This is a genomic window from Pseudomonas frederiksbergensis (assembly GCF_001874645.1).
Taxonomy (GTDB): Bacteria; Pseudomonadota; Gammaproteobacteria; order Pseudomonadales; family Pseudomonadaceae; genus Aquipseudomonas; species Aquipseudomonas frederiksbergensis_B.
This window is the reverse complement of the sequence record NZ_CP017886.1, coordinates 4181541-4296883: the sequence shown is the minus strand read 5'-3', so window position 1 is coordinate 4296883 and position 115343 is coordinate 4181541. Positions and strand designations below refer to the sequence as shown.

The 115343-nt window shown below is 59.7% G+C and carries 103 protein-coding genes, 1 tRNA gene and 2 pseudogenes (1 of these 106 only partly in view); 48 read left to right on the top strand and 58 right to left on the bottom strand.

The window, feature by feature from the left end:
• Positions 1-177 precede the first annotated feature (177 nt).
• From BLL42_RS20540 to BLL42_RS20525, 4 genes are all read left to right on the top strand, one after another.
• Entirely contained in the window at positions 178-1122 is a 945-nt protein-coding gene (locus BLL42_RS20540; protein ID WP_071553718.1) for an alpha/beta hydrolase, read from the top strand.
• Between the two features lie 42 nt (positions 1123-1164).
• Positions 1165-1635, top strand: a complete 471-nt coding sequence (locus BLL42_RS20535; RefSeq protein WP_071553717.1) for a MaoC family dehydratase — start codon at positions 1165-1167, stop codon at positions 1633-1635.
• A 181-nt stretch (positions 1636-1816) separates the two neighbouring features.
• Positions 1817-2053 carry a DUF3820 family protein gene (locus tag BLL42_RS20530; protein WP_071555809.1) on the top strand — a complete coding sequence of 79 codons (237 nt, stop codon included), beginning with the start codon at positions 1817-1819 and terminating at the stop codon, positions 2051-2053.
• Positions 2054-2076: 23 nt separating this feature from the next.
• Positions 2077-3258 carry an aminotransferase class V-fold PLP-dependent enzyme gene (locus BLL42_RS20525; RefSeq protein ID WP_071553716.1) on the top strand — a complete coding sequence of 394 codons (1182 nt, stop codon included), beginning with the start codon at positions 2077-2079 and terminating at the stop codon, positions 3256-3258.
• Between the two features lie 115 nt (positions 3259-3373).
• Here BLL42_RS20525 and BLL42_RS20520 read toward each other — a convergent pair whose 3' ends face one another.
• The 3 genes from BLL42_RS20520 to zwf are packed head-to-tail and all read right to left on the bottom strand — an operon-like array spanning position 3374 to position 6226.
• Positions 3374-4039, bottom strand: a complete 666-nt coding sequence (locus BLL42_RS20520) for a bifunctional 4-hydroxy-2-oxoglutarate aldolase/2-dehydro-3-deoxy-phosphogluconate aldolase (protein ID WP_071553715.1) — start codon at positions 4037-4039, stop codon at positions 3374-3376.
• Positions 4040-4056: 17 nt separating this feature from the next.
• Positions 4057-4770, bottom strand: a complete 714-nt coding sequence (gene pgl, locus BLL42_RS20515; RefSeq protein ID WP_071553714.1) for a 6-phosphogluconolactonase — start codon at positions 4768-4770, stop codon at positions 4057-4059.
• Positions 4757-6226, bottom strand: a complete 1470-nt coding sequence (gene zwf, locus BLL42_RS20510) for a glucose-6-phosphate dehydrogenase (RefSeq protein ID WP_071553713.1) — start codon at positions 6224-6226, stop codon at positions 4757-4759. The genes pgl and zwf overlap by 14 nt, the downstream gene beginning before the upstream one ends.
• A 206-nt stretch (positions 6227-6432) precedes the next feature.
• Here zwf and BLL42_RS20505 point away from each other — a divergent pair, with 206 nt between their 5' ends.
• Positions 6433-7293, top strand: coding sequence for a MurR/RpiR family transcriptional regulator (locus tag BLL42_RS20505; RefSeq protein WP_174553370.1), 861 nt, complete (start codon positions 6433-6435; stop codon positions 7291-7293).
• A 97-nt stretch (positions 7294-7390) separates the two neighbouring features.
• Here the strand turns inward: BLL42_RS20505 and BLL42_RS20500 are convergent, their stop codons facing one another.
• From BLL42_RS20500 to edd, 11 genes are all read right to left on the bottom strand, one after another.
• Entirely contained in the window at positions 7391-8245 is an 855-nt protein-coding gene (locus BLL42_RS20500) for a D-hexose-6-phosphate mutarotase (RefSeq protein WP_071553711.1), read from the bottom strand.
• A gap of 158 nt (positions 8246-8403) precedes the next feature.
• Entirely contained in the window at positions 8404-9750 is a 1347-nt protein-coding gene (locus BLL42_RS20495; RefSeq protein ID WP_071553710.1) for a carbohydrate porin, read from the bottom strand.
• Between the two features lie 126 nt (positions 9751-9876).
• Positions 9877-11037: an ABC transporter ATP-binding protein gene (locus BLL42_RS20490; protein WP_071553709.1), complete on the bottom strand. Its 1161-nt coding sequence runs from the start codon at positions 11035-11037 to the stop codon at positions 9877-9879.
• 3 nt (positions 11038-11040) lie between these two features.
• Complete coding sequence (locus BLL42_RS20485; protein ID WP_019693217.1) at positions 11041-11886, bottom strand: carbohydrate ABC transporter permease; 846 nt, start codon at positions 11884-11886, stop codon at positions 11041-11043.
• Positions 11879-12787: a carbohydrate ABC transporter permease gene (locus BLL42_RS20480; protein WP_071553708.1), complete on the bottom strand. Its 909-nt coding sequence runs from the start codon at positions 12785-12787 to the stop codon at positions 11879-11881. The genes BLL42_RS20485 and BLL42_RS20480 overlap by 8 nt, the downstream gene beginning before the upstream one ends.
• Before the next feature lie 122 nt (positions 12788-12909).
• Positions 12910-14202: an ABC transporter substrate-binding protein gene (locus BLL42_RS20475; RefSeq protein WP_071553707.1), complete on the bottom strand. Its 1293-nt coding sequence runs from the start codon at positions 14200-14202 to the stop codon at positions 12910-12912.
• A 116-nt stretch (positions 14203-14318) separates the two neighbouring features.
• Complete coding sequence (locus BLL42_RS20470) at positions 14319-15578, bottom strand: D-mannose isomerase (protein WP_071553706.1); 1260 nt, start codon at positions 15576-15578, stop codon at positions 14319-14321.
• A 185-nt stretch (positions 15579-15763) separates the two neighbouring features.
• Positions 15764-17191, bottom strand: a complete 1428-nt coding sequence (locus BLL42_RS20465; RefSeq protein WP_167368568.1) for an ATP-binding protein — start codon at positions 17189-17191, stop codon at positions 15764-15766.
• A 31-nt stretch (positions 17192-17222) separates the two neighbouring features.
• Positions 17223-17954 (bottom strand): response regulator, encoded by a 732-nt coding sequence (locus tag BLL42_RS20460; protein WP_019693222.1) that lies wholly within the window; start codon positions 17952-17954, stop codon positions 17223-17225.
• Between the two features lie 232 nt (positions 17955-18186).
• A complete protein-coding gene (locus BLL42_RS20455; protein WP_071553704.1) occupies positions 18187-19137 on the bottom strand; it encodes a glucokinase in 951 nt (316 codons plus the stop codon).
• On the bottom strand, positions 19134-20960 hold the full coding sequence (gene edd / locus BLL42_RS20450) for a phosphogluconate dehydratase (protein WP_071553703.1): 1827 nt from the start codon (positions 20958-20960) through the stop codon (positions 19134-19136). The genes BLL42_RS20455 and edd overlap by 4 nt, the downstream gene beginning before the upstream one ends.
• Before the next feature lie 223 nt (positions 20961-21183).
• On the opposite strand from edd, the gene gap reads away from it, so the two are divergent.
• The 9 genes and pseudogenes from gap (at position 21184) to BLL42_RS20410 (ending at position 31710) form a co-directional block, all read left to right on the top strand.
• A complete protein-coding gene (gap, locus tag BLL42_RS20445; protein ID WP_071553702.1) occupies positions 21184-22185 on the top strand; it encodes a type I glyceraldehyde-3-phosphate dehydrogenase in 1002 nt (333 codons plus the stop codon).
• Between the two features lie 112 nt (positions 22186-22297).
• Positions 22298-22816 (top strand): RNA polymerase sigma factor, encoded by a 519-nt coding sequence (locus tag BLL42_RS20440; protein WP_071553701.1) that lies wholly within the window; start codon positions 22298-22300, stop codon positions 22814-22816.
• 129 nt (positions 22817-22945) lie between these two features.
• Positions 22946-23917 carry a FecR family protein gene (locus BLL42_RS20435; RefSeq protein ID WP_071553700.1) on the top strand — a complete coding sequence of 324 codons (972 nt, stop codon included), beginning with the start codon at positions 22946-22948 and terminating at the stop codon, positions 23915-23917.
• 135 nt (positions 23918-24052) lie between these two features.
• Entirely contained in the window at positions 24053-26659 is a 2607-nt protein-coding gene (locus BLL42_RS20430) for a TonB-dependent receptor (protein WP_071553699.1), read from the top strand.
• A gap of 111 nt (positions 26660-26770) precedes the next feature.
• On the top strand, positions 26771-27379 hold the full coding sequence (locus BLL42_RS20425; RefSeq protein ID WP_071553698.1) for a biliverdin-producing heme oxygenase: 609 nt from the start codon (positions 26771-26773) through the stop codon (positions 27377-27379).
• A gap of 141 nt (positions 27380-27520) precedes the next feature.
• The gene (locus BLL42_RS20420; protein WP_071553697.1) at positions 27521-27922 is read left to right on the top strand and encodes a YbaN family protein; all 402 of its coding nucleotides are present in this window, start codon (positions 27521-27523) and stop codon (positions 27920-27922) included.
• A 119-nt stretch (positions 27923-28041) separates the two neighbouring features.
• Positions 28042-29388, top strand: a pseudogene (locus BLL42_RS31120) (methyl-accepting chemotaxis protein); the annotation flags it as partial.
• Positions 29389-29490: 102 nt separating this feature from the next.
• Entirely contained in the window at positions 29491-30246 is a 756-nt protein-coding gene (locus BLL42_RS31115) for a methyl-accepting chemotaxis protein (RefSeq protein WP_408004035.1), read from the top strand.
• Positions 30247-30360: 114 nt separating this feature from the next.
• On the top strand, positions 30361-31710 hold the full coding sequence (locus tag BLL42_RS20410) for a CoA transferase (RefSeq protein WP_071553695.1): 1350 nt from the start codon (positions 30361-30363) through the stop codon (positions 31708-31710).
• A gap of 88 nt (positions 31711-31798) precedes the next feature.
• Here BLL42_RS20410 and BLL42_RS20405 read toward each other — a convergent pair whose 3' ends face one another.
• A complete protein-coding gene (locus BLL42_RS20405) occupies positions 31799-32677 on the bottom strand; it encodes a DNA-3-methyladenine glycosylase family protein (RefSeq protein ID WP_071553694.1) in 879 nt (292 codons plus the stop codon).
• Positions 32678-33001: 324 nt separating this feature from the next.
• Between BLL42_RS20405 and arcD the strand changes: the two genes are divergently transcribed.
• The 12 genes from arcD to BLL42_RS20345 all read left to right on the top strand — a co-directional run bounded on the left by arcD (position 33002) and on the right by BLL42_RS20345 (position 47523).
• Complete coding sequence (arcD, locus tag BLL42_RS20400) at positions 33002-34429, top strand: arginine-ornithine antiporter (RefSeq protein ID WP_071553693.1); 1428 nt, start codon at positions 33002-33004, stop codon at positions 34427-34429.
• A 46-nt stretch (positions 34430-34475) separates the two neighbouring features.
• On the top strand, positions 34476-35732 hold the full coding sequence (arcA, locus tag BLL42_RS20395; protein WP_071553692.1) for an arginine deiminase: 1257 nt from the start codon (positions 34476-34478) through the stop codon (positions 35730-35732).
• Between the two features lie 70 nt (positions 35733-35802).
• Positions 35803-36813 carry an ornithine carbamoyltransferase gene (locus BLL42_RS20390; protein ID WP_071553691.1) on the top strand — a complete coding sequence of 337 codons (1011 nt, stop codon included), beginning with the start codon at positions 35803-35805 and terminating at the stop codon, positions 36811-36813.
• Between the two features lie 165 nt (positions 36814-36978).
• On the top strand, positions 36979-37908 hold the full coding sequence (arcC, locus tag BLL42_RS20385) for a carbamate kinase (RefSeq protein ID WP_071553690.1): 930 nt from the start codon (positions 36979-36981) through the stop codon (positions 37906-37908).
• Positions 37909-37967: 59 nt separating this feature from the next.
• Positions 37968-38327: a DUF5064 family protein gene (locus tag BLL42_RS20380; protein ID WP_071553689.1), complete on the top strand. Its 360-nt coding sequence runs from the start codon at positions 37968-37970 to the stop codon at positions 38325-38327.
• A gap of 143 nt (positions 38328-38470) precedes the next feature.
• Positions 38471-39979: a transcriptional regulator GcsR gene (gcsR, locus tag BLL42_RS20375; protein WP_071553688.1), complete on the top strand. Its 1509-nt coding sequence runs from the start codon at positions 38471-38473 to the stop codon at positions 39977-39979.
• 454 nt (positions 39980-40433) lie between these two features.
• The gene (gcvH, locus tag BLL42_RS20370; protein ID WP_071553687.1) at positions 40434-40817 is read left to right on the top strand and encodes a glycine cleavage system protein GcvH; all 384 of its coding nucleotides are present in this window, start codon (positions 40434-40436) and stop codon (positions 40815-40817) included.
• Between the two features lie 9 nt (positions 40818-40826).
• The gene (gcvP, locus tag BLL42_RS20365) at positions 40827-43676 is read left to right on the top strand and encodes an aminomethyl-transferring glycine dehydrogenase (protein ID WP_071553686.1); all 2850 of its coding nucleotides are present in this window, start codon (positions 40827-40829) and stop codon (positions 43674-43676) included.
• Between the two features lie 104 nt (positions 43677-43780).
• On the top strand, positions 43781-45157 hold the full coding sequence (locus tag BLL42_RS20360) for an L-serine ammonia-lyase (RefSeq protein ID WP_071553685.1): 1377 nt from the start codon (positions 43781-43783) through the stop codon (positions 45155-45157).
• A gap of 41 nt (positions 45158-45198) precedes the next feature.
• Positions 45199-46323 (top strand): glycine cleavage system aminomethyltransferase GcvT, encoded by a 1125-nt coding sequence (gene gcvT / locus BLL42_RS20355; protein ID WP_071553684.1) that lies wholly within the window; start codon positions 45199-45201, stop codon positions 46321-46323.
• A 401-nt stretch (positions 46324-46724) separates the two neighbouring features.
• Positions 46725-46937 (top strand): cold-shock protein, encoded by a 213-nt coding sequence (locus tag BLL42_RS20350; protein WP_007931076.1) that lies wholly within the window; start codon positions 46725-46727, stop codon positions 46935-46937.
• 97 nt (positions 46938-47034) lie between these two features.
• The gene (locus BLL42_RS20345; RefSeq protein ID WP_071553683.1) at positions 47035-47523 is read left to right on the top strand and encodes an RDD family protein; all 489 of its coding nucleotides are present in this window, start codon (positions 47035-47037) and stop codon (positions 47521-47523) included.
• A gap of 90 nt (positions 47524-47613) precedes the next feature.
• Here BLL42_RS20345 and nadA read toward each other — a convergent pair whose 3' ends face one another.
• From nadA to BLL42_RS31110, 25 genes and pseudogenes are all read right to left on the bottom strand, one after another.
• The gene (gene nadA / locus BLL42_RS20340; RefSeq protein WP_071553682.1) at positions 47614-48672 is read right to left on the bottom strand and encodes a quinolinate synthase NadA; all 1059 of its coding nucleotides are present in this window, start codon (positions 48670-48672) and stop codon (positions 47614-47616) included.
• Positions 48673-48973: 301 nt separating this feature from the next.
• Positions 48974-50098 carry an ABC transporter ATP-binding protein gene (locus BLL42_RS20335; RefSeq protein WP_071553681.1) on the bottom strand — a complete coding sequence of 375 codons (1125 nt, stop codon included), beginning with the start codon at positions 50096-50098 and terminating at the stop codon, positions 48974-48976.
• 9 nt (positions 50099-50107) lie between these two features.
• The gene (locus BLL42_RS20330) at positions 50108-51688 is read right to left on the bottom strand and encodes an ABC transporter permease (RefSeq protein ID WP_071553680.1); all 1581 of its coding nucleotides are present in this window, start codon (positions 51686-51688) and stop codon (positions 50108-50110) included.
• Entirely contained in the window at positions 51689-52714 is a 1026-nt protein-coding gene (locus BLL42_RS20325; protein ID WP_071553679.1) for an iron ABC transporter substrate-binding protein, read from the bottom strand. It lies immediately after the preceding gene.
• 75 nt (positions 52715-52789) lie between these two features.
• Positions 52790-54094 carry an iron uptake transporter deferrochelatase/peroxidase subunit gene (gene efeB / locus BLL42_RS20320; protein ID WP_071553678.1) on the bottom strand — a complete coding sequence of 435 codons (1305 nt, stop codon included), beginning with the start codon at positions 54092-54094 and terminating at the stop codon, positions 52790-52792.
• Complete coding sequence (locus BLL42_RS20315) at positions 54091-55230, bottom strand: NHL repeat-containing protein (RefSeq protein ID WP_201788735.1); 1140 nt, start codon at positions 55228-55230, stop codon at positions 54091-54093. The genes efeB and BLL42_RS20315 overlap by 4 nt, the downstream gene beginning before the upstream one ends.
• Positions 55231-55340: 110 nt before the next feature.
• On the bottom strand, positions 55341-56696 hold the full coding sequence (locus BLL42_RS20310; protein ID WP_201788734.1) for a carbohydrate porin: 1356 nt from the start codon (positions 56694-56696) through the stop codon (positions 55341-55343).
• Positions 56697-57517: 821 nt separating this feature from the next.
• Positions 57518-57593: transfer RNA gene (locus BLL42_RS20305), tRNA-Lys, on the bottom strand.
• Positions 57594-57656: 63 nt separating this feature from the next.
• Positions 57657-58349, bottom strand: coding sequence for a 7-cyano-7-deazaguanine synthase QueC (queC, locus tag BLL42_RS20300; RefSeq protein ID WP_071553676.1), 693 nt, complete (start codon positions 58347-58349; stop codon positions 57657-57659).
• A 1-nt stretch (position 58350) separates the two neighbouring features.
• On the bottom strand, positions 58351-58998 hold the full coding sequence (gene queE / locus BLL42_RS20295) for a 7-carboxy-7-deazaguanine synthase QueE (RefSeq protein ID WP_071553675.1): 648 nt from the start codon (positions 58996-58998) through the stop codon (positions 58351-58353).
• A 167-nt stretch (positions 58999-59165) separates the two neighbouring features.
• The gene (gene ybgF / locus BLL42_RS20290; RefSeq protein WP_071553674.1) at positions 59166-59996 is read right to left on the bottom strand and encodes a tol-pal system protein YbgF; all 831 of its coding nucleotides are present in this window, start codon (positions 59994-59996) and stop codon (positions 59166-59168) included.
• 6 nt (positions 59997-60002) lie between these two features.
• Positions 60003-60500, bottom strand: a complete 498-nt coding sequence (pal, locus tag BLL42_RS20285; RefSeq protein ID WP_071553673.1) for a peptidoglycan-associated lipoprotein Pal — start codon at positions 60498-60500, stop codon at positions 60003-60005.
• 52 nt (positions 60501-60552) lie between these two features.
• A complete protein-coding gene (tolB, locus tag BLL42_RS20280; protein ID WP_236721917.1) occupies positions 60553-61821 on the bottom strand; it encodes a Tol-Pal system beta propeller repeat protein TolB in 1269 nt (422 codons plus the stop codon).
• A gap of 29 nt (positions 61822-61850) precedes the next feature.
• A complete protein-coding gene (gene tolA / locus BLL42_RS20275) occupies positions 61851-62930 on the bottom strand; it encodes a cell envelope integrity protein TolA (protein ID WP_071553671.1) in 1080 nt (359 codons plus the stop codon).
• A complete protein-coding gene (tolR, locus tag BLL42_RS20270) occupies positions 62930-63382 on the bottom strand; it encodes a protein TolR (protein WP_167368567.1) in 453 nt (150 codons plus the stop codon). Before tolR ends, tolA begins: the two co-directional genes overlap by 1 nt.
• A gap of 23 nt (positions 63383-63405) precedes the next feature.
• Complete coding sequence (gene tolQ, locus BLL42_RS20265; protein ID WP_071553669.1) at positions 63406-64101, bottom strand: protein TolQ; 696 nt, start codon at positions 64099-64101, stop codon at positions 63406-63408.
• Positions 64091-64558 (bottom strand): tol-pal system-associated acyl-CoA thioesterase, encoded by a 468-nt coding sequence (ybgC, locus tag BLL42_RS20260; RefSeq protein WP_071553668.1) that lies wholly within the window; start codon positions 64556-64558, stop codon positions 64091-64093. The genes tolQ and ybgC overlap by 11 nt, the downstream gene beginning before the upstream one ends.
• 138 nt (positions 64559-64696) lie before the next feature.
• Entirely contained in the window at positions 64697-65758 is a 1062-nt protein-coding gene (gene ruvB / locus BLL42_RS20255) for a Holliday junction branch migration DNA helicase RuvB (RefSeq protein WP_071553667.1), read from the bottom strand.
• Complete coding sequence (ruvA, locus tag BLL42_RS20250; RefSeq protein WP_071553666.1) at positions 65759-66367, bottom strand: Holliday junction branch migration protein RuvA; 609 nt, start codon at positions 66365-66367, stop codon at positions 65759-65761.
• A gap of 118 nt (positions 66368-66485) precedes the next feature.
• On the bottom strand, positions 66486-67010 hold the full coding sequence (gene ruvC, locus BLL42_RS20245) for a crossover junction endodeoxyribonuclease RuvC (protein WP_019693260.1): 525 nt from the start codon (positions 67008-67010) through the stop codon (positions 66486-66488).
• Between the two features lie 167 nt (positions 67011-67177).
• The gene (locus BLL42_RS20240; RefSeq protein WP_071553665.1) at positions 67178-67924 is read right to left on the bottom strand and encodes a YebC/PmpR family DNA-binding transcriptional regulator; all 747 of its coding nucleotides are present in this window, start codon (positions 67922-67924) and stop codon (positions 67178-67180) included.
• Positions 67925-68055: 131 nt separating this feature from the next.
• Positions 68056-69831, bottom strand: coding sequence for an aspartate--tRNA ligase (aspS, locus tag BLL42_RS20235; RefSeq protein ID WP_071553664.1), 1776 nt, complete (start codon positions 69829-69831; stop codon positions 68056-68058).
• 108 nt (positions 69832-69939) lie between these two features.
• Entirely contained in the window at positions 69940-70161 is a 222-nt protein-coding gene (locus BLL42_RS20230) for an FmdB family zinc ribbon protein (protein WP_010457489.1), read from the bottom strand.
• 180 nt (positions 70162-70341) lie between these two features.
• The gene (locus BLL42_RS20225) at positions 70342-70689 is read right to left on the bottom strand and encodes a ribbon-helix-helix domain-containing protein (protein ID WP_071553663.1); all 348 of its coding nucleotides are present in this window, start codon (positions 70687-70689) and stop codon (positions 70342-70344) included.
• A 287-nt stretch (positions 70690-70976) separates the two neighbouring features.
• Positions 70977-71069 (bottom strand): annotated as a pseudogene (locus tag BLL42_RS31110) (DNA starvation/stationary phase protection protein); the annotation flags it as partial.
• Positions 71070-71336: 267 nt separating this feature from the next.
• Between BLL42_RS31110 and BLL42_RS30880 the strand changes: the two are divergent.
• The gene (locus BLL42_RS30880; protein ID WP_071553662.1) at positions 71337-71939 is read left to right on the top strand and encodes a cold-shock protein; all 603 of its coding nucleotides are present in this window, start codon (positions 71337-71339) and stop codon (positions 71937-71939) included.
• A 96-nt stretch (positions 71940-72035) separates the two neighbouring features.
• Here the strand turns inward: BLL42_RS30880 and BLL42_RS20215 are convergent, their stop codons facing one another.
• Positions 72036-72242, bottom strand: coding sequence for a SlyX family protein (locus BLL42_RS20215; protein ID WP_071553661.1), 207 nt, complete (start codon positions 72240-72242; stop codon positions 72036-72038).
• Positions 72243-72245: 3 nt separating this feature from the next.
• Positions 72246-72671 carry an HIT domain-containing protein gene (locus BLL42_RS20210; RefSeq protein ID WP_071555807.1) on the bottom strand — a complete coding sequence of 142 codons (426 nt, stop codon included), beginning with the start codon at positions 72669-72671 and terminating at the stop codon, positions 72246-72248.
• A 930-nt stretch (positions 72672-73601) separates the two neighbouring features.
• Between BLL42_RS20210 and BLL42_RS20205 the strand changes: the two genes are divergently transcribed.
• Positions 73602-74954 carry an OprD family porin gene (locus BLL42_RS20205; protein ID WP_071553660.1) on the top strand — a complete coding sequence of 451 codons (1353 nt, stop codon included), beginning with the start codon at positions 73602-73604 and terminating at the stop codon, positions 74952-74954.
• A gap of 239 nt (positions 74955-75193) precedes the next feature.
• Here BLL42_RS20205 and BLL42_RS20200 read toward each other — a convergent pair whose 3' ends face one another.
• Positions 75194-76030 carry a mechanosensitive ion channel family protein gene (locus BLL42_RS20200; RefSeq protein ID WP_071553659.1) on the bottom strand — a complete coding sequence of 279 codons (837 nt, stop codon included), beginning with the start codon at positions 76028-76030 and terminating at the stop codon, positions 75194-75196.
• Positions 76031-76165: 135 nt separating this feature from the next.
• The gene (locus tag BLL42_RS20195) at positions 76166-76651 is read right to left on the bottom strand and encodes a YajQ family cyclic di-GMP-binding protein (RefSeq protein ID WP_019693270.1); all 486 of its coding nucleotides are present in this window, start codon (positions 76649-76651) and stop codon (positions 76166-76168) included.
• Between the two features lie 142 nt (positions 76652-76793).
• On the opposite strand from BLL42_RS20195, the gene BLL42_RS20190 reads away from it, so the two are divergent.
• Genes BLL42_RS20190 through BLL42_RS20180 form a run of 3 tightly spaced genes read left to right on the top strand, consistent with a single transcriptional unit; the run spans position 76794 to position 80377 of the window.
• Positions 76794-77711, top strand: coding sequence for a putative 2-dehydropantoate 2-reductase (locus BLL42_RS20190; RefSeq protein ID WP_071553658.1), 918 nt, complete (start codon positions 76794-76796; stop codon positions 77709-77711).
• 45 nt (positions 77712-77756) lie between these two features.
• Positions 77757-79793 carry a sensor histidine kinase gene (locus BLL42_RS20185; RefSeq protein WP_071553657.1) on the top strand — a complete coding sequence of 679 codons (2037 nt, stop codon included), beginning with the start codon at positions 77757-77759 and terminating at the stop codon, positions 79791-79793.
• A gap of 2 nt (positions 79794-79795) precedes the next feature.
• On the top strand, positions 79796-80377 hold the full coding sequence (locus BLL42_RS20180) for a cob(I)yrinic acid a,c-diamide adenosyltransferase (RefSeq protein ID WP_071553656.1): 582 nt from the start codon (positions 79796-79798) through the stop codon (positions 80375-80377).
• Positions 80378-80488: 111 nt separating this feature from the next.
• Here BLL42_RS20180 and BLL42_RS20175 read toward each other — a convergent pair whose 3' ends face one another.
• The 4 genes from BLL42_RS20175 to secA all read right to left on the bottom strand — a co-directional run bounded on the left by BLL42_RS20175 (position 80489) and on the right by secA (position 86263).
• A complete protein-coding gene (locus BLL42_RS20175; protein WP_071553655.1) occupies positions 80489-81433 on the bottom strand; it encodes a Nudix family hydrolase in 945 nt (314 codons plus the stop codon).
• The gene (locus BLL42_RS20170; RefSeq protein ID WP_071553654.1) at positions 81430-82062 is read right to left on the bottom strand and encodes a glutathione S-transferase family protein; all 633 of its coding nucleotides are present in this window, start codon (positions 82060-82062) and stop codon (positions 81430-81432) included. Before BLL42_RS20170 ends, BLL42_RS20175 begins: the two co-directional genes overlap by 4 nt.
• A 109-nt stretch (positions 82063-82171) precedes the next feature.
• Positions 82172-83389 (bottom strand): bifunctional glutamate N-acetyltransferase/amino-acid acetyltransferase ArgJ, encoded by a 1218-nt coding sequence (gene argJ, locus BLL42_RS20165; protein ID WP_071553653.1) that lies wholly within the window; start codon positions 83387-83389, stop codon positions 82172-82174.
• Between the two features lie 138 nt (positions 83390-83527).
• Positions 83528-86263 carry a preprotein translocase subunit SecA gene (secA, locus tag BLL42_RS20160; RefSeq protein WP_071553652.1) on the bottom strand — a complete coding sequence of 912 codons (2736 nt, stop codon included), beginning with the start codon at positions 86261-86263 and terminating at the stop codon, positions 83528-83530.
• A gap of 306 nt (positions 86264-86569) precedes the next feature.
• Here secA and BLL42_RS20155 point away from each other — a divergent pair, with 306 nt between their 5' ends.
• Positions 86570-87025: a DUF721 domain-containing protein gene (locus BLL42_RS20155; protein WP_071553651.1), complete on the top strand. Its 456-nt coding sequence runs from the start codon at positions 86570-86572 to the stop codon at positions 87023-87025.
• A 258-nt stretch (positions 87026-87283) separates the two neighbouring features.
• Positions 87284-89173 (top strand): methyl-accepting chemotaxis protein, encoded by a 1890-nt coding sequence (locus BLL42_RS20150; RefSeq protein WP_071553650.1) that lies wholly within the window; start codon positions 87284-87286, stop codon positions 89171-89173.
• 6 nt (positions 89174-89179) lie between these two features.
• Here BLL42_RS20150 and BLL42_RS20145 read toward each other — a convergent pair whose 3' ends face one another.
• Both BLL42_RS20145 and purU read right to left on the bottom strand, forming a co-directional pair.
• The gene (locus tag BLL42_RS20145) at positions 89180-89377 is read right to left on the bottom strand and encodes a hypothetical protein (RefSeq protein WP_071555806.1); all 198 of its coding nucleotides are present in this window, start codon (positions 89375-89377) and stop codon (positions 89180-89182) included.
• Between the two features lie 176 nt (positions 89378-89553).
• Entirely contained in the window at positions 89554-90402 is an 849-nt protein-coding gene (gene purU, locus BLL42_RS20140; RefSeq protein ID WP_071553649.1) for a formyltetrahydrofolate deformylase, read from the bottom strand.
• Positions 90403-90949: 547 nt separating this feature from the next.
• On the opposite strand from purU, the gene mvaT reads away from it, so the two are divergent.
• Positions 90950-91324, top strand: a complete 375-nt coding sequence (mvaT, locus tag BLL42_RS20135; RefSeq protein WP_005790963.1) for a histone-like nucleoid-structuring protein MvaT — start codon at positions 90950-90952, stop codon at positions 91322-91324.
• A gap of 100 nt (positions 91325-91424) precedes the next feature.
• Here the strand turns inward: mvaT and sbcB are convergent, their stop codons facing one another.
• Positions 91425-92852, bottom strand: a complete 1428-nt coding sequence (gene sbcB / locus BLL42_RS20130) for an exodeoxyribonuclease I (protein ID WP_071553648.1) — start codon at positions 92850-92852, stop codon at positions 91425-91427.
• 184 nt (positions 92853-93036) lie between these two features.
• On the opposite strand from sbcB, the gene BLL42_RS20125 reads away from it, so the two are divergent.
• The 6 genes from BLL42_RS20125 to BLL42_RS20100 all read left to right on the top strand — a co-directional run bounded on the left by BLL42_RS20125 (position 93037) and on the right by BLL42_RS20100 (position 99950).
• Positions 93037-93762, top strand: a complete 726-nt coding sequence (locus tag BLL42_RS20125) for an RDD family protein (protein WP_071553647.1) — start codon at positions 93037-93039, stop codon at positions 93760-93762.
• Positions 93759-94739, top strand: coding sequence for a stage II sporulation protein M (locus BLL42_RS20120; RefSeq protein WP_071553646.1), 981 nt, complete (start codon positions 93759-93761; stop codon positions 94737-94739). Before BLL42_RS20125 ends, BLL42_RS20120 begins: the two co-directional genes overlap by 4 nt.
• Positions 94726-96264, top strand: coding sequence for a DUF4129 domain-containing protein (locus BLL42_RS20115; protein WP_071553645.1), 1539 nt, complete (start codon positions 94726-94728; stop codon positions 96262-96264). The genes BLL42_RS20120 and BLL42_RS20115 overlap by 14 nt, the downstream gene beginning before the upstream one ends.
• Positions 96261-97418, top strand: a complete 1158-nt coding sequence (locus BLL42_RS20110; RefSeq protein WP_071553644.1) for a DUF4350 domain-containing protein — start codon at positions 96261-96263, stop codon at positions 97416-97418. Before BLL42_RS20115 ends, BLL42_RS20110 begins: the two co-directional genes overlap by 4 nt.
• Positions 97415-98416 carry an AAA family ATPase gene (locus BLL42_RS20105; protein WP_071553643.1) on the top strand — a complete coding sequence of 334 codons (1002 nt, stop codon included), beginning with the start codon at positions 97415-97417 and terminating at the stop codon, positions 98414-98416. Before BLL42_RS20110 ends, BLL42_RS20105 begins: the two co-directional genes overlap by 4 nt.
• A 202-nt stretch (positions 98417-98618) precedes the next feature.
• Positions 98619-99950: a DUF58 domain-containing protein gene (locus BLL42_RS20100; RefSeq protein ID WP_071553642.1), complete on the top strand. Its 1332-nt coding sequence runs from the start codon at positions 98619-98621 to the stop codon at positions 99948-99950.
• Between the two features lie 45 nt (positions 99951-99995).
• Here BLL42_RS20100 and BLL42_RS20095 read toward each other — a convergent pair whose 3' ends face one another.
• Together BLL42_RS20095 and BLL42_RS20090 are read right to left on the bottom strand one after the other, a co-directional pair.
• Positions 99996-100355, bottom strand: coding sequence for a PilZ domain-containing protein (locus BLL42_RS20095; protein WP_071555805.1), 360 nt, complete (start codon positions 100353-100355; stop codon positions 99996-99998).
• A 196-nt stretch (positions 100356-100551) separates the two neighbouring features.
• Positions 100552-100926, bottom strand: a complete 375-nt coding sequence (locus BLL42_RS20090) for a tetratricopeptide repeat protein (protein WP_071553641.1) — start codon at positions 100924-100926, stop codon at positions 100552-100554.
• A gap of 190 nt (positions 100927-101116) precedes the next feature.
• On the opposite strand from BLL42_RS20090, the gene pyk reads away from it, so the two are divergent.
• Positions 101117-102568, top strand: a complete 1452-nt coding sequence (pyk, locus tag BLL42_RS20085; RefSeq protein ID WP_071553640.1) for a pyruvate kinase — start codon at positions 101117-101119, stop codon at positions 102566-102568.
• A gap of 302 nt (positions 102569-102870) precedes the next feature.
• Here the strand turns inward: pyk and BLL42_RS20080 are convergent, their stop codons facing one another.
• From BLL42_RS20080 to BLL42_RS20070, 3 genes are read right to left on the bottom strand one after another with little or no spacing between them, the layout of a single operon-like run.
• Positions 102871-103620, bottom strand: a complete 750-nt coding sequence (locus BLL42_RS20080; protein ID WP_071553639.1) for an enoyl-CoA hydratase-related protein — start codon at positions 103618-103620, stop codon at positions 102871-102873.
• A 28-nt stretch (positions 103621-103648) separates the two neighbouring features.
• Positions 103649-104584 (bottom strand): iron-sulfur-binding ferredoxin reductase, encoded by a 936-nt coding sequence (locus BLL42_RS20075; RefSeq protein WP_071553638.1) that lies wholly within the window; start codon positions 104582-104584, stop codon positions 103649-103651.
• Positions 104577-105683 carry a GGDEF domain-containing protein gene (locus tag BLL42_RS20070; RefSeq protein WP_071553637.1) on the bottom strand — a complete coding sequence of 369 codons (1107 nt, stop codon included), beginning with the start codon at positions 105681-105683 and terminating at the stop codon, positions 104577-104579. The genes BLL42_RS20075 and BLL42_RS20070 overlap by 8 nt, the downstream gene beginning before the upstream one ends.
• A gap of 441 nt (positions 105684-106124) precedes the next feature.
• Here BLL42_RS20070 and BLL42_RS20065 point away from each other — a divergent pair, with 441 nt between their 5' ends.
• The 6 genes from BLL42_RS20065 (at position 106125) to BLL42_RS20040 (ending at position 114025) form a co-directional block, all read left to right on the top strand.
• Complete coding sequence (locus BLL42_RS20065; protein ID WP_071553636.1) at positions 106125-107648, top strand: fumarate hydratase; 1524 nt, start codon at positions 106125-106127, stop codon at positions 107646-107648.
• 156 nt (positions 107649-107804) lie between these two features.
• Positions 107805-109571 (top strand): sensor histidine kinase, encoded by a 1767-nt coding sequence (locus BLL42_RS20060; RefSeq protein WP_071555804.1) that lies wholly within the window; start codon positions 107805-107807, stop codon positions 109569-109571.
• Positions 109565-110890, top strand: coding sequence for a two-component system response regulator MifR (gene mifR / locus BLL42_RS20055; protein ID WP_071553635.1), 1326 nt, complete (start codon positions 109565-109567; stop codon positions 110888-110890). Before BLL42_RS20060 ends, mifR begins: the two co-directional genes overlap by 7 nt.
• A gap of 260 nt (positions 110891-111150) precedes the next feature.
• Positions 111151-112470 (top strand): MFS transporter, encoded by a 1320-nt coding sequence (locus tag BLL42_RS20050; protein ID WP_071553634.1) that lies wholly within the window; start codon positions 111151-111153, stop codon positions 112468-112470.
• A gap of 450 nt (positions 112471-112920) precedes the next feature.
• Positions 112921-113247 (top strand): hypothetical protein, encoded by a 327-nt coding sequence (locus tag BLL42_RS20045; protein WP_071553633.1) that lies wholly within the window; start codon positions 112921-112923, stop codon positions 113245-113247.
• A 145-nt stretch (positions 113248-113392) separates the two neighbouring features.
• The gene (locus tag BLL42_RS20040; protein ID WP_071553632.1) at positions 113393-114025 is read left to right on the top strand and encodes a flavin reductase family protein; all 633 of its coding nucleotides are present in this window, start codon (positions 113393-113395) and stop codon (positions 114023-114025) included.
• Between the two features lie 9 nt (positions 114026-114034).
• Here the strand turns inward: BLL42_RS20040 and BLL42_RS20035 are convergent, their stop codons facing one another.
• Complete coding sequence (locus BLL42_RS20035) at positions 114035-114298, bottom strand: hypothetical protein (RefSeq protein ID WP_071553631.1); 264 nt, start codon at positions 114296-114298, stop codon at positions 114035-114037.
• 9 nt (positions 114299-114307) lie between these two features.
• Positions 114308-114673: a putative quinol monooxygenase gene (locus tag BLL42_RS20030; RefSeq protein WP_071553630.1), complete on the bottom strand. Its 366-nt coding sequence runs from the start codon at positions 114671-114673 to the stop codon at positions 114308-114310.
• A 338-nt stretch (positions 114674-115011) separates the two neighbouring features.
• On the opposite strand from BLL42_RS20030, the gene BLL42_RS20025 reads away from it, so the two are divergent.
• Positions 115012-115343, top strand: the 5' portion of a protein-coding gene (locus tag BLL42_RS20025; protein WP_071553629.1) for an AraC family transcriptional regulator. Its footprint extends 598 nt past the window's final position; only the first 332 of its 930 coding nucleotides appear in the window; the start codon lies at positions 115012-115014; the stop codon falls past the right edge of the window.

Genomic DNA, 115343 nt, shown 5'->3' with positions numbered 1-115343 from the left:
GAAAAGCGGAGCTTCTGGGACACTAGCAGCTATGGTGATTCAGGCAAATATACGCACCGGCGTCATTGATCGTGTGAATCTTGCTGCTGAGGGACACCCACATCGCACGCCCTGCGGTTGATGAGCTATACAATGCAACGACGCCGAGCCTAAACGAAACCGTGCAAAGGAATCGCCATGATCCACGACACATTCTGGTTGACCGCGAGCGACCACAGTCGACTTTTCGTCAACCAGTGGCTGCCTGAAGGCCCGTTAAAGGCGGTGATTCTGCTGTCCCACGGGATGGCTGAACACAGCGGCCGTTATGCGCGGCTGGCGCAGGCTTTATGTGCCGAGGGTTACGGCGTCTATGCGCTGGACCAGCGCGGCCATGGCAAAACCGCCGAAAACGGCGTGCTCGGGCATTTCGCAGACAAGGACGGTTGGCACAAAGTGGTCGGAGACCTGGCCAGCCTTAACCAACACATCGGCCAACACCATCCCGGCGTACCTATCGTGCTGCTTGGCCACAGCATGGGCAGCTACATCGCCCAGGCGTACCTCCTGCACCATAGCGCCAGCCTGTACGGCGCCGTACTCAGTGGCTCGAACTTCCAGCCAGTCGCGCTCTACCGCGTAGCGCGCCTGATTGCACGCTTCGAACGCTGGCGTCAGGGGGCTACCGGTCGCAGTGCCTTGATCGAGTGGTTGTCGTTCGGTTCATTCAACAAGGCCTTCAAGCCCCATCGCACCGCATTCGACTGGCTCAGCCGCGACCCGGACGAAGTCGACAAGTACGTCCACGATCCGCTCTGTGGCTACCGTTGCACCAACCAGCTGTGGATTGACCTGCTCGGCGGCTTGCAGCAAATCAGCAAAGCGTCCAATCTCGCGGAGATCGATCCGGGCCTGCCGTTGCTGGTGATCGGTGGTGAATGTGATCCGGTGAGCGAGGGCAAACGTCTCAAGGCTCTGGCCGACGCACTGCGCGGCGCCGGAAGCCAGTGCATGCAGCTGAATATCTACCCGCAAGCACGGCACGAACTGTTCAACGAGAGCAACCGCGATGAAGTGACCGCGGACCTGCTCAAATGGCTGGCTCAGGCACTGAGCCATCGCCGGCCACCCCGAACCGAATAATGTTTGGTTATTTCACTTAACTCGTCACAGGATTCAAGACACATGACCCAGGTTACCAATACCCCGTACGAAGCCCTCGAAGTCGGCCAGACCGCCAGCTACAGCAAGACCGTCGAAGAACGCGACATTCAGCTGTTCGCGGCGATGTCCGGCGACCACAACCCGGTGCACCTGGACGCCGAGTTTGCGGCAGCGAGCATGTTCAAGGAACGCATCGCCCACGGCATGTTCAGCGGTGCGCTGATCAGCGCCGCCGTCGCCTGCGAGCTGCCTGGGCCGGGGACTATTTATATCGGTCAGCAAATGAGCTTTCAGAAGCCAGTGAAAATCGGCGACACCCTGACCGTACGCCTGGAAATTCTCGAGAAACTGCCGAAATTCCGCGTGCGCATCGCCACTCGGGTATTCAACCAACGCGATGAGCTGGTCGTGGACGGTGAGGCCGAGATCCTCGCACCGCGCAAACAGCAAACCGTGACACTGCCAACGTTGCCAGCGATCAGTATTGGCTGACAACAAAGATCGCAGCCTGCGGCAGCTCCTACAGGGTTTTGTGTACATCTGCAGGAACTGCCGCAGGTTCGGGCCGCGCTCGGACGATCCTTTGATCCAAGCCCTTTCCTTTACCTGCACGCTCGCCGTCATCCCCGAGCACAAAAAAACGCCAGACTGTTTGAATCAAGACGACCGATCGATGAATCCCGAAAAGCTTGAACTGCTGATCACCCGCGAAATGCCCTTTGGCAAATACAAGGGGCGCATCATTGCCGACCTGCCCGGCCAATACCTGAACTGGTTCGCCCGCGAGGGTTTTCCCCACGGTGAATTGGGTGGCTTGTTGGCCCTGATGCAGGAAATCGATCACAACGGACTGTCCGACTTGCTCGACCCGCTGCGCGCCAAGCACGGCAAACCCAAACCTCGCCACTGACCACCCATGGAAGGAGTTGCCCCATGCCCGAAAACACTCGCCGCGCCCTGGATGAAACTTTTTGGCGGACATTCGCCGACCGCTACGAGGTCCAGCCAGGTCCGATCAACCTTGAGAACGGTTACTTCGGCCGCATGTCGCGTACCGTGGTCGAGGAGTATCAGCGCAACATCGAACTCATCAACCGCAGCAACTCGGTGCATGTGCGCCAGCGCTTCGAAAAACTCGAAAGCGTAGAAATACGCGGGCAGCTAGCCAAGCTCTTACGGGTGCCCGCCGAGGCGGTTGCCCTGACCCGCAGCGCTTCGGACGCGCTGCAATCGCTGATTCGCAACTACAACGGCTTGCAGCCGGGCGATCAGGTGCTGCTCTGCGATCTGGAATACGACACGGTCAAAAGTGCGATGCGCTGGCTGGCACGCCATCGCGGTGTCGAAGTGATCGAGATCGAACACTCCCACCCCGCCAGCTTCGAGACACTGGTGGCGAGCTACCGCGAGGCGTTCGTGCGTTATCCACGGCTCAAGCTGATGGCGCTGACCCACGTCACCCATCGCACCGGCCTGGTGATGCCGGTCAAGGCGATTGCCGCGGCGGCCAAAGAGCACGGGGTCGACGTGATCCTCGACGGAGCCCACGCCCTCGGCCAGATCGAATTCAACCTCGATGAACTGGGTATCTCTTTTGCCGGCTACAACCTGCACAAATGGATCGGTGCACCGCTGACCCTGGGTTTTATTTACATCGCACCACAACGTCTGGTCGACATTGACCCCGACATGGGCGAGTTTCATTTCCCGGTCACCGACATCCGCTCACGCACGCCTTACAGCACGTCCAACATTCCGGCACTACTGACCTTGCCGCTGGTGTTCGAAGAGCATCATTCCATCGGCGGAGCGGCCGCCAAGGGTGCGCGGCTCAATTACCTGCGCAATCTGTGGGTCGAGGCCGTTCGCGACGTGCCGGGCATTGAAGTCATGACCCCGGATGACCCGCGACTGTATTGCGGCATCACCTCGATGCGTTTCACCCGGCATGCCGACCAGCAAGCGATGGTCGACCGCCTGCTCAACGACTACAACCTGTTCACCGTGGCCCGCAGCGGTTCGGCGTGCGGCAGCTGTATTCGCATTACACCGGGCCTGACCAGCACCGCACAAGAAATGCGCCTGTTGGCACAAGCCCTGATTGAACTGAGTTGAGGCAATAGTTGCCAAGGTTTGCAGGCAAAAAAAAACGGCGCACTGACCAAGTGCGCCGTAAAGCCGTAGAACACAACTACAACGATCCTGCGTAAAAAACAGCCGACAAAACCAATCAGTCCAGCAGGGCCAACGCCTCGGCGGTGCACGCCTGGATTCGTGCCCAGTCGCCGTTCTTGATCCACTCCGGATCAAGCATCCAGCTACCGCCAACGCACATCACGTTTTTCAGCGCCATGTAGCTCTTGATGTTGGCTGGGCCAACGCCGCCAGTCGGGCAGAAGCGCACTTCGCCGAACGGGCCGCCAAGGGCTTTGATGGCTGCCACACCACCGCTGACTTCCGCCGGGAACAGCTTGAAGCGGCGATAGCCCAGGGCGTAGCCCTCCATGATCCCGGAGGCGTTGCTGATACCCGGCAACAGCGGAATCGGGCTGGCGACGCTGGCTTCCAGCAGGTCGCGGGTAATGCCTGGGGTCACGATGAACTGCGAACCGGCGGCTTCAGCGGCGGCCAGCATCGTGCGATCGAGTACGGTGCCGGCACCGGTGACCAGCTCCGGACGCTGCTCACGCAGAATCTGGATGGCCTTGAGTCCGAACTGCGAACGCAGGGTCACTTCCAGGGCCGTTAACCCACCCGCTGCAAGGGCATCGGCCAGTGGCAGAATGTCTTGCTCACGGGCAATGGTGATCACCGGCAAAATCCGCGCCTTGACGCAGAGGCTGTCGATCAGGGCAACTTTGTCCGCCATGGAAACGGTCGGTTGAGTGTTTGTCATAGCGGCTGATCCTTGGCTCATGGGCACCAGTAAATCTCTAACGTGGGTTGCAGAAACGCACGAATCGGCATTGCGGCGACATCGTCACCGGCCAGTGCGGCACTCAGGGTGGTCAACTTGGACTGACCGGAAATCGATAGCACGGTGAACTGTGCCGAGGCCAGCAGCGCACGACTCATGGTCAGGCGCTGATGCGGCACCGTCGGCGCCAGCATCGGCCAGCAACGACGCGTGCCGTCGGCCTGCAAGGCGTCGGCGAGGTTCGGGCTATTGGGGAACAGCGAAGCCGTGTGACCGTCGTCGCCCATCCCCAGCACCAGCACGTCGATTGCCGGCAACTCGGCGAGCAAGCGGTCGGCTTGTTCGGCAGCGTGTTCGAGGCTGGCAGTGGCGCTGTAGAGGCCAAGAAACTTTGCCTTGGCCGCCGGGCCTTGCAACAGATAGCGCTTGAGCAGACCGGCATTGCTGTCAGCGTGTTCCACCGGCACCCAACGCTCGTCGGCCAGGGTCACCACAACCCTTGACCAGTCCAGAGCCTGCTTGGCCAGATGCTGGAAAAACGCCACCGGGCTGCGTCCGCCGGACACTACCAGCGTCGCGGTGCCCCGGGCATCGATGGCGTCGCCGAGGTGCTTGGCCACTGTCAGTGCCAGGCCTTCAGCCAGCAACACCGGGCTGCGAAACTCATGAGCGCTGACGCCCTGAGGCAGTTTGAATTCAGATATCGCCATACCACGACCTCCCGTCCCGCGTGATCAGTGCAATGGAGCTCATCGGTCCCCAGGAGCCCGCCGCATACGGCTTGGGCGCATCACCGGACTTCTTCCACCCGGCGATCAGCTGGTCACACCACTTCCACGCGGCTTCGATTTCATCTTTACGGACAAACAGGTTCTGATTGCCGCGCATCACTTCCAGCAACAACCGCTCGTAGGCATCGGGGATCCGCGCGCTGCGATAGGTATCGGAAAAATTCAGCTGCAACGGACCGCTACGCAGCTGCATGCCCTTGTCCAGGCCTTGTTCTTTGGTCATCACGCGCAAGGAAATACCTTCGTCCGGTTGCAGGCGGATGATCAGTTTGTTGCTGATCTGCAAGCGCTGCTCGGGAGCGAAGATGTAGTGCGACGGTTCCTTGAAGTGGATGACGATCTGCGACAGTTTCTGCGGCATGCGTTTACCGGTACGCAGGTAAAACGGTACGCCGGCCCAACGCCAGTTACGGATGTCGGCACGCAGGGCGACGAAGGTTTCGGTGTCGCTCTGGGTGTTGGAGTTCTCTTCCTCCAGGTAACCCGGCACCGACTTGCCTTCGCTGTGACCGGCGATGTACTGGCCGCGTACCACCTGGGTGGTCAGGCCTTCCGGGCTGATCGGTGCCAGCGCCTTGAGCACTTTGACTTTCTCGTCACGAATGCTGTCGGCCGAAAGATCCGCCGGCGGGTCCATGGCGATCAGGCACAGCAGTTGCAACAGGTGGTTCTGAATCATGTCCCGCAGTTGGCCAGCCTTGTCGAAATAGCCCCAACGGCCCTCGATCCCGACCTTCTCGGCGACGGTGATTTCCACGTGGGAAATGTAGTTCTGGTTCCACTGGGTTTCGAACAGGCTGTTGGCGAAACGCAGGGCGATCAGATTCTGGACCGTCTCTTTGCCCAAGTAGTGGTCGATGCGGTAAGTGCGGTTTTCCGGGAAGTACCGCGCCACCGCGTCGTTGACCTTGCGCGACGACTCGAGGTCCGAACCGATCGGTTTTTCCAGCACCACACGGGTGTTTTCGGTCAGACCGACCTTCGCCAGGTTCTCGCAAATCGCACCGTACACCGCAGCCGGCGTGGCGAAGTAGGCAATCATCCGCTGCGCCGTGCCGGCCAGTTCGGCCAAGGCGACGTAGTCGTCAGACGTGAGGAAGTCGACATGCAGGTACGTCAGGCGTGCCAGGAAGCGTTCGATCACGACGCCGTCGAGTTCCTTGTCATCGACGTAATGACGCAACTCGCTGGCAATAAAGGCCAGATGCTCTTGCTCGCTGCCCGGTTCACGGGCCAGTGCGATAATGCGCGTGTCCTCGTGCAGCAGGCCAGCGCCATCCAGTTGGTACAAGGCAGGAAACAGCTTGCGCAGGGCCAGATCGCCCAAGGCGCCGAACAAGGCAAAGGTGCACGGTTCAACCGTAATCGATGGCATGATGTTTGTTCTTTTATCAAGTTAAGCTACAAATACCTTTTTTTAAGGCATCGCTCAAGGAAAAATGTAGTAATAACCACAACATTTTTCCAAAATACAGATTCCAAGTGGTGGTCGGTCGGGGCCATCAGTAGGATAGGCCACCATTATGGGCCGCTTCACAGGCCCAATCTGCATAGCCGACCTAAGGAACATGAATGGACCGCGTGCGAAATTTACTGGAACAAATCCAGAATCGCCTTGCAGACCTGAACAAGGCCGAACGCAAGGTCGCCGAAGTGATCCTGCACAACCCGCAGCAGGCCACTCGCTTCAGTATTGCCGCCCTCGCCCAAGCCGCTTCGGTCAGCGAGCCGACGGTCAACCGTTTCTGCCGTTCGTTCGGTGTCAGCGGCTACCCGGAACTCAAACTGCAACTGGCCCAGAGCCTGGCCAGCGGCGCGGCGTATGTCAGCCGCGCAGTGGAAGCCGACGACAACCCTGAAGCCTATACTCAGAAGATCTTTGGCAGCGCCATCGCGTCGCTGGACAGCGCCTGTCAGGCACTGGACCCGAACCTGATCAGCCGCGCCGTGGACTTGCTGATCCAGGCCCGGCAGATCCACTTCTTCGGTCTCGGTGCATCAGCTCCGGTGGCGTTGGATGCGCAGCACAAGTTCTTCCGCTTCAACCTGGCGGTCACCGCCCACGCCGACGTGCTGATGCAGCGGATGATTGCCTCGGTGGCGCACACGGGCGAACTGTTCGTGATCATTTCCTACACCGGCCGCACCCGCGAACTGGTTGAGGTGGCGCGCATTGCCCGCGAGAACGGCGCCTCGGTGCTGGGTCTGACGGCCGAGGGTTCGCCGCTGGCCAAGGCCAGCACCTTGAGCCTGAACATCCCGCTGCCGGAAGACACCGACATCTACATGCCGATGACGTCGCGAATCATCCAGCTGACAGTGCTCGACGTGCTCGCCACCGGCATGACCCTGCGCCGCGGCGTCGACTTCCAACCGCACCTGCGCAAGATCAAGGAAAGCCTCAACGCCAGCCGGTATCCGATTGGGGATGAGTTTAATTAGGACGCTTCGCGTAAAAGATCGCAGCCTGCGGCAGTTCCTACAAAGGATCGGCGTACGCCCGTAGGAGCTGCCGCAGGCTGCGATCGTTTGATCTTTCTTACACCCCGACCCTTGCCTGCAAACTCAAATGCGCCCGTTCTCCCGGTGCCAGGCTCAGGCTGTCGGTGCCTCCGCTGGCCGCCTCTACGCAGACAAACTCCGAGATCTCGTTCCAGCTCACGCCCAGCAGCGGCCGTGACCCGGGATGCCAGACCACCGTGTCGGCACTGTCGCCGGTGTCGATGCACAACTGGCGTTGCCAGGCGTGGTCCTTGAGCTGCAACTCGCCCTCGTGCTGAAACACCCGCTGACAGCCGCCCTCCACCCGCAACTCGCCTTTTTGCTCGCAAAACTCGCGTTTGAGCTGATCATAACCTTGTGCGCCATCGAGCCCAGACAGCGCTATCTCACCAACATCACCAATACGCCAATAGGCGTGCAATGCATGGCTCAACTGGCACGGCAGACTGTCCTGATGTTCGGTGCTCAGACGCAAATCCATACGTTCACCCAAGTGCGCGTGCAGGTCCACCTGCCAGTCACACAGCTGCAATTGCCAATGCAGGCGTACGCCATCGTCAGCGGCACTGCTGTCGATCAGTTTCCAGTCGATCAGCCGCGCCCAACCATGGGAGGGCCAGGCATTTTCGCTCGGATGACGGCCATACCAGGGCCAGCACACCGGCACGCCACCGCGAATCGCCCCGACCTGCGGCCACTTCGCCGCGCACCAGAGCCAGGGCTTTTGACCCGTGGGCTGGAAATGCAGCAACTGCGCGCCCTGACGACTGAACACCGCCTGACACAGCGGATGGTCGATCACCAGCACCTCGCGCTGCTGATAGCGCTCCCAGGCAAACACCGGGCGCTCGCGCAGGGATTTGAAGAAGCGTTGTAGCGGATGCTCATGCATGTGCCGCGGTCCTGAAAATCATTTGTCCTACCTGATCGTTCCCACACAGAGCGTGAGAACACGATCTGTATCAGGGGTCGCGCCGCCCCCAAAAAAAAGCGGACAGCCTTGGCCATCCGCAAATATGCGCACATAGAGAGGAGCTTATCGCAACAGCGTTAGAACACCGACTGAATTTTCAGACCGGCCACCAGCGCGTTGTCGACTTCATCGACACCGCCCGGGTGAGTGATGTATTGCAGGTTAGGACGCACAGTCAGCCAGTTGGTAACGTGGAAACCGTAGTTGATCTCGTAGTTGTACTCGGTGGCACGCAGTGGCGAGAACAGCGGATTGTCGTAGTCGGTGACACCATTGGCGGCGTTGACCAACTCGGCGTTTCTCTTCACGTCATCGTTGACATGGATACGGGCAAAACCGATCCCGACGTCATCTTTTGGACGTGCGTCGAATGGGCCCTTGTACACAAACATCAGCGACTGGTAGTTGTCGACGACGTTGGTGTCCTTGTCGTGGAAAGTGGCGTTGGCCGCGATGTTCAGACCGCGAGAAGCGTCACCGTTGTGGCTGGTGAGTTGCTGCTGCGCAACGAACCAGTAGCCGTGCTTGCTATTGTGAACGCGGTAGCCGTCACCGGTGGTCGCGGCGTCCTGGCCGTTGCTGTCCTCACGAACGTCATTGGCGTCGGCCGTACTCTTGTAGTAACCCACACGGTACTCGCCCGGCAGGTTGTTGACCTTCGGCGACCAGACCAGTTCGACCGGCAAGACGGTGCCCTTGGTACCACTGCCGCTGAGCTTGAAGCCGTTACCGTGCTCCAGTTGCGATGGGTTCTGGTTGTACGCGCCGATCTGCGCATAGAACTCAGGCGTGATGTTGTACTTCACGCGCAGGGCCGCCTGCATGACCGGCCAGTTGAACCAGATACCGGTCGCCCAGTTACCCGCTTGAGAACCGCAGAATGCCAGGTTCTGGAACTCGCAAGGGAAGGTATTGAAGTCTTCGCCTTCACCGAAGTAACCGGCTTTGACGTCCAGTTTACCGTCGAGGAACTGGTGCTGGACCCACAATTGGGTCAGACGGACCATATGGCCACGGCCGTAGACTTCCTGGGAGGAACTCAAGGTGCCGGCACGCGGGTCGCCGACACGGTCATTGGAGATGTTCTGACCGTTACGGTTGGTGAGCTGGATCTTGGCCTGGGTGTTATCCCAGCCCATCAGTTTTTGCAGGTCCAGCGCCACGCCCAGGCCAAACTGGTCGGCGTAACGCGCAGTCTTGTCGTCGTTGTAGCCGCCGTGGAGGTTGCCGCCCACTTCACCGACGTAGTCCGCCTTGATGTCGATACCTTGTTCGATCAGCTTGGTCCGCTCGCCACCCCAGTCACCCGTCATCCACTTGGAATCGGCGCTGAACGCGTCAGCCGCGTATACGTTACCGGCCAGGGTCATCACCGCAACAGCCGACAACTGGCAGATAAGCTGAGCGTTGTTCTTCTTCTTCATCCCTACATCCTCGTCTTTATTGTTATTAACTGTTTTTATCTAACGCGGTTTACAGCGGTTGCGACGGGTGACTGGCCACTCGCCGCAGATCCCCCTGTGGGAGCGGACTTGCTCCCACCTTGATCTTCATCTGCCTTTGAATTGAGCGACGTTGGCACCGCGAGCGTCGGCTTGCGCTTGACCTGCCGTCCCCAGACGTTCGCCAGTCTTGGCATCAAACAGCAGCACTTTCGATGGATCGAATTGCAGCGTCAGGGTCTCGCCGACCGCCGGTGCAACGTCCGGCGCCAGACGGCAGCAGACCTTGGTTTCATTGAGATTGACGAACACCAGGGTGTCGGGACCGGTTGGCTCGGTGACCTGGACTTCGGCGCGAATGGTCGGCAGGCCGTTGGCCTCGCCGCTCGCCAGAACGATCTGCTCCGGACGCATGCCGAGGATCACTTCGCGATCTTCAAGACCGGCGTCCTGCATGCCCAGCGGCAGCTCGCAACGCGCCTGGCCGCTGTCGAGCAACGCCAGCAGACGGCCGTCCTTGCGCTGCAAACGCAGGGGGATGAAGTTCATCGGTGGCGAACCGATGAAGCTTGCAACGAACAGGTTGGCCGGGTCGTTGTAGATCTGCTTCGGCGTGCCGAACTGCTGAATGATCCCGTCCTTCATCACCGCCACTTTATCGCCCAAGGTCATGGCCTCGATCTGGTCGTGAGTCACGTAGACCGTGGTGGTTTTCAGGCGCTGGTGCATCAGTTTCATTTCGGTGCGCATCTCGACGCGTAGCTTGGCGTCGAGGTTGGACAGCGGTTCGTCGAACAGATAAATCTTCGGCCGCCGCGCCAGCGCACGGCCCATGGCCACGCGCTGTTGCTGACCACCGGAAAGCTGGCCGGGTTTGCGGCCGAGCAGGTGTTCGATTTGCAGCAACTTGGCCACCCGCGCCACTTCTTCGTCGATTTCGGCGGCCGGCATTTTGCGAATCTTCAGGCCAAAGGCGATGTTGTCGCGCACGCTCATGGTCGGGTACAGCGCATAGGACTGGAACACCATGGCGATGTCGCGATCCTTGGGACTCATGCCGCTGATGTCAGCGTCGTCCACCAGAATCGCCCCGCCGCTGATGTTTTCAAGGCCCGCGATGCAGTTCATCAAGGTCGACTTGCCGCAACCGGACGGGCCGACGAGGATCAGGAACTCACCGTCATCGATCTTCAGTTCGATGTTTTTCAGGGTATCTGGCAAGCCGCTGCCGTAGGTCTTGTTGACGTTGCGTAATTCGAGAGTTGCCATGTTCTACCCCTTGACCGCGCCGGACGTCAGCCCACGCAGGAAATACTTGCCAGCGAATATGTAGACCAGCAGTGTCGGCAACCCGGCGATCATCGCCGCCGCCATATCAACGTTGTATTCCTTGACCCCGGTGCTGGTGTTCACCAGGTTGTTCAGGGCCACGGTGATTGGCTGGGCATCGCCGCTGGCGAAGACCACACCGAACAGGAAGTCATTCCAGATCTGGGTGAACTGCCAGATCAGGCAGACCATCACGATCGGAATCGACATCGGCAGCAGGATCTTCCCGAAGATGGTGAAGAAGCCCGCGCCATCCAGCCGCGCCGCTTTCACCAGCGCATCCGGAATGCTCACGTAGTAGTTACGGAAGAACAGCGTGGTGAACGCCAGCCCGTAGACGATGTGCACCAGCACCAGACCGGTGGTGGTATTGGCCAGGCCGAGTTTGCCGACGGTGAACGAGGCTGGCAGCAGCACGGTCTGGAACGGCAGGAAGCAGCCGAACAACAGCAAGCCGAAGAACAACTGCGAGCCACGGAAGCGCCACATCGACAGCACATAACCGTTCATTGCACCGATGAAGGTCGAGATCAGCACCGCCGGCACGGTGATTTTCACCGAGTTCCAGAAGTAGCCGCCCACGACGTCCCAGGCCTTGATCCAGCCAATGCCATCAATCACTTGTGGCCAGCTCAAGAGGTTGCCGGTGCGAATGTCTTCTGGCGATTTGAAGCTGGTCAGCAGCATCACCACCAGCGGAATCAGGTACACCGCGGCGGCCAACAGTAAGGTCGCGTAGATCGCTATGCGGCTAAAGCTGATGGCAGGCTTGCCAAGCTGATTACTCATGGCGTTTGCCTCGCAGTTCGGAGTACAGGTATGGCACCAGAATCGCCAGGATCGCGCCGAGCATCATCATCGCGCTCGCCGAACCAATCCCCATCTGGCCACGACTGAAGGTGAAGGAATACATGAACATCGCCGGCAAGTCGGAGGAATAACCGGGACCGCCCGCCGTCATCGCCGCCACCAGGTCGAAGCTCTTGATCGCGATGTGCGCCAGAATCATGAAGGCGCTGAAAAACACCGGACGCAGGCTCGGCAGGACGATCTTCAAATAGATGGTCGGCAGGCTCGCACCGTCGACCTGAGCGGCACGGATGATCGACTGATCAACACCTCGCAGGCCGGCCAGAAACATCGCCATGACAAAGCCCGAGGCTTGCCACACCGCAGCGATCACCAGGCAATAGACCACGCGATCCTGATCCACCAGCCAGTCCAGCCGAAAACCTTCCCAGCCCCAGTCACGCAGCATCTTGTCCAGGCCCAGACCTGGGTTGAGCAGCCATTTCCAGGCGGTACCGGTGACGATCATCGACAGCGCCATCGGGTACAGGTAGATCGTGCGGATGAAGCCTTCCTTGCGAATGCGCTGATCGAGCAGCACCGCCAGAAACACCCCGAGCACCAGACTGATGCCGATGAACATGCCGCCGAAGACCGCGAGGTTCTTGCTCGCGACCCACCAGCGGTCGTTCTCCATCAACCGGATGTATTGCTGCAGGCCGACCCACTTGTAGCTCGGCATGAAGTTGGAATTGGTGAAGGACAGAACGAATGTCCAGAGGATGTAACCGTAAAAGCCAACCAGGACGATCAGCATGCTCGGCGCCAAAACCAGTTTGGGGAGCCAGCGCTGCAATGCGTCGAACGGTGAGGCTTTGCTGAAAACCGCCACAGAGCTCATCGGGATAATCCAGTTGAAGAAGTGAAATCCAGACCGAACGCCCCCGCTACACGAACCAAAGCTCATGCAGGGAGACGAAGATCAGGGGTTTGCCGCAGGTCAGGCCCGCGGCGGTCCTGGTGTTACTGGGCGGCTTTGATGGCCGATGCCAGTTGGGCGCTGGCCTTGGCCGGGTCAGCGTTCTTGTCGTTCATGAAGTTGGTCACCACATCGAAGATCGCACCCTGTACCGCCAGGGACGTGGCCATGTTGTGCGCCATGCTCGGCTGCAGGCCGCCGGTTTTCTCGTCAGCCAGGAAGTCCTTGGCCGACGCCTGGGCGCAGGCGTCGAAGCCCAGCGTGCTCATGTCATTGAGCATGTCGGTGCGCACCGGGATCGAACCTTTGTTGATGCTGAAGACCTTCTGGAAGTCTTTACCCAGCGCGACCTTGGCCAGGTCCTGCTGAGCGGCGATATCGCCGGTGCGATCAGCCTTGAGCTTGAACACCGCGAGGGAGTCGATGTTGTAGGTGAAGGCCTTTTCAGTGCCCGGGAACGGCACGCACTGATAGTCCTTGCCGGCTACCTTATGGGCGGCGGTCCATTCGCTTTTGGCCCAGTCACCCATCATCTGCATGCCAGCTTTGCCGTTGATGACGTCGGCGGCAGCGATGTTCCAGTCACGACCCGCGCGGTTGGGGTCCATGTAACCAGTGAGTTTTTTCAGCTCGGTGAACGACTTGACCATTTCCGAACCGGAAAGGGTTTTCTGGTCCAGATCGACCAGGGCTTTCTTGTAGCCATCAGCGCCCATGACCGAGAGCACCACGTCTTCAAACACGGTGCTGTCCTGCCAAGGCTGACCACCGTGGGCCAGGGCAATAAAGCCTGCGGCTTTCAGTTTGTCGCCAGCGGCATAGAACTCTTCGAGGGTGGTCGGGGCTTTTTCGATACCGGCTTTCTTGAAGACTTCCGGGTTGATCCACAGCCAGTTGACGCGGTGAATGTTCACCGGCACAGCGACGTAATCGCCTTCGTATTTGACGGTGTCGGAGACTTTCTTCGAGAGCAGGCCATCCCAGTTTTCAGCTTTGGAAACGCCTTTCAGGGCGTCAGTGCTGAGCAGGCCAGTGCTGCCCCACTCCTGAATGTCCGGGCCTTTGATTTGCGCAACACCCGGCGGGTTACCTGCTACGGCGCGGCTTTTGAGTACGGTCATGGCCGTAGCGCCACCGCCGCCGGCGACTGCACCGTCCTTCCAGGTGAAGCCGTCTTTTTCGACTTGAGCCTTGAGGACATCGACCGCTGCTTTTTCACCGCCCGACGTCCACCAGTGCACGACTTCCACGGAACCTTTGGAATCGGCGGCAAGGGCGCTGAGAGGAAATAACGAGGCGAGAGAAATGACAGTGGCGAGGCGAGAAATCGCATTCATCTGAAGTACCTTTCTTGTTGTTATGCATGCAAGTCTGGTGCTTGCGCTGCAAACGAGTTTAAACAGCGTAGATCGCTTGGCAGGTAACGAAGCGACGGCAAAATGTCACCGCATGGTTACATAAGTACCGAGATAGAGCCCTGAGCCAATGCGCTGGCCATGCTCGGCGCCAGCGGCAGGCGTGGAATCAACACCGCTTGCCAGGCGTGATAGAGGTCTGGTTTGCCGCCCCAGATCTGCGCGCTCGGGCGATTTTGCGGGTCGAGTTCGTGGTGCCAACTGCCGTGAATTCGGTCGATCAGACAGCTGTCGCTGAACGCCCAGAAACGCCGATACCAGGTTTCGTACTGCGCCTCGCCGGTACGCTTGAGCAACGCACTGGCGGCAGCACTGGCTTCGCAGTGAACCCAATGCAAGCGCTGGCGCACGACTGGGCGATTGTCCCAGTCGAGGGTGTAGACAATGCCCGGTGCGCCATCGACCTCCCAACCATGAAGGCCGTTGTGGACGAAGAGTTGTTGCGCGTCGGTCGCCAGCCAGCCAGGGGTCAGCATTCCCGCTTGCACGCGCGCGGCTTCGAGGTGCAACAGCAGTCGCGACCATTCGAAACCGTGGCCCGGTGTGGTGCCGTAAGGGCGGAAACCATCGGCGGGGTTTTCGTGGTTGTACTCAGGCAGTGGCTGCCAGTCTTGATCGAAATGCTCAACGACCAGAAAGTCGTTGGCCGCCGCGTGACCGTGAATGACTCGCTCGACAATCCGTAAGGCGCGGTTCAGCCAATGACTGTCCTGCGTGACATCGGCCAGCGCGAGAAAAGCTTCGGTGGCGTGCATGTTGCTGTTGGCACCGCGATAAGGCTCCTCTTCGCTCCAGTCGCGATTAAAGGATTCACGCATCGCGCCCTCCTCTTCGCTCCAGAAGTGCTGCTCGATGATCGCGATGGCATCGCTGAGCAAGGCGTTCGCTCCAGGCCTTTGGGCGACCACCGCAGAACTCGCCGCGAGTGCCACGAAAGCATGCAGGTAAGCGGCCTTGCCGGTATCGCCATCACGGTGATCGGGCGCCGCAAACCAGCCACCGAATTCGGCGTCACGCAGCGGGCCATTGAGGGCGTTGATGCCGTGATCCACCAGCTCGGCAAACCCCGGCACGCCCTGAATGTGCGCCAGGGCGAAGCTGTGGGTCATGCGTGCGGTGTTCATGGTGTGTGCCTGGGCGTCGACCGGCAGTTCGCCGTGTGCGTCCAGGTTGCCGAAGCCTTCGGGCAGCTTTGATGCCTTGGCGAAAGCCAGCAGCCGCAGGCCTTCGTCGGCCAGCCATTGCTGATGGGCAGGTGCGTTCAGCCAACTGCTGAAGGCAGGTTGGAAGGTGTTCATGGGGGACCTGTTTTTGTTGTTATGACGGTGAGGGAGTCTAAACAACGGCGAAGGTGACGCAGGTAACGAAGGGCGCGCGTTATGTCACCGAGCGGTGACAAAGCAAGATCAAGAGATCGCAGCCTGCGGCGGCTCCTACAGTGATCGGCGCAGGAGCTGCCGCAGGCTGCGATCTTTTGACCTTATCAATCCACCGACCGCGGCAACTGCAACGTCACCCGCAGTCCGCCCTCGCGCAAATTCTGCAAACTCACTTCCCCACCATGGCTATGAGCGATGTTGCGCGCGATGCCCAATCCCAACCCATACCCCTGCTGCTGCCCGGCCAAACGAAAGTGCGGCTCGAACACTTGCTCCAGTCGTTGTTCAGGCACTCCCGGACCCTCATCGTCGACGTGCAGGATGAACGCTGCGTCATCGTCATCGATGTGCAGATGGGCGTTCTGCCCGTACTTGAGGGCGTTGTCGATCAGGTTACCTATGCAGCGCTTGAGCGCCAGCGGCTTACCGGGGTACGGCGCCAGCGCCCGGCCTTGCTGGGTTACGCGGCCATTTCCGTTGGGCGCCAGGTAAGGCTCAACCAGGCAATCGAGCACATGATTGAGGTCCACCGGCTCGATGTTTTCGTGGATGTCGGTGTCCTTGACGCATTGCAGCGCGCCTTTGACCAACAGCTCCAGCTCATCCAGATCACGCCCAAACTTGGCTTGCAGCCGCTCATCTTCCAGCAACTCGACCCGCAGGCGCAGACGCGTGATGGGGGTGCGCAAGTCATGGGAAATCGCACTGAACAACTGACTGCGCTCCGTCAGGTAGCGACTGATGCGCTCGCGCATGGCGTTGAAGGCGCGGCCGACTTCGACCACCTCACTGCCACCGCCCTCGGCCACCGGCTCTACTTCGGCGCCCAGCGACATGTCCCGCGCCGCCCGCGCCAGACGTTTGAGCGGCCGACTCTGCCAATGCACCAACAGACCGATGAACAGCAACAGAAAACCGCTGGTGAGCACGATGAACCAGACCTGCTGTGAAGGCAGGCCCTGCTCTTCAAGGCTGGTATAGGGCTCGGGCAACAGCGAGGCGATGTACAGCCATTCGCCCTGGGCCAACTTGATTTGAGTGACCAGTACCGGCGGATTGACCGGCTCCAGGGTCAGCGCGTAGTGCGCCCAGGAACGCGGCAACTCATCGAGTTTCAAACCGCCATTGAAGATCCGCAGGTCGTCCGGGCTGACGAATTGCACCGAGATGTCGGTGTCGGCACCCAACGATTGCCGCAGCACTTCATCCACTGCCACCAGCACTGCCTGCTTGCGCGGGGTCGCCGGCAACAGCTGCATTTCCAGCGGTTTGTCGTTAAGGGTCACCACGAAGCGGGTGCCGCCCATGCTGCGTAACTGGTCGAGAACCAATGGCCGGTACGCCACCGGCAAAGAGCGAAAGTAACTGACGCTGGCCGTCATCGAATGCGCCAGGCTACGGGCGGCGGTGACCAGTCCTTCCAGCTGTGTGGCACGCAATTGCGAGACCCAGATCACGCTCGAAAGCGTCTGGGCGAACAACACCGCCAGCAGGGTCAGCAGCAACATCCGCCCGAGCAGCGAACGTGGCACCGGCACCCGCCGTATCAGGCGAGTGAACAACTCAGTGGCCATTGCTGGCGACTACATTGGCGGCCAGTTGATAACCGCTGCCGCGCACGGTGCGGATCAATCGCGGCGGCTTTTCGGTATCGCGCAGACGCTGGCGCAAACGGCTGACGGCCATGTCGACGATGCGATCGAGCGGCATCAGGTCGCGGCCACGGGTGGCATTACCAATGGTGTCGCGGTCGAGGATTTCCTGCGGGTGATCGAGGAAAAGTTTCAGCAGGGCGAAATCGGCACCGGAGAGAATCACCTCTTCGCCGTCGGTGTGAAACAGCCGATGACTGACCATGTCCAGACGCCACTCATCGAAGGCCAGCACTTCACCACCGGAACGTTCCTGACCGAACTGGGCACGGCGCAGCAAGGCTTTGATTCGCGCCTGCAATTCACGGGGGCTGAAGGGTTTGCCCAGGTAATCGTCGGCGCCGAGTTCCAGGCCAATGACCCTGTCAGCCTCGTCGGAACTGGCGGTGAGCATGATGATCGGCACCTGCGCCTGACGCGGGTGCTGGCGAATCCAGCGGCACAGGCTGAAGCCGTCTTCGTCCGGCAGCATCACATCAAGAATCACCAGATCGCTGGGGGCCTCGTTCAGCGCCTGGCGAAACCCTGCACCGTCGGGCGTGGTTCGCACCTGAAACCCTGCACGGCTGAGGTAGGTGTCCAGCAACTCGCGTATCTCTTGATCGTCATCGACCAACAAAATCGACTTGTTGACTGAGCTCACGGGGCGGCGTCCTTGTTGTTATGGGTAGGGCGGATTATGCCTGATCGTTCATGGATCCATGTTGCCTGTCAGGACCTCATCGCGGCATAGGTATCTACACATGATCATCTGTAGGCGCTGCCGCAGGCTGCGATCTTTTGATCTTCAGCGTCCTTGCAGACGCCAAAAGATCGCAGCCTGCGGCAGCTCCTACGAGAGATTTGGCGGTCATCCGAGATGTGTAGATACCGATTCAGGCCTGGTCGAGTGCCACTCCCGCGCCGGTCAGGCCGGAATACGGTGCAGTCACCAGCCAGACGGGTATGCCATTGAAGTACTCACTCATGCAGCCCTTGTCGGCGAAGCAGCGGGCAAAACCGCTGTTGAGAAAGAAATCGGCAAACCGTGGAATCACCCCACCGACGATGTAGACGCCACCGCGTCCCCCCGTGGTCAGCACGTTGTTGCCGGCCACCCGACCGAGCCAGCAGCAGAACTGCTCAAGCACTTCCAGGGCAATCGGGTCGCCAGCAAGGCCGGCGGCGGTGATGGCTTCCGGGGTATCGAGCAGAGGTTCATGCCCGTCCACGGCACAGATCGCACGATAGACGCGCGGCAATCCGCTGCCGCTCAGCGCTGTTTCGGCGCTGACGTGACCGATCTCGTTGTAGATGTGCTGCCAGAGTTGGGTTTCTCGCGGACTGCTCAGCGGCAGGTCGACATGCCCACCCTCCCCCGGCAATGCGGCCCAACGACCTTCGCCAAGATCCAGCAAGGTGCCGACCCCGAGGCCGGTTCCGGGACCCATCACCACCGCCGGGCGTAACGGCTCCGGCGTGCCTTCACAGACCACCCGGAACTCGCCCGGTTGCAGGCGCGTCATGCCCAGCGCCATGGCCGAGAAGTCGTTGACCAATAACAGCTGATCGACTTGCAAGGTCTGACAAAAGGCCTTGCGGCTCAGCCGCCAATGGTTGTTGGTAAAACGAAACTCGTCGCCGCTGACCGGACCGGCCACCGACAGGCACACCGCGCCAATCGAACCGGGCGCCAGACCGAGGCCGCTCAGGTAGACGCCGATGGCGTCTTCCGGGCAGGCATAATCGGCTGTCGCCAGCACCTGGATCGACTCCAGTTGCTGGTCTTTCCACAACGCAAAACGCGCATTGGTTCCACCAATGTCACCGACCAGCGCTAGTTTCACTTAAGGGTCTCCAGGGCAGAAGTAAAGGCGCTGGCGCCCTGCTCTGCCGAGCTGAAGGCCATGCGCATAAAGCCAAACAACTCGCGACCGCAACCAATGCCGTTGTCCAGCAAGCCCTTGGCCGGAACGCGAGCGGCAAATTCATCGGCGTCCACCATCAGTTGCAAGGTGCCTTTGACGCCATCGACGCGAATGATATCGCCCTCTTGCACGCGCGCCAAAGCGCCACCGACATAAGCTTCCGGGCTGACGTGAATCGCCGCCGGGATTTTCCCCGAGGCGCCGGACATCCGCCCGTCCGTGACCAGCGCAACCTTGAAGCCACGGTCCTGCAGCACGCCGAGGAATGGCGTCATTTTGTGCAGCTCCGGCATGCCGTTGGAACGCGGGCCCTGGAAGCGCATCACCGCAACAAAGTCCTTCTCCAGCAGGCCTGCCTTGAACGCATCGGCCAGGTCCTGCTGATCCTGGAAGACCATTGCCGGTGCTTCGACCACTTGATGCTCCGGCGCCACGGCCGAGACTTTCATCACTCCGCGACCGAGGTTGCCTTCCATCACCCGCAGGCCGCCTTCTGGCGAGAACGCACGGGCGACGGGGCGCAGGATGTTTTCATCGAGGCTTTCGATCGGGCCTTCGCGCCATACCAGTTCACCGTTTTCGAGGAACGGCTCCTGGGTGTAGCGGCTCAGGCCAACACCTGCCACGGTGTTGACGTCTTCGTGGAGCAGACCGGCTTCCAGCAGCTCACGGATCAGGAACGACATGCCGCCCGCGGCCTGGAAGTGGTTGATGTCAGCCTTGCCGTTCGGGTAGACGTGGCTCAGGGTCGGCACCACCTCGGAGAGGTCTGCCATGTCCTGCCAGGTCAATTGAATACCGGCTGCCATGGCGATGGCCGGCATGTGCAGGGTGTGGTTGGTCGAACCGCCGGTGGCGTGCAGCGCAACAATCGAGTTGACCAGCGAACGTTCGTCGACGATTTCGCCGATCGGCATGAAGTTGCCGCTTTGCTTGGTCAGGCGAGTGATCTGATGCGCGGCTTCGCGGGTCAGGGCATCGCGCAACGGCGTGTTCGGGTTGACGAAAGAGGCGCCCGGCAAGTGCAGGCCCATGACTTCCATCAGCAGCTGGTTAGTGTTGGCGGTGCCATAAAAGGTGCAGGTGCCGGGGCTGTGGTAGGACTTCATTTCCGATTCCAGCAGCTCTTCGCGACTGGCCTTGCCTTCAGCGTAGCGCTGACGCACGTCGGCTTTTTCCTTGTTGGAAATCCCCGACACCATCGGCCCGCCCGGGACGAAAATCGTCGGCAGATGACCGAAGCGCAATGCGCCCATCATCAGCCCCGGCACGATCTTGTCGCAGATGCCGAGCATCATCGCCGCATCGAACATGTTGTGAGACAGCGCGACAGCGGTCGACATCGCGATCACTTCGCGGCTGGCAATGCCCAGTTCCATGCCTGGCTCGCCCTGAGTCACGCCGTCACACATGGCCGGCACACCACCGGCGAACTGGCCGACCGAACCGATCTCGCGCAGCGCGTGTTTGATGTGTTCCGGGTAGTGCTCGTACGGCTGATGCGCCGAGAGCATGTCGTTATAGGACGAAACAATCGCCACGTTGGCGGCGTTCATCATCCGCAGGCTTTGCTTGTCTTCGGTGCCACACCCGGCCACGCCGTGGGCAAAGTTGGCGCATTGCAGCTTGCCGCGCATCGGGCCATCGCTGGCGGCGCCGCGAATCAATGCAAGGTAGGCCTCACGGGTAGCGCGGCTACGGGTGACAAGCCGTTCAGTGACCTCAAGTACGCGGGGATGCATGTGTAGAACTCCAGGCTAACGGATGTGGCGACCTGTTCGTGTCTATGCTGATCAAGAGGTATCGACGCGTGACGCGCTGACGGTTTTCTTGACCACTCGGACCAGTTGATTCAGGTCACTCGTTGTAGATAAAACAAAATATTGCCACTAAAAAGGCTTGTTTTCTATTTTTTTGCGAATAATCTTGTAATTCCAACAACAAAATGACGAAGGCGCCTTTCATATGACTCTACGAATCGCAATCAATGGTTTTGGCCGCATTGGCCGTAATGTCCTTCGCGCACTGTATACCCAAGGCTACCGTCAGGATTTGCAGATCGTCGCCATCAACGATTTGGGCGACAGTTCGATGAACGCCCACCTGCTCAAGTACGACACCGTGCATGGCACCTTCGATGCCGATGTGCAGCACGATCAGGAAAGCCTGACCGTCAACGGCGACCGGATTGCGGTCAGCGCCATTCGCGACCCGGCCGATTTGCCGTGGGCTGCCGAGAAGGTCGACGTGGTGTTCGAATGCACCGGTCTGTTCACCGACCGTGCCAAAGCCGCCGCCCATCTTAGCGCCGGCGCGCGCAAAGTGATTATCTCGGCCCCGGCCAAGGGCGCCGATGCCACCGTGGTGTATGGGGTCAACCATGACATCCTGCGCCAATCGCACCAGATCATTTCCAACGCTTCGTGCACCACTAACTGCCTGGCACCGGTGGCTCAGGTGTTGCACCGCGAGCTGGGCATCGAGAGCGGTCTGATGACCACCATCCACGCCTACACCAACGACCAGCACCTGACCGATGTCTACCACGTCGACCCGTACCGTGCGCGTTCGGCCACCCAGAACATGATCCCGAGCAAGACCGGCGCCGCCGAAGCGGTGGGCCTGGTGCTGCCGGAACTGGCCGGCAAACTGACCGGCATGTCGGTGCGCGTGCCGGTGATCAACGTGTCGCTGGTGGACCTGACCGTGCAACTCAAGCGCGAAGCCAGCGCTGACGAGGTCAACGCACTGCTCAAAGAAGCCAGCCAGCACTCGAAGATCCTCGGCTACAACACCCTGCCGCTGGTCTCCAGCGACTTCAACCACAACCCGCTTTCGTCGATTTTCGATGCCAACCACACCAAGTCCAGCGGCAAGCTGCTCAAGGTGTTGGCCTGGTACGACAACGAATGGGGTTTCTCCAACCGCATGCTCGATAACTGCCTCGCCCTGTGCAACGCCGAATAAGGCCGATGACCCGGCGTACCTGCAAGGCCGCCAATAATTCTCACCGGTAGCGCTTGACCTTTCATACAGATGATAAGCATTATCATTCACTTGAAATGGATCAGGTCCTACTGTGAGTCAATCGCGCTTCAACCATGTCTTCCTCGCGCAGCGAGTCTCGCTGCTGCGTACCCTGGAGCGGATGGTCAACAACCACAGCACCGCCGAGGACCTCTTGCAGGAAACCTACCTGCGAGTGGCCCGTGCGTTGAGTGAACGGGCCATCGATCACCTCGAACCTTTCGTGTTTCAAACCGCCCGCAACCTGGCGCTGGACCATTTACGCGCACGGCGCATTCAGTCCCGAACGATGCTCGAAGACGTTCCGCTGGACGTCGTGCAAAGCATCGCGGCGCCGCTCAGCAGTGCCGAGGACGCCGCCCATGCAGAACAGATGCTCGAACGCTTGAACATCAGCCTCAACCAACTCACCCCGCGCCAACAACAGGTCTTCATCCTCAGCCGCCTGCACGGGCACAGCTATCTGGAGATCGCCGAACAGCTCAGCGTGTCCTTGAGCACCGTGCAAAAAGACCTGAAGCTGATCATGGCGATCTGCGTCGGTGTCGCAGATCGCCTCAACGACCACTGAGTCTGCCAGCCATTATTTCGCACCACTGCGTCAGCACTCAGGCTTTGCTACCCTTGGCCGACGTTTGCACTCTCACTATTAAAAGCCACTATCAAAAACCAGCCGCGCAGACGCAGCCGAGGAACACCCGTGACGGACAGCCCACACGCCCACCCGCCAGCCCCGGCGCGGGACTCAGCCAGCACCGGAGCCATGGACCAGGCGCTGGACTGGCTGATCGTGCTGGACAGTCCGAGCGAGCAACACACCCGCGAATTCCACGACTGGCTCGCCGCCGACCCAGGCAATGCCGAAGCATTTGCCAAGGCCCAGGCGATCTGGGACGGGCCGCAGGTCGCGCAAGCCGCGCTGGGTTTGAGCACCGCCAAACGCAAGGTCACGCGGCTTGGTCGCCTGCGCCCGCACTGGAAACCGCTGGCCACGGCGGCCGTGTTGATACTCGGGCTGTTCAGCTTCAGCAACCTGCCGATGCGGATTCAGGCCGATCATCTGACTGTGGTCGGCGAGCGTCAGCGCCTGCAATTGGAGGACGGTTCAAAGGTCCTGCTCAATACCAACTCAGCGTTTTCCAGCACCATCAACGACCAGCAACGCATCGCCCGTCTGTATCAGGGCGAGGCCTATTTCGAGGTCGCGGCCAATCGCAGCCTGCCACTGGAAATCGACGCCGGCCCGGTCACGGCCAGTGTCCGCGACACCACGTTCGCCGTGCGTTATCTGGACGGCATCGCCCAGGTTCGCGTGCAGCGTGGCGACGTCGACTTGCGCACCACCCACAGCGACGCCCGCGTGCGCCTGAGCGCGGGCGAAAGTATTCGTATCGGCCCCAATGGTTTCGATCAACCGGCCAGACTCGACCCCGCGACCGATCTGGCTTGGGTCCAGGGCCGACTGGTGTTCGAAAACTGTCCATTGAGCCAGGTGCTGGCCGAACTGCGCCGCTACTATCCGGGCTGGATCATCAACACCAACGAGCAGTTGGCCAACGTCGCGGTGACCGGTAATTACCGCCTCGACCAACCGCTGGACGTGGTCCGCTCGCTGGCTCACGTCACCTCGGCCAGGCTTCAGGAATTTCCGGCGCTGGTGATCCTGAATTAGACCGCCACCCTCCAAATGAGAATTATTTTTACTCGATAGCCTTTCCCCGTACGTCTCGTTATAGCCAATGCAATTGATTCGCATCTTCGATGTGGGTCTGCACCTATAAGATTCGTGCGACACGGAGCGCTATCGATGTCCTCTCGCCTTACCCGCCGGTCCTCTTCACCTTCCGCTCGCGTGCAGAACTGCACGCTGTCCTTGTTGACTGCCGCTATCCTGTTGGCCGGCGCCCAGGCCGCGCCAGTGATGGCCGCCACCGCGACCCAACAGCCCAGCCGCAACATCGGCGATTACACGTTCGCCATCGCCCAGCAACCGCTGGTGTCGGCACTCAACGCCTTTACCGCCGTCACCGGTTGGCAAGTCGGCCTGCCGGCAGAACTCGCTGAAGGTGTTGCCTCGCCGGGTGTACACGGCGCGCTGCCCCCGGAAAAAGCCCTGGATCGCCTGTTGGTGGGGACCCACCTGAGCTATCGCAAGCTGGGCAATAACAACATCGTGCTGGAAAAACGCAGTGTCGGCGGCACCCTCGCCCTGCAACAGATGACCATCAGCGCCACCCGTCAGGAGCAGAGCGTCGACAGCGTGCCAAGCACCGTCACCGTTCACACTCGCGAAGAGCTGGACCGCAACAACGTCAACACCATCAAGGAACTGGTGCGCTATGAACCGGGGGTTTCGGTCGGCGGCACCGGCACCCGTGGCGGCATCAGCGGCTACAACATTCGCGGTATCGACGGTGACCGGATCCTGACGCAAGTCGATGGCGTCGAGGTGCCCAACGGTTTCTTCAACGGTCCGTACGCCAAGACCCAGCGCAACTACGTCGACCCGGAAATCGTCAAGCGCGTGGAAATCCTCCGCGGCCCGGCTTCGGTGCTGTACGGCAGCAATGCCATCGGCGGTGCGGTCAGCTACTTCACCCTCGGCCCGGACGACATCCTCAAGCCCGGCAAAGACGTCGGCGCCCGCCTGAAAACCGGCTACAACTCCGTCGACGACAGCTGGCTGAAATCCGCCACCGTCGCCGGTCGTGCTGAACAGTTCGACGGTTTGCTGCACTTCAGCCAGCGCGACGGTCATGAAACCGAATCCTACGGCAGCAACAACGGCACGGGGCTCAATCGCACCGCCGCCAACCCGGAAGACGTGCGCACCACCAACCTGTTGGCCAAACTCGGCTGGAACTATGCTGATGATGCGCGTCTGGGCCTGACCTACGAGAAGTACAAGGACGACCGCGACACCGACCAGCAAAGCGCCGTTGGAGGTCCGTTCAACGCCGGCCAACCCATGGGCATGTACCGCTCGCGTACCGGTAACGACACCATCACCCGCGAACGCTTCGGCCTGGAAAATAACTTCGCCCTCGATTCCTTGCTGGTCGATCACGTCAAGTGGAGCCTGAACTACCAGGTCGCCAAGACCGACCAAAGCACCCTGGAAAACTACTACGTTCCACTCACCCCTCGCTCCCCGAGCCGCAATGTGATGCGCTCGCGCGATACGCTCTATGAAGAACAACAGTGGGTATTCGACGCACAGCTGGACAAGGCCTTCAGCCTCGGTGAAACCGACCACCTGCTGACGTACGGCACCACCATCAAGCAAGAGAAAGTCAGCGGTTCACGCAGCGGCAATGGCACCTGCCTGGCGGTTGGCCGTGTTTGCACAGCGATCGGCGCGATCAGCCCTGCTGACGTGCTGAAGAAATCCAGTGACTTCCCGGACCCGACCATCAACACCTACAGCCTGTTCGCCCAGGATCAGATCAGCTGGAACAAGTGGACCTTCCTGCCGGGCCTGCGCTACGACTACACCCAGCTCAAGCCGCACATCACTCAGGAATTCCTCAACACCGTGGCCGCCGACGGCAAAGGCACGGTCAGCGACGAGAACAAGACCTGGCACCGCGTGTCGCCCAAGTTCGGCCTGACCTACGCCCTGACCGACAACTACACCTGGTACGGCCAGTACGCCGAAGGCTTCCGCACCCCGACCGCCAAAGCGTTGTACGGCCGCTTCCAGAACACCAGCACCGGCTACAACGTGGCACCGAACCCAAACCTGGAACCGGAAAAGAGCCAGAGCTACGAGACCGGCCTGCGTGGCAACTTCGAGTCCGGCCACTTCGATGTGGCGGTGTTCTATAACAAGTACCGCGACTTCATCAACGAAGACGCCGTCACCCCGGGCTACAACGAGTTGACGTTCCAGAGCAACAACATCAAGCACGCGACCATCAAGGGCGTCGAACTCAAGGGTCGCCTGAACCTCGACACCTTCGGTGCACCGCAAGGCCTCTACACCCAAGGTTCGGTGGCTTACGCCCACGGTCGTAACAACGACACCGGCGAACCACTCAATGCAGTCAATCCGCTGACCGGCGTGTTCGGCCTGGGTTACGACCAGGACAACTACGGCGCCTTGCTCAGCTGGACCCTGGTGCAGAAGAAAAACCTCGTCGACAGCAGCAGCTTCAAGTCGCCGGACGGCGTCAGCAGCCAGTTCAAGACGCCGGGCTATGGCGTTGTCGACCTGAGCGGATTCTACAAAGTGACCGACGATGTCACCGTCAGCGCTGGCGTCTACAACCTGGCCGACAAGAAATACTGGCAGTGGGACAACGTGCGCGGTTACGACAGCGTCGGCGAAGCCGCCATGCTCAGCCCGGCCAACCTTGATCGCCTGACCGAACCCGGCCGCAACTTCGCGATCAACCTGATCTGGGACATCTGATCCATGCCGACCTCACTGCGCTTCTGTCTCGGCGCAGTGAGGTTTTTTTACGCTGCCGCGTCGTCTGGTTCGTCTAGTTACAACGCGCCTCTCATTTTCAAGGACCTCTTCATGACCGCTGCCGAAACGACTCAACGCCAGAGCCTGCGCTCCCAACGCCTGAACCAGATCACCCATGAACCCCACAGCAAGCTCGACGCGTTGGTGAAAGCTCACGCACCGTTCGAAACCCAAGCCAACTTCGCCCGCTTCGTGGTTGCCCAGTACCTGTTCCAGTCAGAGCTGGTGTCGCTGTACAACGATGCCGAGCTGATAGCCATCGTCCCGGACCTCCCGGAACGCTGCCGCGCCGAAGCCGCCAAGGCTGACCTGACCGACCTGCAAACCGCTGTTCCGGCCCCGGTGGCAGGTGCCGTGAACAACCCGGGCAAGGCGCAAGCACTGGGCTGGATCTTCGTCTCCGAAGGGTCGAAACTCGGTGCCGCGTTCCTGATCAAGCGCGCCGTGGGCCTGGGCCTGAGCGAAACCTTCGGTGCCCGTCACCTGGGAGAACCTGCCGGCGGTCGCGCCGAAGGCTGGAAAAGCTTCGTCAAAACCCTCGACGGCCTTGAGTTCAGTGCTGAAGAAGAAGCGGCTGTAGAGAAAGGTGCGATTGACGCGTTCAACCGCTTCACCGTGCTGCTGGAACAGGCTTACGCCACTGCGCCTGAATTGGCCTGATACTCCCTTCGCGGGCACGCTGGCAACCTGTCGGGGATACGCCCCCGTAGGAGCTGGCGAAGCCTGCGATCTTTTGATCTTGCTCTTAAGACTCAAGTGACCTCGAGAAAAAGATCGCAGCCTGCGACAGCTCCTACACCTATGATCCGCAAACTCACCGCATCGTCGAAACTCGCCCGCATCCTCTTTGGCCTGCTCGCCTACGCCAGTCTGGCGCTGGGCCTGATTGCCATCGTCGTGCCGGGTCTGCCGACCACCGAATTCATCCTGCTGGCTGCCTGGGCAGCCACCAAAAGTTCGCCACGCCTGAGTGCCTGGCTGGAAAACCACCGTCTGTTCGGCCCCATCCTCAGCAACTGGCGCAACGGCAAGATCATCGCTCGCCGGGCGAAAATCAGCGCCACCGTCAGCATGCTGCTGTGCACTGGTTTGATGCTGGTGATGCTCGATCACAGCTGGCCGATTTATCTGGCCATCGCCGGCATGAGTCTGGGAAACCTGTGGATCTGGTCGCGGCCAGAATCGTTGCCGCAGGTTTCCTGACACCCCCCTGTCACAGTTCTCATCCCATAAAAGCATCGCGCAAACGTTTCCGCCGACCGCTCGTCGGCTTTCCCTCATGCAAAACCATCCCCACGCCGATGCCCACTGAATGGCGCTAAATGGATTTGGCGAATGGGTCGACACCGGCCCACTGCCAAAAAGACATCCATTCGCGAGATCGCCCCATGTTCGACTCTCTTTCCATCCGCCTGAAAATTGTCCTGTTGTCCGGACTGTGCCTGCTTGGCGTGGTCGGGCTGATCGTCGGTATGAACATCTACCAGACCCATCAGAACGATGCGCTCGTCAGCAACTCCAGCACGAAGATGCTCACCGCCAGCGTCGAAAACCTGCTCCAGGCCAAGGCCGCCGAGCAAGCGGTGCGGGTACAGAAGACCTTTGGCGAAAGCCTGCTGGTGGTGACCGCCCTCGCCGACCAGATCAACGACCTGCGAAAAATGGCCGGCAAACGTTCGCTGGAAGCCGGCGCCTTGCGTGAGGAGCTGAACCAGAGCCTGAAAACTGCCTTCGAACGCAACACCAAGGTGCTCGGCATCTGGCTCGCCTACGAACCCAACACCCTCGATGGCAAGGACAGCGAGTTCGCCAACGACGCCGTCCGGGTGTCCAACGAAGTCGGGCGCTTCGCCAGTTACTGGAGCCGCGCCGCTGGCCCTGGAATCAACACGGTCATGGTCGAAGACGACATGACCAAAACCACCCTGAGCCTGAGCGGCACACCCTACAACAGCTGGTACACCTGCCCTCGCGACAGCAAGCGCACCTGCCTGCTGGACCCCTACGCTGACACCGTCGCCGGCAAGGAAATGCTGATGACCACCATCTCCGTGCCCCTGCTGGTGGACGGTAAAGCCATCGGTGTGGTCGGCGTCGACATCGCCCTCGACGCCCTGCAAGCCGCCGCCGTCGACTCGCAGCGCGAATTGTTCAACGGTGCCGGGCACATGCTGATTGTTTCCGGCAGCGGTGTGCTCGCCGGCTACAGCACCGATGCGAGCAAGGTCGGTAAAAGCATCGGCGACACCCTCGGTGCCGATGGCAAGGACGTGCTGCAACTGCTCAGCGCCAACACCCCAAAAATCCTCAAGCAAGGCGACCTGATTCGCGCTGTTTATCCGGTCAGCCCAATTGCCGACTCCAAAGCCTGGGGCGTGGTGATCGACCTGCCGCAGCAAGTGCTGCTGGCCGACTCGGTGAAACTGCGAGCCGTGCTCGATGACGCGCAAAACAGCGGCACGCTCAAAACCCTGTCGGTGGCGGTTGGCGCCGCTCTGCTGGGGTTGCTGCTGATCTGGCTCACCGCTTCCGGCGTGACCCGGCCGATCAACAGCGTCGCCGAAATGCTCAAGGCAATTGCCAGCGGCGACGGCGACCTGACCCAACGCCTGAACTACAGCAAGAAAGATGAGCTAGGCGAACTGGTCAACTGGTTCAACCGTTTCCTCGACAAGCTGCAACCGACCATCGCCCAGATCAAACAGAGCATCACCGACGCTCGTGGCACCACCGATCAGTCCTCGGAAATCGCCCGCCAGACCAGTGAAGGCATGCAGGTGCAGTTCCGCGAAATCGACCAGGTCGCCACCGCGTCCAACGAAATGAGCGCCACCGCCCACGACGTCGCCAACAGTGCTTCAAATGCCGCCAACGCGGCCAAAGGTGCCGACCAATCGGCCCGCGACGGGATGTCGATCATCGAGCGCAGCACTCGCGACATCAATCTGCTGGCCGAAGAAGTCAGCAAAGCGGTGACCGAAGTCGAAGCACTGGCCGTCAACAGCGAGCAGATCGGTTCGGTGCTGGAAGTGATCCGCAGCATCGCCGAGCAGACCAACCTGCTGGCCCTCAATGCCGCAATCGAAGCGGCGCGCGCTGGGGAAAGCGGTCGCGGGTTTGCAGTGGTCGCCGACGAAGTGCGCAACCTGGCCAAGCGCACCCAGGATTCGGTCGAAGAAATCCGCCTGGTAATCGAACGGATTCAAAGCGGCACTCGCGGTGTGGTGGCGACCATGCACTCAAGCCAGACCCAGGCCCACAACAATGCCGGACAGATTCAACAAGCCGTGCAGGCGCTGGGCAAAATCAGCGACGCGGTCACGGTGATCAGCGACATGAACCTGCAAATCGCCAGCGCCGCCGAACAGCAAAGCGCCGTGGCCGAAGAGGTCAACCGCAACGTCTCGGCGATCCGTACCGTCACCGAAACCCTGACCGAACAGGCCACCGAATCGGCGCAGATCAGCAGCCAGCTGAACTCGCTGGCGACGCACCAGATGAAATTGATGGATCAGTTCCGGGTGTAGCCCCAAAAAAGATCGCCGCCTGCGGCAGCGCCTACAGGAGCACGGTCGACGTAGGAACTGCCGCAGGCGGCAATCTTTGCTCTATGATCAGGGCTCTCTTCCGGAGGGCCTTCGATGACTGATTCACTCACGTCCATTCAAGCCGCGCTCGGTTTGCCTGCTACCGCGATTTCCTTCACCTCGACCGGCGCGTTGCCCTCGGCGTTTGCCGTGACGGATCTCGCCAGCGCCAGCATCGCGGCGGCCGGTCAGTCCACGGCTGAACTCCTGCAACAACAGACCGGCCGCTTGCCACACCTTGAAGTCGACCGCCGTCTCGCCTCCTTCTGGTTCGCCACCTCGATCCGCCCGATGGGCTGGAGCGTGCCACCGCTGTGGGACCCCATTGCGGGCGACTACGCAACCCACGATGGCTGGATTCGCCTGCACACCAACGCCCCTCATCACCGCAGCGCTGCCGAACAGGTGCTGGGACACTGCTTTGATCGAGCGGCGATGGCCGCGAAAGTCGCTCAATGGGCCAAAAGCGATCTGGAACACGCGGTGGTCGAGGCTGGCGGTTGCGCAGCCGAAATGCGCTCATGGCAACAATGGCAGTCCCACCCTCAGGGGGTGGCAGTCAACGCCGAGCCGCTGATTGATTTTTCCGCTGGCAACAGCGAGCGCTCAACCGTCTGGCAAGGTTCGGTCGCACAACCGCTGAAGGGCATCAAGGTGCTGGACCTGACTCGCGTCCTCGCCGGCCCCGTTGCCAGCCGCTTCCTCGCGGGGTTAGGTGCCGATGTGCTGCGCATTGATCCACCGCAGTGGAACGAGGCGGGCGTGATTCCGGAAGTCACCCTGGGCAAACGCTGTGCCCGCCTGGACCTGCACAACAACAGCGATCGCGGGGTATTTGAAAGTCTGCTCAAGGATGCCGACATTTTGCTCCACGGTTATCGCGCCAATGCTCTCGAACGCCTCGGCTACGGCAGCGTCGAACGGCAGAAACTCGCCCCCGGCCTGATCGACATTTGCCTGAATGCATACGGTTGGAGCGGCCCTTGGCAAAACCGCCGGGGCTTCGACAGTCTGGTGCAAATGAGCAGCGGCCTCGCTGAGGCGGGGATGGGTTGGAAGCAGGCGGACAAGCCGACACCGTTGCCGGTTCAAGCGCTGGACCACGCCACCGGATATTTGATGGCAGCCAGTGCGATCAAGTTGTTGGCTGAGCGATTGAGTACCGGGCGCGGTGGCTCGGCGCGATTGTCGCTGGCGCGCACGGCGAAGTTGCTGGTTGAACAGGGGCCGGGGACGGATGAGCCGTTACGTGCTGAAGAGGCCAGTGATCAGGGTCTGCTGATCGAGCAAACGGTTTGGGGGCCGGCGCATCGGTTGCGTGTACCGCTAAAGATCACCGGCACGCCGTTGCAATGGGCGCTACCCGCCGGGGAATTGGGTTCCCATCGCGCGCAGTGGTGGTGAGGTAACGGATCGCAGGCTGCGCCAGGTCCTCCGGGAATGGCACACATCTGTAGGAGCTGGCGCAGCCTGCGATCTTTTCAACTACACATCAATCCGCCCGAGCCAACGAGGTCCAAAGCAACTGCGCCGCATACGCCCGACACGGTCGCCAGGCTTGCGCACGGGCCAATAATTCACGCGGTGTGACCGGTCCGCCTTCCAGCGCCGCCAGTGCATTGATCAATCCCACATCCCCTGACGGAAACGCATCCGGCTCTCGCATCTGTCGCAAAGCGATGTATTGCGCCGTCCAGTCGCCAATCCCCCACAATGCCATCAATCGCGTAACGCCGCCGTCCCGACCCGCTTCAAACAACAAGGGATCGTCAAGCAATGCCTGCGCCACACCAGACAGCGTCTGCCCACGGCTTTTTGGCATTCCCAATGTTGCCAGATCAGCAGCCGCCAACACCGCCGCTTCAGGAAACACATGAGTCAATCCAGACAGCGGCGAAGACAACGGTTCGCCATACTGCGCAACCAGCTTGCCCGCCAGTTTGATCGCCGCACTCACAGTAATCTGCTGACCCAGCACCGCACGAATCGCCAGTTCCAGCCCATCCCACGTCCCCGGTACCCGCAGGCCAGGACGCTCGGCAATCAACCTTGCCATCAACGGATCAACCACCAGTTGCTGGTGGATGCGCGGCAGATCTGCGTCCAGATCGAACATCCGCCGCAACCGCGTAACGATCTCAGGCACGGCTGACGCATCAGGAAAATCCAGCCTCACGTCCAGCGCATCACCGGTCGCAGGCGTAATCGAAAACGTGCCGTGCACACCGTTCAGGCTGACGCTGCGCGAGTACACGCCATCGGCCACGCGCTCTAACCCGGCAATCGCCCGCGCCGACAAGAAGCCGAGCATCGCCGGCCAGTCATAAGGCGGCTGATAGTCGAGCCGAAGCTTTTGCGCCGGTTGCGACATTCTTGCCTCTCATATCGACTGTTTGTCATGTTTTGAAACCATAACAAGTGTTCACTCCATTAAATAGGCAGCGTGGCATGACGTTAATCAGATAACGGCAAAAAACAACGCTTATTTAGAACTCGCTCATCCAGGATCCATTTCCGTTTTATTTATACCGAGGCCTCTGGAAAAGGCTTCTCGTGGCCTATACAGGCTATTTCGGAAGTATTCACACGTTATTCATTAACACTGGAATGTGACCATGACCTGATCCAGATCAGCTGTTCTATCAGCGAGCGGATTTAGGCTGTGGTCTCTCTTCTCCGGCAATGGAGTCATGCAATGTCTGAAGCTCCCGGAAAACTACGACTCGGTGCCTTAGTCGCACTGGTAGTGGGTTCAATGATTGGTGGCGGGATATTCTCTTTGCCGCAAAACATGGCCGCCAGTGCCGATGTCGGTGCCGTGCTTATTGGTTGGGCCATTACGGCCGTGGGCATGTTGACCCTGGCGTTCGTCTTCCAGACCCTCGCCAACCGCAAGCCTGACCTCGATGGCGGTGTCTACGCCTACGCCAAGGCCGGTTTCGGCGACTACATGGGTTTCTCGTCCGCCTGGGGTTACTGGATCAGCGCCTGGTTGGGTAACGTGGGGTACTTCGTACTCCTGTTCAGTACCCTCGGCTACTTCTTCCCGATCTTCGGTGAAGGCAACACCGTGGCTGCGGTGATCGGCGCTTCGGTGCTGCTGTGGGCCGTGCACTTTCTGGTGCTACGCGGGATCAAGGAAGCGGCGTTCATCAACCTGGTGACCACCGTCGCCAAAGTCGTGCCGCTGCTGCTGTTCGTGTTAATCGCGGTGTTCGCCTTCAAACTGGAGATCTTTACCGCCGACATCTGGGGCACGAAAAACACCTCATTGGGCAGCGTGATGAACCAGGTGCGCAACATGATGCTGGTCACCGTCTGGGTGTTCATCGGCATCGAAGGCGCGAGCATCTTCTCGGCCCGAGCGGAAAAACGTTCGGACGTCGGTAAAGCCACCGTCATCGGCTTCATCACCGTGCTGTTGTTCCTGGTGCTGGTGAATGTGCTGTCGCTGGGCATCATGACTCAACCCGCGTTGGCCAAACTGCAGAACCCGTCGATGGCCGCCGTGCTTGAGCATGTGGTCGGTCACTGGGGCGCAGTGCTGATCAGTGTCGGCCTGATCATTTCCTTGCTCGGTGCGTTGCTGTCGTGGGTGCTGTTGTGTGCGGAGATCATGTTCGCTGCCGCCAAAGACCACACCATGCCGGAGTTTTTGCGCAAGGAGAACGCCAACCACGTGCCGGTCAACGCCCTGTGGCTGACCAACGCAATGGTGCAGGTTTTCCTGATCATCACCCTGTTCTCGGCCAGCACTTACCTGTCGCTGATCTACCTCGCCACCTCGATGATTCTGGTGCCTTACCTGTGGTCGGCGGCCTATGCGTTGCTGCTGGCGGTACGTGGCGAGAGCTACGAAAACGCCCTGGCCGAACGCAAGAAAGACCTGATCATCGGTGGCATCGCGCTGATCTACGCGATCTGGCTGCTGTACGCCGGCGGCATCAAATACCTGTTGCTGTCCGCCCTGCTTTACGCCCCCGGCGCGATCCTGTTCGCCAAGGCCAAGCGTGAGTTGGGCAAACCGGTTTTCACCCCTGTCGAGAGGCTGATTTTCGCTGCGGTAGTCATTGGCGCCCTGGTGGCGGCCTATGGACTCTACGACGGCTTCCTGACCCTGTAGCACCCGCGTGTAACACTCGACTGTTTTGTGACCTGGAGGATCTGTAATGACCACGGAAAAAGTTAAGTACGGCGTACATTCCGAAGCCGGAAAACTGCGCAAAGTCATGGTGTGCTCCCCCGGCCTGGCTCACCAGCGGCTGACCCCGAACAACTGCGACGAACTGCTTTTCGATGATGTGCTGTGGGTTGCCCAGGCCAAGCGTGACCATTTCGACTTCGTCACCAAAATGCGTGAACGTGATATCGATGTGCTGGAAATGCACAACCTGCTGACCGACATCGTCGCCAACCCCGAAGCCCTGGACTGGATCCTGGAGCGCAAGATCACCGCCAACTCGGTGGGTCTGGGTCTGGTCAACGAAGTCGGTTCCTGGCTGCGCAGCCTGGAACCGCGCAAGGTCGCAGAGTTCCTGATCGGCGGCGTGTCGGCCGATGACCTGCCTAGTAGCTTCGGTGGCAAGACTATCGAAATGTTCCGCGACTTCCTCGGCCACTCCAGCTTCATTCTGCCGCCGTTGCCGAACACCCAGTTCACCCGCGACACCACCTGCTGGATCTACGGTGGCGTCACGCTGAACCCGATGTACTGGCCGGCGCGCCGTCAGGAAACCCTGCTGGCCAGCGCCATCTACAAGTTCCACCCGGAATTCACCCACGCCGACTTCCAGGTCTGGTACGGCGACCCGGATCAAGAGCACGGCAACGCCACGCTTGAAGGCGGCGACGTGATGCCTATCGGTAACGGCGTGGTATTGATCGGCATGGGCGAACGCTCGTCCCGCCAAGCCATCGGCCAGCTGGCGCTGAACCTGTTCAAGCACAAAGCGGTCGAGCGGGTGATCGTTGCCGGCCTGCCGAAATCCCGCGCGGCGATGCACCTGGACACCGTGTTCAGCTTCTGCGACCGCGACCTGGTGACGATTTTCCCGGAAGTGGTGAACCAGATCGTGGCCTTCACCCTGCGCCCTGACGAAAGCAAACCGGGCGGTATCGATATCCGCCGCGAAGACACCAGCTTCCTCGACACCGTGGCCGCCGCGCTCAACCTCAAGGCCCTGCGCGTCGTCGAAACCGGCGGCAACAGCTTCGCCGCCGAACGCGAACAGTGGGATGACGGCAACAACGTGGTGGCCGTGGAACCCGGCGTGGTGATCGGTTACGACCGCAACACCTACACCAACACCCTGCTGCGCAAGGCCGGGATCGAAGTCATCACCATCAGCGCCGGCGAACTCGGCCGCGGTCGTGGCGGCGGCCACTGCATGACCTGCCCGATCATCCGCGACCCAATCGACTATTAATTTTCAAACCTTGGCCGAAGCTTACAGAGCTCAGGCCTTGGGGATAACCGAAACCCAAGGAGATCCAATCATGGCTTTTAACATGCGTAATCGCAGCCTGCTGAGTTTGATGCACCACACCAATCGCGAGCTGCACTACCTGCTGGACCTGTCCCGCGACCTGAAACGCGCCAAGTACACCGGCACCGAACAGCCGCACCTCAAAGGCAAGAACATTGCGCTGATCTTCGAAAAAACTTCGACCCGCACCCGTTGCGCCTTCGAAGTCGCGGCTCATGACCAGGGCGCTCACGTCACCTACATCGACCCGGTGTCGTCGCAAATCGGCCACAAGGAAAGCATGAAAGACACCGCCCGCGTGCTGGGCCGGATGTTCGATGCGATCGAGTACCGTGGCTTCGAACAGGAAATCGTCGAAGAGCTGGCCAAGTTCGCTGGCGTGCCGGTGTTCAACGGCCTGACCGCCGAATTCCACCCGACCCAAATGATCGCCGACACCCTGACCATGCGCGAGCACAGCGACAAGCCGCTGCATGACATCAGCTACGCCTACCTCGGTGACGCCCGCTACAACATGGGCAACTCGCTGCTGATGATCGGCGCCAAACTCGGCATGGACGTGCGCATCGGCGCACCGAAAGCGCTGTGGCCCCATCAGGACTTCATCGATCAGTGCAAAGCCTTCGCCGAAGAAAGTGGTGCCCGCATCACCATCACCGAAGACCCGAAAGAAGCAGTCAAGGGCGTGGACTTCATCCACACCGACATCTGGGTGTCGATGGGTGAACCGGTCGAAGCGTGGGACGAGCGTATCGAACAACTGCTGCCATACCAGGTCAACGCCAAAATGATGAAAGCCTCGGGCAACCCGCGGGTGAAATTCATGCATTGCCTGCCGGCGTTCCACAACAGCGAAACCAAGGTCGGCAAAGACATCGCGGCGCGTTATCCGAACCTGGCCAACGGCGTTGAAGTGACCGAGGAAGTCTTCGAATCGCCCGCCAACATCGCCTTCGAGCAAGCGGAAAACCGCATGCACACCATCAAGGCGATCCTGGTCTCGGCACTGGCGGATATCTAACGGCTGAGCACTTTTTCGTGAACCGCCACTGACCCCGTAGGAGCTGCCGCAGGCTGCGATCTTTTGATCTTGCTCTTGAGATTCAACTGTCCTCAGGAAAAAGATCGCAGCCTCGTTTCACTCGGCAGCTCCTACGGGATCACCGAACTCTGAAAGGACTGCATTATGCGTATCGTCGTTGCACTGGGCGGTAACGCCCTGCTCCGCCGTGGTGAACCCATGACCGCGGACAATCAACGCGCCAATATCCGGATCGCCACCGAACAGATCGCCAAAATCCATCCCGGCAATCAACTGGTGATCGCTCACGGCAATGGCCCGCAAGTCGGTCTGCTGTCGCTGCAAGCGGCGGCCTACACCCAGGTTTCCCCTTACCCGCTGGACGTGCTCGGTGCCGAAACCGAAGGCATGATCGGCTACATCATCGAACAGGAACTGGGCAACCTGCTGGACTTCGAGGTGCCGTTCGCGACGCTGCTGACCCAGGTTGAAGTCGACGCCAGGGACCCGGCGTTCCAGAACCCGACCAAACCCATCGGCCCGGTTTACTCCAAGGCCGAAGCCGAAGCGCTGGCCGCCGAAAAAGGTTGGGCCATCGCCCCCGACGGCGACAAGTTCCGCCGTGTGGTGGCCAGCCCGAAACCCAAGCGCATCTTCGAAATCCGCCCGATCAAGTGGCTGCTGGACAAAGGCAGCATCGTGATCTGCGCGGGCGGCGGCGGCATCCCGACGATGTACGACGAGCACCGCAAGCTCAAAGGCGTGGAAGCGGTGATCGACAAGGACCTGTGCTCGGCGCTGCTGGCCGAACAGCTTGAAAGTGACTTGCTGGTGATCGCCACCGACGTCAACGCCGCATTTATCGACTTCGGCAAGCCGACCCAGAAAGCCATCGCCCAGGCCCACCCAGACGACATCGAAAAGCTCGGCTTCGCGGCCGGCTCCATGGGCCCGAAAGTCCAGGCCGCCTGCGATTTCGCCCGCAACACTGGCAAAGTTGCAGTGATCGGTTCACTCTCGGACATCGAAGCGATCGTCCAGGGGAAGGCCGGCACCCGTATCAGCACGGCTAAACCTGGTATCACCTACCTGTAAAAAACAGCCGGGGCAGGCCCCATGCCTGCCCCGCTTCAATGCCTTTGAAGGAGACGCCCATGGCCATATTTGAGCCCGGTCACTTGCACATCGAGCGCCACGCGCTGAACAAGGACGACTTCAGCTACAACCTGTGCATTGACTATGAAGTCACCACAGACCCCAAGGAAGGCAAAGGCATGCTCTTCAAGCTGCATGGCTCGATCGAGGGCAAGGACCTGAAGGAAGAATTCTTCCTGCCCAAGGACCAGGCCTTCGACTTTGCCCGACACGCCACGCGCATTGCACAGAAATACGGCATGCCGAAAACCGCCAGCATCGGCTCGCTGCACAAGTACTACGACGAAATGTTCGAAGACGTACGCGCACAACTGCACGTCAAATCCGGTGACCCGGTGAAACCCGAACACCTGGAATAATCCCTTGAAAGATCAAAAGATCGTCCGAACGCGGCCCGAGCCTTCGGACGATCTTTTCGGGCATTCCCCATTACCGATTTCACCTCCAACCCCGCCCCAAGGCATACTGCCACCCTCCGCACTCCAGAACACTGAACCGCCCCATGCGTATCCACGTCAGCTTCATCGACCGCGTCGGTATCACCCAGGAAGTCCTGGCCTTGCTCGGCGGGCGCAATCTCAATCTGGATGCGGTGGAAATGGTCCCGCCGAACGTTTACATCGACGCGCCGACCCTCAGCCCGCAAGTGCTCGAAGAGCTGCGCGATGCACTGTTCAGTGTGCGCGGCGTGCAGGCGGTGACGGTGGTCGACATCCTTCCCGGCCAGCGTCGGCACCTGCAACTCGATGCGCTGCTGGCTGCGATGACCGACCCGGTGCTGGCGCTCGATAGCGCCGGCAACGTGTTGCTGGCCAACCCGGCACTGATCGCCTTGTACGGTCGTGAACCGGCCGGGGAAAGCGTCGCCGAGCTGTTCGCCGACCCGGCGCTGCTGGAAACACTGTTGGAAAACGGCTTCCGTCTGCCGCTGCGCGAGATCACCGTCAACGGCCAGACCTTGCTGCTGGACGCCACGCCCATCACCGACGCCGGCGCCCTGCTGACCCTGTATCAACCCAACCGCATCGGTGAACAACTGTCGGCGCTGCACCACGATCATGCCGAAGGCTTCGATGCGTTGCTCGGTGAATCCCCGGCGATTCGCACCCTCAAGGCGCGGGCGCAGCGGGTGGCGGCGCTCGATGCTCCGCTACTGATCCAGGGTGAAACCGGCACCGGTAAAGAGCTGGTGGCCCGCGCCTGCCATGCGATCAGCGCCCGACACAGCGCGCCGTTTCTGGCGTTGAACTGTGCAGCATTGCCGGAGAACCTCGCCGAAAGCGAGCTGTTCGGCTACGCACCCGGTGCGTTCACCGGCGCTCAACGTGGCGGCAAGCCAGGCCTGATGGAACTGGCCAACCAGGGCACGGTGTTCCTCGACGAGATCGGCGAAATGTCGCCGTACTTGCAGGCCAAACTGTTACGTTTCCTCAACGATGGCAGCTTCCGTCGGGTCGGTGGCGATCGCGAGGTCAAGGTCAACGTGCGGATCCTCAGCGCGACCCACCGCAACCTGGAAAAAATGGTCAGCGAAGGCGCGTTCCGTGAAGACCTGTTCTACCGCCTCAACGTGCTCAACGTCGAAGTCCCGCCGTTGCGTGAGCGCGGTCAGGACATCCTGTTGCTGGCACGCTACTTCATGCAACAGGCTTGCGCACAAATCCAGCGCCCGGTCTGTCGTTTGGCGCCCGGCACTTACCCGGCCCTGCTCGGCAACCGCTGGCCGGGCAATGTGCGGCAATTGCAGAACGTGATCTTCCGCGCCGCGGCCATTTGCGAAAGCAGCCTGGTGGACATCGGCGACCTGGACATTGCCGGCACCTCGGTGGCGCGCGAAAGCGACGTGGATGTCGACAGCCTTGAGCAGGCCGTGGAAGCGTTCGAGAAAACCCTGCTGGAAAAGCTCTACGTCAACTATCCCTCGACCCGCCAACTGGCCAGCCGCCTGCAAACCTCCCACACCGCCATCGCCCATCGATTGCGCAAGTACGGCATTCCCAATAAGCCCTGACCGCCCCAGCAATTCGCCGATGTACGCCCCCCCCCGCAGGCTGCGATCTTTTGACTTTGGTTTTGCGGTGCCTGGGACAAGATCGTCCGAACGCGGCCCGAACCTTCGGCAGCTCCTACAGGGTCGGGTTTTCCATTCAAAATCGTGGCGCCTGCTTTCTGAAAACGACCTCCATCTGTACTGAAAGCGCTACAGCGGAACGATTTCGCTACACCCTCGATTAAACAGCGCTACGCAAGGCTTTGATCCCCATAGGCTTTTTTACACGCCTCAAGCTGTAGCGATTTCGCTACAGCCGAATGATTCATCTCACCTACAACAAATCACAACCTATTGATTTATAACGAATAAAAAACGTTGGCCGCGTTCTTGCTAAGCATCTGACCATTCAGCTCTGCCTTGCACGAGCATTCAATCGCGTCCACCAGACGAGTCTGGCCCCTGAGGAGTTTCCATGAGCGAGTTGCGTTTTACTGAAGATCACGAATGGCTGCGCACCGAAGCTGACGGCAGCGTTACGGTCGGCATCACCGCCTTCGCACAGAATGCCCTGGGCGACGTGGTCTATGTGCAACTGCCAGAACTGCAGTCCTACGACAAAGGCGCCGAAGCCGCCACCGTCGAGTCGGTAAAGGCTGCCAGCGGCGTGTACATGCCATTGGACGGTGAGGTAGTTGAAACCAACCCGGCGCTGGAAAGCAGTCCGGAACTGGTCAACGAAGATCCGCTGGGTGAAGGCTGGTTCTTCCGCTTCCAGCCAACCGACGCCTCGGCTGTCGGCCAACTGCTGGATCAGGACGCTTACGACCGCCTGATCAAAGCCAACGCCGAAGCCTGAGGAGCCGCCATGACTATCAATCTAAGCACCGCCAACGAATTCATCGCGCGCCACATCGGCCCGCGTTCGGGTGATGAGCAAGCCATGCTCAACAGCCTGGGCTTTGATTCCCTGGAAGCCCTGAGCGCCAGCGTTATCCCCGACAGCATCAAAGGCACCAGCGTGCTCGGACTGGAAGACGGTTTGAGCGAAGCCGAGGCCCTGGCCTCGATCAAAGCCATCGCCGCGAAGAACCAGCTGTTCAAGACCTACATCGGCCAGGGCTACTACAACTGCCACACGCCGTCGCCGATCCTGCGCAACCTGCTGGAAAACCCGGCCTGGTACACCGCCTACACCCCGTACCAGCCAGAAATTTCCCAGGGCCGCCTGGAAGCGCTGCTGAACTTCCAGACCCTGATCAGCGACCTGACCGGCCTGCCGATCGCCAACGCGTCTCTGCTCGACGAAGCCACCGCCGCTGCCGAAGCCATGACCTTCTGCAAACGCCTGAGCAAAAACAAAGCCAGCCACGCCTTCTTCGCCTCCGTTCATTGCCACCCGCAAACCCTCGACGTGCTGCGCACCCGTGCCGAGCCGTTGGGGATTGACGTGGTGGTGGGCGACGAGCGCGAACTGACGGATGTCAGCGCGTTCTTCGGCGCTCTGCTGCAATACCCGGCGAGCAACGGCGACCTGTTCGACTACCGCGAACTGACCGAACGCTTCCACACTGCCAATGCGCTGGTCGCGGTGGCCGCCGACCTGCTGGCCCTGACCGTGTTGACCCCGCCGGGTGAGTTCGGCGCCGACGTGGCCATCGGCAGCGCCCAACGCTTCGGCGTGCCGCTGGGCTTCGGTGGCCCACACGCGGCCTACTTCTCCACCAAAGATGCGTTCAAACGCGACATGCCGGGCCGTCTGGTCGGTGTGTCCGTGGACCGTTTCGGCAAGCCGGCCCTGCGCCTGGCGATGCAGACTCGCGAGCAACATATCCGCCGCGAGAAAGCCACCAGCAACATCTGCACCGCCCAAGTACTGCTCGCCAACATCGCCAGCATGTACGCCGTGTATCACGGTCCTAAAGGCTTGAAGCAGATCGCCAACCGCATCCATCACCTGACCGCGATTCTCGCCAACGGCTTGAGCGCACTGGGTCTCGCGGTTGAGCAAGAACACTTCTTCGACACCCTGACGCTGGCCACTGGCGCCAACACCGCCGCCCTGCACGACAAGGCCCGCACCCAGCGCATCAACCTGCGTGTCGTCGATGGTGAGCGCTTGGGTCTGTCGCTGGACGAAACCACCCGCCAGGCCGATATCGAAACCCTGTGGAGCCTGCTGGCTGACGGCAAAGCCCTGCCCGATTTCGCAGCACTGGCCGCCTCGGTCGAAAGCCGCATCCCGGCCACGCTGGTACGCCAGTCGGCGATCCTCAGCCACCCGGTGTTCAACCGTTATCATTCGGAAACCGAGCTGATGCGCTACCTGCGCAAGCTCGCCGACAAGGACCTGGCACTGGATCGCACCATGATCCCGCTGGGTTCGTGCACCATGAAACTCAACGCCGCCAGCGAAATGATCCCGGTGACCTGGGCCGAATTCGGCGCCCTGCACCCGTTCGCTCCGCCTGCACAAAGCGCCGGTTACCAGCAACTGACTGACGAACTGGAAGCGATGCTCTGCGCCGCCACCGGTTACGACGCGATCTCGCTGCAACCGAACGCCGGTTCCCAAGGTGAATACGCCGGCTTGTTGGCGATCCGTGCCTACCACCAGAGCCGTGGCGAAGAGCGCCGTGACATCTGCCTGATCCCGTCGTCGGCCCACGGCACCAACCCGGCCACCGCCAACATGGCCGGCATGCGCGTGGTCGTGACCGCGTGCGATGCTCGCGGCAACGTCGACATCGAGGACCTGCGCGCCAAAGCCATCGAGCACCGCGAACACCTCGCCGCGCTGATGATCACTTACCCGTCGACCCACGGCGTGTTCGAAGAAGGCATCCGCGAAATCTGCGGGATCATTCATGACAACGGCGGTCAGGTGTACATCGACGGCGCCAACATGAACGCGATGGTCGGCCTCTGCGCACCGGGCAAGTTCGGCGGCGACGTGTCCCACCTGAACCTGCACAAAACCTTCTGCATCCCGCACGGTGGTGGCGGCCCGGGCGTCGGCCCGATTGGCGTGAAATCGCACCTGACGCCGTTCCTGCCGGGGCACGCGGCCATGGAGCGCAAGGAGGGCGCGGTCTGCGCAGCACCGTTTGGCAGCGCGAGCATTCTGCCGATCACCTGGATGTACATCCGCATGATGGGTGGCGCTGGCCTCAAGCGGGCTTCGCAATTGGCGATCCTCAATGCCAACTACATATCCCGTCGCCTCGAAGAACACTACCCAGTGCTCTACACCGGCAGCAACGGTCTGGTTGCCCACGAATGCATCCTCGACCTGCGCCCGCTGAAAGACAGCAGCGGCATCAGCGTCGATGACGTTGCCAAGCGCCTGATCGACTTCGGTTTCCATGCGCCAACCATGTCGTTCCCGGTGGCCGGCACGCTGATGATCGAGCCGACCGAAAGCGAATCCAAGGAAGAGCTGGACCGCTTCTGCGACGCCATGATCCGCATTCGCGAAGAAATCCGCGCAGTGGAAAACGGCACCCTGGACAAGGACGACAACCCACTGAAAAACGCGCCGCACACGGCAGCGGAAATCGTTGGCGAGTGGACGCACCCGTACAGCCGTGAGCAAGCGGTGTATCCGGTGGCGTCGTTGATCGAAGGCAAGTACTGGCCACCGGTCGGCCGGGTCGACAACGTATTCGGCGACCGCAACCTGATCTGCGCCTGCCCGTCGATCGAAAGCTACGCTTGATCTAGAGGGGGCGGGTTTACTCGCCCTTTTCGAGAACAGCGCATTCCTCCTACGGGGTGCATCTCCCAATAGTTAGGCCAATAACAAGAAACCGGAGAACAACCATGTCGTTAAGCGTGTTCGACCTGTTCAAGATTGGCATCGGTCCCTCCAGCTCCCACACCGTCGGCCCGATGCGCGCCGCTGCGCGCTTCGTCGAAGGCCTGCGTCGTGAAAACCTGCTGGCGGCAACCACCTGCGTCAAAGTCGAGCTCTACGGCTCGCTCGGCGCCACCGGCAAAGGCCACGGCAGCGACAAGGCTGTGCTGCTGGGCCTGGAAGGTGAACACCCGGACACCGTGAACACCGAAAACATCGCCGCCCGCCTGCTGGAGATTCGCAGCAGCGGTCGCTTGAACCTGCTCGGTGAGCACACCATCGATTTCAACGAAAAACTCCACCTGGCGATGATCCGCAAGCCATTGGCCTATCACCCCAACGGCATGATCTTCCGCGCCTTTGACGCCGCCGGTATCCAGATCCGCAGCCGCGAGTATTACTCGGTCGGTGGCGGCTTTGTGGTCGACGAAGACGCTGCCGGCGCCGACCGCATCGTCGAGGATGCAACGCCGCTGACCTTCCCGTTCAAAAGCGCCAAGGACCTGCTCGGTCATTGCGCCACTTACGGGCTGTCCATCAGCCAGGTGATGCTGACCAACGAAAGCGCCTGGCGCCCGGAAGCGGAAACCCGCGCCGGCCTGCTGAAAATCTGGCAAGTGATGCAAGACTGCGTCGCCGCGGGCTGCCGTAACGAAGGGATTCTGCCCGGCGGCTTGAAGGTCAAACGTCGTGCGGCGGCGCTGCATCGGCAACTGTGCAAGAACCCGGAATCATCGCTGCGCGATCCGTTGTCGGTGCTCGACTGGGTCAACCTGTATGCGCTGGCGGTCAACGAAGAAAACGCCAACGGCGGTCGTGTGGTCACTGCACCGACCAATGGCGCGGCCGGGATCGTCCCGGCGGTGTTGCATTACTACATGCGCTTCATTGCCGGCGCCAACGAAGACGGCGTGGTGCGATTCCTGCTCACCGCCGCCGCCATTGGCATTCTGTACAAGGAAAACGCTTCGATTTCCGGCGCCGAAGTCGGCTGTCAGGGCGAGGTTGGCGTGGCCTGTTCCATGGCCGCTGGCGCTTTGTGTGAAGTGCTCGGCGGCACCGTGCAGCAAGTCGAAAACGCCGCCGAGATCGGCATGGAACACAACCTCGGCCTGACCTGCGACCCGATTGGCGGGCTGGTGCAAGTACCGTGCATCGAGCGCAATGCAATGGGCTCGGTGAAAGCCATCAATGCGGTGCGCATGGCCCTGCGCGGCGATGGTCAGCATTTCGTCTCCCTCGACAAGGTCATCCGTACCATGCGCCAGACCGGCGCCGACATGAAAAGCAAATACAAGGAAACCGCCCGTGGCGGTTTGGCGGTCAACATTATCGAGTGCTGATGCGAACGCATCGGCATCAGTGCAATTTTCAGGAGCTGTATATGTCCACCGAACAACTGTTGAAAACCCCGCTGCACGCGCTGCACATCGAACTCGGTGCGCGCATGGTGCCATTCGCCGGCTACGACATGCCGGTGCAGTACCCACTCGGCGTGATGAAAGAGCACCAGCACACCCGTGATCAGGCCGGGCTGTTCGATGTCTCGCACATGGGCCAGATCCGTCTGACCGGCGCCAATGCCGCCAAGGCCCTGGAAACCCTGGTGCCGGTGGACATCATCGACTTGCCGGTGGGCATGCAGCGTTATGCGATGTTCACCAACGAAACCGGCGGCATCCTCGACGACCTGATGGTCGCCAACCTCGGTAACGACGAGTTGTTCCTGGTGGTCAACGCCGCCTGCAAGGACCAGGACCTGGCGCACCTGCGCCAACACATCGGCGATCAGTGCAGCATTGAACCCTTGTTCGAAGAACGCGCCCTGCTCGCCCTGCAAGGCCCGGCCGCGGTGACCGTACTCGCGCGTCTGGCCCCTGAAGTGGCGAAGATGACGTTCATGCAGTTCACCCGCGTGACCTTGATCGGCGTCGACTGCTTTGTCAGCCGTTCGGGCTACACCGGTGAAGACGGTTTCGAAATCTCCGTGCCGGCCGCCAATGCCGAGGCCCTCGCTCGCGCCTTGCTGGCCGAGCCGGAAGTCGCTGCCATCGGCCTCGGCGCCCGTGACTCGCTGCGCCTGGAAGCAGGCCTGTGCCTCTACGGCCACGACATGAACACCGAGACCACACCGATCGAAGCCAGCCTGCTGTGGGCCATCTCCAAGCCTCGCCGTGCCGACGGTGCGCGTACCGGTGGCTTCCCCGGTGCCGAGACCGTATTTGCCCAGCAACAAAACGGTGTCGGCCGTAAACGCGTCGGCCTGCTGCCTCAGGAACGCACCCCAGTGCGCGAAGGTGCAGAAATCGTCAACGAAGCGGGCGAAATCATCGGCAGCGTCTGCAGCGGTGGCTTCGGGCCTACCTTGGGTGGTCCTTTGGCGATGGGTTACCTCGACAGCGCTTACATCGTACTTGATACCCAAGTGTGGGCAATTGTTCGTGGGAAAAAGGTGCCTTTGCTTGTAAGCAAAATGCCATTTGTCCCACAACGCTACTATCGTGGTTGATTGACTGTTCCTATAAGTAACGCGGTTGCGTAACAGTGCACTAATCTGTAACGCAACCGCCATAAAACAGTGCATGCCTTGATCAGGCACTTCGATTGTGAACCTGGCTTATAACAAGCGAAAACAATTGAACAACTCTATCGAATAAGCCGCACTAGCAATCATGTGAAACAACCATCACGCCAAGCAATACAAGGCTTCCACGGGGCTTGTTTTTTCTCCCGTAGTTGGCGTAGAGTTTGTTCACTGTGTTTGCATGGGTCGCTTGGAATCGTGACCTGGGCAGTAGCCTACAAGTTAGCTACATCCCGTTCGACGTCTCTTACTCTCCTGCAACCAGCTCCAGTACTCTTTCATGAGAAAGAGGCTGTCATCAATTTTTGCGTCAAAGGAAATAAGAAATGTCCCAACGTCAGAGCGGTACCGTCAAGTGGTTTAACGACGAGAAAGGTTTTGGTTTTATCACTCCAGAAAGCGGTCCGGATCTGTTCGTGCATTTCCGCGCCATTCAAGGTAACGGCTTCAAGAGCCTGAAAGAAGGCCAGAAAGTCACCTTCATCGCGGTGCAGGGCCAGAAAGGCATGCAAGCTGACGAAGTACAAGCAGAAGGCTGATCTTCTGTAACGAAAAAGCCCCTGATGCTGACATCAGGGGCTTTTTTGTGCGCGTAATTCCGTAAAATGGCTTCTTTTTTCAGCCGAGAGCCACTCCATGTCGAAACACCTGCTAAGCCCCCAGGGTGAATTCCCCATCGCCGGCCTGGGCCGTCGCCTGGCAGCGATGTTCTACGACTTCCTGCTGTGCACCGCCCTGCTGATCGTCACGGGCGGCATCTACAAGATGGTGCAGATGGCAATCCTCGGCGAAGAGAAGATGCGCGCCCTGACTGAGGCCGGTGCGCTGGATGGCGATCCGCTGTTCTCAACCATATTGCTGTTCGTGCTGTTTGGCTTCTTCGCCAAGTTCTGGACCTGGTCCGGTCAGACCCTCGGCATGCAAGTCTGGTGCATCCGCGTACAGAACGCCGACGGCTCGGCGATCAGCCTGTGGCAGGCGCTATTGCGCTTTGTAGTGTCGATCGCGTCCTTGCTGTGCGCAGGCCTGGGGTTCTTCTGGGTGCTCTTCGACAAACAGCAGCGCAGTTGGCACGACATGTACTCCAACAGCCAACTGGTGCGGATCCCGAAGAAGAAAAAATAACGCACAAAAAAGATCGCAGCCTGCGGCAGCTCCTACACGGTTTACGTAGGAGCTGCCGCAGGCTGCGATCTTTTGATCTTTCCTTTGACCTTAAGCGTTACCCGCCAGCTTCATCCGCGCTGCTGCGGTGAAGTCGAGCATGCGCTTTAGCGGGCGAATCGCCTGAGGGATCAACGCCGGCTCGACGAAGATCTCGCCTGAACCCTCACGCAGACACTGTAGCGTGCGCTCAAGGGTGTTCATCGCCATCCACGGGCAATGCGCGCAACTGCGACATGCCGCGCCGTTGCCGGCGGTAGGCGCTTCGATGAAGACCTTATCCGGGCACAGCTGCTGCATCTTGTAGAAGATGCCGCGGTCGGTGGCGACGATCAGGGTCTTGTTTGGCAGCCTTTGCGCAGCCGCGATCAACTGACTGGTGGAACCCACCGCATCGGCCAACTCGATCACCGCAGTCGGCGACTCTGGGTGCACCAGGATAGCGGCGTCCGGGTACAGCGCTTTCATGTCTTCGAGCTGCTTGGCTTTGAACTCTTCATGAACGATGCAGGCACCGTCCCAAAGCAGCATGTCGGCGCCGGTCTGGCGCTGAATGTAGGTACCCAGGTGCTTGTCCGGCCCCCAGATGATCGTCTCGCCGTTATCCATCAGGCTTTCGACAATCTCCAATGCACAGCTGGATGTCACCACCCAGTCCGCTCGCGCCTTCACCGCTGCCGAGGTGTTGGCATACACCACCACCGTGCGCTCCGGGTGCTGATCGCAAAACGCCGAGAACTCGTCGACCGGGCAACCCAGGTCCAGCGAGCAGGTCGCTTCCAGGGTCGGCATCAATACACGCTTTTCCGGGTTGAGGATTTTGGCGGTTTCACCCATGAACTTCACACCGGCAACCACGACGGTCTTGGCCGGGTGAGCATTGCCGAAGCGGGCCATTTCCAGTGAGTCGGAAACGCAGCCACCGGTTTCTTCGGCCAGGGCCTGAATGATCGGGTCGCAATAGAAGTGAGCAACCAGCACCGCGTCCTGAGCCTTGAGCTCGGCGGCGATGGCGGCGCGGTAATGAGCCTCTTCCCCGGCTGTCAGCGGCTTGGGCTGCTTGGCGTCGAGATGGGCTTGTACCAGAAGGCGTTCGGAAATTTGCGTCATGTTCGCAAGACCTGCAGGCGCATTTGCGCGAAAGTCGAGTATACACCCGGCTCCGGACCCTATCGGGTACCGCCGGGAGAGTGAGTATTGATCAGGCACGGACAGCGCTGAAGCTGCGCAAGGCTACAGAATATCCTGTTGATGCAAAAGATGATTCTGACCTGCGTCACGCAGTGCAACCCAAGACTTGGGCGAGCTCAAATCGCAGGCAGGAAAAAACCTGCAAATCTTCACGTTCATGAAGCGCGTTCAGGCTGTGCAAACGGCCCCTCACAGTGCTGGAGGGGCGTTCAATCCGTCATCAAACAGGTTTAAGCGAGGGCAGAGCCCACTGCGCCGCAGGCGTGGGATCGGCTGTTGGATCCGTCACGCGATACACCAACACTTCCCCCTCAACGATGATGCTAACTTCATCACCCAGACGCGGACATAGATGGCCTGGTAAACGTGCAGTCAGTACTGTAGATGAGGCAGCATCGCCAGAGAGACTCAGCCGTACGCAGGCATCGTGGCCGTAAAAATCCACCTTCAGTACCCGCCCCCTCGCCTTGGCAGCACCGAGACTTGCGCCATCATGAAAGGGTATGAGTCTTATCTGCTCTGGTCGCAGTAACACGTGTACCGCCCCCTCGGGCATCCCGGCCATCAGCTGCAATTGTCCCAAGGCACAGGCCACCCTGCCGTTTTCGGCTATACCGGGCAACAGCACGGCATCGCCCACAAAGCGCGCGAGCTCAGGGCTCACCGGCTTACGGTACAACTGCTCAGGACTCGCCACTTGTACCAGTTGGCCATCCCATAACACGGCCACCTGGCTACCCATCGACAACGCCTCGGACTGATCATGAGTGACCAGCAAAGCGGTGGCACCCGCAGCAGACAAGGCCTGTGCTACTGCCTGCCGGGTTTCCACCCGCAGCGCGGCATCCAGCGAGGAAAACGGCTCATCGAGCAGAACCAATGCAGGTGCGGGCGCAAGTGCTCGTGCCAGCGCAACCCGCTGCTGCTGCCCGCCTGACAATGCATGCGGTGATCGACTGGCAAAGTTGGTGGGCAATCCGACCAATTCCAACAACTCGTCGACCCGGTGCCGCGCCTTGCGCAGTTGGCGCGGCAGGCCAAATACGATGTTGTCGGCGACCGACAGGTGCGGGAATAGCGCGCCTTCCTGCGGCACATAGCCGATGTGACGCTTCTCGGACGGAACAAATACGTTGGGACCGGTGACCCTCTGGCCATTAATCTGAATGGTCCCCGCATCACCGCGTTCGAAGCCACACAACAAACGCAACAAGGTGGTCTTGCCGCTGCCGGACGGACCGAGAATGGCGACCAGGCTGCCGGAGGACACCGACAGATCGACGCCACGCAACACCGGGGTGCTGCCGAACTTTTTGCTGAGGCCGTGGATGTGTAGGTCAGCCATGATTGTTGCCTATTGTTGGATGCTACCCAGCACTGCCGATTTGCCGAACAGCGACATCAGCAGCCAGGTGGAAAAGAGCGAAATACCGACCAGCATGGCTGCATACGGCGCTGCGGCGGCAAAAGCCAACGCAGAGGTATCGACCCAAACCTGAGTGGCGAGAGTCTGCGTGCCGATGGGCGATAGCAATAATGTGGCAGTCAGCTCTGTGACGATGGTGATGAATACCATTGATGCAGCGGCGCCGATGCCAGGCCCAGCCAGCGGCAAAATCACACGCCATGCCGTTTGCCACCCGCTTAGGCCCAACGAGCGGGCGGTATCCTCAAGGCGGGGTTCGATCTGAACCAGCGTGGCGTGCACACCGACCAGGGCCAGCGGCAGGAACAGGATCGAATAGGTGAGGACCAACAGCGCCGCACTCTGGTACAGCGGCTGGATGAAACGGATCGAGATTGAAATCACCGCCAGGGCAATCACGATACCCGGCACGCCCTGCCCCAGATAAGCAATACGCTCCAGCAGGGTGCTGATACGACCTGGAAAGCGCGCCAACAAAAAGCCCAGCGGCAAAGCGAACAATGTGGTGAGCACCGCCCCGGCCAGGCCAAACCCCAGCGAAGCACAGGTCGTGCTGATCAAGCGCTCCGCCGAGAACTCGACGGGCGTCACTGCGGCCTCACTGTGCTGCAGCAGCCAGTAGCCGATCATACCCAGTGGAACCCCCAGGGTAGTCATCGTCAAGCCGGCAAACCCGCCCCATACCAGCCATTTCACCCTGCCCAATTCATAGCGAATGGCCGCCCGACGTGTACCACGATCAAGCCGATCATAGCGTGTGAGCCCGCGCACCTTGAACTCCGCCACCAGGCACATCAGGCACAACAGCATCAGGACGCAGGCGATCAACGCCGCACCGGCACCGTCGAAGCTGGCGCGATATTCGGCGTAGATCTCGGTGGTAAAGGTGCGAAAGCGCAATAGCGCGAACGCGCCAAACTCGGACAGTACACTGAGGGCGACCAGCAGTACCCCGCCCAGCAGCGCGGGCTTGAGTTGCGGTAATACCACGCGAAAGAAGCAGCGCCACGGCCCTAGCCCGAGTGAACGGGCAGTTTCCTCCAGGGCCGGATCCATGCCCCTGAGTGCAGCGGATACAGGGAGGTAAACGAGCGGAAAGTAGGCAGTGGTGACGACCAGCAAAGCGCCGGCGAAGTCCTGCAACGACAAGCTGAGAGAGACCCACGCATAGCTGGTGATGAAGGGCGGTACGGCAAGCGGCACAGCCGCGAGCACCGCCCAGACACCTCGGCCTGGCAGGTGCGTACGCTCGACGAACCAGGCCACCGCCGTACCAATCAAGGCCGAGGCCAACGTGGCCGTACCTACAATGAGTAAGGTATTGAAGGCCAACTCCCCGACGAGAGGACGAAACAATAGCTCGATCGCGTCATCGTAGCCGAAGCTTGCCGCCTGCTTCAGCGTGAAGGCGAGCGGCAACAGCACCAGCAGCGCCACACAGACACAGACAAGCAAAAGTCCGAACGGCGTACGCCGTTCGGACTTGACCGCAATGGTCAGGCTGGCCATTTACAGCAAGCCGGCCTGACGCAGCAACTTGGCAGCATGGCTATCGTCACCCAGCGTTTTCATATCCAGCGGTGGCGGTGAAAGCTGGCTGAACGGCGTGAGCAAAGGGTCGGGAGCCACACCTGCGCGTAGCGGGTATTCGTAGGTCACCTTGCTTTGCGCCATCAGTTGTTGAGCACTCTCGCTGGTTAGGTAGGCGAGAAACTTATGCGAAGCGTCCTGATTGTGCGTGGTCTTAAGGACTGCGACGCCCGACACGTTGATCAGCGCACCGACATCAGCGTTACCAAAGTGATAAAGCGCGCTGTGCGTCCCCTTGTCGCCCAACTCGGTATGCAGGCGAGCCCAATAGTAGTTATTGATGATGCCGGTAGCGACCCCGCCACGGTTGACGGCAGCGGTCACGCCTTCGTTGTCGTTGAAAATCTGAGAGTTGGTGCGCAGGCCCTTAAGCCACTGCAAGGTGGCGGCTTCGCCCTTCATCGCCAGCACTGCACTGACCAGCGGCAGAAAATCACCATCGGACGGAGCGATGGCCAGCTTGCCTTTCCAGGCCGGCTCGGCCAAGTCGAGCAGCGAGGTCGGCAATTGCGCAGGTTTGATCAGCTTGGTGTTGTAGATCAGCACGTTCTCACGTGCCACCACGCCGACCCACTCGCCGCTCGGCGAATTGTAACGAGCCGGGATAGTGGACAAGGTGGAGGGCTCCACTTTCTCCAGCATGCCCTTTTCTTCCAGCAACATCAGTTCGGGGGAGTTCGAAGTGAAATACACATCGGCTGGCGAAGCACTGCCTTCGGCCAGTAGTTGCGCCGCCAGTTCCGGCCCCTCGCCGGTACGTACTTTCACCGAAATGCCGCTCTGTTTTTCGAAATCCTTGACCAGCAGATTGACGGTCTGCTCATGCTGCGCGCTGTACAACGTCAATGAGGCGGCTTGAGATACGCCCGAGGCCATCAGCGCTGCAGCCACACAAGCAAGGTGGAAAGTACGCGGCAACTTGCCGCTGAAAACCTTGAAAGACATTCGCAATGCTCCAAAAACAACGATGGTTACAGCCCATGGAGCGCATCTCGACGATGCGCTCCCGCCCAACAGTTCTTACCCGGCCAGCCCTTCGAACAACGTCGCACCGATGAACGAACCCTCGCTGACACCCGGTGGGCAGGCAAAGATCGCGCTCCCCACATGGGTGGTGAACTGGTTCATGATGTCTTCGGTGGCCAGCTTCTTGTTGATCTTGATGAAGCCAGTGCGCGGGTCGCGTTGATAGGCAACGAAAAACAACCCGGCATCCAGCATGATGCCCTGGCGCCATGGCGGCCAACGCTCGGCATAAAAGCCGACGCCGTCGTTGTAGGAGTAGGCACGACGCAGGATTTGCGCACCGTCGTTTTCAGCGGCGGATGACAAACGCGCATGCGCGTTGGCCGGAATCACCGGGTTGCCGTCCTTGTCCTCAGCGTTCAAGTCCAAAGGGTCGAATTCGTGGGTTTTGCCCAGCGGCGCGCCATTGGCTTTGTCGCGGCCGACGACCTCCTCCTGAAAGCCCAGTTCCGTCTTGTCCCAGTGCTCAAGAGCGATGCGAATGCGGCGCACCACAACATAGGAGCCCTCCTTCATCCAGCCGCCTTCATCGCCAGCCCAAACCACCTTGTTCATCGCATCGCTGCTATGAGTGGCCGGATTGTTGGTGCCGTCTTTGAATCCCATCAAATTCCGACCGGTGCCGCCTGCGGCCGGTGGACTGGCAAAACCGGACTGCATCCACTTGATCGAGGCTACGCCGTCCGCCAGGGCAAGCAGTTCGCGCAGCGCATGGAAGGCCACCTGCGGATCATCGGCACAGACCTGGATGCTCAGGTCGCCACCGCACTTCTCGGCCACCAGTTGGTCGCCGTTGAATTTCGGCAGATCGACCAACGCGTCCGGGCGCCGCGACGCCAGGCCATAGCGGTCCTTGCCGTCGCTGATGAACAAGCCCGGACCGAAGCCAAAGGTCACGGTCAGGCGAGCCGGCCTCAACCCCTCGGCCGAACCGCCATCCAGTGGTGCGGCATCCTTGGGCACCGCCAGCGGCTGTGCCGTCTCGCCACGGCTCAGGCGGTTGGCGGCAACAGTCCAGCGCTTGAGCAACGCGATCACGTCCGCCCGCGCGGTGGCTTCCAGATCGAGCGCGGCAAACAGCGAGTGCGTCTGCTGCGCTGTCACGATTCCGCCCTGGTGCACGCCATAGAACGGCTCGACCCCGGACATCGTCCGGGCAGCGGCATGAGGCTTAGCCAGGCTTTCGGCGGCGGCCGCGCCGCCTGTACCGATCACGCCCGCGGCCACGGCCAGGCTGCTGGCCGCGCCGAGGAACCGCCGCCGAGACAGACCTGGAGCACTGTCGTCGTAGGCACTCATTTGGCCAGGACCAGCATGTTCACGTCGTCTTCAACGTAGTAGAAACCGTCACCGGCAGGCGTCATGGCTATGCCGAACAAGTCACCATTGCCTGGCGGTGTTTGTGCTTTGTTAGCGTCGATCCACTGGGCATAGAGTTGCTTGCCTGTCTGCGGGTCGATCTCCACGACCTTGCCGTTCAAGCCGTTGGTGGTCAGCAGATGACCATTAGGTGCGATGGCCAGCGCCAGCGGACGCAGTAACATCCCATCCTTGGTCAGCGTGCGGCCGACACCGGCGCTGGTAGTACGGGTCGTGGCATCCCAGATTTCACTGATGCGGTTGGCGAGCGTATCGGAGACGTACAATTTGTCGTCCTTGCCCATCGCCAGGCCAGTAGGTCCGACGAGAAACACGCCTTTGTCAGCCTGTGCGCTGAAGCCGCTGCCGACCACGGTCTGATGGGTGATCACCGGTGGCTTGCCTTCCGCGATGGACAGGTCCAGGCGCAGTACCGTGGACTGAATCACCACCGGTGGCGTCCCTTTGGCGCTGCCCAGGCCAAAGCCCGCATTGCTGACAAACAAGGTCGCGGTGGAGCCGTTGTCGATCACTGCCATGTTGCCCCAGGGATCGTTGATGTTCGGACCGGACCAGACATCGACGACCTTGCCGTTCGGGTCGAGCACCACCAGGCAACCCGCGCCCTTGGTGTCGGTGGTCCCGTCATTGCTCGGTGTGCTGCCGACGATCACCCAGCCACTCTTGAGCATGGTCATCGCGGTACTGAGGCCTACGCCTCCCGGGCACTGCGGCAAGTCATGGGGCAATTGGGCAAACAACGACATCTGCTTGGTGGTCGGGTTGTAATCGACAATGGTCGTGCCGACACCCTGCAGGTTGGCCGCGTTGTTGAAGTTGTCGACCAGCACGTCATCCTTCTGGATTTTCCCGGCGGACACCGGTGCCACGGCAATGGCGTACGGGTTCTGGTCGCCATTGTCCGGGACCGTGGACGTCAGGCTGAGGTGCTTGTGGATGTTCGGCAAAAAGCCCTGGGGCTCATCGGCGTGTGCAGGCAGAACGACGTTGAACGTCAATAGCGTGGCCAGGGTTACAAGGCCCTTGCCCAGGCGCGGCAGGCTCGAATACGTCATGCAATACTCCTGATTTCTCGAAGTCGACAGGCCCTGTCAGGCAGGGCCGAAATCAAACAAGGTTGATCGGTGTGGTTGGGCGGGCGTAGAGCGCCCGACCAGCGTCCGGTCTAAAGGGTGATGTTGGTGCGCAGGCCCCAGACCAACGTGTCACCCAGTCGTAGTGTTGGGTCATTCGGGCTCTGGCCCGCCCCTGGATTAAGCGTGTACTGAATGTCCGGTTGCAGTTGCAGCCACGGGGTCAACTGATACTGATAGGTCGCTTCCACGTAGGTTTCGCCGTTGCGTACGCGGTTGCCGCTATCGAGATCGAGGCCGGCGGCAGCGCTGCCGACCTTGGCGTAACCCATGCCCAGGCTGGCGGTATCGGTATCGCGCCCTTCGAAAGGCGAAGTAAGGGTCACGCCGGCGTTAGCACTGAAGCTGATCAGGTTGCGATCACCCGGCGCGCCCATGACCCGGGCGAACACGCCCACCGAGCGCATGCTGTCCGGGGCCAGGCGCCAGATCATCTGGTCGGCCACGGCATACACGCTGTAGTTGCCCGAGTGCTCGGCCGGATTGCCATTGCTGGATGGATCGGCGAGCGACAGCCCATCGGTGCCGAAGCGCTGGTCGGCGAAGTTCTGCGTGTTGTACCAGGCGCCGAGTTTGTAGGTGCCCGGCAGACCCGCGTTGGCGGTCTCCGTCCGGCCCAGCGAGGCTTGGTTGACGCCGTACTGCAGCTCGGCGATGTACAGCGCGCCGGTGTGCAGGTCGAAGTTGGTGCCGTGGGCGTTCTGGCGTTGCGGATCACCGTCGTTGGTGCCGGCCGGATTACCGTCGTAGACGCCTGCGAGTACGCTGATCGCATCGGTCGGATGGGCCCGCACACGTATCCCCAATGCGGACAACGGGTAGGCGGGGCCACCGGCCGGCATGTCGTAGGACGGCACCGCCGGCCAGCCGAACATGGTGTTGACGAAGGTACTGGCGTACTGGCTGACCATGAACTCCTGGTCGATGCTTTGCTGCCCGGCCCGGACGTCCAGGGTCTCATCGAGGAATTTCTGCTGATACCAGGCCTCCCACAGACGGGTACCGGTGTCCGCCTCGATGCCGCTGGCGGTTTGGAGGGTGCCCAGCTTGTCCGCGCTCAGGTTGCGCCCGTGAATGTTCACCGCACTGATGTTGAGGGTGCCGCCGGCCAGGCCGAAGAGCTTGAGCGTGTCGAGCTTCAGCGTCATGGTCGTGAGACCGTCGTAGTCCCCACCGCGATTCAAGCCGCCCTTGGCATTGTTCAGGTACTCGCTGGTTTCCGTCAGCGCCAGGGTCACGCCATAACCCGCGAGGGCCGAGCGCAACCCGCCGATATCGCCGAGCATATTTTGGCGCGTCCAGAAACCGGTCCACTGATCGGCGGGTGCGGCCTGAATGGCCAGATCCGCCTCGGGCAGGTCAACGGGGTTGATCTCGTCGGCAGCCACTGAAGGATTAGCCGCACTCCCTGTTTGTGCTGCAAAAGTCGGACTGATCCAGACGCAAGCGAACGCGCATGTCATTGCTGTCGCAAGCGCAGTGATGGTTTTGCGCGGATGCACCGCGCTGTCTTGCGTTACCACAAGACCTGTTTTGCGGGCTGAAAATAAATCGGACCGGACGTTTTTTCGGCACAGTTTTGATCGGTTGTAAGACATTGCCCGCATCTATAACTCCGTATCCTTTGGCCTACCCCTACACCACAGCTCGCTCGGTTGTAGTTATGAACAGGTATGCACGAGAATAGTAATGAGAATAACTATCAGAATCGGACGCATACTAGTCATCGCATTTAACTAATACAAATTGTTTCAGATGAATTTTTTTTCATTTTCAATCCGCGTGATTCATGCGCGTCATGGAGGGGCAAGGCTGGAGCTGCGGGCACGGGTTCCGGCACAAGCAGAAGGAAGCGCAACCTCGTGTCAGGGATCAGTTGACCACCGCAATTTGATCCACAGGAGCGCGGCAACGTTTCTTGGAAGAAAGGCTAGAGGCTCACCTCATCGCATGGACATGAATGTTCTATGCGAGGCGCGGTGGCATTCTTCTGAGGGAGGGTGATGAAGATCGCATTCACGTCGGCGATGACGGCGGCGGGATGAACTCGGCATACCGCCCGACTCTTCAGTGGACGACGGTGATGTTCAACAGGGTCAGCATCAAGTCGTATAGACACCGTCCTCACCCACACTGTTTTTCAGGCAAAAAAAAACCCGGAAATCCTCACTTTCGTGGGCCTTCCGGATTTTCTAAACTGCTATAAAAATGGTGGGTCGTGTGGGATTCGAACCTACGACCAATTGGTTAAAAGCCAACTGCTCTACCAACTGAGCTAACGACCCGCTGTGTGGTGGCGCGTATAATACTGATTTTTAAGGACTATTCAACACCTAATTTGAAATAAATCAAAAATAAGCGGTTGGGTCGCTGATTCCGGCCGCCAGGAAGCCTTCTGCACGCAGACGGCAGCTGTCGCATTTGCCGCATGCACGGCCGTTATCGTCCGCCTGATAGCAGGAAACCGTCAGCGCATAGTCGACGCCAAGCTTCACGCCCGCCTGGACAATTTGCGCTTTGCTGAGGTTTTGCAGCGGTGCCTGAATACGAAAGCCTTTCCCCTCTACCCCGGCCTTGGTCCCCAGATTGGCCATGCGCTCGAAGGCTTCGATGAACTCGGGACGGCAATCCGGGTAACCGGAATAGTCCACTGCATTCACGCCGATGAAAATATCGCGCGCGCCGAGCACTTCGGCCCAGCCCAATGCCAGAGACAGGAACACGGTATTGCGGGCCGGCACGTAAGTGATCGGGATACCTTCGCTCGGCGCCTCGGGCACATCGATGGAGCTATCGGTCAGTGCCGAGCCACCTATGCCGTTCAGGTTCAGGCCAATCACTTTATGTTCGATGACGCCCAGATCACGCGCCACACGCTCAGCAGCGTGCAACTCGGCGCGGTGGCGCTGGCCATAGTCGAAACTCATGGTGTAGCAGCTGTAGCCGTCAGCACGGGCCATCGCCACGACCGTTGCCGAGTCCAGACCGCCAGACAGCAGGATGACTGCGCGTTTTTCTGCTTTATTCAGTTGTTCCGTCATTTCAGCGCCCCGGTTCGTCGTTCCAAAGATATTTATGCAACTGCAATTGCAGGCGTACCGGCAGGTTGTCCGCGACAATCCAGTCAGCCAGGTCGCGCGCACTCAAGTCATGGTGACTCGGCGAAAACAGGACTTCGCCGGCACGCTGGTCAAGACCGTACTGAATCAGTTTGGACACTGCCCAGTCGTAGTCTTCGCGAGAGCAGATCACGAACTTGACCTGATCATTAGCCGTCAGCAGCGCGATGTTCTCGTAGAGGTTGCGGTGCGCTTCTTTCGACCCGGGTGTTTTCAGGTCGAGCACTCGACTGACCCGTGGATCGACCGCCGAAATATCCAGGGCGCCGCTGGTTTCCAGCGACACCTCGTAACCGGCGTCACACAGCTGCTTGAGCAAAGGGATGGCGTTAGGTTGCGCCAGGGGCTCGCCACCGGTTACGCAGACGTAACGGGGCCTGAAGCCTGCAACCTGCTCGAGGATATCGTCGAGGGACCTGATCGTGCCGCCGCTGAACGCATAGGCGCTGTCGCAGTATTGGCAACGCAATGGGCAACCGGTCAGGCGCACAAATACAGTGGGCAGCCCGGCAGTCCGCGTTTCACCCTGCAACGAGTAAAAAACTTCGGTAATTCTCAATGTGTCTTGCATAGTCGCCACGGGCGTAACAGCTAAACAGGCTGTCCGCCTCCGTCAGGCACTTAAAGGAACCCCGCCAACGCGCAGATCCCCAAAAGCGGTGTTTCATAAAAAGGGCGTGAATTCTAACGAAAAAACCCGCGGCAAGCGCGGGTTTCTTGTAAACGGGTCAAACAGCCTTACATGCGCTGCAGATCGCGTTGGGCCAACTGAGCGGCGGAAGTACCCGGATATTGGGAAACCACCTGCTGCAGAATGCCTTTGACCTTGTCGGTATGACCCAGGCGGCGCTCTACATCAGCGAGCTTGTACAGCGAGTCAGGCACTTTGGCGTGCTTGGGGTACAGCTGCGAAACCTTGGCAAAAGCCTGACCCGCACCTTGCAGGTCGCCCTTGGCCAGGTTCACTTCGCCCAACCAGTATTGGGCATTGCCCGCGTACTGACTGTTCGGATATTTGCGCAGGAATGCCGCAAACGCCTGGCTGGCCTTGTCGAAATCCTTGGCCTTGATCAGGTCGAAGGCCGCATCGTAATAGAGCTTTTCCTTCGCCGGATCACCCGGTTCGCTGCTGGCCGCGGGTGCTTGAGTGGCAGCACTCGCAGCTGCAGCTGCACCGGCGGCATTCGTATCGCCACCGGCTGGAGAATTTTGAGGAGCCGCAGCGGGTGCGCCGCCGGTTCCAATACGCCGATCAAGATCCTGATATCGCTCCAGGCTTTCCTGCTTCATGCGCGCTACATCATTTTGCAGAACTTCGATCACACCCTGTTGGCGTGCAATTTGTTCCTGCATTTGTTGCAGTTGGTTGAACAGCTCGCCCTGTGCCGAGACAGGGGCCGAAACCCCTCCCCCGGCATAGGCGCCGTTCGTACCGTAACCCGCAGGCGGATAACTGCTCCCGCTATTGTTATAACCGGAGTTGTCATCGACCACAGGAACCGCAGCCCACACCGCAAGCGGTGCGAGGCTGAGAGCCAAAACAGTTACAGCACGACGGCACGTTCGCATGACGAATTACTTACGCAGTTCGACGCGACGGTTCTGAGCCCAGGACTGCTCGTCGTGGCCAGTAGCAACTGGACGCTCTTTACCGTAGGAAACCAGTTCCAGCTGAGCTGGGGAAACACCTTGCAGTACCAGGTAGCGTTGAACGGCTTTCGCACGACGCTCGCCCAGTGCCATGTTGTACTCACGAGTACCACGTTCGTCGGTGTTGCCTTCCAGAACAACGCGAGCGCCGTTTGCTTTCAGGTCTTTGGCGTGAACGTCCAGAGCGCGCATGGCTTCTGGCTTCAGGTCCGAGCTGTCGTATTCGAAGTAGAAGGTGGTGATTGCGCGCAGAGCAGCTTCTTCGCTCAGGGAGCCGTCAACTGCACCCGTGTTAGCGCCGTAACCAGCGTTTGGATCTACAGCGCCTGCACCGGCGTTGTCGCCGCCTTTGGACGAGCAACCTACAGCTACAGCCATGGCCAGAGCCAGCGCAGCAAATTTACCAAACTTCAGCATTTCCATCGTGAAACTCCTAATGAACCCCAGTGTGTTAAGTAAAACGTATAGCGCCGCGTCAGTTCAGGTAAGGGGACCAGGAAGGTTCTCTGACTTCGCCTTGAGCGGTAGGAAGCGGGAGCCTTACGCGTCCATTGATGGACACGAGCATCAAGACTCCCCGGCCCTGCTGGGCGGTGGCGTAGATTACCATGGTGCCGTTGGGCGCAACAGTGGCTGACTCATCAAGGTTGGTGTCTGTCAGGATTTTTATGCTGCCGCGCTGCAAATCCTGAGCCGCCACCCGGAAATTGGTGAAGCCATCCTGACGGTGAATCATGACAAGCGTTTTCTCGTCAGCCGACAGTTTCGGGTTGGCGTTGTAGTTACCGATAAAGGTCACACGCTCCGCACCGCCACCATTGACGTTGGTCTTGTAGATCTGCGGCTTGCCGCCACGGTCGGAGGTGAAGTAGATGGTCGAACCATCTTTACCCCAGAACGGTTCGGTGTTGATGCCCGGACCTGCAGTCACGCGAGTGATCTGACGCGAACCCAGGTTCATCACGTAGATGTCCGGGTTACCGTCCTTGGACAGTACGAAAGCCAGGCGAGAACCATCCGGCGACCAGGCTGGAGCACCGTTCAGGCCTTCGAAATTGGTGATCTGCTCACGGCGACCGGTGTCGATGTTCTGCATGAAAATGCGCGGACGCTTCTGCTCGAACGACACATAGGCGATGCGCTTGCCATCGGGGGCGAATCGCGGCGACAGGATCGGCTCGCGCGATTGCAGCAGGGTCACGGCACGAGCACCGTCGTAGTCCGAACGCTGCAGGGTGTAGCGCGTGTTGTTCACCGAAAAACGCTCGGCCGTTACATAAAGCAGGCGCGTGGAGAACGCCCCCTTGATGCCGGTTAGTTTTTCGAACGACTGGTCGGCGATGTAGTGCGCCATGTCGCGCAGTTGATCGACGCCGCCCGACACGCTACCGGTCAGCACTTGCTGCTCGGTGGCGACGTTGAACAGCGCGTATTGCACCTGCAGGCGACCGCCCGCCGGAACGATGCTGCCGACCATGATGTACTGGGCGCCCAAGGCCTTCCAGTCGCGATAAATGACTTCGCTGGCCTGAGTCGGCTGGCTGATCATGTTCTGCTTCGGAATCGGCGCGTAGTAACCCGAGTTACGCAGGTCATTGCCAATGATTTCCGCCATGTCGTCCGGCAGGACGCTACCGCCCTGCCAGCCGAACGGTACGACGGCAATCGGAGTTGCCTGGGAGCTACCACTGCTGACCAGGATATTTTTTTCATCCGCTGTAGCCAGTCCTGCAAAGCAGAACATGACTACAAGCAGTCCTCGAAGAAGGTTTCTCACAAGGCTAGATCCTCAGGTGTGAATGTCATCTTGAATGAACGATAGGGAGCGAAATCACTTGGTTTCAGACCCTGCATTTCGGTCAAACGACCAATATTTTTTACTGCCGCTACCGCGGAACTGTCGAACGGCACATCACCACTGGAATGAGCGACCGAAACTCCGGAGATCGTACCGTCAGGCAACATGTTGATCTGCAAGATCACTTTCATGCCCTTACGGGCCGACGGAGGCTGCGCCCAACCTTCAGATGCTCGCGAACGAATCAGATCATCGAAGTTACCTGCGGTTTCATCGCCCTGCTCGTCCGCCAAAGCCTGTTGACGCTGCGGCTTGTCCGAAAGCAAATCAGCCAGGGCCTGAGCCTTTTTCTCTTCGACAGATTTACGTGCGGCTTCCTGCGATTTTTTCTTCGCAGCATCGGCAGCAGCTTTCTTCTTCGCATCCTCGGCGACTTTCTTCTTCGCCTCGTCCGCTTCAGCTTTCTTCTTGGCGTCTTCCGCGGCTTTCTTCTTCGCGTCTTCGACTATCTTTTTCTTCGCTTCTTCAGCGGCCGCTTTCTTGGCCTCTGCTTCAGCAGCTTCCTTGGCTTCTTCTTCAGCTTTCTTCTTGGCTATATCAGCCAATTGTTTCTGTTCGGCCTTTTTGGCTTCGGCGGTCTTCTTCGCTTCATCGGCTTTCTTGGCTTCATCAGCCTTTTTTGCCTCGTCCGCTTTCTTCGACTCATCGGCCTTCTTGGATTCCTCGGCTTTTTGAGCCGCCTCTTCTTTCTTTTGTTCCGCAGCCTTCACCGCTTCCTGCTCGACCTTTTTCTGTTCCATCTGTTCGGCTTCGGTCTGACGCGCAGCGGATTTCTGCGCTTCACCCGCAATCTTCTGATTGGTCTGGGTGGTCGCCCGACTTTTCGATTTCAGTTGATACAGGGTCGCCTGGACGATCGGCTTGGCCGGCGGCAACTCCGGGGTCATGGCAAAACTGACGAACAGCATGCCAAACACCAGCACGTGCAGGCCAATCGCCCAGACACTAGGCCAGAAGTAGCTTTCCGAGGCTGTCGGCTCTCGCTGTTGCTGCATCAGGGTGCCTCGGTAATCAAGCCAACATTACCGACCCCGGCTTTCTGCAACCCACCCATGGCGCCCATGACGGAGCCGTAATCGACGGTCTTGTCGCCACGAATGAAGACCTGGGTACGCTTGCCGTTATCGTTGCCAGCACGAATGATCTTGGTCACCGCATCAGTCATCTGCGGCAGGGTCATGGCCCTGTCCTGCTGCTTCTCGGTGTCGACTTCGCTGCCAAGGTTCCAGTAATAGGTCTTGTCAGCCTTGATCGAAATGGTCAGGACCTGAGTGTTGTTGTCTTGCGGCAAGGCTTCGCTGGAAACCTTGGGCAGATCAACTTTCACGCCCTGATTGAGCATCGGTGCGGTCACCATGAAGATGACCAGCAGTACCAGCATCACGTCGATGTAAGGCACCACGTTCATCTCGGCAACCGGCTTGCGCTTTTTGCGAGCTCGAGCGATTAAAGCCATTGGGAATTACCTGCTTATTCTTCGCTGGTGTGCACTTTGCGGTGCAGGATCGCCTGGAACTCATCGGCGAAGGTGTAGTAACGGCCGAGCAAGGTTTCGCTGCGAGCGGCGAAACGGTTGTAAGCGATTACCGCCGGAATGGCTGCGAACAGACCGATAGCAGTCGCGACCAGTGCTTCGGCGATACCTGGCGCCACGGTGGCCAGAGTCGCTTGCTGGGCAGCCGCCAGACCACGGAAGGAGTTCATGATGCCCCAGACCGTACCGAACAGACCGATGTACGGGCTGACGGAACCGACGGTGGCAAGGAACGGCAGGCTCTGCTCAAGCTTTTCTTCTTCGCGGGAAATGGCCACGCGCATGGCGCGCGCCACACCTTCCATGACCGCTTCCGGATCGACGCCTGGCTGCTGACGCAGACGGGAGAATTCCTTGAAACCTGCACGGAAGATCTGCTCTACGCCGGAATCCGGGTCCGGATTGCTACCGGCCTGGCGGTAGAGTTTGGACAGGTCGATACCCGACCAGAAGCGCTCTTCAAAGCTCTCCAGGGCACGGCGACCGGCGCGCAGCAGGTTGCTGCGCTGAAAAATCATAATCCACGAGGTCACCGATGCGGCTACCAGGATCAGCATTACCAACTGCACCACAACGCTGGCATTGCTGACCAGGCTCCACATGGAGGTATGGTCGACGACGTTAGCTTCCACGCTTTATCTCCTGCTCTGAGTGTGTACCCGCGCCGCTCACGTCGGCAAAGGCCGCACGTAGAGCTTCGGGAATGGCCCGGGGTTTCAAACTATGGGTGCGCACACAGGCCACCAAAAACTGCCCTTCACAGAGCAGTGCATTATCCGCGGCTCGCCTGACCTGCTGTTTAAAGCGCAGGCTGACGCGGTTCAATTCGATAACTTCTGCACTTACCAGAAGCTCGTCGTCCAGTCGCGCCGGCGCGTGATAACGCGCTTCGCTGGAATGCACGACGAACAACAGGTCCTCCCCGGCAAGCGCAGATTGGGCAAAGCCCAGTTCTCGTAGCCGCTCGGTTCGAGCCCGCTCCATAAACTTAAGGTAATTAACGTAATACACGATGCCGCCGGCATCGGTGTCCTCGTAATAAACGCGACAACGATGTGCGAACGGCTCTAGCCCGTTTTGCGCGCGCATACTCTAGTGCTTACTCCTCGGGTTGCCAATCCAGCCAGGCAACTGTTTTTCACTCTTGAACGACTTTCGTGCGAAAGATCGGCAATCGCAGTCCCCTAGGACCACACAAAGCCGAAATAAATCAGCACACAGAGGTCGTCATTCGTCTACTGCGTCAAGAAACTCGTCTGGCACGGGCATTTCACCCAACCGTGACGGGATATTCAAACCGAAATGCAAGTACGCATGCCGGGTCACGACCCGTCCACGCGGGGTCCGCATGATATAGCCCTGCTGAATCAGATAGGGCTCCAACACGTCCTCGATGGTGTGCCGCTCTTCGCTGATCGCCGCCGCGAGACTGTCCACCCCGACTGGGCCGCCATCGAACTTCTCGATCATGGTCAACAGCAGACGCCGGTCCTGGTGATCGAAGCCACGCTCATCGACGTCCAGCAGGTTCAGCGCCAGATCGGCAATCGGCTTAGTGATATGCCCCTTGGCCCGGACTTCGGCAAAATCGCGTACCCGACGCAACAAGCGGTTGGCAATACGCGGCGTACCACGGGCCCGACGGGCGATTTCAAAGGCGCCCTCCGGGTCCAGCGGCAAGCCGAGGATGTTCGCCGAGCGACTGACGATGGTCGCCAGATCCGCCGTGTTATAGAACTCCAGACGCTGAACGATACCGAAACGGTCACGCAACGGATTGGTCAGCATCCCGGCGCGGGTGGTAGCACCGACCAGGGTGAAAGGTGGCAGGTCGAGCTTGATCGAACGCGCCGCCGGCCCCTCACCGATCATGATGTCGAGCTGGAAATCTTCCATGGCCGGGTACAGCACTTCTTCGACAATCGGTGACAACCGATGGATTTCATCGATGAACAGCACATCATGAGGTTCGAGGTTGGTCAGCAGCGCCGCCAGATCACCCGGACGCTCAAGGACCGGTCCCGAGGTGCTTTTGATCGACACACCCATTTCCTGGGCAATGATGTTGGCCAAGGTGGTTTTACCCAGGCCCGGCGGACCGAAGATCAGCGTGTGATCGAGGGACTCGTTGCGCCCACGGGCAGCCTGGATGAACAATTCCATCTGCTCACGGACGGTCGGCTGACCGATGTAATCAGCCAGGCTGACGGGACGAATCGCGCGATCCTGGACTTCTTCGCGGTCACGGGGGCCACCCGTGGCGGCGATCAGACGATCTGCTTCAATCACTTAAATCATTCCCTTCAGGGCGCGACGGATCAGGTCTTCACTGCTCAAACCTTTCTCCTTGATGGCAGAAATCGCCTTGCTGGCCTCTTGCGGCTTGTAGCCCAAGGAAATCAGCGCACTCACCGCGTCATTTTCGGCGGTGACCACCGGCATTGGCGCATCTGGCTGATTAGGCACCAGTGCGAACATGCTGGGTACGACCTCCCAGGCCTTGAATCGATCCTTGAGCTCTACCAGCAAACGCTCGGCAGTCTTCTTGCCGACGCCCGGCACCTTGGTCAGCGCCGACGTGTCCTGCGCTTGCACGCAACGCACCAGCTCATCGACTTCAAGGCTGGACATCAACGCCAGCGCCAGCTTGGGGCCCACGCCATTGAGGCGAATCAGCTCACGGAAAAAATCGCGATCACGCTTGCCAATGAAACCGTAGAGCAACTGGGCGTCTTCACGCACAACCAAATGGGTGTGCAAGGTAATCGGCTCTCCGACCGACGGCAGTCGATAAAGCGTGGTCATCGGCACTTCCAGCTCATAGCCCAGGCCATTTACATCCAGAATCAGGTGCGGCGGCTGTTTCTCAGCCAAAGTGCCGCGCAAACGTCCAATCACGTTTCAAATCCTTAAGCGTTGGCCAGAGCTGGCTGACGAGTACCAAAGTGAGCGTGGCTGCCGACAAAACAGGCGCAAAACGCTCAACGGACAAAATGAGTGGGCTGATGCTATCAGATCAGAGGCGAAGGCGACCGCCGCGACTGCGAGCCGTCCCCAAGCCATGAGGCAACAGGCTGGAACGGGTGTGAGCATGACAAATGGCGATTGCCAGGGCGTCCGAGGCATCGATTTGCGGTTTGCTCGTCAGTTTCAGCATGTGCATGACCATCATCTGCACCTGCTCTTTGTTCGCAGCGCCCGTCCCCGTCACTGCTTGCTTGACCTGGGTGGCGGTGTATTCGGCGATTTCCAGGTTTTCTTCGGCACCGGCGACGATGGCGGCGCCGCGAGCCTGGCCCAGCTTCAGGGCCGAGTCGGCGTTGCGAGCCATAAAGACCTTTTCGATTCCCATGGTGACCGGGCCATAGGTCTGGATGACTTCACGCACACCGCGGTAAACAATTTGCAGCCGCTCATGCAACTCGCCGCTGCCGGTACGAATACAGCCCGAGGCCACGTACACACAGCCACGGCCGGTATCGCGTACCACGCCGTAACCGGTAATGCGCGAACCGGGGTCGATACCAAGAATTAAAGTCATAACGCCTGCGGGTTTAGAGAGTGAGGCCTGCGCCTGACGGTAACGGTGTAGGAGCTGCCGGAGGCTGCGATCTTTTTCTCTGAAAATCAAAAGATCGCAGGCTTCGCCAGCGCCTACCTGTACAGCGTAAACCGTAGGAGCCGCCGACGACTGCGATCTTGAATAAATCAGCCGAGCTGTGCGGCCACCGATTCCGGGATGTCGGCGTTGGAGTAAACGTTCTGCACGTCATCCAGGTCTTCGAGCATGTCGATCAGCTTGAGCACCTTTTCAGCGCCTTCCAGGTCCAGTTCGGCACTGGTGGTCGGCAGCATGACGATTTCCGCGTCATGACCTTTGAAGCCGGCAGCCTCCAGGGCGTTACGAACCGAGTAGAAGCCAGCGAACGAAGTGAACACGTCAATCGAGCCGTCTTCGTGGGTGACCACGTCATCGGCGTCGGCTTCCATGGCGGCTTCCATCAGCGCGTCTTCGTCGACACCCGGCGCGAAGGAAATCTGCCCCTTGCGCTCGAACAGGTAAGCCACCGAACCGTCAGTCCCCAGGTTGCCGCCACATTTGCTGAACGCGTGACGGACAGCCGCCGCGGTGCGGTTGCGGTTGTCGGTCATGCACTCGACCATCACCGCTACGCCGCCCGGACCGTAACCTTCATAGCTCAGCTCGACCATGTCGTCGGTGTCAGCAGCGCCAGCACCACGGGCAACTGCACGATCGATGATGTCACGACTCATGTTCGCGCCAAGGGCTTTGTCCAGCGCCAGACGCAAACGCGGGTTGGAGCCCGGATCACCGCCACCCTGACGGGCCGCGACAGTCAGTTCACGAATCCACTTGGTGAAAATCTTGCCCTTCTTGGCATCCTGACGTTCTTTGCGGTGCTTGATGTTCGCCCACTTGGAATGACCCGCCATTACACTCGCTCCGAATTCTCTTTAAAACAATTCTCTTTAAAACAATGCCCGCACGCCCATGAAGGCGAGCGGGCAACACAATCTGGATTTGACACCCTGGCGCATCGATCGATGTGCCAGGGTGCTCAGTCTTACTCAGCCTTAGGCTGTTCGCGCAGACGAATGTGCAGCTCGCGCAGTGCCTTGGCGTCGACCAGACCAGGCGCCTGGGTCATGACGCAGGCAGCGCTCTGGGTTTTCGGGAAGGCGATCACTTCACGGATCGACTGGGCGCCGGTCATCAGCATCACCAGACGGTCGAGGCCGAAAGCCAGGCCACCGTGCGGCGGCGCGCCATATTTCAGGGCGTCGAGCAGGAAGCCGAATTTCTCTTCCTGTTCCGCTTCGCTGATACCCAGCAGACGGAAGACCGATTGCTGCATTTCCTTGCGGTGGATACGGATCGAACCGCCACCCAGCTCGGTGCCGTTCAGTACCATGTCATAAGCGCGGGACAGCGCGGTCGCCGGGTTGGCTTCGAGCTCTTCTGGTGTGCACTTCGGCGCGGTGAACGGGTGGTGCAAGGCGGTGAAGCTGCCGTCGTCGTTCTCTTCGAACATCGGGAAGTCGACCACCCACATCGGTGCCCACTCGCAGGTCAGCAGGTTCAGGTCGTGACCGACCTTGATCCGCAGTGCGCCCAGCGCTTCGCTGACAATCTTGGCCTTGTCGGCACCGAAGAACACGATGTCGCCATCAACTGCACCAACGCGATCGAGGATCACATTGAGGTTGGCTTCAGGGATGTTCTTGACGATAGGCGACTGCAAGCCTTCAACGCCTTTGGCGCGCTCGTTGACCTTGATGTACGCCAGGCCCTTGGCACCGTAGATGCCGACGAACTTGGTGTAGTCGTCGATCTTGCTGCGTGGCATGCTCGCCCCGCCAGGAACGCGCAGAGCGGCGATACGGCTTTTCGGGTCGTTGGCCGGGCCACTGAACACCTTGAAGTCGACTTCCTTGAGCTGGTCGGCAACGTCAACCAGTTCCAGCGGGTTACGCAGGTCCGGCTTGTCGGAACCGTAACGACGCATGGCCTCGTCCCAGGTCATGTGCGGGAATTCACCGAATTCCAGACCCAGCACTTCCTTGAACAGGTTGCGGATCATGCCTTCGGTCAGGCCCATGATCTCGGCTTCGTTGAGGAAGCTGGTTTCGATGTCGATCTGGGTGAATTCCGGCTGACGGTCGGCACGCAGGTCTTCGTCACGGAAGCACTTGGCGATCTGGTAGTAACGATCGAAGCCGGCGACCATCAGCAGCTGTTTGAACAGCTGTGGCGATTGCGGCAAAGCGAAGAACGAACCGGCGTGAGTACGGCTCGGCACCAGATAGTCACGCGCACCTTCCGGGGTCGCACGGGTCAGGATTGGCGTTTCGACGTCGAGGAAACCGTTCTCGTCCAGGTAGCGACGGATGCTGGTGGTCATGCGCGAACGCAGACGCAGCTTCTCGAGCATTTCCGGACGACGCAGATCGATGAAGCGATAACGCAGACGGGTTTCTTCGCCAACGTCGGAGAACTCGTTGAGCGGGAACGGCGGGGTTTCCGCTTCGTTCAATACTTCCAGCTCGTAGCCCAGCACTTCGATCATGCCCGACGTCATGTTGGCATTACCGGCGCCGGCTGGACGCAGACGCACCTTACCGGTGATCTTGACCACGTATTCGCTGCGCACACGGTCGGCGGCAGCGAAGGTTTCGGCGCGATCCGGATCGAACACCACCTGGGCCAGACCTTCACGATCACGGATATCGAGGAAAATCACCCCGCCGTGGTCACGACGACGGTGGACCCATCCGCAAAGGGTAACTTCCTGACCTTCCAGGCTTTCGTTCAGTTGGCCGCAATAATGGCTGCGCATCATGGTAGTGGTTTCACTTCTCGTAATTCGAAATTCGTTTGGAGGCCTTGCCGCACCACCGCACTTGAATAAGGCGCCTGATGATGCAAGAACTCGCGCGTGTCGTTCAACTTAGTCAGCTTTGTCGCCGCCGGCCAGATTCTTCTTCGAACCGGTTTTGAAATCAGTCTCGTACCAGCCGGTGCCGCTGAGGCGGAAACCTGGCATGGACAGCATCTTTTTCAGTTCGGGTGCCTGGCAGGCAGGGCAGTCGACCAACGGTGCTGCGCTGATCTTCTGAATGGCTTCCAACTGATGACCACAGGAAGCACATTGATAGTCGTACATCGGCATGGGGTTGTCTCGGCAATCAGATTATTACCGCGCAAACGTTGGGTTTCGCGGCAAAGGGCGGGATTATATCCATTAAATCGAGCCTGTGCAGCCGTAACACTGCACAGGCGCACGCTCATCCGGATCCGCCGACGACACGACGCCTGACCAACCGAGCCGTTCCCATCACGTAGCGGCACGTCATTCAACGCTACAGGCGTCCTCATTCAAACTGTGTACAACACACACCACCCGGACCAGCCCGCTGAAATTCTTTACCCCGCCATGACGCAGGTGCACCTCTCTATCAACGTAGGAAAGCAACGCACTCACCGAGCAACAATTGATTTTCGCCATCCTGGTCAGAATGTCCCAATAGACCTGTTCAAGACGCAAACAGGTGGCAAACCCATTCAAACGCACCGATCGGGACAATGGCTGCGCCAACCCCATATCAAACTCCCGAACAAAAGGATCTCTCCTTGCTTCTTGCTTGACACCTTGAAACCCGGCGACGTCGTTTATCCCTTGCCCTATTCCTCGATTCATACCGCTGACACTCCTTTGTCATACTTGATTTCAATTAGAGAAACCCTCTATTTCCTTATAGAAACGCAAGCGGACAGTGATTATCCAGATGACTTTATGACCATCAACGTAGGACAAGCCAACAACTGCAGGGAGACCGTTAACACGGTCCTACATCTGTCTATAAAGCAGAATTTCAGCGCAGGAAAATTCAAAACCGCAGAGCGAAAGAAGCCGAAAAAGGTTCGGACATCGCCCCATCAAAGGAGCCTTTCGCCTCAAAGACGGGAGAAGCAGTGACGGCGACGTCCGGGCACCATCAGGTACTCGGCAATTAGATCCACCGCTAACGCCAACTCATTATTTTGCTCTTCAAACATAAGGCGGCAGGCCAAAAAAACTGATCGGACTCTCTAGAACAAGCCTTCAGGTGACACCTGCGGAGAGCACAGCACAAACCGTCGATCCCTCGCCCCTCCGCGCCGTCTGCACTTGATTTGAGAAGGCCAGGGCTTTGCTGTTAAATAGAGGCGTGTCGCTGCCTCTTTTTCCCTGGGTGCAGCGCATAGGCTGATGCCGGGTACGTGTCCAGCGCCTCCCATTGTTCAGAAGCGAACCGTGCTCAATCAGCTCTTCCTTGTGATCCGTCTTAACGTGAGTCAATCAAAATGTTGAAAATCGTCCACCTGCTAACGGGCGCAGTGGCTCTGCTGCTGTCCTTCATCCCTAGCTTGCGAGCCGAAGCCGTACCTTACCTGCAACAACCTGACGCGCTGTACCTGGCGTTCTTCGGCTTGCTCAACCTGACCCTCGCTCCGGTTATCCCTTACTGGAACAAAGGCCCACGTCACCAACTGCAAAATCTGGTCAGTGCCTTGCTGGTGCTTGCCGTTGTCCTGCAAACCCTGACCCTCCTCGCACCGATACCGGTCATTGGTGGTCAGCCAGCCGTTCTGCTTAGCCTCATCGTCGCCCTGATCGCCGTACTTCTGCACCTGGCCATCAGCTTTTATAAATCCTCTCCTGCCGCCGCTACGCAAAATTACGATATGACCAATCGTGATACCGGCACCGTCAAGTGGTTCAACACCTCCAAAGGCTTCGGCTTCATTTCTCGTGATTCCGGAGACGATATTTTCGTGCACTTCCGTGCAATCCGTGGTGAAGGTCACCGCGTTCTGGTCGAAGGCCAGCGCGTGGAGTTCTCTGTCATGAACCGTGACAAGGGCCTGCAAGCTGAAGACGTGATCGCCGCTTTGCCGCGCCGCTGATTTCAGCACCACTCCCTGCGCAACAAAAAACCGCGATGCAGCCTGGCTGCATCGCGGTTTTTTTATTGCCTGCCGATCAGTTACCTCGGCCAGCACTTAATAATGCGGCGGCGGAGCCTCTTCTTCGAAAGACTCGAACTGACCAACCATCTCTTCCTGGCGCTTGAGCAACGCTGCCATTTGCAACTGCAAGCGCTCGACCACTCGCTGCTGCGTCACCAGCACATCATTCATCGCTTCAATAGCGTCATCCTGAAACGCCAGACGACTTTCCAGCTCGGTAACGCGTTCTTCCAGGCTCATGATTCAGCCCTCCAGAAACGTGAAGTCATTGGTTAAAACCGAACGCAGCCGTTCACGAATGAAGGTCACTTCGTCGACACTGTAAGGCTTGGCCGGGTGTTTGCCCCAAACCGGGGCTGGCCAGGCGGCATCATCGCGCTTACGCACAATGACATGCATGTGTAGCTGACTGACAACATTCCCCAGGGTCGCGACATTCAACTTGTCGGCGTCGAACGAATCCTTGAGCGTTTCGGCCAACTCTGTTGTTTCCCGCCACAACTGCAGCTGGTCGGCGACATCCAGTTGAAACAACTCGCTGACATCCTCACGACGCGGCACCAGGATGAACCAGGGGTAATTCGAATCATTGGACAGCAACAACCGACTTAGAGGGAAATCCCCAATCGGCAGGGTGTCTTGTTCAAGTCGTGGATCTAAGGCGAACACCGCGCGCACTCCCGCACTTTTCATGAGACTCAGTTTAGCGCCCAGCCCCGAAGGCTAATCGCCCGTATATAACAGCAGCATACCCGCGAACGCCACACGGATCACTGCGAAAAAACTGGCGCACAGCCTCCGAGCCAGGCGACCCGATACAAACGCTCAACGCACGAGCGCCCCAGCAATGAACACTTTCATTCTCGACGCACCAATTCAGCACCAGCCCCCCCCTGCACCTCGTCAAAAAATCAACGACCTACCAGCGGATGTAGACCTGAGTTCGAGGTTTTCACTGTACGAATTTCGTACAGCTTTGAAAAAGTTTTGCACCAAATCCGCACAGTGCGTCTACGCTGAAACCGTCGAGCATCCGCCGTCTACTCACCCGCGAGGGTGGACCAGTAACATTTGTGTGCTGTTACCCATGCTCTTTGATGGTGCAACACCAGAAGAACCACGGCGTCAAGCTCAAACAAATCGGCCTTGAAAGCCCCGGTTTTATGCGGTTTCGGTAATTCATACCGTGGTTTTTTAAAAAATCGGCTACAAAAAGCCGATTTGTGCACGCTTGTTGCATTCATACACACATCGTCTATAAGGCATCCGCTGGAAGTCGGAACCTTAAGGCTCATAACAATAGCGGCATGGCTGCCCAGGGAGATTCAAGTGTACGACAGGGATTTCTTTTTTCTGATGCTGAAGCCTTGGAACACAACGCTGATGTAGTCAGTCCGCAGGCAAAAAACTTATGGAAATACGACCTCTACAGCGCATTTTGCGACAGGGCCGTAAAGAAGCTGAAAGGTTAGATACGCAAGTATCGCCAACATTGTCGGCGTGATATAAGTTTGCGCCGACCCAAAAAGAAAGAGCCGCCCAGATAATAAATCAGGTGGGACGGCAGTACTCTTCTAAAAACCAAAGGAGCAAATCACGATGCGCGTGATGAAGTGGAGCATGATCGCCCTGGCTGTTACCGCAGCTACCGGCGCCCAAGTCGCTATGGCCGACCCGTTTGTAACCGACCAGGCTGACGCAAAAGGTTTCGTTGAAGGCGCCTCTGCTGGCGTGGTACTGAAGAACTACTACTTCAACCGCGACAAGATTGACGGAAAACACGACGACCAGATCGACTGGACCCAAGGCGTACTGGGCAAATTCAGCTCGGGCTATACCCAAGGTACTGTTGGTGTTCGTGTTGAAGGCTTCGGCGATGCCGGCTATAGACTGGACGGTTCAGACGGGCATTCGGGCACGGGCAACATGAGCGTCGGCCAGGACAACTCTGGCAATAAACAAGTCAACGACAGCATGGGTAAAGCGGGCGCGGCAGTAGCTGTTCGCATCTCCAAAACCGAGCTGAAATTTGGTGACCAGTCGCCTAGCACCGCTCCAGTATTCGCCGTTGGCGGCAGCCGTCTGTTCCAACAGACCGCTCGCGGTTTCCAACTGCAGAGCAGCGAAGTCAAAGACCTCGATCTCGAAGCCGGTCACTTCTACGCAGGCAGCAGCCAGGATAAAACCTCGCTCCAGGGCAACCTGTGGACTCAGTACGGCGGCACGCAGGTTGAAAGCGTCGATTACGTGGGTGGTAAATACGGCATCAATGAGAACCTGAGCGTTTCCCTCTACGGCGCCAAGTTCAAAGACACCTGGAACCAGTACTACACCAACGCGAACTACACCCTTCCGTTGGCGACTGACCAGTCCTTGAACTTCGACTTCAACCTGTATCAGACAAACGATACCGGTGCAGCGAAAGCAGGCAAAATCGATAACACCGCCTACTCGCTGGCAGCTGCCTACTCCTTCCTGAAGGCGCACACCGTTACTCTGGCCTTCCAGCAGGTCCACGGTGATGAACCATTCGACTACGTCGGTGTGGGCGACAACAACCGCGGCGGCGACTCGATCTTCCTGGCCAACTCCGTTCAGTACTCTGACTTCAACGGTCCTGGCGAGAAATCCTACCAGGCACGTTATGACTTGAAGATGGCTGAGTACGGCGTACCAGGCTTGAGCTTCATGGCCCGTTATGTACATGGTTCTGGCATCGACGGTACCCACCAGAACAGCATCTATGCTAATAGTCAGTCTAACAATTCGTTCGGCGCAAATGGCAAGCACTTCGAAACTAACCTGGAAGCCAAGTACGTTGTCCAGGCTGGTCCTCTGAAAGACCTGTCCTTCCGTGCACGCCAGGCTTGGCACCGCGGCAATGCAGACGATGGCGATATCAACGTCAACGAGTTCCGCCTGATCACCGAGTACCCAATCAGCATCCTGTAATCGCTACGGCTACAGTTGTTCGGTTGATATAAAAAAGGCCCATCACTGATGGGCCTTTTTTTGTGCGTGCTTTATAACGCCATGAAATAAACATAGATAAATAGCCAGCTAATAATAAGCCAGCACTCTATTCCGGTTTCAGCACAACACAACAGCAGACTGTAAAAACACTCAAGGGGCTTATCGCCCCTTGAGTTCGCCACCGAAACTTGACCACAAGGCCCAATGATCAGTACGTGTTATGCAGTTTCCTGAACCATGCGAATCACACGCTGTGGAAACGGAATATCAACACCTGCCGCCTTCAGACGATCGCGGGAGTGTTCATTGAACTTGAACAGCACGTCCCAGTAGTCCGCCGTTTTCACCCAGACGCGCAGGGAAACCGTAATCGAGCTATCACCCAGGGTAGACACTACCGCGACCGGCGCAGGATCGGCCAACACGCGCTCATCCTTGGCCAGCTCCAGCAACACCTCACGCGCCTTCTGCAAATCAGCGTCGTAATTCACAGCCACGTCAAATACCACTTTACGGGTCAACTGACGGTTGGTGTTGGTGATGATGCCGTTGGACAAAACGCCGTTAGGCACGATAACTGTCTTGTTGTCGCCGGTACGGATAATCGTATGGAAGATCTGAATGCTGTCGACGGTACCTGCGGTACCTTGAGCTTCAATGAAGTCACCGATACGGAACGGACGGAACAACAGAATCAGCACGCCGCCAGCGAAGTTCGCCAGGCTGCCTTGCAACGCCAGACCAATCGCCAGACCGGCAGCACCGATGGCCGCCACGAACGAGGTGGTTTCAACACCGATCATCGACGCAACGCTGACCATCAGCAGCACCTTGAGGATGATGTTCGCCAGGCTGCTCATAAACCCCTGCAACGCCAGATCGGCGTTGCGCAGCGCCAACAGTTTGCCAACCTTGTGGGTCAGCTTGTTGATCAGCCACCAGCCAATGGCCAGGGTAATGGCCGCCAGCAGCACACGGCTGCCGTATTCCATGATCATCGGGATCCAGGCCTGGGAAGCCTTGACCAGGTTGTCCACTTCAGCATTTATGTCCATCTGTCTCTCCTGATTCCCGGCTACCCGGCACGTAAAAACTGAGCGGCAGAAAGATCGAACCGGTAGGGCTCAATCGTTTCTGCCGTTACATGGGCCTCCGACGTCAATAACGCCCGGAGGTTCCCTGAAGACTGATCAGTCGCGGAAGTTGTTGAACTGCAGCGGCATGCCAAATTCCTTGGCGCGCAGTGCCGCAATGGCTTCTTGCAGGTCGTCACGCTTCTTGCCGGTGATCCGTACCTGCTCGCCCTGGATGGCCGCCTGGACCTTGAGCTTGGCGTCTTTGACGTGAGCAACGATCTTCTTCGCCAGCTCCTTGTCGATGCCTTCCTTGAGCACGGCGTCCTGCTTCATCAGCTTGCCGGAAGCATAGGCGTCTTTTACCTCAAGGCACTGCACATCGATCTTGCGCTTGACCAGTGCCAGCTTGAGGATCTCGATCATCGCTTCAAGCTGGAAGTCGGCCTCGGCGGTCAGATTGACAGTCAGGTCCTTTTCCTTGAACTCGAAGCTGCCCTTGCCTTTCAAATCATAACGACGGTCGAGTTCCTTGACGGCGTTCTCGACCGCGTTGGTGAGTTCGTGTTTGTCCAGTTCGGATACCACGTCGAACGACGGCATGTAATCTCTCCAATAAAAAGGGCGCGCTCAATAGCGATGGAACACGCCTGGCTTGCGGTTAAAATCCGCGCTGATTATAACGGGTCTTTACCTTCCTACGCTGCGAGCCTCACATGCGCCTGCCAATCCGAGCAAAAAACTGATGTCGACCACCTGGCACGTCCTTGGCGCTGGCAGTCTGGGCACCCTGTGGGCCACGCGTCTGGCACGGGCTGGCCTGCCGGTGAAACTGATTCTGCGCGACACAGCGCGATTGCAGGCCTATCAGGCCGCCGGTGGGCTGACCTTGGTCGAACAGGGCGAAGCGCAGCACTATGCGATTCCCGGCGAGACTGTCGACAGCGGCGGTCCGATAGACCGCTTGCTCGTGGCCTGCAAAGCCTACGACGCCGAAAGCGCGGTGGCGCAACTGGCACCGCGTCTTGCACCCAACGCCGAGCTGATTCTGTTGCAGAACGGCCTCGGCAGCCAGGACGCGGTAGCCGCACGTGTCCCGCAGGCGCGCTGCATCTTTGCCTCAAGCACCGAAGGCGCGTTTCGCGATGACGACTGGCGCGTGGTGTTTGCCGGCCATGGGTACACCTGGCTCGGCGATGCCAGCCACCCTACCCCACCGATCTGGCTGGATGACCTGAGCGCCGCCGGCATTCCTCACGAATGGAGCACAGACATCCTGACCCGTCTGTGGCGCAAACTGGCGCTCAATTGCGCGATCAACCCCCTGTCGGTACTGCATGACTGCCGCAACGGCGGCTTGCAACACCACCAGTGCGAGGTCGCCACCCTCTGTGCCGAGCTGAGCGAGTTGCTGGAGCGTTGCGGTCAGCCCGCCGCCGCACACAACCTGCAGCAGGAAGTCGAGCGGGTGATTCAAGCGACAGCCGCCAACTACTCGTCGATGTACCAGGACGTCGCCAATCAACGCCGAACCGAGATCAGCTACTTGCTCGGGCACGCCTGCGCCGTTGCATCGAGGCATCAACTGGTACTGCCGCACCTCAACCAATTGCAGCAGCGGCTGATCACGCACCTGCACACGCGCGGATTGCCCAGCAACTGAGCAGCGGCTACGCTGCCTTCCTGTTCCTCTTTAGCGACGACCCCGATGCCATTGCGCCAGCGCCTTGAAAACCTTCCGGTCGGCCAGAAACTGCTGGCCGCCCTGTTGGTGCTGTTGACCACCGTGTTGTTGGTGGCCAACCTGACCTTTATCAGCGCCGCCTATTGGATCTCCCAGGAAAGCATGGCCCCGCAGGCCTTGCAGACCATCGGCCGGCTGGTGGCCAACCCGTCAATCGCCGCCCAGGCGCTCAACTCCCCAGACGAAGCCCAAAGGCTACTCAACGAACTCAACAGCTATTCACCGCTGCGAGCCGCGGCGTTGTATGACGGCAAAGGCCTGCGCCTGGCGCAGGTGCAGCACGGCGATAAACTCAAGCTGCCCGAACACTATCGACATATCGAGGCCTGGCAGGCCACCGAGTTTCGCAGCAATCAGTTGATCACCCTGCTGCGCCCGGGCGAAGCGCCGGGCCATCTGCTGCTGGTGGCCAGCAGCGAATTGCCGATGGCTTTCTACACCGGCACCCTGACCGCCAGCCTCGGCATTCTGATTTTCAGCGTGCTGCTGTGGCTGGTGATTGCCCGGCAGATCAAACGCCTGATTACCCGGCCGATCCATGAACTCGAAGAATTATCCCGGCAGGTCACTCGCGAAGAAAACTACGCCTTGCGTGCGTCTCGCGGTAACCACGACGAAATCGGCAGCCTCGCCGAAGCCTTCAACACCATGCTCTCGCGCATCGAAGCCCGTGAGCAGCAACTCAAGCGCGCGCGGGACGACTCCCAGGCCGCCTACGACCAGGCCCAGGGTCTGGCCGAAGAAACCCGTCATACCAACCGCAAGCTGGAGCTCGAAGTCCAGGTGCGGAGCAAGATCGAGAAGAAACTCACCGGTTTTCAGAACTACCTCAACAGCATCATCGACTCGATGCCTTCGGCGCTGATCGCCCTGGATGAACAGCTCTACGTGACCCAATGGAACCAGGAAGCCAGCGCACTTTCCGGCACGCGCCTGGACGAAGCGCTGAACCAGCCGATCTTCCTCGCCTTTGAACCGCTGAAACCTTTCCTGCCGCAGCTCAAGGAAACCGTCGAGCAGCACAGCGTGGTCAAGATCGAGCGCGTCACCTGGGTCAAGGACGACGAACCCAAGCATTACGCACTGACTTTTTATCCGTTGATGGGCGGTGCCGGGCGCGGCGTGGTCATCCGGATCGACGACATCACCCAGCGCCTGTCCCTGGAAGAAATGATGGTGCAGTCAGAGAAGATGCTCTCGGTCGGCGGCCTTGCAGCCGGCATGGCCCACGAAATCAACAACCCTCTGGGAGCAATCCTGCATAACGTGCAGAACATTCGCCGGCGCTTGTCGACCGACCTGCCGAAGAACATCGAAGCCGCCGAACAGGTCGGTATCGAGCTGGACAGCGTCAATCGCTACCTGCAAAACCGCGAAGTGCCGCAACTGCTCGATGGCATTCAACAGGCCGGCGCCCGAGCGGCGAAGATCGTCACCCACATGCTCAGTTTCAGTCGTCGCAGCAACCGCCAAATGGCCCCGTGCGATCTGCCGGCGCTGATCGATCAAGCCGTGGAGATCGCCGGCAATGACTTCGACCTGGCCATCGGCTTCGACTTCAAGGGCCAGGCCATCACTCGTCAGTTCGACCCGCAGTTGGGGCCCGTGCCAGGCACCGCCAACGAACTGGAACAAGTGCTGCTGAACCTGCTGAAAAACGCCGCCCAGGCCATTCACCAGCGCGAAGACGACCGTGAGCCGGGACGGATCATTCTGCGCACCCGACTGAACCCGCCGTGGGCAGAAATCCAGGTGGAAGATAATGGCGTGGGCATGAGCGAGAACGTGCGTAAACGCACCTTCGAACCGTTCTTCACCACCAAGGAGATCGGCCAGGGCACCGGCCTCGGGCTATCGGTGTCGTACTTCATCATCACCAACAATCACAAGGGCCAGATGGAAGTGCAATCGACCCTCGGCCAAGGCACCTGCATCACCTTGCGCCTGCCATTGGCGGGCACCCCGCTCGCCTCTTACGAACTCAAACAACTGGAGCGCTAAGCATGGGCTTTCGCTTGTCGAAGATTTACACCCGCACCGGCGACACAGGTGAAACCGGGCTTGGCGACGGTCGCCGCGTACCCAAGGACCATCCACGCATCGAGGCCATCGGCGAAGTCGATACGCTGAACAGTCAGTTGGGATTGTTGTTGGCCGGGCTGGCCGAGCAACGCCACGCACATCCTGGCCTGTCCGAAGTCATCGAAGTGCTTGAGCCGTGTCAGCACCGGTTGTTCGATTTGGGTGGTGAACTGGCAATGCCGGTGTATCAGGCCTTGAATGCTTCAGAAGTCGAACGCCTGGAAACGGTGATCGATGCCTGGAACGAGGAGCTGGGGCCGCTGGAGAACTTCATTCTGCCCGGCGGTTCAGCCTTGATTGCCCACGCCCACATCTGCCGTTGCCTGGCACGCAGTGCCGAGCGACGCTGTCAGCAATTGAACGCGCTGGAGCCGTTGACCGGAGTTGGCCTGGCGTATATCAATCGCTTGTCGGACCTGTTGTTTGTCGCGGCTCGGCTGATTGCCAAGCGTCAGGGGATTGCCGAGATTTTGTGGCAGGCGGCAGCCAAACCCAAGGCTTAGTCAGGAAGGCTTTCATCGCCTGTGAAGCCCTACACATCTCTGATGACCGCCAACTCTCCCGTAGGAGCTGCCGCAGGCTGCTCCTACGGGAGATCTAGCTACACCGCAGAATCAGGCCTCAGGCCAAAACGCCCGAATCCCCGCCACGCCCTGCGCGCCTGCTTCCCAGGCTTTTTGCCGTTCGGCAGGCCCCACCCCACCGAGCAGAAACACCGGTTTGCTGAACCCTGCAATCAACTGCGAGGCCTGCTCCCAGCCAAGTGGTGGCGCGTGCGGATGAGTCTGGGTCGGCTGAACCGGTGACAGGGTGACGAAGTCCACGCCCATCTGCTCCGCCAGGCTCAGCTCTTCAGCGTTGTGGCAGGACGCCGCCAACCAGCGCGAGGCAGGCACCGGACGCCCGGCACTGGCGTATTTGCGCAGTTGCGCGGCGGTGATGTGCCAACCGGCGGCCGGGAAATCTCCCAACCACTCGAACGGACCCTTGAGCATCAGTTGCGCCTTGCCGGCACACAAACCCACGGCGTCCACCGCCAGATCGCGGTATTGCGGGTCATAGCCATTAGGCGCGCGCAACTGGATCAGCTTGATCCCGCCAGCGATGGCTTTCTGAATACCGCGTAGCAGGGCCGGCGTTTCCAGACCTTCCGGGGTGATCAGGTATTCGCCTGGCAGACGCGCAGCCGCCACAATCGGCTGGTTGGCGGCCGGGAACTCGTAGTCTTTCAGCTCGCGCGCTGTCACCCATGCCAGAGGCTGGCCTTCGGCACCATGGGGTTCGCCGGTAAACGCCGAGACTTCCCAGACATCCAGTAACACCTGTTTGTCTGGATAGTCATGCTGAACCTTGATCAATGGCCGAGCGGCACTGACCACAATACCCAGCTCTTCCTGCAGCTCGCGGGACAATGCGGTTTGCACCGCTTCGCCGTCCTCGACCTTGCCACCGGGAAATTCCCACAGGCCGCCCTGATGCTGGGTATCGGCGCGTCGAGCGATGAGGATCTTGCCGCTGGCATCACGGATGACAGCCGCCGCTACATGAACTCGTTTCACCGCACTATTTCCTCTAAACCGGCTTTCTGCCAGGCCATGAAGGCTGGCCATTGGTAAATCGCTTCGACATAGGCGGCATCAACCGCCGGCAGCGCCACTCGATAAGTACGCAAGCGCACGGCAATCGGCGCGAAGAAGGCGTCCGCCAGACTCACAGCACCGAACAGGAACGGACCGGTTTCGGTTGCAACGGCGCGGCATTCAGCCCACAACGCCAGCATCCGCTCGATTTCCACCTGCACTTCAGGCGGCATCGGCGACAGTGGCGCATCGTGGCTCAGATCAAACGGCATGTTGCCGCGCATGGCAAAAAAACCGCTGTGCATCTGCGCGCACGCCGAGCGTGCCTGGGCACGGGCGGCGATGTCCTTCGGCCAAAGGTCGGCATTCGGGAAACGCTCAACCAGGTACTCGGCGATGGCCAACGAGTCGGCAATGGTCCCGTGTTCGGTTTTCAGCAATGGGACTTTAGCAGTCGGCGAATGCTTGAGCAGGCGCTCACGGGTATCCGCCTGGTTCAGCTTGATCAGCTCTTCGGTGTAAGTCGCGCCGGCCAGTTCCAGCGCCAAAGCGCCGCGCAGCGACCAGGAGGAATACAGTTTGTCGCCGATAATCAGGTGGTAGCTCATGTTCGGGCGCCTTGTATGAGGGTAACAGCGGGAGTCTTTTGGCCTCCATCGCGGGCAAGGACTCGGCGTCCCCCCCGCGCCTACAGGAGCATGACTTGCCCGCTATGATTTACGTGCGGTATTCGGCGTTGATCTTCACGTATTCGTGGGACAGGTCGGTGGTCCAGATGGTTTCGCTGCAATCGCCGCGACCCAGCTCGATACGAATGGTAATTTCCTCGCGTTGCATCACCGCCGAGCCCTGGGCTTCGGTGTAAGTCTCGGCGCGGGCACCACGGCTGGCGATGCAGACTTCACCCAGGAACACGTCGATCTTGCTCACGTCCAGGTTCGGCACGCCGGCACGGCCAACGGCCGCCAGGATGCGACCCCAGTTTGGATCGGAGGCGAACAGCGCGGTCTTGATCAATGGCGAATGCGCCACGGTGTAACCGACGTCCAGGCACTCCTGGTGATTGCCGCCGCCGTTGACTTCAACGGTGACGAACTTGGTCGCGCCTTCGCCATCGCGAACAATCGCCTGGGCCACGTCCATGCACACGTCAAACACCGCCTGCTTCAACGCCGCGAACAGTGGGCCACTGGCAGAGGTGATTTCCGGCAGTGCGGCTTTACCGGTGGCGATCAGCATGCAGCAATCGTTGGTCGAGGTGTCGCCATCGATGGTGATGCGGTTGAACGACTTGTTGGCGCCGTCCAGCAACAGGTTCTGCAACACCTCGCGGGACACTTTGGCGTCGGTGGCGATGTAACCGAGCATGGTCGCCATGTTCGGCCGAATCATGCCGGCACCTTTGCTGATACCGGTGACGGTGATGGTCACGCCTTCATGCTGGAACTGCCGGCTCGCACCCTTTGGCAGAGTGTCGGTGGTCATGATCCCGGTGGCTGCGGCCTCCCAGTTATTCTCCGACAAGTCGTCAAGGGCAGCTTGCAGCGCACCTTCGATCTTCTCGACCGGCAACGGTTCACCGATCACGCCGGTGGAGTACGGCAGCACGAGGCTGGCGTCGACGCCGGTCAATTCAGCCAGTTTGGCGCAGGTGCGCTCGGCGGCAACCAAGCCAGGCTCACCGGTACCGGCATTGGCGTTGCCGGTGTTGGTCAGCAGGTAACGTACCGGGCCTTGAACACGTTGTTTGGCCAGAATCACCGGCGCCGCGCAAAACGCGTTCAACGTGAACACACCAGCGACCGTGGAACCTTCAGCGCAGCGCATGACCACGACATCTTTGCGCCCGGGGCGCTTGATGCCGGCCGAAGCGATACCGAGTTCAAAACCGGCAACCGGGTGCAACGTTGGCAAAGGACCAAGACCAACAGCCATGAAAGCGCTCCTCTTAATGTAATGTCTGCACCGTCGTCGCCCTGTTCTTTTTAACGTGGCATCGGTGTTTTAAATGGTAAAACGCCGCGACGGCTGATGCCGGTCGCGGCGCGGGTATTTCAATGTCAGGCAGAAATCTTAGCTGATCTGGCCGTGACAGTGTTTGAACTTCTTGCCCGAACCGCAGTAGCAGAGCTCGTTGCGGCCCAACTTCTGCTCGTTGCGCACCGGAGCGGTAGCGAGGGCTACGTCGACCTCCTCACCCAACAACTCCGGTTGTTCGAGGCCAGGAGCTTCGTCGTGCTGGAACTGCATGCGCGCAGCCAATGCCTCGGCTTCCTGACGCAGGCGTGCTTCTTCTTCGATCGGGTCTTCGCGGCGAACCTGAACATGCGACAGCACACGAATCGAGTCGCGCTTGATCGAATCCAGCAACTCGGAGAACAGCGTGAACGACTCGCGCTTGTATTCCTGCTTCGGGTTCTTCTGCGCATAACCGCGCAAATGAATACCGTGACGCAGGTGGTCCATGGTCGACAGGTGGTCTTTCCACAGGTCGTCCAGAACGCGCAACACGATTTGCTTCTCGAAGGTGCGCAGCGCTTCGGCGCTCGCCTGCTCTTCTTTCTCGTTGTACGCCGCCAGCAGCTCGTGCATCAGCTTCTCGCGCAGGGTTTCTTCGTACAGGTGATCGTCTTCGTCGAGCCATTGCTGGATCGGCAGCTTCACCCCGAAGTCACTTTCCAGGGCAGTTTCCAGACCGGCAACATCCCACTGCTCTGGCAGCGATTGCGGCGGAATGTGTGCGCTGACCGTCGCGTTGAGCACGTCCTGACGGAAGTCGGCAATGGTTTCGCCGATATTGTCAGCGGCCAGCAACGTGTTACGCATGTGATAGATCACTTTACGCTGTTCGTTGTTGACGTCGTCGAACTCAAGCAGTTGCTTACGAATGTCGAAGTTACGCCCTTCAACCTTGCGCTGGGCCTTTTCGATAGCGTTGGTCACCATGCGGTGCTCGATCGCTTCGCCAGGCTGCATGCCCAGGGCTTTCATGAAGTTCTTCACCCGGTCAGAGGCGAAGATGCGCATCAGGCTGTCTTCCAGCGACAGGTAGAAACGGCTGGAACCAGCGTCACCCTGACGACCGGCACGACCACGCAGCTGGTTGTCGATACGGCGCGATTCGTGGCGCTCGGAGGCGATCACCTGCAAACCGCCCGACTCAAGCACTTGCTGGTGACGCTTCTGCCAGTCGGCCTTGATCTGGGCGATCTGCTCGGCTGTTGGATCCTCAAGGGAGGCGACTTCCACTTCCCAGTTACCGCCCAGCAGGATGTCGGTACCACGACCGGCCATGTTGGTGGCGATGGTCAATGCACCCGGACGACCGGCCTGAGCGATGATTTCAGCTTCTTTTTCGTGGAACTTGGCGTTCAGAACCTTGTGTTCGATGCCTTCCTTCACGAGCAGGCTGGACATGTGCTCGGACGTTTCGATGGTGGCGGTACCCACCAGAACCGGGCGGCCCTGAGCCATGCTTTCCTTGATGTCAGCCACGATCGCCGCGTACTTCTCTTCGGCGGTGAGGAACACCAGGTCATTGTAGTCTTTACGTGCCAGCGGTTTGTTCGGTGGAATGACCATGACCGACAGACCATAGATCTGATGGAATTCGAACGCTTCGGTGTCCGCAGTACCGGTCATGCCGGACAGCTTGTTGTAGAGACGGAAGTAGTTCTGGAACGTGGTCGACGCCAGGGTCTGGCTTTCGGCCTGAATGTTCAGGTTTTCCTTGGCTTCGATGGCCTGGTGCAGGCCTTCGGACAGACGGCGACCCGGCATGGTACGACCGGTGTGTTCGTCGACCAGTACGACCTGACCGTCCTGGACGATGTATTCGACGTTGCGATGGAACAGTTTGTGCGCACGCAGACCGGCATAAACGTGGGTCAGCAGACCCAGGTTGTGCGACGAGTACAGGCTCTCGCCTTCAGCCAGCAGGCCAATGCGGGTCAGCACGTCTTCGATGTACTGGTGACCGGCCTCGTTGAGTTCGACCTGACGGGTCTTCTCGTCGATGGTGTAGTGACCGGCCTTGGTGACTTCGCCTTCCACTTCTTCGATATGCAGCTCCAGTTGCGGGATCAGTTTGTTGATCTCGATATAGAGCTTGGAGCTGTCTTCAGCCTGACCGGAAATGATCAGTGGGGTACGGGCTTCGTCGATGAGGATCGAGTCGACTTCGTCGATCACGGCAAAATTGAGTTCGCGCTGGAATTTTTCTTCCATGCTGAACGCCATGTTGTCGCGCAGGTAGTCGAAACCGAATTCGTTGTTGGTGCCGTAAGTAATGTCGGCGGCGTAAGCCAGACGCTTCTCTTCCGGCGGCTGGAACGGCGTCACCACGCCGACCGTCAAGCCGAGGAATTCATAGAGCGGACGCATCCAGTTGGCGTCACGACGAGCCAGGTAGTCGTTCACGGTGACAACGTGCACGCCCTTGCCGGACAGCGCGTTCAGGTAAACGCCCAGTGTTGCCACCAGGGTCTTGCCTTCACCGGTACGCATTTCGGCAATCATGCCTTCGTGCAAGGTCATGCCGCCAATCAACTGAACGTCGAAGTGGCGCATACCCATAACCCGCTTGCCGGCTTCGCGGGCAACCGCAAAGGCTTCAGGCAGCAGTTTGTCGAGGGTTTCACCTTTGGCGATGCGGGCCTTGAACTCATCAGTCTTGGCTCGCAGCTGATCGTCCGAAAGGGCCACCATTTGCTCTTCGAAGGCATTGACGATCTGTACCGTCTTGAGCATGCGTTTGACTTCACGCTCGTTCTTGCTTCCAAAAAGTTTCTTTAACAAAGGCGCAAACATATCGGCAGGATCTTCCACACAAAGGGATGGAGGGCGGCCCCGTGAGTCGCCCGTGCAGCCCTCATGGCCGCATGCGAACGAGCATTCTACCCGGAAACGATGGTGAGGAAAGTGGCGTTGTTCCACGATGCATGCACAGCGCTGTTACGGGGCTCACTTAAAATAAGGGCTTTTTGCTGAACTTCAAGCCATTCACGGCATAAGTTACTCATTGATTTAATGAGTAAAGCGCTCACAAAGCAATGGCTCAGGTGCATCAAGTGCTTTCTGCTACCATGGCGGCTCTGTTACTTCAGGTGTCTGATCATGGCATTTCGCCCTCTTACGGCCAGAGCACCCGCCGTTCTGCTTCGCGAAGCCAAACCGTTAAAAGCCATTTTCGGCCACGCACAACGCCTGGGGCATTTACAGCGCTTGCTGGAAAGCCAGCTGCAGCCGGCCGCCCGTGAACACTGTCATGTGGCGTCATGGCGCGAGGGTAGCCTGTTGCTGATCGTCACCGACGGTCATTGGGCAACCCGTCTGCGTTATCAGCAAAAGCGTCTGCAACGGCAATTACAGATGTTCGACGAGTTCGCCAGCCTGACGCGAATTTTGTTCAAGGTACAACCACCGACCGTGCAGCAAGGAGCCGTCGGCCACACCATGGATTTGTCGAGCGATGCGGCGGCGACCATTCAGGCCACCGCCGACGGCATCAGCGATCCGAAATTGCGCGCAGCGCTGGAGCGGTTAGCGGCGCACGCCAAGCCAAAGGTTTAGAAGCAAGATCAAAAGATCGTCCCCAGAAACTGGCGATCAATGCCAACGAGTCGCAATGAGTCAGGCATTTTGTCACTCCCGATTAAGCTTTAGTCCTGCGCAGCCGATAGATATAAGCGAGAGACCAGACCGAAAATCAGGTCCGATAATTCCCAAAGGAAAGACGGAAATATCAGCTTATGTACGACAGCGCCCGGTTTGCGCGCGCTTTTTTAACAACATGCCCTAACAATGAGACCTTAGCGGACACTCCAAGCCATGAACAAAAACCTGCGCTTCAGCCACAAAATCCTGCTTGCCGCCGCCCTCATCGTCATTGCCGCCTTCGCTTCGTTCACGCTGTACAACGACTATTTACAGCGCAACGCAATTCGCAAGGACCTGGACAACTACCTGCATGAGATGGGCGATGTCACTTCCTCCAACATCCAGTCCTGGCTCGCCGGGCGGATTCTTATGGTGGAAAACCTGGCCCAGAACATCGCCATCAACCCCGAACACACCAATGTTGCCAACCTGCTTGAGCAGAATGCCCTGGCCTCGACCTTCATGGCCAGGTACCTGGGCGATGCCAGCGGCACTTTCATCAACCGCCCGGACTCCAAGATGCCGGACGGCTACGACCCCAGAGTTCGCCCCTGGTACAAGGGCGCCGAAAACAGCAGCACCGCCACTCTGACCGAACCCTATATAGACGCGGCAACCGGCCAGACCATCATCTCCATCGCCACCGCCTCGAAAAAAGCCGGGCAAAGCGTTGGTGTGGTAGGCGGCGACCTGAGCCTGCAAACCCTGATCGACACCCTGACCGCACGCGACTTCGGCGGCATGGGTTATGCGTTCCTGGTCAGTGCCGACGGCAAGATCCTGGTCCATCCAGACAAAGCCATGGTGATGAAGTCCCTCAGCGAGGTTTACCCCAAGAACACCCCGCGCATCGGCGGCGGCATCAGTGAAGTCGAAGTCGACGGCAAAACCCGCATCGTCACCTTCACGCCGATCAAAGGCCTGCCATCGGTCAACTGGTATGTCGGTCTGTCGGTGGACAAAGACAAAGCCTTCGCGATGCTCAGCGATTTCCGCACCTCGGCGATCATTGCCACGATCATTGCCGTGGCGATCATCATTGCCTTGCTCGGCATGTTGATCCGCATTCTGATCCAGCCGCTGCACGTCATGACCCGCGCGATGCAGGACATTGCCGACGGTGAAGGCGATCTGACCCGCCGCCTGACCATTCAGAACCAGGACGAATTCGGCGTGCTCGGCAGCGCATTCAACCGCTTCGTCGAGCGCATTCACGGTTCGATCCGCGAAGTGTCGTCGGCGACCGAGCAGGTCAATGAAGTAGCACTGCGAGTCGTCAGCGCATCGAACTCGTCGATGCTCAACTCCGACGAACAATCGAGCCGGACCAACAGCGTGGCAGCCGCGATCAATCAGTTGGGCGCTGCTGCTCATGAGATTGCCCATAACGCAGCGCAGGCCTCTCAGCAGGCCAGTGATGCCCGCAGCCTGGCCGAAGATGGCCAGCAAGTAGTCGACCGCAGCATCGCGGCGATGAATCAGCTGTCGAGCATGCTCAGCGCCTCCAGCACCAACATCGAGTCGCTGAACAGCAAAACCGTGAACATCGGGCAGATTCTCGAAGTGATCACCAGCATCTCCCAGCAAACCAACCTGCTGGCGCTCAATGCGGCGATTGAAGCGGCACGGGCCGGTGAGGCCGGACGTGGTTTCGCGGTGGTTGCCGACGAAGTGCGCAACCTGGCCCATCGCACGCAGGAGTCGGCACAGCAAGTGCAGACCATGATCGAAGAGCTGCAAGTCGGCGCCCGCGAGTCGGTCAGCACCATGAGCGACAGCCAGCGTCACAGCCAGGACAGCGTAGAGATCGCCAACCTCGCCGGTGAGCGCCTGAACAGCGTGACCTTGCGCATCGGCGAGATCGACGGCATGAACCAGTCGGTGGCCACCGCCACCGAGGAACAGACCGCCGTGGTGGAGTCGATCAACGTTGACATCACCGAGATCAACACCCTGAATCAGGAAGGTGTGGAAAACCTGCAATCGACGCTGCGGGCCTGTTCCGACCTGGAGCAGCAAGCGGCGCGGTTGAAGCAGCTTGTAGGCAGCTTCCGGATTTAACGTCCTTTAGGGCTTCTTCACGGGTAAGTTCGCGTCTACAGCTGTAGGCGCGGACTCTTCCTGCAATTGCTCCCAGAGTTCGGCGGCGCCTGGAAACTCGGTGCCATCCTCGGCACTCAGGTCATCCGGGTCGTAACGACTCAAGCAGCCCTCACCCAAGGTCGCGGGGCCTTTGGATGTTGCTTTATCCAGTGGATCAACCATCTCCCCTACCTCACTCTGAAAAAAAAGGGCCTGAAGCGATTGAACGCTCAGGCCCTGATGCTTGCCAGTCAAGCGTTGGCGGCCCCAAAGGATCGCAGCCTGCGGCAGCTCCTACTGATTTGTGTACAGCTTCGACGGGGCAGCGTAGGAGCTGCCGCAGGCTGCGATCTTTGCGATCAGAACACGACGGTTTTGTTGCCATGCACCAGTACGCGGTCTTCCAGGTGATAGCGCAGGCCGCGGGCCAGCACCATCTTCTCGACGTCACGGCCGAAACGCACCATGTCTTCGATACTGTCGCTGTGGCTGACGCGTACCACGTCCTGCTCGATGATCGGCCCGGCGTCCAGCTCTTCGGTCACGTAGTGGCAGGTCGCGCCGATCAGCTTCACGCCACGCATCGACGCCTGGTGGTACGGCTTGGCACCGACGAACGATGGCAGGAAGCTGTGGTGAATGTTGATGACCTTGTGAGCGTACTCGGTGCACAACTCAGGTGGCAGGATCTGCATGTAACGCGCCAGCACCACCACTTCGGCGTCGTGCTGCTTGACCAGGCGCGAGACCTCGGCAAATGCCGGCTCTTTGTTCTGCGGGTCCACCGGCACATGGTAATAAGAAATGCCGTGCCACTCGACCATGCTGCGCAGGTCGTCATGGTTGGAAATCACGCAGGAGATTTCGCAGTCCAGCTCGTCGCTGTGCCAGCGGTGCAGCAAGTCGGCCAGGCAATGGGATTCGCGGCTGGCCATCAGCACAACGCGCTTTTTCTGCGCGGTGTCGGTGATACGCCAGTTCATCGAGAACTCTTCGGCAATCGGCGCAAACGCCTCACGAAACGCCTCAAGGCCGAACGGCAGCGAATCGGCACGAATCTCGTGACGCATGAAAAACCAGCCACTGAGATTGTCCGAGTGATGGCTCGCTTCAGTGATCCAGCCATTATGTGACGCCAGAAAGTTACTGACTTTAGCAACGATACCGACGCGGTCCGGGCAAGCAATCACTAGCCGAAAAGTGCGCATGGGGGGAAAACTCCAGAACTTCGCAAAGGTCGCCATTCTAGGGTCTGTACGAAAAGTCGTCGAGCGGCGATCAGGCAAGGCAAAAACAGGCAAGGGACGGCTGGGGTCGCACCCGACTTTAGGCCACTAAATGAGCATTATCCGCTGCGCGACCCCTTCGGGCCGTCCTTCGGACGTTCTCACTCCGTTCGTCCGAGCCTGTTTTTAACGCAGCCTGGTCGACGCGCAGACAGTTTTCGTACAGACCCTAGCGATTGCGCAGCAAAACTGCAGTATTCCTGACGCCCAGTCCGGCAGAGTACTGCCTCGCCCTGCCGACTGGAAGCACCTGAACGCGCAACAATATTCTTTTGAAAAATACGCAAGCAGGCTTATGTGAATATCTGTGACGACTCCCTGACAAGTTTTAACAGTGAGGGTAGCTTTCGCGCTGAACACTCTAATTAAATTAAGTAAATGCCGTCTTAAATGTTTACTTGATGAAACACCCTGACTATTATTGCGCCACTGTACCCTGTCATCCAGCGCCCAACATAAGGTAGTCCTCATGTCTCTGATCAACGAATACCGCGCCACCGAAGAAGCTATCAAAGAGCTGCAAGCCCGTTTGAAGAACCTGTCCCAAGACGACAAACTGCAAACCGAGCTGGAATTCGAAGGCAAACTGCGTACCCTGATGGGCGAATACTCCAAGTCCCTGCGCGACATCATCGCCCTGCTGGATCCAGAGTCCAAAGTTAAAGCGCCACGCGGCGCTGTAAAAACGACCGGCACCAAGCGTGCTCGCAAGGTTAAACAATACAAAAACCCGCACAACGGCGAAGTCATCGAAACCAAAGGTGGCAACCACAAGACGCTGAAAGAGTGGAAAGCCAAGTGGGGTGGTGACGTGGTTGAAGGCTGGGCTACCCTGCTGGGCTAAGCCGCAACCCGCTTCGCAGGTTCATTTGCGAACACCAAAAAACGCCAGCGTCCGTTGGCGTTTTTTTATGTCCCGCATTCAGGTATTTGCACAGATTGTTTCAAAGATCCAAACGTTTGCGTAATGAGTGCGCATACTCGCGCCACTCGTCCAGTACCTTCTGCTGAATCGCTGTAGCACTAAGCGACCACTCAGTCATCGCCTCATTAAAACCCTGCAAGGTATTGGGCGCCCCCCATCGCGCGTCTGACAAACGTTGCTGACAGAATAGTTTCCATCGCTCGTGCTCCTCGTCATTCAACGTGTCAGGAAAGTTACGTGCTCGATAACGAAATAATAATTCCGGCAGACGCTCATCATCGAACGGCCATTGCTCTTGCGCTAATTGCATCGGGTCCGCGGTTCTGACTTGTTCGCATAAACGCCGGTCCCGGTCGCCAATGAAGCCGTCGTATAACTGTTGTTCAGGGTCCTCACTCGGCGTGAAATCCTCGTGGGCATAAATGGCCAGAACTTTATCTCGCCATACTTCTTGTGCGTCACTTAGCCGCAGTGCTCGCGCCCCATACTGCGCCATGTCCAGTTGCAGTCGTTGCTGATCTTCGGCGCGCAACACCGACAACGGTGCCACCACCGGGCAACGGTTGATGTGAATCAGTTTGAGCGGCACCGGCATTTCGCCTTCGACCCAATCGTCACGACGGGTGTACAAACGCTGACGCAAGGTCTCGGCGTCCTGATCGAGTAGTCCCTGAGGGTCGAGATGCAGGTCGCAGACAATCAATGCATTGCGATTGCGCGGGTGCCAGGCCAATGGCAGAACCACACCGACATAGCTGCGGGCTGCCGAAAAACGCCCGGAGATATGCACCATCGGTTGCAACAGACGGATCTGATCCATGACTTTCTGCTTGCTGCGCAGTTTGAACAGCCAGTCGTAGAGTTTCGGCTGCTTGTCGCGGATCAACCGCGCCAGGGCGATCGTCGCGCGCACATCGGACAACGCATCGTGGGCCTGACCATGGTCGATGCCATTGGCGGCGGTCAGGCGTTCGAGCTTCAACGTAACGCGGCCGTCATCAATGGGCCAGACGATACCGTCCGGGCGCAACGCATACGCCGCACGCACCACATCGATCAGGTCCCAGCGACTGTTGCCGCCCTGCCACTCCCGCGCATACGGATCAAAGAAGTTCCGGTAGAGGCTGTAGCGGGTCATTTCATCGTCGAAGCGCAAGGTGTTGTAACCGGCGCCACAGGTTCCGGGGGTCGCGAGCTGTGCGTGAACCCGGGTCATGAAGTCGGCCTCACTCAGGCCTTGCTCAGCCAGACGGCCGGGGGTAATGCCGGTAATCACGCACGCCGCCGGGTGAGGCAGGATATCGTCGCTTGGCTGGCAGTAGAGATTGACCGGGTCGTCGATCTCGTTGAGGTCAACGTCGGTGCGAATGCCGGCCACTTGCAGCGGACGGTCGCAGCGCGGTGTGATGCCAGTGGTTTCGTAGTCGTACCAGAAGATGGAGGTCACGGGTTGTTCCTGAACTTGAGACGGGCGAAGTCTAGGCGCTCAAGCGCGGCGCCGACCAGCAATCTTGCTATTCAAGCATTTCTCGTTGATACCTTGTCATACATAGTGATGTCGTTAGCGCGGCGAAGGCTGATAGCATCGAAACCGTATTGAATCCCGACCAGGCCACATCACCAGGTTGATCATGCGCAAGACTTCAGCACTGCCAAGGAATGCAACGCTCCCCCCGCCACTGGACACGCGGTATCAGGTTGAAACGCCGGAAGGCATCGACCTGCCACTGCGCCCCGCCGGGTTGATGCCCCGTGTACTGGCGTTTGCCATCGACCTTGGGGTGCGCGGGCTAGTGCTGGGCCTGCTGTTTATTGCCCTGGCCTTGCTGGGGAACGTCGGCGTCGGCTTGGGCTCGGTGCTGCTGTTTCTGGTCAGTTGGTGGTACATGGTGCTGTTCGAAGTCCTCAACCAGGGCTGCTCGCCCGGTAAACAGCTGATGGGGCTGCGCGTCGTGCATGACGATGGAACGCCCGTTGGCTGGCCGGCATCGCTGATCCGCAACCTGTTGCGGTTTGTCGACATGCTGCCGTTCGGCTACAGCCTCGGGGCCATCAGCTGCCTGCAACATCCGACCTTCAAACGGCTGGGCGATATTGCGGCCGGCACACTGGTGATCTACCGCGAACAAGCGGTCACCCGACCACAGATTCCGCAGGCCCTGGCGCTGCACCCGCCCTTTGCGCTGACCCTCACTGAACAACGCGCGGTGCTGGGTTTCGCCGAGCGTCAGGTCGAACTCTCCAGCGAACGGGTCAATGAGCTCGCCGGCATCCTCGCCGAGCCGCTCCACGTCTCATCGCCCCACGCGGTCGCCGAACTCAATGGCATCGCTCGCGGTTTACTGGGGCCGGCATGAAGCAAAGCCTTTTCGAAAGTCGCCATCAGCCCGACTGGGATCAATTTGCCCAACGACTCGATTTGCTTGAGCGCGGCAAAGTCGACGCCAATGACTGCACCTCGTTCCCCATGGATTACCGACGGCTGTGCCAGCACCTCGCGCTGGCACAGGAGCGCGGCTACAGCAGTTATCTGATCGACCCCTTACAACAGCTGGTACTGCGCGGGCACCAACAACTTTACCGGCATCACAGCCGGATCGGCGCCAGGTTGTTGGCCTTTGTCCTCGCCGATTTCCCTCGACTGGTCCGTGAGCAATGGCCTTTTGTGCTGGTCTCAAGCCTGCTGTTTTTCGGCTCGCTGGTTGGCATCGGTTTGCTGGTGTACCTGTTCCCCGAACTGATCTACAGCCTGATTCCCGTCGAACAGGTTTCCGCGATGCAAAGCATGTACGACCCGGTGGCCGGTCACCTTGGGCGGGCGGCAGAACGTGCAGCCAGCGATGATTGGGTGATGTTCGGTTACTACATCATGCACAACATCGGCATCGCCTTTCAGACCTATGCCAGCGGATTACTGCTTGGCCTGGGCAGCGTGTTTTTCCTGTTCTTCAACGGTTTGATGATCGGTGCCGTCGCCGGTCACCTGACGCACATCGGCTACGGGGAAAACTTCTGGTCATTCGTCATCGCCCACGGCGCCTTCGAACTCAGCGCCATCGCCCTGGCCGGTGCGGCTGGCTTGCAGCTGGGCTGGGCGCTGATCGCCCCCGGGCGCTTGCCACGCGGTGAAGCGCTGCGCCTGGCGGCCCATAAAAGCGTATTGATGATCTGCGGCGTCATGCTGTTTCTACTGATTGCTGCGTTTATCGAGGCCTATTGGTCATCCCGTACCGGGCCTGCACCGCTGATCAAATACCTGGTGGGCGCGGCCCTTTGGGGAGTGGTGGCTATTTATCTGATTTTTGCCGGACGCACACGCCATGCACCTGAGTGACGCCAGCGTGGTCATCCGCCCTCGTACTACCTGGGAAGCCATGGACCTCGGCGTTCTGCTGAGCCAGCAACATCGTCGCCTGCTGATGACCAGTTGGGCGATCGTCACGCTGCCGGTTTTCACCCTCCTGAGCCTGTTGCTGTGGGACTCGCCCTCGATGGCCGTGCTGCTGTTCTGGTGGTTGAAACCGGCCTTCGAACGGCTGCCGCTGTACATCCTCTCCAGCGCCCTGTTCGGCGAAACCCCAACCTTGAGGCACGCCCTGCGCCAATGGCCACGCCTGCTCAAACCCCAATTGCTGGCCAGCCTGACATGGCGTCGCTTTGGCCTGAGTCGCAGTTTCATCCTGCCGGTCGTGCAGCTTGAAGAACTCAGCGGTCTGGCACGCCAGCAGCGCCTGGCCGTGCTGCAACAACGCGATGCCAGCGCCGCACGCTGGCTGACGCTGATCGGCGCGCATCTGGAGGCCGCCTTGTGGATCGGTCTGATGGTGCTGTTTTATCTCTTGCTGCCGGCGCAAATCGAACTGGACTGGGACTGGCAAACACTGATCGCCACCCCGGAGCAAGACTGGCGCTGGCTGGAACACCTGATCAATGCGCTCTACGCGCTGATCCTGATCGTCTGGGGACCGATCTATGTCGCCTGCGGTTTCAGCCTGTACCTGAACCGTCGCACCCGGCTCGAAGCCTGGGATATCGAGCTGGTGTTCCGCCGCCTGCGCCAACGCCTGAGCAGCGTCGCTGCCAGCCTGTTAATGGTCGGACTGCTGTGGTTGCCCGCAGCACCGCCACTCTGGGCCGCCGAACCCGCCGACGCCCCGGACGGCCCACGCCTGCTCCAGCAACCACTGACCAGCCAGGCTGCCAGCAACAGCATCAAGGCCATACTCGACACTCCACCGTTCAAGAATCCGCAGACCGTCACCCACTATCGTTTTGGTGAAGAACAACCCGATCAACCGGCCAATGCTGAAACACCGGGTTGGCTCAAAGCATTTTTCGCCCTGTTCGACAGCCAGCGATTCGCCAGCCTCGCGCGGGTCATCGAGGTGCTGCTATGGGCGTGCGTCATCGGCGCCATCGCGTTGCTGATCTGGCGCCACCGTGATTGGCTGCGGACCTTTGTCAGTCGCCAACCAAAACCGCGCACCACGCCTGCCCCCCCGCTGCCACAGCAACTGTTTGGCCTGGATGTCAGCCGCGAAACCCTGCCAGACGATATCGCCGCCCGTGTCGAAAGCCTCTGGTCGACCCAGCCCCGCGAAGCCCTCGGGCTGCTCTACCGGGCCTTGCTCAGCCGTTTGCTGCACGACTTCAACCTCCCGCTGAAAACCGCCGACACCGAGGGCCAGGTGCTGGAACGGGTCCAGCAGTTGCAAGCGCCAGCGCTGCAAACCTTCAGCAACACATTGACCGTGCACTGGCAGAACATGGCCTATGGGCATCGCCTGCCACCGGCGCATCTGCAACAGGAACTGTGTGACGGCTGGCGAGCGTTGTTCGGCCCGGGAGCCACGCGTTGAATCGGTGGCTGATCCCTGGCCTGCTGATCGCCGGGCTGCTCGCTGCACTGGGCGTTTATCTGTACCAGCAAGCTACGCCCTATCAGGAAGTCATCGACCACGGCCCGTCACCCGAAGCCCGAGCCAACCCGTATCTGGCGGCCGAACACTTTTTGCGTCAACAAGGGCTGAGCGTGACTCACGCCAACAGCCTGGACACCCTGCCGTTTCTGGAACCGCATCAACACAGCCTGTTACTGCTCGGCGATCGCGCCAACATGACCCCGCGCCAGGTTAATCAGGTGCTGAACTGGACGCGTGCCGGTGGACGCTTGCTGTTTGTGGCCGAAGCCTTGTGGGATGAAAAAACCGGCAAGAGTGGCGACCTGCTGCTCGACCGTGTGCAACTGCATCAATCCATGAGTAAGGACCTCAGCAACCCACCCCCCGATGCCGAGGCTGATCCTTACCCGAACCTGACCAAACTCTATCTTGAAGACGAAGACGCTCCGGCCTACGTCAGCTTCGACCCGCAGTTCCATCTTGAAGACCCGAAAAACCTTGCCCAGTCCTGGGCCAACAGCGCCTTGGCCACCCATATGATGCAACTGAGCTACGGCCTGGGTTCCATCACAGTGGTGACCGATGCCGAACTGTGGAAAACCCCGAACATCGGTCAGTACGACAATGCCTGGCTGCTCTGGTATCTGTATTCGGACACCGGCGTGACCCTGCTTTTCAATATCGATCACGACAACCTGCTGACCTTGCTGCTGCGGTATTTCCCTCAGGCGTTGGTGGCGCTCGCCGCGTTGATGGGGTTGTGGATCTGGCACGTCGGGTTACGTCAGGGGCCCTTGCAGGCACCGGCACCCAAAGCCCGTCGGCAACTTCAGGAACACTTGCGCACCAGTGCCGACTTCATGTTGCGATACAGCGGCCAGGAAAGTCTGCTGCGGGGCCTGCAACACGACGTGCTGCGCCGCGCCCGACACCGTCACCCAGGCTTCGAACACCTCGGCGTTGCCGAACAATGGCAGGTGCTCGCCCGCCTGACCGGTCAATCGACCCGCGCCATCCGCCAGGCACTCGGCCCACGGCCCAAACAGCGCTTGTCCAGCGCTGAATTCAGCCGTCAGGTCGCCCACCTGCAAACCCTCAGGAATGCCTTATGAACGAACCCATCGAGCCCGCCAGCCAGATCCACGCCACCCAACAACGCCAGCGCGCCAGCCAACTCGCGCAGGCCGTGCGCCTTGAGTTGCAGAAGGCCGTGATCGGTCAGGACGTGGTGATCGACGATGTGCTCAGCGCGCTGATTGCCGGTGGCCATGTGCTGCTCGAAGGTGTTCCGGGGTTGGGCAAGACCTTGCTGGTGCGTGCCCTCGCCCGCTGCTTCGGTGGCGAGTTTGCACGAATTCAGTTCACCCCGGACCTGATGCCCAGCGACGTCACCGGGCATGCGGTGTACGACCTGCAAACCGAGCAGTTCAAACTGCGCAAAGGCCCGCTGTTCACCCACCTGTTGCTGGCCGACGAAATCAACCGCGCACCGGCGAAAACCCAAGCCGCGCTACTCGAAGCCATGCAAGAGCGCCAGGTCACCCTTGAAGGCCGCGCCCTGCCGATTGCGCAACCGTTCATGGTGCTGGCGACGCAAAACCCCATCGAACAGGAAGGCACTTACCCCTTGCCCGAAGCGGAGCTCGACCGTTTCATGCTCAAGGTGCGCATGGATTACCCCGACGCTGCTCAGGAGCTGAACATGGTCCGGCAGGTCAGCCGCTCGACCCGCGCCGACATGCTCGATGTGCAACCGCTGCGCACCGTCCTGCAAGCCAAGGATGTACAGGCCTTGCAACGAATCGCCAGCGACCTGCCGCTGGACGAACAGGTGCTGGACTACGCCGTACGCCTGGCCCGCACCACCCGCAGCTGGCCGGGTCTGACGCTCGGCGCCGGCCCGCGAGCCAGCATCGCGCTGGTGCGGGTAGCGCGAGCACGGGCGCTGCTGCGCGGTGGCGAGTTCGTGATTCCGGATGACATCAAAGGCTGCGCGCTGGCGGTACTGCGTCATCGCGTGCGGATCGCCCCGGAGCTGGACATCGAAGGGCTGGAAGTCGATCAAGTGCTCAAGCAACTGCTTGATCAGGTTCCGGCACCCAGAATATGAATTTCTCCACCCCAATGAGATCCGTAGCAGCTGGCGTAGCCTGCGTTCGAGTGCGTAGCGCTCGCAAACGGGTAGTACGCGATCTATATGAAAGAACGAAACCTACAAACCTGCGAGCGCTACGCACTCGAACGCAGCCTTCGGCAGCTGCTACAGGGATAGGGCGTCCGCAAAGTTGTACCTTCAGGAGATCCCTGAATCGATGAAACCCACCCGTCTGCTGTTGATCTGGCTCGCCGCCCTGCTGGGCCTGAGTATCGCGCTCGGCGCTTGCAGAGCCTTGGGTTTCAGCGTTGCGCCGAGCCTGTTGTCGATCAACTGGGGTTTGCTGCTGGCGTTGTTACTGTTGGCGCTACTCGATGCCGCCCGGCTGATGCGCCTGCCGTCGCCCGTCGTACAACGTCAGATGCCTGGCAGCCTCGCGCTCGGACGCTGGGGTGAGGTCAGTGTCAGCATTCAACACGACTATCCGCAACCACTGAACGTGCAGCTGTTCGACCATGTCCCCGACGGTCTGAGCTTCGAACACCTGCCGCAATCGGTCGAACTGCAACCCGGCCAACTCAGCCAGCTCAGCTACCGTTTGCGCCCTCTGCGGCGCGGCCATTTCAGCTTTGCTCGCTGCGAAATCAACCTGCCCAGCCCCTTCGGTTTATGGTCCGCCCGACGCTACCTGAACGTCACCGACAGCACCCGCGTCTACCCGGATTTCGCCCGCCTGTACGGCGCGCAGTTGCTGGCCGTCGACAACTGGCTCAGCCAGCTTGGCGTCCGCCAGCGGCAACGTCGCGGGTTGGGTCTGGAGTTTCATCAACTGCGGGAATTCCGCGAAGGCGACAGCCTGCGCCAGATCGACTGGAAAGCCACCGCCCGCCAACGCACACCGATTGCCCGGGAGTACCAGGACGAGCGCGACCAGCAGATCATCTTCCTGCTCGATTGCGGCCGACGCATGCGCAGCCAGGACGGTGAACTGGCGCATTTCGACCATGCGCTCAACGCCTGCCTGCTGCTCAGCTACGTGGCGTTACGTCAGGGCGATGCCGTGGGCCTCTGCACGTTCGCGGGCGAGCAACAGCGCTACCTCGCGCCGGTCAAAGGCACTGGCCAGCTCAATGTTTTACTCAACGCCGTCTACGACCTGGAGAGCAGCCAACGCCCGGCCGATTACCAGGCCGCCGCCAGCCAATTGCTGGCCCGGCAAAAACGTCGGGCGCTGGTGGTGCTGTTGACCAACCTGCGGGATGAAGACGACGAAGAATTGTTGAGTGCGGTCAAACGCATCGGTAAACAGCATCGCGTACTGGTCGCCAGTTTGCGCGAAGAGGTGCTCGACACGGTGCGACAAACGCCCGTGCAAACCCCGGACGAAGCCCTCGTCTATTGCGGCACGGTGGACTACTTGAACGCCCGGTCCGAACTCCACGAGCGGTTGAGTGCTCATGCAGTACCGGTGCTGGATACGCGGCCCAGCGAACTGGGTGCGGAGCTGGTGACACGGTATCTGAGCTGGAAAAAAGCCGGGGCGCTTTAACTGGGCACCAACCAACAGGGTTCAACGATCTTTTGCGGGAAAGGCTTACGCCGAAGTCGGCACCGGATAAAAGCTGAAGTACTGGTGCAAGGCACTCACCAGTTGCCCGTATTCAGGCGGTGCGCGTTGCACCTCGAAACCGGCGTCGTAGTGGTGGGGGGTGGCGTCTTCATGGCACCACAGGCAACAGGCGCGCAGGTCGATGACTTGCAAAACACCCTCGCTGGCAGGGATTTTCAGGCGCAGATCAAACGCTGCGCCGACCATCATCGGCAACGGGCATATGAGCATCAGGCCATCGTCCGAGGCATTACCGATAAAGCCGACAGGCTTGTCGGTGATGCTGTTGAACACTCTCAGAAAATACGGCAGTTGATGCCGCTCGATTCGGCGGTCAGTGAACAGGCTGTTTATCACAATGGAAAGCCCCTTGAGCAGGGTCGTACTCATACTTCGGAACGTGCTAATCGAAGATTAGCTCAAGGCTGGCACACGCACCCCAAAAGATCGCAGCCTGCGGCAGCTCCTACGCCGAGTAGTCGAAGCCGTACGCAAATCCGCAGGAGCTGCCGCAGGCTGCGATCTTTTGGGGTTTTGGCATTTACAAAGGGGCGGGAATGGCTTTGGCGCTGCTACGCGGTGGGTACCAACCCAGTGACTGCAAGGTTTCCAGGCGCGCGCGGGCACGGTACGCGTACTCGTTGTTCGGGTACTGGGCGATGATGAATTGGTAAGTCTGGGCTGCGTCGACGTAGAGCTTCTGCCGTTCCAGGCACTGGCCGCGCAGCATCGACACTTCCGGTTGTATGTAGGGGCGTGCCCGACTGTCGCGGTCGACCTGGGACAATTCGAGCATCGCGTCCTCGCACCTGCCGCGGTCATAGGCGCGGTAGGCGTTGTTCAAATGATGGTCCATCGACCAACGGGTGCAGCCCGTGGCGCTGAGGGCAAGGGCGGCAATGAGCACGAATCGCATGGGGGTTCTCCTGTCTTGAGCTCTGTATCGACCCGTTGGTGAAAATCTTCAGGAGGCTTCGAATCAAAGTTGTACCGTTCAATAAAGAAGCTAATAACAAAAAAACGAATAATAGGTAGTGCAAACGAACAATGACTACAGCCGCAGAGCATAGTAGCCTCACTCAGCGCTTGAACTCAGGAGTCTCTGCATGTCCGTTCGTCGTACCAAAATCGTCGCTACCCTTGGCCCGGCCAGTAACTCGCCGGAAGTTCTCGAACAGTTGATTCTGGCTGGCCTGGACGTCGCCCGCTTGAACTTCTCCCACGGCACCCCCGACGAGCACAAGGCTCGCGCCAAGCTGGTGCGCGAGCTCGCCGCCAAGCACGGCCGCTTCGTCGCCCTGCTGGGTGACCTGCAAGGCCCGAAAATTCGTATCGCCAAGTTTGCCAACAAGCGCATCGAGCTGAAGATCGGTGATCAATTCACCTTCTCCACCAGCCATCCGCTGACCGAAGGCAACCAGCAAGTGGTCGGTATCGACTACCCGGACCTGGTCAAGGATTGCGGCGTGGGCGACGAGCTGCTGCTCGACGACGGCCGCGTGGTGATGCGCGTGGATACCGCCACCGCGACCGAACTGCATTGCACCGTGACCATCGGCGGCCCGCTGTCGGACCACAAAGGCATCAACCGTCGCGGTGGTGGCCTGACTGCCCCGGCCCTGACAGAAAAAGACAAGGCCGACATCAAGCTCGCCGCCGAAATGGAAGTCGACTACCTCGCGGTGTCCTTCCCGCGTGACGCCGCCGACATGGAATACGCCCGCCAACTGCGCGACGAGGCCGGCGGTACTGCCTGGCTGGTGGCGAAAATCGAGCGAGCTGAAGCCGTCGCCGACGACGAAACCCTCGACGGCCTGATCAAAGCTTCAGACGCCGTGATGGTCGCTCGTGGTGACCTGGGCGTGGAAATCGGCGACGCCGAGCTGGTGGGTATTCAGAAGAAGATCATCCTGCACGCGCGCCGCCACAACAAAGCGGTGATCGTCGCGACCCAGATGATGGAGTCGATGATCCAGAACCCGATGCCGACCCGCGCTGAAGTGTCCGACGTGGCCAACGCCGTGCTCGACTACACCGACGCCGTGATGCTCTCGGCTGAAAGCGCCGCCGGCCAATACCCGCTCGAAGCGGTCGAGGCCATGGCGCGGATTTGCATCGGCGCTGAAAAGCACCCGACCAGCAAAACCTCCAGCCACCGCATCGGTAAAGTGTTCGAAAGCTGCGACCAGAGCATCGCCCTGGCCGCCATGTACACGGCCAACCACTTCCCGGGCGTGAAGGCGATCATTGCCTTGACCGAAAGTGGCTACACGCCGTTGATCATGTCGCGCATTCGTTCTTCGGTGCCGATCTACGCGTTCTCCCCGCACCGCGAAACCCAGGCCCGCGCGGCCATGTTCCGTGGCGTCTACACCGTACCGTTCGACCCGGCATCGTTGCCGCCTGAGCAAGTCAGCCAGGCCGCAATCGACGAGTTGCTCAAACGCGGCGTAGTCGAGAAAGGCGACTGGGTCATCCTCACCAAGGGCGACAGCTACCACACCATCGGCGGCACCAACGGCATGAAGATCCTGCACGTTGGCGACAAGATGGTCTGAGTCACGGACGGCTGAATCGCAAAAGCCCCGGCATGTGAATGCCGGGGCTTTTTCGTTTGCGGCGCAATGATCGTTCCACCGCTTGGGAACGATCTAAAGCCCAAGTATCTACATAACGTTGAAATACAGTGCAGCCCCCCGTAGCAGCTGTCGAGCCTGCGAGGCGGCGTTCGGCTGCGAAGCAGCCGTAAAATCAGGCAACGCGTTCTTTCAGTAAAACCGCGCATGCAGGATTTACGAGGACTTCGTCCTCGAACGCCGCCTCGCAGGCTCGGCAGCTGCTACGGGCGGGCCTGCAACCTTCAGGTTCTGTTGATAAACCCCGACAACGCCGCAATCGCTTCCGGCGAACGCAGCCGTTGAACAAACAGGTTGCCCTCCTCCTCGATCACTGTGCGCAGTTGCTCCCGATCCGGGGCTTTCATCAGCTGTTTGCTGATACGCACCGCTTCGGGCGCCAGTGTTTCGAAGCGCAGCGCCATCTCCCGCGCTTTGGCCAATGCGGCTTCGCCATTGGACAACGCCGCAGTGGCGATGCCCCATTCGGCGGCCTGTTCACCACTGAACCCCTCGCCGAGCAGCAACAATTCTGCCGCTTTGGCCTGCCCGAGCAAGCGCGGCAGGATCAGGCTCGAACCAAACTCCGGGCACAGCCCGAGGTTGACGAAGGGCATGCGCAACTTCGCGTCGGCGCTGATGTACACCAGATCGCAATGCAACAGCAGGGTCGTGCCAATGCCCACGGCAGCACCGGCCACGGCGGCGATCACCGGCTTGCGGCATTCCAGCAGGCTGCGCATGAACTGGAACACCGGGCTGGCGAGGTCGCTCGGCGGCTCTTCGAGGAAGTCGGCGATGTCGTTGCCAGCGGTGAAGCATTGGCTACTGCCGGTGATCAATATGGCGTTGATCTCGGGGTTGGCGTCGGCCTGTTGCAGGGCGTCCGCCAACTGACTGTACATGGCGCGGGTGAGGGCGTTTTTCTTGTCCGGGCGGTTCAGGCGCAAGGTCAGCAGCCCGCACTCACGTTCCAGCAGGATGGCGTTCGTCATGGTGAGTCTCGTGAAAGTGATTTCGCGTTCAACCACGCGGCACGAAGACATCGGCCAATAGTTGATTGCGCGGCAGCCCCGCCAGGTACAGGCGCCGGGCGAAGGCATCGACACTGTCAGGGTGCCCGCAGAGTAAAGCCAGGGTTTGCCGGGAAACAAGGCGCAATTGCGCCAAAGCCGCTGTCAGCTCAGCCGCCGTCAGCAATTCGATACTCAGGTTGGGACGGTGTGCCGCCAGCGCCGCCAAGGGTTTGGCCAGGTAATGCTCGCTGGCATCATGGGCCAGGTGAATCACCCGGATAGGGCCTTGATGATCCTGGCGCAACGCTTCGCGCAATACGCCGAACAACGGCGCCAATCCGGTGCCGGCCGCCAGCAGCCACAGCGGTTGGGTTTGCCAGTCGGGGTCGTAATGCAGTGCACCGCCGCGCAACTCGCCCAGACGGATCGGGTCGCCGATCTTCAGCAACCGTGCCGCATCGCTGAATTCGCCCGGCAAGCGACAGTCGAGGTGAAACTCCAGAAAACGATCTTCCTGCGGCAGACTGGCCAGCGAATACGGCCGCGCCACGCTCCCGGCCCACAGCACCAGATGCTGACCGGCCTGATAGCGCAAGGGTCGCTCAGGCTGCAATCGCAGGCGCAACACACTGGCACTTAACCAGTCGGCGGCTTCGACAGTGGCCGGCAAGCCGTCGCGCAGCGGATCGAACACCGCCACGTGCAGGTCATCGACGACCTCGCACTGACAGGCCAGCCGCCAACCTTGCTGACGCTGCTCGGCGCTCAGCGCATCGGGGCGCCGGTCGCTCACCTCACCTTTGATGCACTGCACCAGGCACGCATGACAACTGCCGGCGCGGCAACTGTAAGGCACGTGCATACCGTTCTGGTTCAAGGCATCGAGCAGATTGCTGCCCGCCGCCACCGACCACTGGCGCTCGCCAACACGTAACTCAGGCATCGACGTTTTCCCAGGCCGCAGCGCAGCGATTGCGACCGCCACGCTTGGCGCGGTAAAGCGCCTGATCGGCACGCTGCAAGGCGTCATCCAGAGGGTCGCCCGGTTCAAGCAAGGTCATGCCGGCGGACAGGCTCAGGTCCTGCACGTGCAGACCGATCAGTTCGACCTCGGTAAAGGCGATGCGCAGCCGCTCGCAGCAGGAGGTCAGGCGCTCGGGATCACAATCGGGTAGCAACAACACAAATTCCTCGCCGCCATAACGCGCCAGTACATCATCTTCGCGCAGGCAGGCCGTGGCGACGGCGGCGAACGCCTGCAACACTTGATCGCCAGCCGCATGGCCATGCCTGTCGTTGATGCGTTTGAAATGGTCGAGGTCAATCAGTGCCAGACCATGCACCGCGCCCTCTTCCATGCTGTGCAGTTCGCGCGAGGCCAGGCGTATAAAATGCCGACGGTTGAACAGCCCGGTGAGTTCGTCGGTGGCCGCCAGGTCTTCGAGTTGGCGCATCATCCCGCGCAAGGTGTCTTGATGCGCCTGCAAGGCAAACCGCCGCTTGCGCATGCGATTGCGTGAGGTCTGAACGTAGCTGGCGTACAGCGTCAGCCAGACCAGCACGATGAACAACACGCAGACTTGCAGCGCCGCCAGGGTCGGGTCGGCCAGTTCGAGGTGATAGCCTTCCCAGAGGTTAAGGCCCGCAAAGCTGATAAAAACCAATACCGCGCATCGGACGAATGCCCGACGCGGCAAATGGAACAGGCCGAATAACAGAATCAATAGGTAAAACACCAGAAAGGCGCCACGGGCCGAGTCCAGATGAGCCATCAGCCAGGTCTGCCAGCCAAGCCCCAGGAGCACCTGAACCTCAGTCAGGCTGGGGTCGGAGAAGCGCTGATTGCGCCCGCTGAAAAACACCGCGAACAACACCGACTGGCTGAGCATCACCAGCACCGTGCCGATCACCGCACTGCGCACCGGCCCTTGATAGTGACCACTGAGAATCGCCAGCCACAGCAGCAATAACGCCAGCGCATACGTACCCGTCGCCAGAATAAAGCGCTTGAGCAACAGACTCTGGAGAGCGTTATGGGTCAATCGTTGACTCACCGTGCGAAGGGGGCTGATAAGAGCGTCCTACCCTAAAGGCCAGATGTCACTTTAGTGTTGCGTCCCAAAAATGACCATTCAATTTTTGAGGCCTCTGGCAGCCGTCGACTACCACCCCGTAGGAGCTGCCGAAGGCTGCGATCTTTTGATCTTTGATTCGCGCGCGGCGAACGAAAAGATCGCAGCCTGCGGCAGCTCCTACGCGAGTGTGGCAGGAGGAACATAGAAGCAAGTATGGCAAGAGAGACAGGCGACCTTCGTTTGATCGCCAACGGATGTGCCGAAACCCGAGGCGCGGTATACTGCCGCGCCTTTTTAGCGTCGCGCCAGCAACCCCGGCGTGCCTTGTAAAGGTGTTTGCAGCCGACCGATGCACCCCAACTGCAAGCACCTTATTGAATGTTCCCGTCTTTTAGAGGAGCGCGACTCATGACCGTGATCAAGCAAGACGACCTGATTCAGAGCGTTGCTGACGCCCTGCAGTTCATTTCCTACTACCACCCCGTGGATTTCATCCAGGCGATGCACGAGGCCTACCTGCGTGAAGAATCGCCGGCAGCCCGCGATTCGATCGCGCAGATCCTGATCAACTCGCGCATGTGTGCCACCGGCCACCGCCCAATCTGCCAGGACACCGGCATCGTCACCGTGTTTGTCCGTGTGGGTATGGACGTGCGCTGGGATGGCGCGACCATGGGACTGGACGACATGATCAACGAAGGCGTGCGTCGCGCCTACAACCTGCCGGAAAACGTCCTGCGTGCTTCGATCCTCGCCGACCCGGCAGGCGCTCGCAAAAACACCAAGGACAACACCCCGGCGGTGATCCACTACTCGATCGTTCCGGGTAACACCGTGGAAGTCGACGTGGCCGCCAAGGGCGGCGGCTCCGAGAACAAATCGAAAATGGCCATGCTCAACCCGTCCGACTCGATCGTTGACTGGGTGCTCAAGACCGTTCCGACCATGGGCGCTGGCTGGTGCCCTCCGGGCATGCTCGGCATCGGCATCGGCGGCACCGCCGAGAAAGCCGCAGTCATGGCCAAGGAAGTGTTGATGGAATCCATCGACATTCACGAGCTGAAAAAGCGCGGCCCGTCCAACCGTATCGAAGAGATGCGCCTGGAGCTGTTCGAGAAGGTCAACCAGCTGGGCATCGGCGCTCAGGGCCTGGGTGGCCTGACCACCGTGCTCGACGTGAAGATCATGGATTACCCGACCCACGCCGCTTCGTTGCCGGTGTGCATGATCCCCAACTGCGCCGCCACCCGTCACGCGCACTTCGTGCTCGACGGCACCGGCCCGGCCTCGCTGGAAGCGCCACCGCTGGACGCCTACCCGGAAATCGTCTGGGAAGCCGGCCCGTCGGCCCGTCGCGTCAACCTCGACACCCTCACGCCGGAAGAAGTGCAGAGCTGGAAGCCGGGCGAAACCGTCCTGCTCAACGGCAAAATGCTCACCGGTCGCGACGCTGCGCACAAGCGCATGGTCGAGATGCTGAACAAAGGTGAAACCCTGCCGGTAGACCTCAAGGGCCGCTTCATCTACTACGTCGGCCCGGTTGATCCGGTGCGTGAAGAAGTGGTTGGCCCGGCTGGCCCGACCACGGCCACGCGGATGGACAAGTTCACCCGTCAGATCCTCGAGCAAACCGGCCTGTTGGGCATGATCGGTAAATCCGAACGCGGCCCGACCGCGATCGAAGCGATCAAGGACCACAAAGCCGTTTACTTGATGGCAGTGGGCGGCGCGGCTTACCTGGTGGCGCAAGCGATCAAGAAGTCCCGCGTGGTGGCTTTCGCCGAACTGGGCATGGAAGCAATCTACGAGTTCGATGTCAAAGACATGCCCGTGACTGTTGCGGTCGACAGCAAGGGCGAGTCGGTGCACATCACGGGACCTGCCATCTGGCAGAAGAAAATCAGTGAAAGCCTGGCGGTAGAAGTGCAGTAAGCATTTAGCCGTTGGAAAAGAAAGCCGCACTGTTTGCAAAAACAGTGCGGCTTTTTTTGTTTTCCATTCGCGCTGGCCGACGGTGTCTTTGGTGAAGTACTCCTGCATCACTGCATGCTATGGTGCGCGCCCGTATTGCTGACTGTTTCTTACGCCATGCTTGCGATTCCCCGGCCATTACGCCTGACGCTGTACATCCTGCTGATCCTCGCCGGCGCTGCGTTGGCGGCCGGCCTTGCCATGCGCCACGCCGAACGCCAGGCCCAGGTCGACGATGCCGCCCGCGCCAATCAGCAACTGGTGCTGTATGCCAACTCCCTGCACACCCTGATCGAACGCTACCGCACCCTGCCCGCCGTGCTGGCGCTGGATCCGGAGTTGCGCGCCGCACTCGATGGCCCGGTGAGTGCTGATCAACAGGATGCCCTTAACCGTAAATTGGAGAGGATCAACGGCGCCGCCCAGTCGTCTACCCTGGAACTGCTGGATCACACCGGCCTGGCCGTCGCCGCCAGCAATTGGCGCTTGCCCAGCAGTTATGTGGGCCACAACTATGGCTTTCGCCCCTATTTCAGCCAGACCCGCAGCCAGGGTGCCGGGCGTTTTTACGCGGTGGGCGTGACCAGCGGGATTCCGGGTTATTTTCTGTCGAGTGCGGTGACGGCTGACAATGGCGAGTTTCTCGGCGCCATGGTGGTGAAACTCGAGTTTCCGGAGCTGGAACGCGAATGGCGTCAGGGCAGCGACACCCTGCTGGTCAGCGATTCGCGGGGCATTGTGTTTATCGCCAATCAACCGGGGTGGCGCTATCGGCTGCTGGGTGCGCTGTCGGAGACTGATCGCGCCGAGCTCAAAGCCACTCGCCAATACGACAAGCAACCGCTGACCCCGCTCGACCATCAACCGATTCGGCATTTTGACGGGAACAGTTATCTGGCCCACGTCGACGGCCCCGACGGTGCGGCCGATTATCTCTGGGAATCGCTGCCCTTGAGCGCCGAAGGCTGGACCTTGCACCTGTTGCGGCGCCCGCAGGTGGCCTTCGAAGATTTGCGTAACGCCGGGCTAGCGGCCGCCGGGGTGTGGCTGACGCTGGTGTTTTTGCTCCTGTTTCTGAGTCAGCGTTGGCGTCTGGCCAAATTGCGTCAGCGCAGCCGCGAAGAGCTTGAACGTTTGGTCGAAGAGCGTACCCGCGACCTGCGCACCGCTCAGGACGGTCTGGTGCAGTCGGCCAAACTCGCAGCGCTGGGGCAAATGTCGGCGGCCCTGGCCCATGAAATCAACCAGCCACTCACTGCCCAGCGCATGCAGCTCGCAACCTTGCGCCTGTTGCTTGATCACGGCCGGGTCGACGACGCGTATAAAGCACTGAGACCGGTGGATGAGATGCTGACGCGCATGGCCGCCCTCACCGGTCATCTCAAGACGTTCGCGCGCAAAAGCCCCAGCGGTTTGCGCGAGCGTCTGGACCTGGCGGCGGTGGTCGATCAATCCCTGCAATTGCTCGACGCTCGGCTGCGCGATGAACAGATCGACTGTGTGTTGCACCTGAGTCGCCCGGCCTGGGTTCGCGGCGATGCGATTCGCCTGGAACAGGTGCTGATCAACCTGCTGCGCAACGCCCTCGATGCGATGCGTGACAAACCGCTCAAACGCCTGGCGATCCGCCTTGAAGCCGATGAGCAGTTGTGGCGCCTGACGGTCGCCGACAGCGGCGGCGGTATTGCGCCACAGGACCTGCCAAATGTCTTCGATCCGTTCTTCACCACCAAACCGGTGGGTGATGGTCTGGGCCTTGGGCTGGCCGTATCGTTCGCCATCGTGCATGAGCTCGGCGGTCGTCTTAACGCCGATAACCAGGGCGACGGCGCCGTCTTCACCCTCACCTTGCCCATCGATCTGGAGGCACACATTCAATGTTGAACTCAGTGATCGTGGTCGACGATGAAAGCAGTATTCGCGATGCCGTCGAACAGTGGCTGAGCCTCTCGGGGTTCGCCGTGCAACTGTTCAGCCGCGCCGATGAATGCCTGGCACAGCTGCCGGCGAACTTTCCCGGGGTGATCCTCAGCGATGTGCGCATACCTGGCATGACCGGCCTGGAACTCCTGGCCCGGTTGCAACAGCTGGATGCCGATTTGCCGGTGATCCTGCTGACCGGTCACGGCGATGTGCCGATGGCGGTTGAAGCCATGCGCGATGGCGCCTACGACTTCCTCGAAAAGCCCTTCAGCCCCGAAACCTTGCTCAGCAGCCTGCGCCGGGCGCTGGACAAGCGTCGGCTGGTGCTGGAAAACCGCGCTTTGCACGAGCAGGCCGATAACCGCAGCAAACTCGACGCCAGCTTGCTCGGCGTCTCCCGTGGTTTGCAAACCCTGCGCCGCCAAGTGCTGGACCTCGCGGCGCTGCCGGTGAACGTGCTGATTCGCGGCGAAACCGGCAGCGGCAAAGAGTTAGTCGCCCGTTGCCTGCATGATTTTGGCCCCCGCGCCGACAAGCCGTTCGTGGCGCTGAACTGTGCGGCGATCCCCGAGCAGTTGTTCGAAGCCGAGTTGTTCGGCCATGAAAGCGGCGCCTTCACCGGCGCTCAGGGCAAACGTATCGGCAAGCTTGAATACGCCGATGGCGGCACCTTGTTCCTCGATGAAATCGAAAGCATGCCACTGGCTCAGCAGGTCAAATTGCTGCGGGTGTTGCAGGAGCAAAAGCTCGAACGACTGGGCTCCAACCAGAGTATTCACGTGGACCTGCGGATCATTGCCGCGACCAAACCCGACCTGCTGGATGAAGCCCGCGCCGGGCGTTTTCGCGAAGACCTGGCGTATCGGCTGAACGTCGCGGAGTTGCGCCTGCCGCCGTTGCGCGAACGGCGTGAGGACATTCCGTTGCTGTTCGAGCACTTCGCTCAAGCCGCCGCGCAAAGGCTGGGACGCAGCTTCCCCCCCCTGAGTGGCCCGCAGTTGAGTCGGTTGCTGAGCCACGACTGGCCAGGCAACGTGCGCGAACTGGCGAACGTCGCCGAGCGCCAGGTGCTGGGCCTGGGTGAGCCGGAACCGGTCGGTATCGAACCCGGCCAGTCCCTCGCCGCCCAGCAGGAAGCCTTCGAAGCACAGTGCCTGCGAGCCGCACTGACCCGGCATAAGGGCGATATCAAAGCCGTGCTGGAAGAACTGCAACTGCCGCGCCGGACCTTCAATGAAAAGATGCAGCGGCATGGGTTGAGTCGAGAGATGTTCCTGTAATCGATCGTCAAGATCAAAAGATCGCAGCCTGCGGCAGCTCCTACGGGGTGTACGCGGATCCACTGTAGGAGCTGCCGAAGGCTGCGATCTTTTCGGCGGTTTTCCGCTTACCCACCCCTGACCGATAAGCGGATTTCCGCTCACTCATTCCCGCAACCCCCTCTAAACCGGCCCTATCCCAACTGGCACAGCTCCTGCTATAGCCCTCGCAGGCTGCGTTTACGCGCGCTCCACAAAAACAATTAAATGAAGGATCCGTCATGGATAACTCACAAACCCTGCCTCTTGGGTCGGCCGCTGTGCCTGCCAAAGAAAAAACCACTGCCAGCCGCATCAAATCGATCTTCAGCGGCTCTGTCGGCAACATGGTCGAGTGGTACGACTGGTACGTCTACGCCGCCTTCTCGCTGTACTTCGCCAAAGCCTTTTTCCCCAAAGGCGACACCACCGCCCAACTGTTGAACACCGCTGCGATTTTCGCCGTGGGCTTCCTGATGCGCCCGATCGGTGGCTGGCTGATGGGCCTGTACGCCGACCGCGCCGGGCGTAAAGCTGCGTTGATGGCTTCGGTGTATCTGATGTGTTTCGGCTCGCTGATCATCGCGTTGAGCCCGGGTTATGAAACCATCGGCGTCGGCGCACCGATCCTGCTGGTGTTCGCCCGTTTGCTGCAAGGCCTGTCGGTCGGTGGCGAGTACGGCACCTCGGCAACCTATTTGAGCGAGATGGCGACCAAGGAACGTCGCGGCTTCTTCTCCAGCTTCCAGTACGTGACACTGATCTCCGGCCAGCTCATCGCCCTGGGCGTGCTGATCGTGCTGCAACAAACCCTGACCACCGAACAACTGTACGATTGGGGCTGGCGTATTCCGTTTGCCATCGGTGCCTTGTGCGCGGTCGTGGCGCTGTACCTGCGTCGCGGAATGGAAGAAACCGAGTCGTTCACCAAGAAAGAAAAGTCCAAAGAAAGTGCCATGCGCACCCTGCTGCGTCATCCCAAGGAACTGATGACCGTGGTCGGCCTGACCATGGGCGGCACTTTGGCCTTCTACACCTACACCACCTACATGCAGAAGTACCTGGTGAACACCGTCGGTATGAGCATTTCCGACTCCACCACCATTTCGGCGGCCACGCTGTTCCTGTTCATGTGCCTGCAACCGGTTATTGGCGGCTTGTCGGATAAAGTCGGGCGGCGACCGATCCTGATTGCCTTTGGCATTCTGGGCACCCTGTTCACTGTGCCGATCCTCACCACACTGCACACCATCCAGACCTGGTGGGGCGCGTTCTTCCTGATCATGGCGGCACTGATCATCGTCAGCGGCTACACCTCGATCAACGCGGTGGTCAAAGCCGAACTGTTCCCCACCGAAATCCGCGCCCTGGGCGTCGGCCTGCCGTATGCGCTGACCGTGTCGATCTTCGGCGGTACGGCTGAATACATTGCCCTGTGGTTCAAGAGCATTGGCATGGAAACCGGTTACTACTGGTATGTCACCGCCTGCATCGCGGTGTCGTTGCTGGTGTACGTGACCATGAAAGACACCCGCAAACACTCGCGGATCGAGACTGACTAACAGGCAAAAAATACGCGCAAGGGTGCAAGGCCCTTGCGCGTTGTGTTTCAGACAGACCGTCAAGATCGCAGCCTCCGGCAGCTCCTACAAAAGATCGGCATACATCCCGTAGGAGCTGCCGCAGGCTGCGATCTTCTTGGGCACACCAAAACTCAAGACAACTCGGCAGCCCCCACCAATACCCAGACGGTCCTGCTTCGGGGGTTCAGCTCGATTAATGATCCGTTAATTCCCAGCCGACATTCTGCTGCCATCTGAATCCATACCGACGTCTCGCACGTATACAGAATGCAGGCTTCCAAGCAGCGTCTGAAAACAGTCTGCGATGGAACAAACATCGATAAATCAGATTGATTTAAGCATTTATTTGCGCTTTTTAATCAAATTTACATGCGTAGTATGAACGCCATACCCAACGCACAACACGCAAACGAACCTGGAGTACACATCATGAAAACCCAACTGATCCTCGCTCTGACCCTCTCCGTACTGGCTGCCAACACCTTCGCCGCCGACGGTTATGACCGCACCGGTTCTGCCGCTTTCACCACTGAAAGTTCTGCCGCGGTAGCTGCCGATGGTTACGACCACACGGGCTCCGCGTCTTTCGCCGCCGATGGCTTCGATCGCACTGGCTCGGCCAAAGTCGCTGCTGACGGCTTCGATCGCACTGGCTCGGCCAAAGTCGCGTCTGATGGTTTTGATCACACCGGTACTGCTGGCGCTGTCGCCGCCGATGGTTTTGACCGCACCGGTACTGCCGCCGCTATCAGCTAACACCTCGGGCAGACTTCACAGCCCGGCTTCGGTCGGGCTTAGTTGTTTCTGGCACCGCGCAAAACCGACGTTCCGAAAGTGGCATTCACCGTCAATGACTTGCACTATGGCAACCTTCCCCCTTACGTCTGCGCAAGAGTCCGCCATGTCTGATGATATTCACTACTACGAACCCGCCCGGGGCCATGGCCTGCCCCACGACCCGTTCAACGCCATTGTCGGCCCGCGGCCTATCGGCTGGATTTCCTCACAGGATGCCGAAGGTCGGCTGAACCTCGCGCCGTACAGTTTTTTCAACGCATTCAACTACATTCCGCCGATCATCGGGTTCTCAAGCGTCGGCCGTAAAGACAGCCTGAACAACATCGAGCAGACCGGCGAATTCGCCTGGAACCTGGCCACCCGCCCGCTGGCCGAGCAGATGAACCAGAGTTGCGCGATGGTCCCGGCCGACGTCAACGAATTCGAACTGGCCGGACTGACGCCGGCAGCATCGAAAATCATTCAGGTGCCGCGGGTCGCCGAAAGCCCGGTGTCCTTCGAATGCAAGGTCACGCAGATCATTCAGTTGCAACGCGCAGACAAGGAAGTGGTGCCGAGCTGGCTGATCCTCGGCGAAGTGGTCGCCGTGCATATTGCCAAATGGCTGCTCAAGGATGGGGTGTACGACACCGCCGCGGCAGAACCGATTCTGCGCGGCGGCGGGCCGGCGGATTATTTCCAGTTGGGACCTGAGGCCTTGTTCAAGATGTTCCGACCGGGGGCGACCAAGGCCTGAGCCAGATCGTTACCAGACCAGCTCGCCGTCTTCAGCGACGTCGGTCAACTGCTCAAGCGTCTGCTCGGCAGCTTGATCGGCTTCAAAGGCAGTCTTGAATTTCTGCTCATCGAGGATTTTGTGAAAGCGCGGGGCGCCTGAGCCACCCAGGGCTTTGACGGCGATGGCGGCGCTGTAGCCTCCCTCACCCGGTACTACGGCGGAAACGGCTTCAAACTGTGCAAACTCTTTACGTGCCATGTCGCGGATCCTGGCCAATGGAAAGTCGGCCATTCTAAACCGTCAGCTGGCCAACTGGTGCAACGGTGCTGCGTTGAACTGCGGATATTCGCCGCGAGCCTGAGCCGCCGAGACTTCGCAGAAGGTGTGAAAATCCAGGCTGTTGACCACCAATTCCTGCACCAGCTCGGCAAATACCTGCATGGCCGGGGTGCTGAAGTAGGCCGTCATGGCGTGTTGGTCGACCCAAAAACCAGACACCAGCCACAGTTCGGGATCGCACAACGAATGCTGCAAGGCAAAGTGCAGGCAACCGCTGGCCTGACGCGACGGTTCGATCAGGCCGCTCAAACGCGCGCCCAACTCCATCGAGCGGCCAGCGCGGGCGCGGACAAAAGCCATATGGCTGACAGGGATCTGCGTGGACATGTTCGACTCTCCCAAAGTGAAAGCAATCGGCAGCCTTGAGAGAGGCTGCGACAGGAACAGAGATTAAGCGACGGGCGTTAGGCCCGTTAGTCGATTCCTGCCGGCTTATTGCACAATCCTGCACCCGCACCTGACGGTCGCCAAACCAGCGCAAGGCCAGCTCCGGAAATGTGACAAAGGTATTTCAAGCAAGTTTTCTCGCGTTATGTTCGTGATCTCTATGCTGAATGCACCAGCGCAGCAGAATCAGGCAAGTTTTGCGCAGGATTTGCCTACCGTCCTGGCTTGCACAAATTTAAGCTGTGCCCCTCTCATCAACCTTGCCGAGGATGTTTCGCATGTCGCCTCCGGATCATACTCACGCCCTGCTGGACGCCGAGATGGAAAAACAGCGCGCGGAACTGGCCACGATCATCCGTCGCAACACCACCGAGGATGGCGCCTACGCGACCGCCATCGACTCGCTGATTCTGGCGCGCCACAGCACCCCACACGACTTCTCGCCCGGGCTGGCGCAACCCGCGTTGTGCATCCTCGCCCAAGGTCGCAAGGAAGTTCGACTGGCAGACGAATACTTCAATTACGACCCCCTCAATTACCTGGTGGTTTCGGTCTCGATGCCCCTCAGTGGACGCGTGGTCAACGTGTCGAGCGAACATCCCAACCTTGC

What these genes read in the sequence shown, in the direction of transcription:
- edd (WP_071553703.1), bottom strand. Translation starts at nt 20,960, where the DNA reads ATGCATCCCCGCGTACTTGAGGTCACTGAACGGCTTGTCACCCGTAGC.
- BLL42_RS20040 (WP_071553632.1), top strand. Translation starts at nt 113,393, where the DNA reads ATGTCTGATGATATTCACTACTACGAACCCGCCCGGGGCCATGGCCTG.
- queE (WP_071553675.1), bottom strand. Translation starts at nt 58,998, where the DNA reads ATGCAAGACACATTGAGAATTACCGAAGTTTTTTACTCGTTGCAGGGT.
- BLL42_RS20205 (WP_071553660.1), top strand. Translation starts at nt 73,602, where the DNA reads ATGCGCGTGATGAAGTGGAGCATGATCGCCCTGGCTGTTACCGCAGCT.
- BLL42_RS20360 (WP_071553685.1), top strand. Translation starts at nt 43,781, where the DNA reads ATGTCGTTAAGCGTGTTCGACCTGTTCAAGATTGGCATCGGTCCCTCC.
- BLL42_RS20105 (WP_071553643.1), top strand. Translation starts at nt 97,415, where the DNA reads ATGAACGAACCCATCGAGCCCGCCAGCCAGATCCACGCCACCCAACAA.
- BLL42_RS20150 (WP_071553650.1), top strand. Translation starts at nt 87,284, where the DNA reads ATGAACAAAAACCTGCGCTTCAGCCACAAAATCCTGCTTGCCGCCGCC.
- BLL42_RS31115 (WP_408004035.1), top strand. Translation starts at nt 29,491, where the DNA reads ATGCAGGTGCAGTTCCGCGAAATCGACCAGGTCGCCACCGCGTCCAAC.
- pal (WP_071553673.1), bottom strand. Translation starts at nt 60,500, where the DNA reads ATGGAAATGCTGAAGTTTGGTAAATTTGCTGCGCTGGCTCTGGCCATG.
- queC (WP_071553676.1), bottom strand. Translation starts at nt 58,349, where the DNA reads ATGACGGAACAACTGAATAAAGCAGAAAAACGCGCAGTCATCCTGCTG.
- BLL42_RS20075 (WP_071553638.1), bottom strand. Translation starts at nt 104,584, where the DNA reads ATGCCTGAGTTACGTGTTGGCGAGCGCCAGTGGTCGGTGGCGGCGGGC.
- gcsR (WP_071553688.1), top strand. Translation starts at nt 38,471, where the DNA reads ATGCGTATCCACGTCAGCTTCATCGACCGCGTCGGTATCACCCAGGAA.
- arcA (WP_071553692.1), top strand. Translation starts at nt 34,476, where the DNA reads ATGACCACGGAAAAAGTTAAGTACGGCGTACATTCCGAAGCCGGAAAA.
- BLL42_RS20485 (WP_019693217.1), bottom strand. Translation starts at nt 11,886, where the DNA reads ATGAGTAATCAGCTTGGCAAGCCTGCCATCAGCTTTAGCCGCATAGCG.
- mvaT (WP_005790963.1), top strand. Translation starts at nt 90,950, where the DNA reads ATGTCTCTGATCAACGAATACCGCGCCACCGAAGAAGCTATCAAAGAG.
- tolA (WP_071553671.1), bottom strand. Translation starts at nt 62,930, where the DNA reads ATGCAGCAACAGCGAGAGCCGACAGCCTCGGAAAGCTACTTCTGGCCT.
- BLL42_RS20490 (WP_071553709.1), bottom strand. Translation starts at nt 11,037, where the DNA reads ATGGCAACTCTCGAATTACGCAACGTCAACAAGACCTACGGCAGCGGC.
- BLL42_RS20330 (WP_071553680.1), bottom strand. Translation starts at nt 51,688, where the DNA reads ATGGCCAGCCTGACCATTGCGGTCAAGTCCGAACGGCGTACGCCGTTC.
- BLL42_RS20090 (WP_071553641.1), bottom strand. Translation starts at nt 100,926, where the DNA reads ATGCGATTCGTGCTCATTGCCGCCCTTGCCCTCAGCGCCACGGGCTGC.
- BLL42_RS20530 (WP_071555809.1), top strand. Translation starts at nt 1,817, where the DNA reads ATGAATCCCGAAAAGCTTGAACTGCTGATCACCCGCGAAATGCCCTTT.
- gcvT (WP_071553684.1), top strand. Translation starts at nt 45,199, where the DNA reads ATGTCCACCGAACAACTGTTGAAAACCCCGCTGCACGCGCTGCACATC.
- BLL42_RS20475 (WP_071553707.1), bottom strand. Translation starts at nt 14,202, where the DNA reads ATGAATGCGATTTCTCGCCTCGCCACTGTCATTTCTCTCGCCTCGTTA.
- gcvP (WP_071553686.1), top strand. Translation starts at nt 40,827, where the DNA reads ATGACTATCAATCTAAGCACCGCCAACGAATTCATCGCGCGCCACATC.
- BLL42_RS20390 (WP_071553691.1), top strand. Translation starts at nt 35,803, where the DNA reads ATGGCTTTTAACATGCGTAATCGCAGCCTGCTGAGTTTGATGCACCAC.
- ybgC (WP_071553668.1), bottom strand. Translation starts at nt 64,558, where the DNA reads ATGCGCGCGCAAAACGGGCTAGAGCCGTTCGCACATCGTTGTCGCGTT.
- zwf (WP_071553713.1), bottom strand. Translation starts at nt 6,226, where the DNA reads ATGCCATCGATTACGGTTGAACCGTGCACCTTTGCCTTGTTCGGCGCC.
- BLL42_RS20200 (WP_071553659.1), bottom strand. Translation starts at nt 76,030, where the DNA reads ATGGACATAAATGCTGAAGTGGACAACCTGGTCAAGGCTTCCCAGGCC.
- BLL42_RS20050 (WP_071553634.1), top strand. Translation starts at nt 111,151, where the DNA reads ATGGATAACTCACAAACCCTGCCTCTTGGGTCGGCCGCTGTGCCTGCC.
- BLL42_RS20120 (WP_071553646.1), top strand. Translation starts at nt 93,759, where the DNA reads ATGAAGCAAAGCCTTTTCGAAAGTCGCCATCAGCCCGACTGGGATCAA.
- BLL42_RS20030 (WP_071553630.1), bottom strand. Translation starts at nt 114,673, where the DNA reads ATGTCCACGCAGATCCCTGTCAGCCATATGGCTTTTGTCCGCGCCCGC.
- BLL42_RS20035 (WP_071553631.1), bottom strand. Translation starts at nt 114,298, where the DNA reads ATGGCCGACTTTCCATTGGCCAGGATCCGCGACATGGCACGTAAAGAG.
- BLL42_RS20525 (WP_071553716.1), top strand. Translation starts at nt 2,077, where the DNA reads ATGCCCGAAAACACTCGCCGCGCCCTGGATGAAACTTTTTGGCGGACA.
- BLL42_RS20125 (WP_071553647.1), top strand. Translation starts at nt 93,037, where the DNA reads ATGCGCAAGACTTCAGCACTGCCAAGGAATGCAACGCTCCCCCCGCCA.
- BLL42_RS20215 (WP_071553661.1), bottom strand. Translation starts at nt 72,242, where the DNA reads ATGAGCCTGGAAGAACGCGTTACCGAGCTGGAAAGTCGTCTGGCGTTT.
- BLL42_RS20350 (WP_007931076.1), top strand. Translation starts at nt 46,725, where the DNA reads ATGTCCCAACGTCAGAGCGGTACCGTCAAGTGGTTTAACGACGAGAAA.
- BLL42_RS20345 (WP_071553683.1), top strand. Translation starts at nt 47,035, where the DNA reads ATGTCGAAACACCTGCTAAGCCCCCAGGGTGAATTCCCCATCGCCGGC.
- nadA (WP_071553682.1), bottom strand. Translation starts at nt 48,672, where the DNA reads ATGACGCAAATTTCCGAACGCCTTCTGGTACAAGCCCATCTCGACGCC.
- ybgF (WP_071553674.1), bottom strand. Translation starts at nt 59,996, where the DNA reads ATGCGAACGTGCCGTCGTGCTGTAACTGTTTTGGCTCTCAGCCTCGCA.
- BLL42_RS20045 (WP_071553633.1), top strand. Translation starts at nt 112,921, where the DNA reads ATGAAAACCCAACTGATCCTCGCTCTGACCCTCTCCGTACTGGCTGCC.
- BLL42_RS20100 (WP_071553642.1), top strand. Translation starts at nt 98,619, where the DNA reads ATGAAACCCACCCGTCTGCTGTTGATCTGGCTCGCCGCCCTGCTGGGC.
- BLL42_RS20500 (WP_071553711.1), bottom strand. Translation starts at nt 8,245, where the DNA reads ATGCATGAGCATCCGCTACAACGCTTCTTCAAATCCCTGCGCGAGCGC.
- gcvH (WP_071553687.1), top strand. Translation starts at nt 40,434, where the DNA reads ATGAGCGAGTTGCGTTTTACTGAAGATCACGAATGGCTGCGCACCGAA.
- BLL42_RS20240 (WP_071553665.1), bottom strand. Translation starts at nt 67,924, where the DNA reads ATGGCGGGTCATTCCAAGTGGGCGAACATCAAGCACCGCAAAGAACGT.
- BLL42_RS20410 (WP_071553695.1), top strand. Translation starts at nt 30,361, where the DNA reads ATGACTGATTCACTCACGTCCATTCAAGCCGCGCTCGGTTTGCCTGCT.
- arcD (WP_071553693.1), top strand. Translation starts at nt 33,002, where the DNA reads ATGTCTGAAGCTCCCGGAAAACTACGACTCGGTGCCTTAGTCGCACTG.
- purU (WP_071553649.1), bottom strand. Translation starts at nt 90,402, where the DNA reads ATGCGCACTTTTCGGCTAGTGATTGCTTGCCCGGACCGCGTCGGTATC.
- mifR (WP_071553635.1), top strand. Translation starts at nt 109,565, where the DNA reads ATGTTGAACTCAGTGATCGTGGTCGACGATGAAAGCAGTATTCGCGAT.
- BLL42_RS20535 (WP_071553717.1), top strand. Translation starts at nt 1,165, where the DNA reads ATGACCCAGGTTACCAATACCCCGTACGAAGCCCTCGAAGTCGGCCAG.
- BLL42_RS20065 (WP_071553636.1), top strand. Translation starts at nt 106,125, where the DNA reads ATGACCGTGATCAAGCAAGACGACCTGATTCAGAGCGTTGCTGACGCC.
- pgl (WP_071553714.1), bottom strand. Translation starts at nt 4,770, where the DNA reads ATGGCGATATCTGAATTCAAACTGCCTCAGGGCGTCAGCGCTCATGAG.
- BLL42_RS30880 (WP_071553662.1), top strand. Translation starts at nt 71,337, where the DNA reads ATGTTGAAAATCGTCCACCTGCTAACGGGCGCAGTGGCTCTGCTGCTG.
- BLL42_RS20170 (WP_071553654.1), bottom strand. Translation starts at nt 82,062, where the DNA reads ATGAGCTACCACCTGATTATCGGCGACAAACTGTATTCCTCCTGGTCG.
- BLL42_RS20155 (WP_071553651.1), top strand. Translation starts at nt 86,570, where the DNA reads ATGGCATTTCGCCCTCTTACGGCCAGAGCACCCGCCGTTCTGCTTCGC.
- tolB (WP_236721917.1), bottom strand. Translation starts at nt 61,821, where the DNA reads ATGTTCTGCTTTGCAGGACTGGCTACAGCGGATGAAAAAAATATCCTG.
- BLL42_RS20180 (WP_071553656.1), top strand. Translation starts at nt 79,796, where the DNA reads ATGGGCTTTCGCTTGTCGAAGATTTACACCCGCACCGGCGACACAGGT.
- BLL42_RS20325 (WP_071553679.1), bottom strand. Translation starts at nt 52,714, where the DNA reads ATGTCTTTCAAGGTTTTCAGCGGCAAGTTGCCGCGTACTTTCCACCTT.
- BLL42_RS20115 (WP_071553645.1), top strand. Translation starts at nt 94,726, where the DNA reads ATGCACCTGAGTGACGCCAGCGTGGTCATCCGCCCTCGTACTACCTGG.
- BLL42_RS20190 (WP_071553658.1), top strand. Translation starts at nt 76,794, where the DNA reads ATGTCGACCACCTGGCACGTCCTTGGCGCTGGCAGTCTGGGCACCCTG.
- BLL42_RS20420 (WP_071553697.1), top strand. Translation starts at nt 27,521, where the DNA reads ATGATCCGCAAACTCACCGCATCGTCGAAACTCGCCCGCATCCTCTTT.
- BLL42_RS20225 (WP_071553663.1), bottom strand. Translation starts at nt 70,689, where the DNA reads ATGAATCGAGGAATAGGGCAAGGGATAAACGACGTCGCCGGGTTTCAA.
- aspS (WP_071553664.1), bottom strand. Translation starts at nt 69,831, where the DNA reads ATGATGCGCAGCCATTATTGCGGCCAACTGAACGAAAGCCTGGAAGGT.
- BLL42_RS20470 (WP_071553706.1), bottom strand. Translation starts at nt 15,578, where the DNA reads ATGAACACCTTCCAACCTGCCTTCAGCAGTTGGCTGAACGCACCTGCC.
- efeB (WP_071553678.1), bottom strand. Translation starts at nt 54,094, where the DNA reads ATGAGTGCCTACGACGACAGTGCTCCAGGTCTGTCTCGGCGGCGGTTC.
- secA (WP_071553652.1), bottom strand. Translation starts at nt 86,263, where the DNA reads ATGTTTGCGCCTTTGTTAAAGAAACTTTTTGGAAGCAAGAACGAGCGT.
- BLL42_RS20195 (WP_019693270.1), bottom strand. Translation starts at nt 76,651, where the DNA reads ATGCCGTCGTTCGACGTGGTATCCGAACTGGACAAACACGAACTCACC.
- BLL42_RS20060 (WP_071555804.1), top strand. Translation starts at nt 107,805, where the DNA reads ATGCTTGCGATTCCCCGGCCATTACGCCTGACGCTGTACATCCTGCTG.
- BLL42_RS20430 (WP_071553699.1), top strand. Translation starts at nt 24,053, where the DNA reads ATGTCCTCTCGCCTTACCCGCCGGTCCTCTTCACCTTCCGCTCGCGTG.
- arcC (WP_071553690.1), top strand. Translation starts at nt 36,979, where the DNA reads ATGCGTATCGTCGTTGCACTGGGCGGTAACGCCCTGCTCCGCCGTGGT.
- BLL42_RS20315 (WP_201788735.1), bottom strand. Translation starts at nt 55,230, where the DNA reads ATGACGTATTCGAGCCTGCCGCGCCTGGGCAAGGGCCTTGTAACCCTG.
- BLL42_RS20520 (WP_071553715.1), bottom strand. Translation starts at nt 4,039, where the DNA reads ATGACAAACACTCAACCGACCGTTTCCATGGCGGACAAAGTTGCCCTG.
- BLL42_RS20480 (WP_071553708.1), bottom strand. Translation starts at nt 12,787, where the DNA reads ATGAGCTCTGTGGCGGTTTTCAGCAAAGCCTCACCGTTCGACGCATTG.
- BLL42_RS20145 (WP_071555806.1), bottom strand. Translation starts at nt 89,377, where the DNA reads ATGGTTGATCCACTGGATAAAGCAACATCCAAAGGCCCCGCGACCTTG.
- BLL42_RS20540 (WP_071553718.1), top strand. Translation starts at nt 178, where the DNA reads ATGATCCACGACACATTCTGGTTGACCGCGAGCGACCACAGTCGACTT.
- BLL42_RS20230 (WP_010457489.1), bottom strand. Translation starts at nt 70,161, where the DNA reads ATGCCGATGTACGACTATCAATGTGCTTCCTGTGGTCATCAGTTGGAA.
- BLL42_RS20080 (WP_071553639.1), bottom strand. Translation starts at nt 103,620, where the DNA reads ATGACGAACGCCATCCTGCTGGAACGTGAGTGCGGGCTGCTGACCTTG.
- ruvC (WP_019693260.1), bottom strand. Translation starts at nt 67,010, where the DNA reads ATGACTTTAATTCTTGGTATCGACCCCGGTTCGCGCATTACCGGTTAC.
- gap (WP_071553702.1), top strand. Translation starts at nt 21,184, where the DNA reads ATGACTCTACGAATCGCAATCAATGGTTTTGGCCGCATTGGCCGTAAT.
- BLL42_RS20335 (WP_071553681.1), bottom strand. Translation starts at nt 50,098, where the DNA reads ATGGCTGACCTACACATCCACGGCCTCAGCAAAAAGTTCGGCAGCACC.
- pyk (WP_071553640.1), top strand. Translation starts at nt 101,117, where the DNA reads ATGTCCGTTCGTCGTACCAAAATCGTCGCTACCCTTGGCCCGGCCAGT.
- BLL42_RS20405 (WP_071553694.1), bottom strand. Translation starts at nt 32,677, where the DNA reads ATGTCGCAACCGGCGCAAAAGCTTCGGCTCGACTATCAGCCGCCTTAT.
- BLL42_RS20495 (WP_071553710.1), bottom strand. Translation starts at nt 9,750, where the DNA reads ATGAAGAAGAAGAACAACGCTCAGCTTATCTGCCAGTTGTCGGCTGTT.
- argJ (WP_071553653.1), bottom strand. Translation starts at nt 83,389, where the DNA reads ATGGCTGTTGGTCTTGGTCCTTTGCCAACGTTGCACCCGGTTGCCGGT.
- BLL42_RS20185 (WP_071553657.1), top strand. Translation starts at nt 77,757, where the DNA reads ATGCCATTGCGCCAGCGCCTTGAAAACCTTCCGGTCGGCCAGAAACTG.
- BLL42_RS20425 (WP_071553698.1), top strand. Translation starts at nt 26,771, where the DNA reads ATGACCGCTGCCGAAACGACTCAACGCCAGAGCCTGCGCTCCCAACGC.
- BLL42_RS20380 (WP_071553689.1), top strand. Translation starts at nt 37,968, where the DNA reads ATGGCCATATTTGAGCCCGGTCACTTGCACATCGAGCGCCACGCGCTG.